The organism is Streptomyces sp. NPDC051563, assembly GCF_044454225.1.
Classification (GTDB): Bacteria; Actinomycetota; Actinomycetes; order Streptomycetales; family Streptomycetaceae; genus Streptomyces.
On the sequence record NZ_JBITDL010000004.1, the window covers coordinates 55518 to 168678 of the forward strand.

The window sequence follows — 113161 nt, forward strand, 5'->3', positions numbered from 1 at the left end:
GCGGTGATCAACAGCACCCAGGACTTCTGGAAGCAGGAGTTCGCCCGGCGCGGCGCCCAGTACACCCCGGCGCAGACGGTGTTCTTCACCGGCAAGGTGGGCACCGCCTGCGGGGCGGCCACCTCGGCGGTCGGCCCCTTCTACTGCCCCGGCGACCGGCAGGTCTACCTGGACCTGGGCTTCTTCAACGAGCTCCGCACCAAGTTCGGCGCGAGCGGCGGCCCCTTCGCCCAGGCGTACGTGGTGGCCCACGAGTACGGCCACCACATCCAGAACCTGACCGGCACCCTGCAGAAGGCCCAGGACGGCCGGCAGGGCGCGAACAGCAACGCGGTACGGGTCGAGCTCCAGGCCGACTGCTACGCCGGCGTCTGGGCCCACAACGCGACGAAGACCCCGGACGAGTCCACGGGCAAGCCCCTGATCACGAGCCTCACCGACCAGGACATCAAGGACGGCCTGGACGCGGCGGCCGCGGTCGGCGACGACCGGATCCAGGAGAAGTTCCAGGGCCGGGTGACCCCGGAGTCCTGGACGCACGGCTCGGCCGAGCAGCGCCAGCAGTGGTTCTACCAGGGCTACCGCACGGGCGACATGGCCCAGTGCAACACCTTCCGCTGAGTGTCGGCGGCGCCTGTCATGCTGTGACGCGGCTCACTGTTCACCCGCGGGCCGTCCACCCACGGTACGAGAGGGAGTGATCGTCATGGCAGGCGTTCCGTCCATCTGTCCGACCCTGCTGTACACCGATGCCAAGGCCGCCATCCAACTGCTCACCGAGGCCTTCGGCTTCACCCAGGTCGCCGCGTACGAGGGCGAGGACGGCACGGTGGCGCACGCCGAGCTGTCCTACGGGAACGGCATGGTGATGCTCGGCAGCAAGGGCACCGGCGGCCTCTTCGCCAAGGCGATGGAGAAGGCCGGCCCGGCCGGGGTCTACGTGCTCGTCGACGACGTGGACGCGCACCACCGCAGGGCCGTCGAGCACGGCGTGGAGATCGTGATGGAGCCGACCGACCAGGACTACGGCTCGCGGGACTACATGGCCCGGGACGCCGAGGGCAACGTGTGGAGCTTCGGGACGTACGCGCCGCAGGTCTGAGGGGCCGGCGGCGCGCACGCGATTCCCGTACGGGCGCGCTACGCGCCGCCGGTGTGCACCTGGAAGGCGGCCCGGCGCACCGCCTTGGCCAGGGCGGGATCGGGATGGGCGGCGGCGAGCGCGACCAGCACCTGCACGGTGCGGGGGTGCCCGACCGCGCGGACCTCGTCGAGGAGGCGCGGGACCGTGGTCCGCACCGCCGAGTCCAGGTGGCGGGCGAGCAGCTCGGCCTCGCCGTGGTCGGCGATGGCGGCCGCGGTGTCCACCCAGAGCCAGGTCTGCTCCTCGGCGGTGAGCACGTCCTGCGCCTCGTCGGGGTCGACCCCGTCGTGCTCGGCGAGCCAGAGCAGGGCGTAGGGGCGCAGTGCGGCCTCGCGGGAGGCCCCCCGCACCTCGGGCTCCGCGGGGGCTCCGACCACCCGCAGGGCTTCGAAGGCGAGCCCGCGCAGCAGGGCGTCCTGGCCGCGGGCCGCGTGCAGCAGCTCGGAGACCGCGTGGCCGACGGGCCGGGCGGCCAGCCAGGCCTGGTATTCGGCGCGGGCCGGGCCGGGGGTGAGCCGTGCGCAGCCGTGGAGCATGGCGGCGGCGGACTGCTCGATGTTCCCGGCCGGGCTCTGCGCGGCGACGCAGATCTGCTCCAGCTTGACCCAGACGGCCCAGCTCCCGAGCGGGGTGAGGGCGGCCCGGGCGGGACCGAGGGTGACGGCGTCGACGGCGGCGAGACCGCCGAGCGCCCAGCGCAGCAGCCGGGCGAGCGGGAAGGGCGGTGCGGCGGCACCGGCCGTCGCGGGGGCGGCCGGACCGGTACCCGTCGGCACGGAGGCCGTCGGCACCGAGCCCGTCGGGCCCGCGGCGGTGGCGTCCGCCTGCGCGGTGGACTCGTAGGGGACCTCGCACCGCTCGTCGCGCAGTTCGTCGACGCGCTGCCGGAGCAGGTCCAGCAGATCGGGGACGGTCACGGGGCCGGCGGAGAGCTGGAGCAGGGAGAGCAGCTGGGGCATGGCCTCGACCACCTCGGCGACGGCCGCGGGGGCGATGTCGGCGGGGGCCGGGTGCACGAGCGACCAGGCGTCGAAGAGGGCGACCCAGCCGCGCAGGACGGCCGTGTCGTCCCGGTCCCAGGCGCGCAGGCGCCAGCCCGGGCGGGCGTGTCCGCCGTGCATCTCGATGAGGCCGGCGAGGCGGGCGCGGTCCCAGCCGACCCGGATCTGGCCCGGTGTCAGGCGCAGCCGGTCGGCGGCGCGTTCGGCGTCGGCGGCGGGCAGGGCGCCCGCGAGGGCGGGCCCGGTGCCGTCCGCCGTGCCGAGGTGGAGCTCGGCCCAGCGGGCGAGCCGTACCGCGTCGGAGAGGGAGGCGCGTGCCCTGTTCGCGAGGTCGGCCGTGGCGGGCGTGCCCGCCGGAGGCCGCGGGGCGGTCCGGGTGCGCCGGTCGGTCACCGCCTTGCGGGCCGTGGCCACGGACCGCGGGGCGACGAGTCGGAGTCTGGAGTCGCGAGCCAACTGCTCATCAGGCTTTCGGGACGTCACGTGAGCAGTCTCGCCCGTCACTGGCCGAAAGCCCAAACGGAACCAGCCATTGCCACAAGGCGCCTCGGGGACAGAACGGGACGATCCACCCCTTCGGTCCCGCCAACCCCACACTCTTCGGACAACCCGTCCGACGGTCCGTCACCCGGCGCTTCACATGAAAGGGGTCAGGAACCGGCGCAGCGCCTCCTCGTAGGCGGCCGGGTCGGCGTTCCACATCGCCCCGTGGGAGGCGCCGGAAACGGAGTGCAGGGTGACGAGGTCGGGGCGCGCCGCGGCGAGCCGGCGCGCGGGTTCCCAGGGGGCGAGCGCGTCGTCGGGGCCGTGGAAGACCAGTGCGGGCACCTTCAGCAGCGCCGGATCCGACCCCGGAGCCCGCCGGTCGGCGCGCAGGCCCGCACGGCCTTCGGCCGCCTTGACGGCGAACGGGAGGAGGGCGGCCGGGGTGCGGCGGGCGGCGGCGAGGGCGCGCAGGGTGGCGTGCCAGTCCAGTACGGGCGAGTCGAGGACCAGCCCGCAGATCCGGTCGGCCAGCGCCGAGCGCTCGGCGGCGTGCAGGGCCATGGTGGCGCCGGTCGACCAGCCGTGCAGGACCACGCGGCGGGCTCCGTAGCGCAGGGCGTAGCGGATGGCGGCGTCGAGATCGCGCCATTCGGACTCGCCGAGGTGGCCGAGGCCGTCCGGTGACCCGGGGGCGCCGAGGTCGCCCCGGTAGCCGAGGTCCAGGACGGGCAGCTTGTTGCGGTGGAGGAAGGGCATGACCACCATCGGGTGCTCGCGGGTGGCTCCGAGCCCGTGGACGGTGATCACCCAGGTGTCGCGGGCGCCGGGCACGAACCAGGCGGGCAGCGCCCCGAGCTCTCCGGGGACGTCCACGTCGGCGTGGTCCAGCCCGAGGGCGGTGCCCGGGTTGCCCAGGTGGACCTGGGGGGTGAGGGTGACGCGGGTTCCGGGGTCGAGGCTGCCGTGGGTGACGGCGACGAGCCTGCGCACCACCGTGTCGGGGCCGTGCGGGGCGCCGGGCAGGACGGGCCCGACCACGGCGTGCACGCCCGGGGCGGTCAGCCCGTAGGTGCCGGGGCGCAGCGAGGCGAGCGAGCGGGTCAGCTCGACGCGGCCGGCCGCGGTGGAGTGGACGGTGAGCCGGGGGCTGCCGGGGAGCGGACGGCCGGGCTCGGTCCGCAGTGCCGCGTCGGCGGCGTACCGGCCGGCGAGCGCGGCGGCGGTGACGGCGGCCGCGCCGGCGCCGAGCAGGGTCGTGGTGACGGCGGCTGCCGTCGCGGTAGCGGTACGCACGGCTCCAGTGTCGAGGCGGACCGGGCGGCGGGCCACCGGAGCGGATCGTTCCGGACGGCGGCCCACAGGGGGCGCACGGAGGGTGATCTAGGTCTCTTCGGGGCCCCCGGGCACCCGTGGGCCCCTACCGGAAGTCCCGCCCCGAAACATGTGGACACCCCGCCGTGACATGCATTAATCGACATATCAACCTACCTGCCGGGACGAAGGTCCCGATCAAGTGCCGCACCGGTACACCACTTGATCCCTGTCAGTTCACCTTCCGTTCATCCAGGTTGCCTACGGTCCACGAACCACTGACGTCAAACAGAAGCCTGGGTAAATGGAGCACATAACGCTTCTCCTCGGGATCGTGATCATCACCGCTCTCGTGTTCGATTTCACGAACGGTTTTCACGACACGGCCAACGCGATGGCCACCACCATCTCGACCGGCGCCCTCAAGCCCAAGACCGCGGTGGCCATGTCCGCCGTGCTCAACCTCGTCGGCGCTTTCATGTCCGTGGAGGTCGCCAAGACGATCTCCAAGGGACTGGTCAACGAGGAAGGCATCCAGCCGGAGGTCATCTTCGCCGCCTTGGTCGGCGCGATCCTCTGGAACCTCGTCACCTGGCTGGTCGGCCTGCCCTCCAGTTCCTCGCACGCCCTGATGGGCGGCCTGATCGGTGCGGCCGTGGCCTCCGCCGGCATGGGCGCCGTCAACGGCAGCGTCGTCGTCACCAAGGTGCTGATCCCCGCGATCGCCGCGCCGCTGGTCGCCGGCTTCGCCGCGTACCTGGCCACGAAGGTCACGTACAAGGTCGGCAAGGGCATGGGCGAGAAGACCTCGGCCAAGGGCTACCGCGCCGGCCAGATCGCTTCCGCGGGTCTCGTCTCGCTGGCGCACGGCACCAACGACGCGCAGAAGACGATGGGCATCATCACCCTGGCGCTCGTCGCCGGCGGCGCCCTCGCTCCCGGCTCCAACCCGCCGGTCTGGGTCATCGTCTCCGCCGGCATGGCCATCGCGATGGGCACCTACCTGGGCGGCTGGCGCATCATCCGCACCATGGGCAGCGGCCTGACCGACCTGCAGCCGCAGCAGGGCTTCGCCGCCCAGACCTCGGCCGCCAGCGTCATCCTGGCCTCCTCGCACCTGGGCTTCTCCCTCTCGACCACCCACGCGTGCTCCGGCGCCGTCATGGGCTCGGGTCTGGGACGCAAGGGCGGCGTGGTCCGCTGGTCCACCGCCTCCCGCATGTTCATGGCCTGGGGTCTGACCCTGCCGGCCGCCGCCCTGGTCTCCGCCGGCGCCGAGCTGGTCATGCGCACCGGTGACATCGGCGTCGCCGGCGTCACGGTCTTCCTGATCGGCTCCTGCGTCGCCATCTGGCTGATCTCGCGCCGCCAGGTCGTCGACCACACCAACGTCAACGAGGTCGCCCCGGCCGGCGCCGAGGAGCCGGCCGGCGCCGTCACCACGGCCATGGCCGCCGTCGCCGTTCCGCCGACCGCAGCCGCCGGCAGCACCGCCGCGGTGACGGACGAGGAGCTCAAGGCCACCATCCCGGCCTCCGCGACGGCGACCCCCGCGGCCCCGGCCGCAGCGGTCTGACCCCGAGAACGACAGAGGATTCAGCGGTATGAAGATCGACTGGGAAGCACTCGGCTCCGTCTTCGGGGTCAGCCTCTCCGCCACCGTCGTCCTGGTGACCCTGTTCACCCTGGGCCTGATGGGGCTCTCCAAGCACGAGGCCGCCACCGAGCAGGGCGGCGCCGCCACCCTGGCCCGCAGCGGTGCGTACGCCTGCTTCGCGCTCTGCGCGGCGGCCGTGGCCTACGGGATCTACCTGATCGTCGCCTGAGGCGCCGGACGGCACGTACGAAGGCTCCCTCGGGGTTCGTCCCGGAGGGAGCTTTCGCATGCCCGGAGCGTGCCCGGGGCCTGCCCGGGGCCTGCCCGGAGCCGCAGGCGACGCCACCCCGCCGCAGGTCAACCGCGAGTTGACGGGCCTTAGCGCTGCGTGGTGGACTGCCCGAGCCATTACGGCGGCATGGAGAGGAAGTCCGGTGCGAATCCGGCGCGGTCCCGCCACTGTCACCGGCACGCACGGGCCCCAGGCCGGGTGCGGCCGGGAGCCAGGAACTCTCGCCGCCGGACACGTCGAACCAGGGCGCGGACCCTGAGTGAGGACCTACCTGCCACCATGCGTGCCGATCGCGTCTTCGCGTACGGCGTCACGGCGGGCCTGATCGGCGACCGGATCCTCGGGGATCCGCGCCGAGGGCACCCCGTGGCCGCCTTCGGACGAGCCGCCGCCGCCGTCGAACGCGCCCTGTGGCGCGACGACCGCGCGCGGGGCGTCCTGCACACCGTGCTGTGCGCCGGGGGCGCCGCCGCCGTCGGCGCGCTGGGCGCCCGCGCCGTGCGCTCCCGGCCCGCTGCCGCCCGCATCGCCCTCACCGCCGCCGCCACCTGGGCCGTCGTGGGCGGCACCTCGCTGGGCCGTGAGGCCCGCGCCATCGGCGGCGCGCTCGCCGCCGGGGACGCCGAAGTCGCCCGCGAACGGCTCCCCCACCTGTGCGGCCGCGACCCGCAGGCACTGGACGAGCAGCAGATGGCCCGCGCGGTCGTCGAATCGGTCGCCGAGAACACCTCCGACGCCGTGGTCGGGGCCCTGGTGTGGGGCGCCGTCGCCGGCGTCCCCGGGCTGCTGGCCTTCCGCGCCGTGAACACCCTGGACGCGATGATCGGCCACAAGTCCCCCCGCCACCTGCGCTACGGCTGGGCCTCGGCCCGGCTCGACGACGTGGCCGGCTGGCCGGGCGCCCGGCTGACGGCCCTGGCCGCCGTACTGGCCGGGCCCGACCGGCGGGGAGCCGTACGGGCCTGGCGCGCGGACGCCGCCAAGCACCCGAGCCCCAACGCCGGACCGGTCGAGTCCTCCTTCGCCGGGGCCCTCGGCGTACGGCTGGGCGGGACCCTCGCGTACGCGGGCCGGGTCGAACACCGGGCCGTGCTCAACGGAGCGGCCGGGCGGCCCGTGGAGGTCGCCGACATCGAACGGGCGGTGCGGCTGTCGCGCCGGGTGACGTGGCTGGCGTTCGGGGCCTGCGTGGCCGTCCGGACGCTGGCCGCCCGGCTCGCCTCTCGTACGGCGAAGACGAAGGGACGGCGCGCATGAGCGGCGCGAAGCGCGGCGGGGGCCTCCTCGTCGCCGGTACGACCTCGGACGCGGGCAAGAGCGTGGTCACGGCGGGCATCTGCCGGTGGCTGGCCCGGCAGGGCGTGAAGGTGGCCCCGTTCAAGGCGCAGAACATGTCGCTGAACTCCTTCGTGACCCGGGAGGGCGCCGAGATCGGCCGCGCGCAGGCCATGCAGGCCCAGGCGGCCCGGGTCGAGCCGACCGCGCTGATGAACCCGGTGCTGCTCAAGCCCGGCAGCGACCGCAGCAGCCAGGTGGTGCTGCTGGGAAAGCCGGTGGGCGAGATGAGCGCGCGCGGCTACCACGGAGGGCGTCAGGAGCAGTTGCTCGGCATCGTCACGGACTGCCTGGAGCAGTTGCGGGGCACGTATGACGCCGTGATCTGCGAGGGGGCGGGCAGCCCGGCCGAGATCAACCTGCGCCGGACCGACATCGTGAACATGGGCATCGCGCGGGCCGCGCGGTTCCCGGTGGTCGTCGTCGGCGACATCGACCGGGGCGGGGTCTTCGCCTCCTTCTTCGGCACGACCGCGCTGCTCTCGCCCGAGGACCAGTCGCTGATCGCGGGCTACCTCGTCAACAAGTTCCGCGGCGACGTCACCCTGCTGGAACCGGGCATGGAGATGCTGCGCGGCCTGACCGGCCGGGCCACGTACGGGGTGCTCCCCTTCCAGCACGGGCTGGGCATCGACGAGGAGGACGGCCTGCGGGTCTCCCTGCGGGGCGCGGTACGGGAATCCGTGGTCGCCCCGCCCGTGGGCGAGGACGTGCTGCGGGTCGCGGTCTGCGCGGTGCCGCTGATGTCCAACTTCACGGACGTCGACGCGCTCGCGGCGGAGCCGGGCGTGGTCGTGCGGTTCGTGGACCGCGCCGAGGAACTGGCCGACGCGGACCTGGTCGTCGTCCCCGGCACCCGCGGCACGGTCAAGGCCCTGGCCTGGCTGCGCGAGCGCGGACTCGCGGACGCGCTGGCCCGGCGGGCCGCGGAGGGCCGGCCGGTGCTGGGCATCTGCGGCGGGTTCCAGGTCCTGGGCGAACACATCGAGGACGAGGTCGAGTCCAAGGCCGGCTCCGTGCCGGGGCTCGGGCTGCTTCCCGTCCGGGTGCGCTTCGAGCGGGAGAAGACCCTGGCCCGGCCGGTGGGTTCGGCGCTGGGCGAGGAGGTCTCCGGCTACGAGATCCACCACGGGGTGGCCGAAGTCCTCGGCGGGACCCCCTTCCTGGACGGCTGCCGGGTCGGAGCGGTGTGGGGCACCCACTGGCACGGCTCGCTGGAGTCGGACGGCTTCCGCCGGGCCTTCCTCCGCGAGGTCGCCTCGGCGGCGGGCCGCCGCTTCGTCCCTTCCCCGGACACCTCCTTCGCCTCCCTGCGGGAGGAGCAGCTCGACCTGCTCGGCGACCTGATCGAGGAACACGCGGACACCGCTGCGCTGCTGAGCCTGATCGAGACCGGCGCCCCGGCGGGCCTCCCCTTCCTCCCCCCGGGCGCACCATGACGTCCCCGTCCCTGCGGGGGCCGTCCCCTACCCGCCCTTCCACCGTTCCCCGGGCTACGCCCGGACCCCTCGAACGTGCGACGCCGTTCCCGGGGGCCCGCCCCCGGACCCCCGCTCCTCAAATGCCGGAGGGGCTGGATCGTGGCTGGAGCCCGGCCGGCTCTGGTCCAGCCTCACATGCGGGCCGTGCCCGGCCACATCCAGCCGTCCGGCGTTTGAGGACCAGGGTCTGGGGTGGAGCCCCAGGGGGGTCCGGGCGAAGCCCGGGGAACGGGCGAAGGGAGGGTAGGGGATCTGCCCCGCGCAGCGGCAACCCGCAGCCCGGCACCACATTCCGCAGCCGCCGCGCAGACACCGGCACCACCGCCACCCGCACGCCAATCCGTACCCGCATACAAGAAGGGGCCACCGCATGAGCACGCCCTACCCGTTCACCGCCCTGGTCGGCCAGACCGACCTGCGCCTCGCGCTGCTGCTCAACGCGGTGAGCCCCGCGGTCGGCGGTGTTCTCGTGCGCGGTGAGAAGGGGACCGCCAAGTCCACCGCCGTCCGGGCCCTGTCCACCCTGCTGCCCCAGGTGGAGGTGGTCCCGGGCTGCCGGTTCAGCTGCGCGCCCACCGCCCCGGACCCCGCCTGCCCCGACGGCCCCCACGAGCCGGGACCGGCCGCCGCGCGGCCCGCCCGGATGGTGGAGCTGCCCGTCGGCGCCTCCGAGGACCGGCTCGTCGGCGCCCTGGACATCGAACGCGCCCTCTCCGAAGGCGTGAAGGCCTTCGAGCCCGGCCTGCTGGCCGACGCGCACCGCGGGATCCTGTACGTCGACGAGGTCAACCTGCTCCACGACCACCTCATCGACCTGCTCCTCGACGCCGCCGCGATGGGCGCCTCCTACGTCGAGCGCGAGGGCGTCTCCGTACGGCACGCCGCCCGCTTCCTCCTCGTCGGCACGATGAACCCCGAGGAGGGCGAGCTCCGCCCACAGCTGCTCGACCGGTTCGGGCTGACCGTCGAGGTCGCCGCCTCCCGCGAGCCCCTCCAGCGGGTGGAGGTGGTGCGTCGCCGCCTCGCCTACGAGGACGACCCCGCGGGGTTCGCGGGCCGCTGGTCCGGGGACGAGGAGGAGGTGCGCGCCCGGGTGGTGGCCGCGCGGGCCCTGCTCCCGCAGGTGCACCTAGGCGACACCTCGCTGCTGCAGATCGCCGCGACCTGCGCCGGTTTCGAGGTCGACGGGATGCGCGCCGACATCGTGATGGCCCGTACCGCGACCGCGCTCGCTGCCTGGGCCGGGCGGACCGAGGTGCGCAAGGAGGACGTGCGGCAGGCCGCCCTGCTGGCCCTCCCCCACCGGCGCCGCCGCAACCCCTTCGACGCCCCCGGGCTCGACGAGGAGAAGCTGGACCGGATCCTGGACGGGTTCCCGGACGACGAGCCGGAGCCCGAGCCGGAGCCGGAGCCGGAGGGTCCCGGCGAGGGCCCGGAGGACGGCGGCCCGGACGACGGGGGCTCCGACGGCCCCGACGGCGGGGGCGGCGTACCCCCGCAGGGCTCGGGGCCGGAGGCACCCGAGGCGGAGCCGCAGGCTCCGGAGGCTCCCGAGACGCAGCCGTCCGCCCAGGAGAACGCTCGGGAGGACTCACGGGAGGACGAGGCGGCGGCCGGCCCGGCCGAGCAGGCGGCCGTACGGGCCGCCGAGCCGTTCCGCACCAAGATGCTCAGCGTCCCGGGCCTCGGCGAGGGCGCGTCCGGGCGGCGTTCGCGCGCCCGTACCGCCCACGGCCGCACCACGGGCGCCCAGCGCCCCCGGGGCCAGCTGACCAAGCTGCACCTGGCGGCGACCGTCCACGCCGCCGCCCCGCACCAGAAGGCGCGCGGGCGCACCGGGCGCGGGCTGGTCGTCCGCAAGGACGACCTGCGCCAGGCGACCCGCGAGGGACGCGAGGGCAACCTCGTCCTGTTCCTGGTCGACGCCTCCGGTTCCATGGCGGCCCGGCAGCGCATGAGCGCCGTCAAGGGTGCGGTGCTGTCCCTGCTGCTCGACGCCTACCAGCGCCGGGACAAGGTCGGCCTGATCACCTTCCGGGGTTCCTCGGCCGAGCTCGCCCTGCCGCCCACCTCCTCCGTCGACGCCGCCGCGACCCGGCTGGAGAACCTGCCGACCGGCGGCCGCACCCCGCTCGCCGCCGGACTGCTGAAGGCCCACGAGGTGCTGCGGATCGAGCGGCTGCGGGATCCGAGCCGGCGCCCGCTGCTCGTGGTCGTCACCGACGGGCGGGCCACCTCGGCCGGCGCCGTGGGCGGCGACCCGCGCGAGCTTTCGGCGCGCAGCGCCCGGCTGCTGGCGGCCGGCGGGGTCGCCTCCGTGGTCGTGGACTGCGAATCGGGTCCGGTCCGGCTCGGGCTGGCCGGAGCACTGGCCGCCGATCTGGGCGGCCCGGCCGTCACCCTCGACGGGCTGCGGGCCGATTCGCTGGCCGGGCTCGTGAAGAACGTCCGTACCCCATCCCCGACCCTCAGGAGGGCCGCGTAATGCCGCAGGGACAGCCGTCCGTCGTTCCGGACGACGGACTCACGACGCGTCAGCGCCGCAACCGCCCGCTCGTCTTCGTCCACACGGGGCCGGGCAAGGGCAAGTCGACGGCCGCCTTCGGTCTGGCGCTGCGCGCCTGGAACCAGGGCTGGCCGATCGGGGTGTTCCAGTTCGTCAAGTCGGCGAAGTGGAAGGTCGGCGAGGAGAACGCGCTGAAGGTGCTCGGCGCCTCCGGCGAGGGCGGCTCCGTCGTCTGGCACAAGATGGGCGAGGGCTGGTCCTGGGTCCAGCGCGACGCGCAGCTCGACAACGAGCAGGCGGCCAAGGAGGGCTGGGAGCAGGTCAAGCGCGATCTGGCCGCCGAGACGCACAAGCTGTACGTGCTGGACGAGTTCGCGTACCCGATGCACTGGGGCTGGATCGACGTCGACGAGGTCGTCGAGGTGCTGCGGAACCGTCCCGGAACCCAGCACGTGGTGATCACCGGGCGCAACGCACCGGAGAAGCTGGTGGAGTTCGCGGACCTCGTCACCGAGATGACCAAGGTCAAGCACCCGATGGACGCCGGCCAGAAGGGCCAGAAGGGCATCGAGTGGTGACCTCGTTCAACGTACCGAGACTGGTCATCGCCGCGCCCTCCTCCGGCAGCGGCAAGACCACCGTGGCGACGGGCCTGATGGCGGCCTTCTCGGAGCGCGGCCTGGCCGTGTCCCCGCACAAGGCCGGGCCCGACTACATAGACCCGGGCTACCACGCGCTGGCCACGGGCCGGCCCGGGCGCAACCTGGACGCCTTCATGTGCGGACCGGAGCTGGTCGCTCCGCTCTTCGCGCACGGGGCCGCCGGATGCGATCTGGCCGTCGTCGAAGGCGTGATGGGGCTCTACGACGGGGCCGCGGGGCGGGGTGAACTGGCGTCGACGGCACAGGTCGCGAAGCTGCTCCGGGCGCCGGTGGTGCTGGTCGTCGACGCGTCCTCGCAGTCGCGGTCGGTGGCGGCACTGGTGCACGGCTTCGCCTCCTTCGACCCGCAGGTGCGGCTCGGCGGGGTGATCCTGAACAAGGTCGGCTCCGACCGGCACGAGGTGATGCTGCGGGAGGCCCTGGAGGAGGCGGGCATGCCGGTGCTCGGCGTCCTGCGGCGGGCTCCGCAGGTGGCCGCGCCCTCCCGGCACCTCGGGCTGGTGCCGGTCGCCGAGCGGCGGCGCGATGCCCTCGACTCCGTGACGGCCCTGGCCGAACAGGTCCGCCAGGGCTGCGACCTGGACGCGCTGATGGCCCTGGCCCGGACGGCCCCGCCGCTGCTCTGCGAAGCCTGGACTCCGGTGAATCCAGCCTCGCCGGCGTTTGAGGCGCGGGGTCCGGGGCGGAGCCCCGGCGGTGGCGCCGCACCCGTCATCGCCGTCGCCGGAGGCGCAGCCTTCACGTTCTCCTACGCCGAGCACTCGGAGCTGCTGCGCGCGGCGGGCGCGGAGGTCGTCACCTTCGATCCGCTGCGGGACGAAGCGCTCCCGCCCGGCACCACCGGCCTGGTGATCGGCGGCGGGTTCCCCGAGGTGTACGCCCCGGAGCTGTCCGCCAACGAGCCGCTCCGCAAGGCCGTCGCCGCGTTCGCCGCGGCCGGCGGTCCGCTGGCCGCGGAGTGCGCGGGGCTGCTGTACCTGGCCCGCTCCCTGGACGGGAAGCCGATGTGCGGGGTGCTCGACGCCGACGCCCGGATGTCGGAGCGGCTCACGCTCGGCTACCGCGAGGCGGTGGCCGTCTCCGACAGCGTCCTGGCTCCGGCCGGGACCCGGCTGCGCGGGCACGAGTTCCACCGGACGGTGATCGAGCCGGGCGCGGGCGGCGCACCGGCGTGGGGCTTCACGCATCCGGAACGCCGGGTCGAGGGCTTCGTGAGCGGCGGTGTGCACGCCAGCTACCTGCACACGCACTGGGCGGCGGAGCCTTCCGTGGCCCTGCGGTTCGCCGAGGCCGCGGCAGCCCGTCGGTGAACGGCAGACCCCCGGCGTCGGCCGCCCGCTCACTCCGCCAGGCCCACGACCAGCCAGATCCCGGCCACTCCGCCGACGGTGCACATCAGGGTGGACAGCGCGGGGTGCTTGTGATGGGCCTCGGGCAGGATCTCGGCGGCGGCCAGGTACAGCAGGACGCCTCCGAAGAAGCCGAGGTAGGCCCCGAGCGGTTCCTCCGGAAGGGTGAACAGCAGAGTGGACGCGGCGCCCACGACGGGGGCGGCCGCATCCGCGAAGAGCATGAGCAGGGCCTTGCGGCGGGCGTTCCCGTACAGCCGGGTGAGGGTGTACGTGTTGAACCCGTCGGCGAAGTCGTGGGTGATGACGGCCAGTGCCACGGCCACGCCCATCCCCCCGCCGACCTGGAACGCGGCGCCGAGGGCCACCCCGTCGGCGAGGCTGTGGCCGACCATGGCGGCGGCCGCCGTCAGGCCGACCTCGGGGACCCGCTGCACGTGGTCGGGGTGCCCGTCGCCGTTCGTGCCCCCGTGGGAGGCCTGGCGGACGGCCAGGAGCCGTTCCACGCAGTGCGCGGCGAGGAATCCGCCGACGAAGAGCAGCAGGGCCAGCGGGACGCCGAAGACCTCGTCGCCCGCGGCGTGCATGGCCTCCGGGAGCAGGTCGAGGCCCACGACGCCGAGCATCAGCCCGCTGGCCAGGCCCAGCACGAGGTGGCGGCGGTCGGTGACGCGCTGCGCCGTCCATCCGCCTGCCAGGGTCATCAGGAACGCACCCAACGCCACGATCACGGCCATGTGCCCCTGCATACCGACTCCGCGCCGCCCGCGCACTTCCGCGCCCGGGTGGCGGGCCACGGCGGGTTGACGCTCCGGCGGTGCCCGCGGTCCGCGCGGCCCCCGCGCACGAGGCCGGGGACCCTGACCGCGGCCGGGACCCTGACCGGGACCCTGACCGCGGCCGGAACCCTGACCGGGACCCTGGCCGCAGCCGGAACCCCGGCCGCCACCACGAGCCGCACCACGAACACGACGACGGAGAACGGGTGAACCTGTTGGGCGAGTACGCGACGCAACTGGTCGTCGGGGTCGGTGGCCGCGCCGGCGTGTCCGTGGCGGAGGTCTGCGCGCTGGTGGAGGAGACCCTGCGCGGCGCCGGACTGGAGTCGGGGTCGGTGACGGCCCTGGCCACGGTGGAGGGGAAGGTCCTGGAAGCGGGCATCGCAGGTGCGGCGGAACGTTTCGGCGTGCCGCTGCTCAGCTACCCCGCCGAGCGCCTGGCCGCGATCCCGGTCCCGCACCCCTCGGACGCCGCCCGCGAGGCCGCCGGCACCGCGTCGGTGGCGGAGGCCGCCGCGCTCGCCGGGGGCGGGGAACTCCTCGTACCCAAGCGGCGGTCGGTCGCGGCGACCTGCGCCGTGGCCACGGCCCACACGCACGATCTGCGCCACCACGGGGACGCGGAGGTCGCCGACGGGGGCGCCAAGCTGGTCGACCTCGCGGTGAACGTGCGGTCCCACACGCCGCCGCAGTGGCTGAAGGACCGGATCGCGGCTTCGCTCGACCTCCTGTCCGCGTACCCCGACGGCCGCGCCGCCCGCGCGGCCGTGGCCCTGCGGCACGGGCTGCCGGTCGAGCGGGTGCTGCTGACCGCCGGGGCCGCGGAGGCGTTCGTCCTGATCGCGCGGGCGCTGGGCGCCGTACGGCCCGTGGTGGTGCATCCGCAGTTCACCGAGCCGGAGGCGGCCCTGCGCGATGCGGGCCACCGGGTGGAACGGGTGGTGCTGCGGGCCGCGGACGGCTTCCGGCTGGACCCGGCGGCGGTGCCCGAGGAGGCCGACCTCGTGGTGGTCGGGAACCCGACCAACCCGACCTCGGTGCTGCACCCGGCGGCGACCCTGGCCGCGCTGGCCCGGCCCGGGCGCATCCTGGTGGTCGACGAGGCCTTCATGGACGCGGTCCCCGGCGAACGCGAGGCGCTGGCCGGGCGCACGGACGTACCGGGCCTGGTGGTGCTGCGCAGCCTGACCAAGACCTGGGGCCTGGCAGGGCTGCGCATCGGCTACGTGCTGGCCGAGCCCGGGGTGATCGCGAAGCTGGCGGCGGCGCAGCCGCTGTGGCCGGTGTCCACGCCCGCCCTGGTGGCGGCGGAGGCGTGCGTGGCCCCCGCGGCGCTGGCCGAGGCGGAGGCCGCGGCCCGGCAGATCGAGGTGGACCGGGAGCACCTCCTCGCGGGGCTCGCGGAGTTCGAGGAGATCTCGGTGGCGGGTACGGCGGCGGGGCCGTTCGTGCTGATCCGGGTCGAGGGCGCGGCCGAGATCCGCACCCGGCTGCGCGCGCTCGGCTTCGCCGTGCGCCGCGGGGACACCTTCCCGGGGCTGGACCGCTCATGGCTCCGGCTGGCGGTCCGCGACCGCGCGACGACGGGCCGCCTCCTCCAGGCGCTCGACCTGGCCCTCGCGGCGCGCTGACCGCGGCTGGGTGCGCTGACCACGGCTGGGGTGCACTGACCGAGGCCCGGGCCCGGCCACGGCCCGGGTACGCCGGCCACGGCCCGGGCGGGCCGACCACCGCCCGGGTACACCGGCCACGCGCCAGGGGTGCTTCGCCGGCCGCGGCCGCCCTGTGCGAGCCTCACTCCATTGGCGCGTTTGCGCGGGTCGCGCATGGCGGCGTCCGTACGGGTGCGCGACTATTTCCGCAGGTAGTGACCATGCGACACCGGGGGTACGGGGATGAAGACAGTCGGCAGGATAGGTGCGGCCGTGGCCGGACTGGCCGTGGTGGGAGGCGCCGTCTACGGCGTGACGCAGCTGGCGGGCGAGGACGGCGGGGCGGCGGCGAAGCAGCGGCTGGGGGCGAAGCCGGGGGCGGCGGCGAGTCCGGGCCGCGAATCCGCGGCCGGAGCCACGGCCTCCGCCCCGCCCGGCGCGAAGCCGTTCACCCTCGTCGGCACCGGCGACATCATCCCGTACCCGTCGATCATCCAGCGGGCCGCCGACGACTCCGCCGAGAAGGGCGGTCACGACTTCCGGAAGATACTCGCCGGGGTCAAGCCCCTCGTCTCCGCCGCCGACCTGGCCATATGCCACCACGAGATACCGTACGGCCGGCCCGGCGGCCCCTACACCGGATACCCCCTCTTCAGGGCACCGCACCAACTGGCCGACGCCCTCAAGGACACCGGCTACGACAGCTGCTCGACCGCCTCGAACCACACCCTGGACGACGGGTACGACGGCCTCGTCCGCGTCCTCGACAACCTCGACCGCGTCGGCATCCGCCACGTCGGATCGGCCCGCGGCGCCGAGGAGGCCAAGGCCCCGGCCGTGCTGGAGGCCGGCGGGGCCAAGGTCGCGCAACTGGACTACACGTACGGGACGAACGGCGTCCCGCTCCCCGAGGGCAAGCCCTGGGCCGTGAACCTGATCGACCCGGCGCGGATCATCGCCGACGCCCGCGCCGCGCGCGCGGCCGGCGCGCACGTGGTCGTCCTCAGCGTCCACTGGGGCACCGAGTGGCAGACGGCCCCGGACAAGCAGCAGCTGGAGCTGGCCCAGACGCTGACCGCCTCGCGCGGGGCCGACGGCCTCCCCGACATCGACCTGATCCTCGGTACCCACAACCACGTGCCGCAGCCGTACGAGAAGGTCAACGGCACCTGGGTGGTCTACGGCATGGGCGACCAGGTGGCCAGCTTCTACGAGGCCGAGAAGGCCCGCGGCAACATGTCCTCGGTCCCCCGCTTCACCTTCGCCCCGGCGGCCGCCCACCCGGGCCGCTGGGAGGTGGTGAAGGCCGAGTACCTCACCCAGTTCTCCGACATGCGGCCGCCGTTCCGCGTCGTCTGCACCTCCTGCGAGGCCGCCGCCTCCTCCGGCGACGGCACCTACGCCGCCGCCGACCGCGAGGTGACGAAGGCCGTCATGTCACGCGGCGCCGGGGAGCAGGGACTGACCCGCGCGACGAAGTAGGGCGGAGCGGTCCCCCGGCACCACGAGGCCCTTACGAGGCCTTGCCGCGCCGGGTCACGACCAGCGCGGCGGCGCCGAAGCCGAGCAGGATCAGGGCGCCGCCCGTCACGTACGGGGTGAGCGAGCCGCCTCCGGTCTCGGCGAGCCCGGCCTGGGATCCGGAGCCGCCCGCGGTGGCCGTCTGGGGCTTGATGCCGGGCAGCGTGGAAGCCTCGGCGGTGGGGGCGGCCGGGGACTCGCAGCGGGCCTCGGCGAGCACGATCTCCCCCTCGACCTCGGCCACGTTCAGGTCGAGGGGGTCCACCGACACCTTGAGCCGCAGCGCGCTCGCGGCGGCCGTCGTGGAGGTGGTCTGCGTGCCGGAGAGCTCCAGGCTCACCAGGCCGACCTTGGGGACCTCCACCTTGGTGGGGCCGCCCGCCGAGAGGGTGACCTTCTTGCCCAGGACGGTCACGGTGCCCAGGACGTTGGCGCTGGCGACCGGCTTCTCTCCCGCCTCGCAGACGGCCTTGGAGCTGACCTTCTCCACCTCGATCAGGGACAGCAGCGGCAGGCCGGGTACGTGGATCCGGGCCTTGGCCAGGTTCGCCTCGGCCTCAGCGCGGCCGGAGTCGACGGTGGCCTTGGACGTGGCGACGTCGGCGCGCAGGACGCTCACCGGCGCTCCGCCCTCGACCCCGTCGAGGGTGACGGTCAGGGCCGTCTTCGCCGCGTCGGCCGGGGCGGTGACCTCGTTGAGGGTCGCGTTCAGCGGGATGTGCACGGTCTTGTTGAGCAGGCCCACGTCCAGGGTGGTGCGCAGGACGACGGCACTGGCCTTGCCCGTGCCCGGGTGGGATCCGGTGGCGAAGGCGGGCGGTGCGGCGAGCAGGGCAACCGCTCCCGTGGCGACGAGCGCGGCCGCGGGCATGCGGAAGGTGTTGCTGTTCAAGGTGGTGGAACCCCCAGGGAGATGGGAGCCGTCGCGCCGCCAATGGGGGACATTGCGCGCGCCGACGGCCTCGACCCGGGAATCTTTACGCACTGAGAGTGAACGGGGGTGAACCCGACGTGAGTTCACCCCAATGGGTGGTTTCCAGGCATAGGTTCGAATACATACGCCTCACCCGGAACGGGAGTTCCCTCCCATCCCGGGAATCTCGGCCGTCCGAGCCCGCAGCGGGCGTACACAACGACGGTGCGGGCGCCGACGTCACGCCCCGTCAACTCCCGTACGCCTGCGGCCCTCAGGCCACCACCCTCCCGTTCACCACCACCCGCTGCGGCGCCGCCAGTGCCCGTACGTCGGCCCGCGGGTCGGTCGCGTAGACCACGAGGTCGGCCGGTGCGCCCTCGGTCAGGCCGGGCCTGCCGAGCCACTCGCGCGCACCCCAGGTCGTCGCCGCGAGGGCTCGCAGCGGCGGGATCCCGGCCTTGACGAGCTCGCCGACCTCCGCCGCGACCAGGCCGTGCGGGAGGGAACCCCCCGCATCCGTGCCGACGTAGACCCCGATGCCCGCGTCGTAGGCGGCGCGGACGGTGTCGTAGCGCCGCTCGTGGAGCCGGCGCATGTGCGCCGACCAGTGCGGGAACTTGGCCTCGCCGCCCGCGGCCATCTTCGGGAAGGTCGCGATGTTCACGAGGGTCGGGACGATGGCCACCCCGCGCTCCGCGAACAGCGGGATGGTGTCCTCGGTGAGCCCCGTGGCGTGCTCGATGCAGTCGATGCCCGCTTCGACCAGGTCCCGCAGGGAGTCCTCGGCGAAGCAGTGCGCGGTGACCCGCGCGCCGAGGCGGTGGGCTTCGGCGATGGCCGCCTCGACCTCGGCGCGCGGCCAGCAGGCCGTCAGGTCCCCGACCTCGCGGTCGATCCAGTCGCCGACCAGCTTGACCCAGCCGTCGCCGCGCCGCGCCTCGCGGCCCACGTACGCGACGAGGTCGTCGGGCTCGATCTCGTGGGCGAAGTTGCGGATGTAGCGGCGGGTCCGGGCGATGTGCCGGCCCGCCCGGATGATCTTCGGCAGGTCCTCGCGGGCGTCGGCCCAGCGGGTGTCGGACGGGGACCCGGCATCGCGGATGAGGAGGGTGCCGGCGTCCCTGTCGGTCAGGGCCTGCCGTTCCGCGGTGTCGGCGTCCACCGGCCCGTGGGCGTCGAGCCCCACGTGGCAGTGCGCGTCGACCAGCCCGGGCAGGACCCACCCGGCGACCTCGGTGAACTCCCCCGCGCCGCGCGGGCGCTCGTAGGAGATCCGGCCGCCGATCACCCAGAGTTCGTCGCGCACCTCGTCGGGCCCGACCAGCACCCGCCCCTTCACGTGCAGCAGACCCGGCTGTGCGCTGTCTCCGTTGACCTCGTCGCTCATGGCGGCACTCTATGTGCGGGCTCGGTAGGCTCTCCAGGTCGGTCCGGACGTATCCGGACGAACGACCCCGACCCGAGCGAACGAAGAGAGCGGCGCCGTGAACCACCCCCTCCTGGACCTTCCGCCCCTGACCGCCGCGCGGTTCGCGTCGATCGAGCGGGGGGTCGCGGAGCTGCTCGGGACCCGGGCCGACGTGGTGATCACCCAGGGCGAGGCACTGCTGCCGCTGGAGGGATGCATCCGGTCGGGCGCACGACCCGGTTCGACCGCGCTGAACGTGGTGACCGGCCCCTACGGCACCACCTTCGGCAACTGGCTGCGCGACTGCGGGGCGCACGTCGTGGACCTGGAGGTCCCCTTCGACACCGCCGTGTCCGCCGCCCAGGTGGACCGGGCCCTGTCCGAGCACCCGGAGATCGACTTCGTCTCCCTGGTCCACGCGGAGGCGGCCACCGGGAACACCAACCCGGTGGCGGAGATCGGCGAGGCCGTACGGGCCCACGGGGCGCTGTTCATGCTGGACGCGGTGGCCTCGGTGGGCGCGGAGCCGCTGCTCCCGGACGCCTGGGGCGTGGACCTGTGCGTGATCGGCGCGCAGAAGGCGATGGGCGGCCCGGCGGGGGTCTCGGCGGTGTCGGTCTCGGACCGCGCGTGGGCCCGCTTCGCGGAGAACCCCGCGGCGCCGCGCCGCTCGTACCTCTCCCTGCTGGACTGGAAGGAGCGCTGGATCGACGCCGGGCGCACCGCGCTGCCGCACGCACCGGCGCAGCTGGAGATGCTGGCGCTGGAGGCCTGCCTGGACCGCATCGCGGCCAAGGGCCTGCCGGCGGTGACGGCCCGCCACGCGGCCGCCGCGGCGGCGACCCGCGCGGGCGCGGCGGCGCTGGGCATCGACCCGTTCGTCGGCCCGGCCGCGGCGGCGGCCCCGGTGGCCACCACCCTGCGGGTCCCGGACGCCTCCGCGGTGGTGGCGAAGGCCCTCGCGGCGGATCCGGCGGCCCCCCTCGCGGCGGGCGGCGGCGCGCTGGCGCGGGAGATGGTCCGGGTCAACCACTACGGCACGGCGGCCTCCCCGGACACCGTGGCCTCCTGCCTGACGGCCCTGGCCGGGGCCCTGTCGGCGGACCCGGCCGGGGCCCTCGCGGCGGCGGCCTCGGCCTGGCAGACGGCCCTGCCCTCCGCCTGAACCGGCAGGCCGGGCGGCCGGGCGGGCGGAGTCGATCCGGCCGCCCGGGGCCGGCCGCCCGGGTCAGCCCGCGCCGGCCCGGCCGGGTCAGCCCTCCAGGAAGTTCAGCAGCCGGTCCACGTCCGCCTCGGTGGTGTAGAGGTGGAAGGAGGCCCGCAGGCTTCCCGCGCGGGCGGCCGTGGGGATGCCCGCGGCGAGCAGGGCGCCCTGGTGGTGGGCCAGACCCGGCACGGAGACGATCGGGGATGCGCCCGGGACGGGCTCGTGGCCCAGGCGGGCGAGGCCGGCGCGGTAGCGGGCGGCCAGGGCGGTGTCGTGGGCGTGGACGGCGTCGATGCCGATCCGCTCCAGCAGGGCCAGCGAGGGCTCGGCCGCGTGGTAGGCCAGGAAGGCCGGGGACTCGTCGAAGCGCCGGGCCCCGTGGGCCAGTTCCCGCAGCGGGCCGTAGATGGCGTCCCACATGGAGGCGAGGGCCACCCAGCCGGCGTGCAGCGGGGTCACGGTGTCCTGGGCCTCCTCCGAGACCGTGAGGTAGGAGACCCCGCGTGAGGCGAGCAGCCACTTGTACCCGGCGGTGACCGTGTAGTCGTAGGGGCTCGCGTCGAAGGGCAGCCAGCCCGCCGCCTGGGAGGCGTCGACCAGCATCCGCGCCCCGTGCGCGGTGGTGGCGGCGCGCACGGCCGCCAGGTCCGCCGCACGGCCGTCGGCGGACTGTACGGCGCTCAGCGCGACCAGGGCGGTGTCCGGGCCGACGGCTTCGGCGAGGGACTCCAGCGGGGCGAAGCGGACCTTGAGGTCGCCGCGCACCACGAAGGGGTTGATGTCCGAGGCGAACTCGCCCTCCGGGCAGAGGACTTCGGAGCCGCCGGGGAGGGAGGCGGAGATCAGGCCGACATGAGTGGAGACGGCCGAACCGACCGCCACGCGGTCCGCGGGAACCCCGACCAGGCGGGCGAAGGACTCCCGCACCCGCTCGACGCGGCCGAAGTCGCCGAAGCCTTCCGGGAGTCCGGCTCCGGCGGCCTCCGCGAGCCGCCGCACCTCGGCGACGGCGGCTCGCGGGAGGATCCCGCAGGTGGCGGTGTTGAGATAGGTGGTGGAGTGGGCGAACTCGTCGCGGACGGCCTCGGGCACGGATGGGTCCATGCCGTTCACTCTGGGCCAGAACCACCCCAAAGTCCATTGCCTGGTTTCATGCACCACACCAAAGGACTACTTATGAGAGCGCCTTAGGGGTGCGGCACCGCGCACGCTCCGTCGGGCTCGCACGCCTCGCCCTCGGGGGCGGTGGGCGCGAGGACCTCGCGGCCGGCCCAGGCCTGCTCCAGCGCCTGCGTGAAGACCTCGGCAGGCTGCCCGCCGGAGATCCCGAAGCGGCGGTCCAGCACGAAGAACGGTACGGCGTTCGCACCCAGTTCGGACGCTTCGCGCTCGTCGGCGCGCACCGCGGAGGCGTACGCGCTCTCGTCGCGCAGCACCGACCGGGCCTCCCACTCGTCCAGTCCGGCCTCGACCGCGAGCGCGACCAGCACCTCGGGGTCGAAGACGGAGCGCTCCTCGCCGAAGTTGGCGCGGTAGACGAGGTCGAGCAGCTCCTCCTGGCGGCCGCGGTCGGCGGCCATGTGCAGCAGGCGGTGGATGTCGAAGGTGTTGCCGTGGTCCCGGCCCTCGGTGCGGTACGTCAGCCCCTCGGCGCGGGCGCTCGCGGCGACGTACTCCTCCATGCCGCGGGCCTCTTCGAGGGTGCGGCCGTACTTCTTGGCCAGCATGTCCAGGACGGGCGCCACCTGGCCCTTGGGGCCGTTCGGGTCGAGCTCGAAGGAGCGGTAGACCACCTCGACCTCCTCGCGGTGTGCGAAGCCGGCCAGCCCCTTGGCGAACCGGGCCTTGCCGATGTAGCACCACGGGCAGGCGATGTCGCTCCAGATCTCGACGCGCATGTTCCTTCTTCCCTCCACGGAATCAACTGTTCCGTGTTCAACCATCCGGCCCGGCATCTCATTCCCCGGACGGGCCGCTCCCGGACGGGCCGCTCCCGGACGGGTCCCCCACCGTGAGCCACAGGATGCGGTGGGAACCCGCGACCCGGGCTCCGGCCGGGTCCGGGAGCCAGCCGTGGGTGGCGTAGAAGGCCTGGGCGCGGAGGTTGTGCTCGTAGACCTCCAGGCGGACCCTGCGGACGCCCGCGCGGCGCCAGGCGTCGAGGCAGGCGGCGTGCAGGGCCGCCCCGGTGCCGCGGCGCCAGTGGACGGGGTCCACGTGCAGCTGGGTGAGGGTGGTCTCCCCGTCGGCGGTGCGGAAGGCCGCCACCCCGGTGACCTCCCCGTCCCGCTCGGCGCAGAGCACCCCGCCCGCGTCGCCGGGCCGCGCGACCGCCCGGGACCAGCCCTCCCGGGTCCGCGCGAGCTCCGCCTCGCCGCCGTAGGCCTCCGCGGGGATTCGGCCCTGGTAGTAGGTGGCGCGGGCCCGGGTGTGCAGGGCTGCGATGGCGTCGAGGTCGGCGGGGAGCGCGGCTCTGATCATGGACATGGGAACGCGCCGGGAACCCCGGCGGTTCCCGGCGCGCTTCCCGCGCGTCCGGCACGGACGTGAATCGGCCATGCGTACGAGACAAGGCGGCGGGGCGGCGGCGCCGCCCGGCGCGGCTACTTCTTCAGCCACGCCTCCATCATCTTCTGCGCCACGGGGGCGGCGAGCTTGCCGCCCGCGATCTCGGAGCGGTCGGTGTCCGACCCGACGATCACCACGGCGACGGCGATCTGCTTGCCACCGGCCTTGCCGTACGTGGTGTACCAGGCGAGCGGCGGGAGGCTGTTGCCCACGCCGCGCTGGGCGGTACCGGTCTTGGCACCCGACTCCACGCCCGGGATCTGGACGTTCTTGCCGCCGCCCTCGGTGGCGACCGTCTTCATGGCCTCCCGGAGCATCGAGGCGGTCTTCCCGCTCATCACCTGCGTGGACTTCGGGTCCTTGAAGCTCTGCAGCACGTTGCCGTTGGAGTCGGTGACCTCGGAGACCTCGTGCGGGGCGACGAGCTTGCCGCCGTTCTCGATCGCGGCACTCACCATCGCCATCTGGAGCGGCGTGGCCTGGACGTCGAACTGGCCGATACCGGTCTGCGCGACCTGGTCGACCGACATCTTCTTCTTCGGGTACTTGCTCGCGGGGTCGGTGTAGACGGGGAGCTCGTGGATCACGTTGAAGCCGAGCTTCTCGGCCATCGCCCGCATCTTGTCCTGGCCCAGCTTGTGCGCGAAGTCGGCGAAGACGTTGTTGCAGGACAGCTTGAGCGCGGTGCGGGGGCTGACGTTGTTGCACTGGTCGTCGCTGACCTCGCTCTTGAGCTTGCGCACCGTGCCGGGGATCGCGTAGTCCCCGGGAACCGAGGTCGGCGTGTCGATGTTCGTGACCAGGCCGTTCTCGATGGCTGCCGCCAGGGTGACCAGCTTGAAGGTGGAGCCGGGTGCCTGCGGGTTGCGCAGCGCGGTGTTCACCATGGCCTTGCCGTTGTCGGCGTTGAGCTCGTTCCACGCCTTCTGGTCCGCTTCGCCCGCGCCGGAGATGGTGCCCGGGTCGTAGGACGGGTTGTTCACGACGGCCAGGATCTCGCCCGTCGCCGGGTCGATCGCCACGGCCGAACCCTGCTTGCCCTGGAGCGCGTCCCAGCCCGCCTTCTGGACGTTCTTGTCGATCGTGGTGAGGACGTTGCCGGGGGTGGCCCGCTTGTTGGTGAGCGTGTCCATGACGCTCTTGAGCCGGTTGTCGGTGCCGTTGAGCACGTCCCTGTAGACGCCCTCCAGCATGCTCCAACCGAAGGCCTGGGAGCTGTAACCGGTGACCGGCGCGTACAGCGGTCCGTCGACGTACGTCCGCTTGTACCGGAAGTCCTTGCCGCCCGTGTCCGTGGAACCGGTGATCGCCTCCCCGCCCACGATGATGTTCCCCAGCGGGTTCTCGTACTTCCCGATGAGGTTGCGCCGGTTGTTCTTGTCGTCTGCGAGGGCCTGGCCTTGGTATGCCTGCACCCAGGTGACCCGCACCAAAAGGGCCAGCACCAGAAGCAGACAGAAGACCGACGCACGCCTGATCGTCTTGTTCATCCCCCAGAAGGACGCCCCAGCCGCCCCGGGCGTTCCGCTCTGCCCCGATTGTGGCGGAGTTCTCAGCCTTTCTTCATGAGGAAGCCTCCCTCGTACGCCGCGATGACCGCCTGGGTCCGGTCCCGGGAGCCGGTCTTCGCCAGCACCGCGGCCACGTGCGTCTTGACCGTCTGCGGGCCGACTCCGAGCCGCTCGCTCACCTCGTGGTTGGAGAGCCCGGCGGCCATCAGCCGCAGCACGCCGGCCTCCCGGTCCGTGAGCCGGGCGACCCAGGGGGCGGCGGCCGGGCCGGCCCCGGGCGGGGTGTGGGCCGCGGCCAGGGCACGGACGGCCGCCGGGAAGAGCAGCGAGTCCCCGCGGGCCACGAGCCGGACCGCGGCGGTCAGCTCGTCGGGATCGGCCCGCTTGAGGAGGAACCCGGCGGCTCCCGCGCGCAGCGCGTCGTAGACGTAGGCGTCGTTCTCGAAGGTGGTGACCACCACGATCCGGGGCGGCTCGGCCATGGTGGCGAGGATCCGCTCGGTGGCCCGGATGCCGTCGATCTCCGGCATCCGCACGTCCATGAGCACCACGTCCGGTGCGAGCGCCCGCACCACGGCCACGGCCTCGGCGCCGGTGGCCGCCTCCCCCACGACCTCCAGATCGGGCTCGGCGTCGAGGATGACCCGCAGGGCGGTACGGACCATCCGCTCGTCGTCGGCCACGACCAGCCGCAGCGGCCGACGGCCCGGCCCGGCCGTCGCCGAGGGCGCGGCCGCGGGCGCGGGGGGAGACGCATCCGGGTTCGCCGGCCCGGCCGGTTCCGTCGCCGGGCTCATCGGGCCCCCTCGCCGGATCCGGCGTGCCCGCCGAGCGGCAGGACGGCCCGCAGCCGCCACCGGCCCTCGTGCGGCCCGGCTTCGACCTGCCCGCCGAGCAGTGCGGCCCGCTCGGCGGCGCCCCGCAGCCCCCGGCCCCCGGTGGTGCGGGCCCCCACAGCGGCCGGAGCCGGGGCCGGGGCCGCCGGATCGTTGGTCATGATGATCTCCAGTTCTCCGTGTCCCCGGGGCTCCTCGTGTCCACCGGGCTCCCCCGTCCCACCGGGTTCCCCCTGCCCACCGGGCTCCCCGGACCCACCGGCGTCCCCCCGCCCTCCCCCGCGCACCCGTACGGAGATCTCCAGCTCGACCGGCCCCCTCCCGTGCCGCAGTGCGTTGCTCAGTCCCTCCTGCACGATCCGGTACGCCTCGCGGGAGGCGATCTCCGGGAGCCGTCCCCAGTCGCCGGCCGGTCCCGGGTCCTGGCGGGCGGTGATGGGCGTCCCGGAGGCCCGGCTGCGGGCCAGCAGCCCGTCGAGGTCGGCGGCAAGGGTCGGAGCCGCGGGCAGTCCGCCGCCCCCGGCGCCCGCTCCGTCGCCCTCGCGCAGCAGCCCCAGGACGGCGTCCAGCTCCCCCACCGTGCGCCGGGTGGTGTCCTCGATCGCGGCGAGCGCCTCCCGGACGAAGCCGGGGTCGGTCTCGAGCACCCGCCGGGCGGCGCTCGCCTGGAGGGTGACCGCGCTCAGGGCGTGCCCGACGGCGTCGTGCAGCTCCCGCGCCAGCCGGTTGCGGACCGCCAGGTCGGCGGCGCGCTCCTCGGCGGCCGCCAGCCGGTCCGCCGCCGTCGGCCCGAGCAGCACGGGCGCCAGCCGGGCCAGCAGGGCTCCCGCCCCGGCGGCGGCCAGGACGACCCCGGCCAGCAGCGCGATCCCGGCCAGGGCGGCAACGTAGGGGTGGGCCCGGGCGTCGAACCAGCCGAGCATGGCTGGCATGTCCCGCAGCGGGCTCACGAACGGCAGGGCGATCAGCACCACCGCCAGGGGCGGCACGGCCAGGCTCATCCCGCTGACCAGGGCTCCGATCCCCAGGTGCAGGGTCCACCAGGCCGAGGCCCGTCCCCGGGCCGCCCAGCTCCGGGCCGGCCCCTCGGCGAACCGCTCCCCCGGCACCCCGCACAGGGCCCGCGCGGCGGCCACGGACATCGGCCGGACCAGTCCGGACAGCCCGGTCACGGCGATGAGCGGCAGGGCGACGGCGTAGGCCAGCAGGCTGAGGGGCAGGGAGGTGAGTGCGTTGACCCCGCCCGCGCCGCCACCGACCGCCACCTGCGTGAGCAGGAAGTACGGCATCAGCAGGGCTCCGCCGAGTATCTGGTGCACCCAGCGCAGCCGGGCCCCTGCCCCCAACAGCCTCTCCACGCCGTCTCCTTCAGCCGGTTCGGCGCTCGGCCAGGAACCGTGCCATGACACTGACCGCAAGGAGCCCGACGATCATCTGGCCAGCGTAGATCAGATACGTCGCGGTGGTCGTCGGTTCACCCTGGCCCGAGTCCCCGCCCAGCACGGCGGTCATCATCCACAGGCCCCAGCACAGGGTCGCCGCCGCCCCGGTCCACGCCATGACCAGCGGCCACCACGCCCGCCGGTCCCCGCCCCCGGCGAGCAGCACGGCCCCCACCCCGGCGGTCAGCGCACACAGCGCGTGGACGAAGGACACCGCTCCCGCATCGGAGGAGTACTGCGCGATCTGGTCCGCATCGTGTCCGGCCGTACCGCCGAAGGCCCAGTACAGGTGCGTCGCCGCCACCACCGCCGCCATCGCCGCCGCGGCTCCCGCCACCACCCCCGTGGGTGACGGGAGCCGCTCCTCGAGGACGCCCTGCCAGGACCGGCCCCAGCGCTCTCGCGCATAGGGCACGAACAGTCCGGTCAGGGCTATGGCTTGGATGATGAAGCCCGGATAGACCACATGGAAGACCCACGGATCGAGGAACGGCGGCTGAGCCGCCCGCGCGGCCTCGTCCGGCCCCAGTCCCGCGCCGCGCAGGAGGAGTTGACCGGGGAAGCCGAGGACGATCGGTGTCAGCAGTCCGGTGGCGATGAAGACGGGGAGGAGCAGCAGCCAGGACGGCACGCGCTGTCCCCAGGGCCTGGTGAGCACCAGGACCAGCAGGACCACGCTGGAGTCCATGACCAGCGACAGGCCGTTGAGCACGGTGAAGAACGGCCTGCCCGGCTCCAGGAGCACGCTGCCGTCCGGTATCCCGAGATGGCTCCCGGCCAGCCAGGCGGTCTTCAGCGTCAGATAGGGGACGGTGGCGGCGATGGCCGCCGCCCGGAGGAACCTGCGCCCAGCCCCCGGCCGGGAGGCCGGCGGCTGCGCTGCCCCTCCCGGTCGCGGCGTGTGAACGGCTCGTGTGGTCATGGCTCAACGGTCCCGCGTCCGCGCCCCCGCCACCTCCCCCTTGAAGGGGAACCGTCTCCCCCGGGTGGGGGAGGAATCAGGCCCTCCGCCGCCCGGCCCGTGCCCGGGGCCCCGCCTCACATCCGCCGCGTCACCACCGACAGCCGGTCGCGCGCCGCGAACAGCGCCGCCTTGATGCCCCGTTCGTGCCCCGGCGTCAGCCGCGCCACCGGCACCGAACAGCTCACCGCGTCCCGCGCCGGCGTCCGGTACGGCACCGCCACGCCGAAGCAGCGCAGTCCGAGGGTGTTCTCCTCCCGGTCCACCGCGTACCCCTGCTCCCGCACCAGTGCCAGGTCCTCGATGAGCCGGTCCCGGTCGGTGATGGTGTGCTCGGTGACGGCTTCGAGCCGCCGCGGCAGCAGTGCCCGTACCTCGTCGTCCGTGTGCGTGGCGAGCAGCGCCTTGCCGAGCGCCGTCGAGTGCACCGGCAGCCGCCGCCCGACGCGGGTGAAGGGCCGCAGGTAGTGCTGGGACTGCCGGGTCGCCAGGTAGACCACGCTCGTCCCGTCCAGGCGGGCCAGGTGGATCGTCTCCGTCGTGTCGTCGGAGAGCCGGTCCAGGGTGGGCCGCGCGGCCGCCACCACCTCGTCCCCGTCGATGTACGAGCTGCCGACGAGCAGCGCCCGTACGCCGATTCCGTAGCGGGTGCCCGTCGCGTCCGTCTCCACCCAGCCCAGGTTCACCAGGGTGCGCAGCAGCATGTAGAGGCTGGATTTGGGCAGGGAGAGGGCGCCCTGGATGTCGGCCAGGCTGTGCAGCCCCGGCCGGGAGGCGAAGTGTTCCAGCAACTGGACCGTTCGTACCGCCGACTTGACGGCCGCCGGTGCTCCCGAGCCCCCCGGCTCGGCTGTGGTGGTCATCCGCCTTCGTGCCCCTCTGTCTCTTGCTGTCTCTTGTCAACCCGGAAGACACGGAAATAGAGTCCACGGTGGATGTGATCATTCATCCAACGGAACAGCGTTCACAATACTGAACGCATCCGCGCGGGTCAGCGTAGATCCAGGAGGCAGTTCGCCATGGCAGCAACACCAGTCTGGAGTGTGGACCCCCGCACCGGGAAGCACCGCGAGCAGGTTGCGGTGGAGGCCACATCCCGGGAGGTGGACGAAGCCGTGCGCGCGGCCCACGCCGCCCGCGGCGCGCTGGCCGACGCCGGCAGGCGCGCCGCCTTCCTGCGCGCCGCCGCCGATCTGCTCGACGAGTCCGCCGCCCACGTCATCGAGGCGGCCGACGCCGAGACCGCGCTCGGGCCCGGCCGGCTCACCGGGGAACTCGCCCGCACCACGGGCCAGTTCCGCGCCTTCGCCGATGCCGTGGACGAGGGCTCGTACCTCGACATCCGCATCGACCGCGCCGACCCCACCACCGCCCCGCCCCGCCCCGAGCTGCGCCGCTACAAGGTGCCGCTGGGCGTGGTCGCGGTCTACGCCGCCTCCAACTTCCCCCTCGCCTTCTCCGTGCCCGGCGGCGACACCGCCAGCGCGCTGGCCGCGGGCTGCCCGGTCGTGGTCAAGGCACACCCCGACCACCCGGCCACCTCCGAGCTGTGCGCCTCGCTGCTGCGCCGGGCCGCCGTGGCGGCCGGACTGCCGGCCGGGGTCGTCGCCGTGGTCCACGGGTTCGACGCGGGACTGGAGCTGATCCGGCACCCGCTGGTCGGCGCCGCCGGGTTCACCGGTTCCATCCGGGGCGGGCGGGCCCTGTTCGACGCCGCCGCCGCGCGGCCCGTACCGATCCCCTTCCACGGTGAACTGGGCTCCCTCAACCCGGTCGTGGTCACCCCGGCGGCCGCCGCGGAGCGCGCCGAGGAGATCGGCGGCGGGCTGGCCGGCTCGGTCACGCTCGGCGTCGGCCAGTTCTGCGTCAAGCCGGGCCTGGTCCTCGTACCCGAGGGTGCGGACGGGGACCGGCTCGCCGGTGCGCTGACCAAGGCGCTCGGAGAGACCGAGCCCGGGGTGCTCCTCGACCACCGGATGCGGGACAACTTCGTCGCCGGGGTCCGCGAACGCGCCGCGCTGCCCGGGGTCGACGCACCCGTCACCCCCGGATCCGGCGGCGAGCACACCGTCGGCGCGGGCTACCTGAGCGTGCCGGTGCGGACCCTGCTGGAGGGCGGGCCCTACGAGGTGCTCCTGGAGGAGTGCTTCGGCCCGGTCACGGTGCTGGCCCGGTACGCCGGCCAGGACGAGGCCGCCGCCCTGCTCGGGCGGCTCCCCGGCAACCTCACCGCGACCCTCCAGCTGTCGGCCGCCGAGGCGGACGGCGGCCCGGGTCCGGCGGCGGAGCTGATCGCCCAGGTCACGACGCTGGCGGGCCGGGTCGTGGTGAACGGCTGGCCGACCGGTGTGGCGGTGGCCCCGGCCCAGCACCACGGGGGCCCCTACCCGGCGGCGACCTCCCACTCCACCTCGGTCGGCGGCACGGCCGTCGAACGCTGGCTGCGCCCGGTGGTCTACCAGTCGGTGCCGGACGCCCTGCTCCCGGCGGAGCTCCGCGAGGCCAACCCGCTGGGTCTCCCGCGACGGGTCACGGGAGACGCCCGATAGCCATATTGCGTTGCGGGGCACCGCCCTCGGGCGGCACCCTCGGCGCATGCCGAAACCCCACGGATTCTCGTACGAACAGCGGGGCGACCAGAGCGTCGTCATCACCCACCAGGGCCGGGCGGCGGCCACCCTCCGGGGCGGGCGGGCCGCGGCCTTCCTCGCCGAGGTCGAAGCCGGCGACGCCCAGCTCGTGATGGCGCGCTGGACCGGCTCCTACAAGTTCGGCAACGAGCGGACGGCCAGGAACCACCCCCGCAACCGGGGTCGGGTCTGAGGCGCGGGTGAAGAACCGGGAAACCGGGTGAAAGTAAGGGAACGGCAAAGCCACCTCGGTCGTTCTCCCGGCATGACCGCTATGACCCCTGGTTCCAACCTGCCGCTCAATGCCGTCCGCGTGACGGTGGACGTGGCTGCCCCGGTGCGGCTCGACGTGTCCGCGCTGCTCCTCGCCGCCGACGGCAAGGTGCGTTCCGACGCCGATTTCATCTTCTTCAACCAGCCGTCCGGCCCCGGCGTCACCTACCGCTCGGGCGGCGGCACGGCACCGGACTCGATCACCGTGGACACCGGATCGGTCCCGCCCGGCATCGAGCGGATCGTCATCACGGCCAGCCCGGACGCCGCCGGCCAGTCCTTCCAGGGCATCGAGCCCACCGCCACCGTGCGGGACGCGGGCGGCGGAGCGGTGATCTCCACCTTCACCCCGCCGCGGCTCGGCACCGAGACCGCCCTGGTGGTCGTCGAGGTCTACCAGCGCGGCGGCATCTGGAAGGTGCGAGCCGTCGGCCAGGGGTACGCGAACGGCCTCGCCGGCATCGCGACCGACTTCGGGGTCTCGGTGGACGACGAGCCGGCTCCGGCGGCCGCCGCCCCGGCCCCGGTCGCCCCGCCCGCCCCGCCCGCGCCCCCGGCTCCCCCGGCGGCGCCGCCCACGTACGCGGCCTCCCCCTGGCTCACCAGCGGCGCACCCGGGACGGCCCCGGCGCCCCAGCCGGTCGCCCCCGCGCCCGTGGCGGCACCCGCCGCCGCTGCCGCCCCCGGTGCCGGGAAGATCAACCTCGACAAGGGCCGGGTCAGCCTCCAGAAGAACCAGACCGTCTCCCTGGTCAAGGGCGGCCGCCCGCTGCTCTCCCAGGTCAAGATGGGCCTCGGCTGGGAGCCCGCGTTCCGCGGCCGCGACATCGACCTGGACGCCTCGGTCATCGCGTACGGCCCGCAGCGCAACCACATCGACAGCTGCTACTTCGGCAAGCTGTCCATCCTCGGCGGCTCCGTCAAGCACTCGGGCGACAACCTCACCGGCGAGGGCGCGGGCGACGACGAGGTGATCGTCGTGGACCTCGGCCGGCTGCCCGCGGACGCGACGGGCCTCGTCTTCACGGTCAACTCCTTCTCCGGCCAGAAGTTCACCGAGGTGGCCAAGGCCTACTGCCGCCTCATCGACGCCGCGACCGACGAGGAGCTGGTCCGCTTCGACCTCACCAGCGCCGAGCCGCAGACCGGCGTGATGATGGCGAAGCTCATCAAGCAGTTCTCGGGCGAATGGGAGATGACGGCCATGGGCGAGTTTGTGAAGTCGCGCACAGTGCGGGGCATGGTGAAGCCGGCCGCACAGGCACTCTGAGCAGGTGGGCGGGCACATGGAGCGACAAGCGCCCTCTGCGGGTGACCTGTTCCACCCTTAATACGGGGGTGGCTGTCAGTGCTCGCCCGTAGCCTTGGAACCATGCACCAGACACTCCAGCCCGCGGGCCCCGCCCGCCCGTCCGCCGCCGAGGCGAACGAGGCGATCCGGCAGCTCGTCGAGAGCCGGGTGGACGGCGAGTGGCCCTCCGAGGCGTACGAGTTCCTCCTCGAAGAGTGGGCCGCGGCCAGCCGCGCCGAATCTCAGTAACGAACGAACAGAGCGAGACGAAGCGAAGAGCCGCCGGGCCCGAAGGCCCGGCGGCTCTTCTCATGTCCGCCGCTCCCGGATCAGCGGCGGCGGCGCCACGGTCCCGTGACGGCCAGCATGATGCCCGGGTCCTGGATGTTGGCGAAGAGCGTCCGCCCGTCCGGGGAGAAGCAGACCCCCGTGAACTCCGAGTACTCCGGCTCCTCGGCCGTCCCCATGTTCATCTCGTTGCGGGCCAGCGGGTACGTGCGCCCCGACTCGGTCGCACCGAAGAGGTGCTGCAGCCCCGAGCCGTCCTCGGCGATGATCAGACCGCCGTACGGGGAGACCGTGATGTTGTCCGGCCCGTCGTAACCGCCGTCCACGGACGGGTCGGCGTTCACCCCGAGCAGGACCTGGAGCCGCACCGTGCGCCGCTTGGGGTCGTAGAACCACACCTGGCCGTCGTGGGCCGCGCCCGGGCTCTCCTCGCGGGCGTAGGAGGAGACGAAGTACGCCCCGCCGTCGGCCCACCACATGCCCTCCAGCTTGCGCGCGCGGGTCACGGCCGACTCCCCGAACTGCTTGCGCACCGCCACGGTCCGCGCGTCGCGGTCCGGGACCGGCACCCAGTCCACCCCGTAGGTGGTGCCGATCTTCGTGGCGCGCGAGAGGTCGTCGACGAACCGCCCCGCGCTGTCGAAGCACTTGGCGGCCGCCAGCACACCGGCGTCGGCGGCGAGCGTACGGAGCTTGCCGCGCCCGTGGCGGAAGCCGCTCGGCGGGGTCCAGCGGTAGAGCAGCCCGTTGGGGCCGGAGGCGTCCTCGGTGAGGTAGGCGTGGCCCTGGCGCGGGTCGATGACGACGGCCTCGTGGGCGTACCGGCCGAAGGCCTTGACCGGCTTGGGGTCGCGGTTGGCCCGGCGGTCGTGCGGGTCCACCTCGAAGACGTAGCCGTGGTCCTTGGTCATCCCGTTCTTGCCGGCGAGGTCCTCGTTCTCCTCGCAGGTCAGCCAGGTGTCCCAGGGAGTGGAGCCGCCCGCGCAGTTGGTCGACGTACCGGCGATGCCCACCCATTCGGCGACCTCGCCGCCGCGCCGGACCTCCACGACCGTGCAGCCGCCGGCCGCGCCCGGGTCGTAGACGAGGCCCTCGGTGAGCGGGACGGGGTGCGTCCAGTTCGCGCGGGGGCCCTTCAGCTCGTGGTTGTTGACGAGGAGGGTGACGCCGCGGTGGCCCTCGAAGGCGGCGGTGCCGTCGTGGTTGGACGGGGTGCTCTCGCCCGAGTCGAGCGTGGTGACACCGCTGTGGGTGATCACGCGGTACGTGAATCCGGCGGGGAGGGCCAGGATGCCGGCCGGGTCGGGGACGAGGGGACCGTAGCCCGGTCCGTGGCCGTGGCCGTGGCCCCGGTCCTGGCCCTGGTCGGCGCCGGCGTCCTGCAGTGCGCCGTCGTCCGCGGCGAGTGCGCCGGGAGCGGTGGCGAGTGCGCCGACCGTTCCGGTGAGCGCGACTCCCGCACCCGCGAGTGCGGTGCGGGTGGTGAAATCTCTACGGCTGAGCGGCATCGGGTCTCCAGGGGTGGGGAGGTGCTGCGCCTGTCGTGCGGTCGTCGGCGCACACGCTCCCGCCCGCACGTGAACGCCGACTGAACTACCCGGGAAAACGAATCGACCCCTTGACCGGTGTCCCCCTTGGCCGACTCCCATTCGGGAACGGCCGGTTACCGGCGCCTCACACGCCCCGGGAACGCGCCTTGAACGCGGCCTTCCGGGCCTCCTTGGCCGCCTTCCTGTCGGGGTGCAGCCGCCCCATCGCCTCCAGGACCTGAGCCGTCGCCGGGTGCTCCACCCGCCAGGCCTGTTCGAAGAACCCGGCGTGATGGGCGGTCAGCGATTCGATCAGGAGCGGCAGCTCCGCCTCGGCGCCCTCCCCGCCGTCGGCTCCCCCGCCGCCCGCTCCGCCCGTCGCGAGCTGCGCCGCGATCGTGTCGACCGTCAGCCAGAACACCATGTCCTGGTCCGGCGCCGGTACGTCGGCCGCCCCGCGCTCGGCCAGCCAGACCCGGGCGAGCCCGCCGAGCTCGTGGTCGTCCAGGACCGCGCGCACGGCCTGCTCGGCCTCCGCTCCGGCCGGAGCGAGGGCCTGCTGGCAGCGCAGCCGGCGCAGCGGGCCGCCGGCGTCGGCTCCGCGCGCGGCGGCGAGCAGCTCCGTGGCGGCTTCGGGTACGGGGCGGCCGGCCAGCCACTGGTCGATCTCGGCCTGGGCGGCGGCCTCGGAGTAGTGGGAGACCACGTCGAGCAGGACGTCGGCGCCCTTGCCGGCCAGCTCTCCGACGGCCGGGGCCTCGACGCCCGCCTCCAGCATGCGCGCCCGGATCCCGTACAGGCCGAGCGGGGTCAGGCGCACCAGCCCGTACCGGGAGACGTCCTCCTCGTCGGGGGCGGCGGCGCCGGCGGCGAGGAACTCCTCGTCCTCGGCCTCCGCCATCAGCTCCTCGTCGACGGGGCGGAACTCGACCAGCCCGATCGGCTCCAGCTGCCGGAACTGGTCGTCGAGGCGCATCATCGCGTCCGAGACCTGTTCCAGTACGGCGTCGGTGGGGTCGCCCATGTCGTCCGGCACCACCATCGAGGCGGCGAGCACCGGGAGGGGTACCGGGCCGTCGGCCGTGCCGCCTTCGGCGACGGCGAGCAGGTAGAGGTTGGCGAGGACCCCGTCGAGGAAGTCGGCCTCGCGGCGCGGGTTCCAGTCGAGCTGGTCGAAGTCGATCTCGCCGCCCGCGTCGAGGGCGTCGACGAGGTCGTCCAGGGCCGGTACCGCCGCGTCCGCGAGGACGGTGTCCAGGGCCGCCAGCCACAGGTCGAGCACGTCGCCGGGGGTTCCGCCGGTCACCAGGGCCAGGTCCTCGCCGGGCTCGGCGGTGCCGAACTCCCGCTCGTCCCCGTCCGCTTCCCCGGCGGCGGAGCCGTCCTCCTCCGGTTCGGTGACGTCGACGAGGCCGGTGTCGACGGCCACCCGCCAGGCCTGGCTCGCGTGGGCGGCGGAGTCCTCGTCGGCCGGGTCGAGGCCCAGGTGGGCCACCGCCTGCGGCAGTTGCGCGGCGACGAGCTCGCCACCGGTGTCCACGCGGGTGTCCGGTCCGGCCCAGCGGGCCAGGCGCACGGCGCGGGCGAACAGCGGGGCGGCCAGGGCTTCGCGGGCGAGTTCCGCGTCGGGGAGCAGCCGTACCGGCGGCAGCGTGGGGTGCGAGTCTGCGGACATGGGGCGGTTCTCCTCGCGGGCACGGGTGGTTCGGGTACGGGTGGTTCGGGCGGTTCGTCTACAGGTCGTACGGCGCCCCAGAGTAGACGCATTTCGGGCGCTCCCGGCGGCCCCTCCCCTTTGGTTCATCCCACAGTCAACCGCCGTATTCCCTGGAGGGCTTGACAACTTTGCCGGCCACGAAGGAAATTGACGCGCGTAGATGTCCGCCTCCCCCTCCACACACCGGAGTTCCCGCCCATGCGCTCCTCGCATCCCCGTTCCGCCGCCGTCGCGGCCCTCGTCGCCACCGCGCTGGCCACCGGCCTGCTCGCGGGCACCGCCGACGCGGCCGAAGGCGCCGTGTCCGCCGATCCGATACGCATCCACGACATCCAGGGCGCCACCCGCACCTCCCCGCTGGTCGGCAAGCAGGTCACCGATGTGGCGGGCATCGTCACGGGCGTGCGTACGTACGGCTCGCGCGGCTTCTGGATCCAGGATCCCGACGCGGACGACGACGACGCCACCAGCGAGGGCGTGTTCGTCTTCACCAATGCGGTCCCGACCGTCGCCGTCGGCGACGCCGTCACGGTCTCCGGCCTGGTCGGCGAGTACATCCCCGGCGGCGCGGCCTCGGGCAACCAGTCGGTCACCCAGATCTCCAAGCCCGTCGTGACCGTGGTCTCCTCCGGCAACGCCGTTCCCGCGGCCACCGCCGTCAACGAGTACTCCGTCCCCTGCGCGTACGCCCCGGAGGGCGACCCGGCCGCCGCCGGCAGCATCAACGGCCTGACCCTGGAGCCCTCGCGCTACGCCCTGGACTACTACGAGTCCCTTGAAGGCATGAACGTCGCGATCGGCAACTCGCGCGTGGTCGGCGCCACCGACCCGTACGCCGAGCTGTGGGTGACGGTCAAGGGCTGGGAGAACAACACCAAGCGCGGCGGCACGCTCTACGGTTCGTACGACTCCCAGAACACCGGGCGCCTCCAGATCCAGCAGCTCGCACCCCTCGCGCAGCAGCCGTTCCCGGTGGCCAACGTCGGCGACAAGCTGACCGGCCGCACCGAAGGCCCCCTGGACTTCAACCAGTTCGGCGGCTACACGCTGGTGGCCCGCACCCTCGGCACGGTCAAGCCGGGCACCCTGGCGCCGGAGAAGACCAAGCCGCAGGCCGAGAAGGAACTCGCGGTGGCCACGTACAACGTGGAGAACCTCGACCCGACCGACCCGCAGGAGAAGTTCGACAACCTGGCGAAGGCCGTCGTCGAGAACCTCGCCTCCCCCGACATCCTCGCCCTGGAGGAGATCCAGGACGACAACGGCGCCAAGAACGACGGCACCGTCTCGGCCGGGGCCACCGTGGCCAAGTTCACCGCGGCCATCGTGGCCGCGGGCGGCCCGGCGTACCAGTGGCGCTCGGTGGACCCGGAGGACAAGAAGGACGGCGGCGAGCCCGGCGGCAACATCCGCCAGGTGTTCCTCTTCAACCCGGAGCGGGTCTCCTTCACCGACCGGGCCCCGGGCGACGCGGTGACGGCGACCGGTGTGGTGAAGGAGAAGGGCAAGGCCGCCCTGACGCACTCCCCGGGCCGGATCGACCCGGCGAACCCGGCGTGGGCGGACAGCCGCAAGCCGCTGGCCGGCGAGTTCGTCTTCCACGGCAAGACGGTCTTCGTGATCGCCAACCACTTCGGTTCGAAGGGCGGCGACGAGGGCCTGACCTCCTCGCACCAGCCCCCGGTGCGCTCCTCCGAGGCCAAGCGGCTGCTGCAGGCGCAGGCCGTGAACGGCTTCGTGAAGGACGTCCTGGCCGTGGAGAAGAAGGCCGCGGTCCTCGTGGTCGGCGACATCAACGACTTCGAGTTCTCGGACACGGCGAAGGCGCTGGAGGACGGCGGGGCGCTGTACTCGGCGATCAAGTCGCTGCCGAAGCCCGAGCGCTACTCGTACGTCTACCAGGGCAACGCGCAGGTCCTGGACCAGATCCTGACGAGCCCGGGCATCAAGCAGTTCAGCTACGACAGCGTGCACATCAACGCGGAGTTCGCGAACCAGAACAGCGACCACGACCCGCAGGTCGTGCGCTTCCGCCCGTAGCGGCGACACCGAAGGGGCCGGGCCGCACCGCCGCCCGGCCCCTTTGGCATGATCCCGGCATGATCTTCCGCACCGCGAAACGCCAGGACCTGCCCGCCGTACTCGCCCTGCTCACCCAGGACGAGAACCCGGCCGCGGCCGGCACCGGGGCTCCCGCGCCGGATCCGGAGCCGGTCTCCGAGGCCCACGAGCGGGCCTTCGCCGCGATCGAGGCGGACCCGCGCAACGAGATGCTGGTCCTGGAGCAGGACGGGGAGCTCGTCGGCTGCCTGCAGCTGACCTACGTGCCGGGCCTGGGCCAGGGCGGCCGGGAGCGTGCCCTCGTGGAGGCGGTACGGATCCGCGCCGACCGGCGGGGCGGCGGGCTCGGAGCCCGCCTGATGGAGCTGGCGGCGGACCGGGCCCGAGAGCGCGGCTGCGGCCTGATGCAGCTCACCAGCAACAAGCGGCGCACGGCCGCGCACCGGTTCTACGAGCGGCTGGGCTACGCACGGAGCCACGAGGGCTTCAAGCTGCCGCTGACGTGACCGGGAACCGGGTCCGGGACCCGATCCGGGCTCCGATCCGGGGCGCGGTGTCCGGGGTGCGGAGTCCGGAGTCCGGTCGGTCGGGAGCCGAGGAGGGGACCTTTGGCCCTGGCGTGACGCTCGGCACATCCCTACCCATTCGGGCGGTTCTGGTGTTGAGTGTCCCCACGCCCGATCTTGTACCGCACTCCAGCACTCCTTTGGAGGACCGCGTGTTCCCCTCCATTTCCCTCGCTCAGGAAATCGGCATCGCCGTCCTGCTCGTGGCCGCCGCCGTCTGGCTGATCGGCCTCGGCCACATGCTGTGGGACAGCCGTTTCCACCACCCGGAGCCAGGCGCCTTCGATGGCCTCTCGGTCATCCCGGCCCAGCGCGGCATCTCCGTCCACCCGATGGAGTCGGTGGAACTGACCGAGGCGGAGCAGCAGGCCTTCGCCGGCCTGGTCCGCACGATCCCCCTGCACTGACCGCCGCCGGCCGGACCCCGGCCGCCCGCGGCCCCCGCGTGCGCGATGCCCCTCCCCCGCTCGGGGCGGGAGGGCGCCCAGCACGCACGACGCCCTCCCACCCCGTCGGGGTGGGAGGGCGTCTGCAGGACCGGACCGGGGGCGCTCCCCTTGCGGCCGTAGGTCAGTTGTGGCTGTGCAGGACCTCGTTCAGGCCGCCCCAGGCCGCCTTGTACGGGCGGGCCTCGACGGCGCCGGTGACCGAGTTGCGGCGGAAGAGGATGTTGTCGGCGCCGGAGAGCTCCAGGGCCTTGACGATCTGGCCGTCCGGCAGGGTCACCCGGGTGCCGGCGGTGACGTAGAGACCCGCCTCCACGACACACTCGTTGCCCAGGGCGATGCCGATGCCCGCCTCGGCGCCGATCAGGGTGCGCTCGCCGATCGAGATGATCTGCTTGCCGCCGCCCGACAGGGTGCCCATGGTGGACGCGCCGCCGCCGATGTCGGAGCCGTCGCCGACGACGACGCCCGCGGAGATCCGGCCCTCGACCATGGAGGTGCCCAGGGTGCCGGCGTTGAAGTTGACGAAGCCCTCGTGCATGACGGTGGTGCCTTCGGCGAGGTGCGCGCCCAGGCGGACCCGGTCTGCGTCGGCGATGCGCACGCCCTTGGGGGCGACGTAGTCCGTCATCCGCGGGAACTTGTCGATCGAGGTCACCTGGAGGTGCAGGCCCTCGGCGCGGGCGTTCAGGCGGACCGTCTCGACCTGGTCGATCGCGACCGGGCCCAGCGAGGTCCAGGCGACGTTGGCCAGCAGGCCGAAGACGCCGTCCAGGTTCTGGCCGTGCGGCTTGACCAGGCGGTGGCTGAGCAGGTGCAGGCGCAGGTACGCGTCGTGCGCGTCCAGCGGCTTGTCCTCCAGGGAGGCGATCACGGTGCGGACGGCTACGACCTCGACGCCGCGGACCGCGTCCCGGCGGATCGCCTTGGGCGCGGTGGCCCCCAGCAGCTCCACGGCCTGCTCGGCGGTGAGGCGCTCGGTGCCGGCCGGGCCGGGCTCGGCGACGAGCTGGGGGGCGGGGAACCAGGTGTCGAGGACGGTGCCGTCGGCGGTGATGGTGGCAAGTCCGGCGGCGACGGCGCCGGTGGTACGCGTAGCAGTCATGCCCGAAACCTAACCGGCGACGGCCCGCGGTCGCGAACCGGTCTCATGTGCCGGGCGCGGGTCGTGTCGTCCCGGGTCCTCCGCGGCCCCGGGCAGGGGCTCCCGTATCGCCATCCACAGCACCGCACCGCCCGCCCCCGCCGCCAGCGCCGCGCACAGCGGCCACAGCAGGCCGGGTGCCGCGGAGTACAGGGCGCCGCCGAGCGGGCCGCCGAGTACGACGCCGCTGACCGAGACTCCGGCGTACAGGCTCTGGAACAGCCCGATGGCGTGCGCGGGCGCCCGGTCGGCGACGTAGGCGGTGGCCGTGGTCTTGTAGAGGATCTCCCCGAGGCTCAGCAGCAGCATCATCGTCACGGCGGGCCCGATCCCGGTCCCGAGCAGCAGCGCCCCGTACCCGGCGCCGACGAGCAGCAGTCCGGCGCCGATGACGCGCAGCGGCGGGCGGGCGCGCAGGGCGACGGCGGCCGGGAGTTCCAGGAGGAGGATCACGGCGCCGTTGAGGGCGATGATCAGCCCGTAGGCGCCGGTGTCCAGGCCGTGGTCGGCCAGGTAGACCGGGAAGGTCGAGTACTGCTGGCGGTAGATCACGTCGACGACGAGGACCGCGGCCAGCAGGACGAGCACGGCGGGCCTGGCCCGCAGTTCCCCCCACACGCCGCGGCCCAGACCCCCGTCCGGGGCCGCGGCGGGGGTGTTCGCGGCGCCCTTCGCCGGGACGACCCGGGCGGTCCACAGGGCGAAGACGAGCGTGCCGATGCCGTCGGCGACGAAGAGCCAGTCGTAGGAGAGGCCCGTCGCGATCAGGGCGCCGAGCGGTGCGCCGAGGGTGAAGCCGCCGTTGGAGACGCAGCGGACGACGGCGAAGGACGGCCGTCGCGCCCCTTCGGGGACGATCACCGCGACGAGCGCGGCGTTGGCGGAGCGGATCGCCCCGATGGCGTACTGGGCCGGCGGGAGGGCGACGTAGAGCGCGGCGGTGGGCAGCGTCGGCAGGAGGATCAGGGCGGCGCCGGCGAGGGCGGAGGCGATGAGCAGGACGCGGCGGTGGCCGTGGCGGTCGCCGAATCCGCCGCCGGTGAAATTGCCGGCGATCAGGCCGATGCCGCCGATCCCGGTGATGAGGCCGGCCTCGGTGACGGAGAGTCCGCGCTCGCCGGTCAGGTACACGAAGACGAAGACGAAGGTGAAGCTGGACACGGCGTTGACGAAGACGCCCGGCGAGAGCAGCCACACCGCCCTGGGTACGTCCTTGAATCCTTGCAGCACCAGTCGACCCCCGAGTCAGTTCCGTTTGGGAACGGACTATGTCAGCATGACAACCTCGGGTCAACGGACAAAGGAGTGCCCATGGCCCAGCGCACGCACCTCGACGACGCGGACTGCTCCATCGCCCAGGCCCTCGACGTCGTGGGCGACTGGTGGACGCTGCTGATCGTGCGCGACGCGGCACGCGGCGTGCACCGCTTCGAGGAGTTCCAGCGCGAACTGGGCATGTCCCGAAAGGTCCTGACGGAGCGGCTGAAGCTGCTCGTCGAGGCCGGCGTGCTGGCCCGCGAGCCGTACCAGGACCGCCCGGTGCGGCACGCGTACCGGCTGACCCCGCGCGGGCGGGGGCTGCTGCCGGTGCTGGTCGCCCTCCAGGACTGGGGGGACACCTGGATCCTGGGAGAGGGAGAGATGACGGCGACGGCGGACGAGGCATCGCGCGAGGCGGTACGGGTCCACGCGCTGCGCGGCACCCGGCTGCCCGAGCTGCTGCTCCCGGACCGCTTCGGCGAGCTCCGCGACCCGGTGGCGGACACGCCGTTCACCGTCCTGTACTGCTTTCCGGGTGCCTTCGCCCGGTCCGAGTCCTACCCGCCGGGGTGGGCCGGGATCCCCGGGGCGCGGGGGTGCACCCTCGAATCGTGCACCTACCGGGACCAGCTCGGGGAGTTCGCGGCGGCGGGTGCGACGGTGCACGGGGTGTCGACCCAGCGGCCGGACGAGCAGCGGGAGTTCGCCGAGGCCGAGGGACTCCGCTTCCCCCTGCTCTCCGACGCGGAGCTCGCGCTGGTGACGGCCCTGCGGCTGCCGACCTTCCGGGCGGGGGGCATCAGCCGGCTGAAGCGCCTGACGCTGGTGCTCGACCGCGACCGGACCGTCCGCGAGGTCTTCTACCCGATCCGGGACATCGGGGCGAGCGTGGCCGCCGCCCTCGCGGCGGTCCGCGGCGCATGACCCCGGGGGGCGCGGCGCACGCACCGCGTCCGCCCGCCCCCATCCGGCCTCCGGTACGGCCGCCGCATCGGGCCGCCGTCAGGCCCGCAGCACCCGCCGCAGGATCCCGCAGGCGTAGGCCTCGTCGTACTCCGCCCCGGTCAGCAGGACCTGCAGGCTGATCCCGTCCATCACCGCGACCAGCGCCCGGGCCGTCCCCGGATCCACCCGGTCCGTCAGGGCCGCGGCGACGGCCTCGCACCACTCGGCCGCCACGGGACGCAGCGCGGGGCGGCGCAGGGCGGCGAGGTAGAGCTCGTACTCCAGCTCCGCCCGCGCCCGGTCCGCCCCGAGGAACTCGCCCAGCAGGACGGCCAGGGCCCCCGCCAGGTCCGCGCGCGGATCGGCCAGCGCCGCGCAGTCCGCGACGGCCCGGGCGAAGCCCTCGTTGGCCTGGCGCAGCGCCGCGACCAGCAGGTCGTCCAGGGTCTTGAAGTGGTACGTCGTCGAGCCGAGCGGTACGTCGGCCTCAGCCGCCACGCTGCGGTGGCTGAGCCCGGCGATGCCGCGGGCACCCACCACCCGGACCGCCGCGGCGATGATCCGCTCCCGCCGGCCGGGGTCGTAGCGGCGCACCGGGCCGGCCATCAGCGGCCGGCTCCCGGCACGGCGGCGGCGGGTGACTGACGAGGCATGCGTACGACGGTAGACACGGCCGCACACCTCGACGCACGGCCGGTGCGCAGTGCGGTCCCCGGCCCCGTACGGCCCTTCGCCCGCCGCATCAGTGCGTGGTCCCCCCGAGGTTCAGCAGCACGACCCCGGCGATCACGAGCACGATGCCGCCGATCTTCGCGGCCGTGGCGGCCTCGCCCATGAAGACCATGCCGATCGCGGCGATCGCGGCGGTGCCGACGCCGGCCCAGATCGCGTACGCGGTCCCGACCGACATCGACTTCAGCGTCTGCGCGAGCAGGGTGAAGGCGATGACGTACCCCACCAGCGTGATCAGCGAGGGCCACAGCTTGGTGAAACCGTCGCTGAACTTCATGGCGGTGGTACCGGCGACCTCGGCGGCTATGGCCGCGGCCAGGAGGAGATAGGGCATGCGTACGACCGTACACACCGATGCGTACACCCGTACATACGCGGACCGCGGACGGGGCGGGGTCAATTCGGTGCGTCTGCGGGACTTCCCGGGCGCCCCCGGCTACGGTGTGCGCCCGCGACCGGGGCCGGGAGGAGATCCGCATGGACGGGCAGTGGACCCACTGGGGCGGCGGCCGGCCGGCGCCGCGGCCGCCCCGGCCCGGGGTGATATCCCTGCGGCCGCTCACCTCCGGCGAGATACTCGGCGGCACCTGCGCCGCCCTCGCCCGGTACTGGGTCCCGTTGACCGGTGCCATGCTCTTCGGCCAGCTCGCCGCCCTGCTGCTGCTCGCCACGACGGCCCTGGCAGCCCTCGCGCTGCACGTGCGGCCCGTCGCCGTCCTGGTTCCCGCGGCGGCCCTGGCGACCCTGCTGACCTGCGCCCTGGCCTCCGCCCTGACGGGCGCCGTGCTCCGCCCGGCGGTACTCGGCCGCCGCGCCACCGCCCGTACGCTGCTGCGCGCCGCCCGCCCCCGCTTCGGAGCCGTCCTCGGCACCCAGCTGCTGGTCCTCGGCGCCGTGGCCGGACCGGGCTCCGCCGTCCTGGCCGCCGGGCTGCCCCCGCTGCTCGCGGCGGCCACCCTGCCGGCCGGACTCTGGCTCGGGGTGCTGTGCGCGCTCGCGCCCACGGTCGCCGCCTGCGAGGACCCGGGGCCGGTCGGCGCCCTGCGCCGGTCGGCCCGGCTGGTGCGCGGGGCCTGGTGGCGCACGCTCGGGCTCACCGCCCTCACCGCCGCGCTCGCGCTCGCGGCGGCGTACGCCGTCCAGCTGCCCTTCGCCTTCGCCGGGGCGCTCAGCCTGATCCCGGCGGTGGACGGCGGCTTCGTGCACGCGGTCCTCACCGCGCTCGGCGCGATGGTCGCCCAGACGCTGCTGCTCTGCTTCCCGCAGCTCACCGCCGGCCTGCTCTACACGGACCGGCGGCTCCGCCGCGAGGATCTGGCGGCGGAGCTCACCGGGCGGTCCGCGCGGTCCGGGGGGTTCAGTTCAGCGTGAACCAGGCAGCGCGGGACTTCTTCCACTCGGGGTGGGTGAGGTCCTTGGCCTCGGTGCCGTCGCCGTACAGGTCGGCGGAGCCGCTGTCGGTGATCAGCTGCACCCGTGCGCCCGCGACCGACAGGTCGGGGACCGCCACGATGGCCTCCCAGCCGCCCGGGTCGGTGGTCGGCAGGTCGGCCCGCTTGACCGGGGCGTGGCCCGCGATCCCGTCCCACTGGTAGAGGGCGTACGGGTCGGAGTTGTCGTCCGCGGCCCAGGAGCCGGCCAGGATCAGGTACTGGTCGGCGGCGTTCTTGCGGATGTCACGGATCGCGAGGCCGCCGAGGTCGAGCTCTATGCCCGCGCCGAAGGCGGCCTTGGTCCCGCTGGAGATCACCTTGTCGAAGTTGGTCACCGGTACGATCAGCGCCTTGCCGCCGGGCACCGCCGGGGCCAGCGGGGCGCGGAAGCCCAGGTAGGCGGTGGTGGTGGAACCGGGGGCGAACTCCAGCCCCTCCACGTTGAACCCGTCGATCTGCTTCGGCGCCTCGCCGTCGGCCGTACCGGCGGCGAAACCGTAGCGGTTCCCGTTCGCCTTGTCCCAGGCCACCAGGTCGTCGCGGAGCTTCTTGTACGAACGCCCGTACGCGAGCTGCGTGGTGGAGCCGGACCCGCTCAGGGTGGTGGTGAAGACGGTGTTGCGGGGGGCCTTGTACTCGCCGTCCTTGTTGTTGCCGAGCGAGCCCGTCCAGTAGATGGTGTTGCCGATCAGGGTCGCGCCCTCGATGTCCACCTCCTTGGTGACGCCGAGCTGCGAGCTGAAGTCCCAGGTCCGGACCGGGGCCGCCGAGTTCGCGCGGTCGTACAGGCGCAGCACGTTGCTCTCGTCGTCGGCCACCACGGTGTAGCCGCCGCCCACGTCCACGGCGGCCGAGGAGTCGGAGGCGCCGGTGAAGTAGCGGGCGTCGGCCGGGTTCTGCACGGCGGCGGAGGCGGCGTAGTACAGCGTCTTGGTGGCGGTCTTGCCGCCCAGCCCGGTCACCTTGACGGTGAGGTTGGTGTAGCCGCGGCCGCGGGCGGCGACCGCCAGCTTGCGGACCGCGCCGGCCCCGGTGACGCTCACGTCGCCGGTTCCGGCGACCGTGGCCTTGCTGGAGGCCGAGGCGCTGACCGTGAGCGCGGAGACGTCCGCGCCGCTCTGCGCCACGGTGACGTCCACCGTCGGGTCACCCGTCGCACCGACGGCCCCGGACAGGTAGGCGGCGGACAGCGCGATGGTGGGCGTGCCGTAGGTCACCGCCTGCGCGGGCATCGCCGTGGCGGCGAGGAGCAGGGCCGCGATGCCCGCGACACCGGCGGTCGCGAGGTGGGCGTGCTTCTGGGTCTTGCGCATCGTCTGCGTCCTCTGCTGCTCGGGGTGCTGCACGTTCTGGTGCTCGTTCTGGTGCTTGCTCTGCTGCGTGCTCTGCCGGCTGTTCTGCTGCGTGCTCTGCCGGCTGTTCCGCTGCGTGCTCTGCCGCTTCATCGGGATCCCCCGCGCAGCGGGGCCAGCGCGAACCAGGCCGCGCGGGACTTCTTCCACTCGGGGTGGGTGAGGTCCTTGGCCTCGGTGCCGTCGCCGTACAGGTCGGCAGAGCCGCTGTCGGTGATCAGCTGGACGCGGGCGCCGGGCACGCGCAGGTCGGGTACGGAGACCACGGCCTCCCAGCCGCCCGGGTCGGTGGTCGGCAGGTCGGCCCGCTTGACCGGGGCGTGGGCCGGGTTGCCGTCCCACTGGTAGAGGGCGTACGGGTCGGAGTTGTCGTCCGCGGCCCAGGAGCCGGCCAGGATCAGGTACTGGTCGGCGGCGTTCTTGCGGATGTCGCGGATCGCGAGCCCGCCGAGGTCCATCTCCACCGGCTCGCCGAAGACCGGCTTGGCCGCGCCGGCCACGACCTGGTCGATGTTGGTGACGGGCACGACCAGCGCCCTGCCGCCGGGCACCGCGGGGGCCAGCGGGGCGCGGAAGCCCAGGTAGGCGGTGGTGGTGGAACCGGGGGCGAACTCCAGCCCCTCCACGTTGAACCCGTCGATGCTCTTCGGGATCTTGCCGGCCGCCGTGCCCGCCGCGAAGCCGAAGCGGTTCCCGTGGGCCGTGTCCCAGGCGATGAGGTCCTCGCGCAGGCCCTTGTAGGCGGAGCCTAGGACGACCTCGGTGCCGGCGCCGGTCCCGGTGAGCCGGGTGGTGAAGACGGTGTTGCGTTCGGCCTTGTACTTGCCGTCCTTGTTGTTGCCGAGCGAGCCCGTCCAGTAGACGGTGTCGCCGACGCGGGCGGCGGCCTCGATGTCGGCTTCCTTCTTGATGCCGAGCGCGGGGCCGAGGTCCCAGGTCTTCACGGGGGCGCCCGAGCGGGAACGGTCGTACAGCCGCAGCACGTTGGTCTCGTCGTCGGCGACCAGCGCGTAGCCGCCGCCGACGTCCACGGCGGCCGAGGAGTCGGCGGAGCCGGTGAGGTAGCGGGTGGAGAAGGCGGCGCCCACCCGGGCCGAAGCGGCGTAGGAGAGGGTGGCCGTGGCCGTCCTGCCGCCGCGGCCGGTCACCCGGAGCGTCAGGTCGGTGTGGCCCTGGGCCCGTGGGCGGACGGTCAGCTCGCGCGCGCCGTGGCCGGTCCGGCCGATGTGCACGTCGCCGGGAGCGGCGACGGCCGGGTTGCTGGAGGAGAGGACCTCGACCTTGAGGAAGGCGGCGGGCATGCCCTCCTGCGCGATGTCCACGGTGACGGCCGGGTCGCCGATCGCACCGACGGCCCCGGACAGGTATCCGGCGGAGAGCGCGATGGTCGGTTCGGCGGCGGCTTCCTGTGCGGCGTGGGCGGGCGCGGCCAGTCCTGCGGTGAGCAGGGCGGCGGCCCCGGCGGCTCCCACGGCACCGAGGCGGCGTGCCGGTGAAGGGCGAACGGTCAACGGAGGTCCTCTCGTCTGCGCCGTCACGTTGTGACGGCCGTCGAGAAGATTCGGCCACCCTGGCCAACTCCCGGTGCACGCGGGCGGTCCGCAGGGAAAACAGAGGACCCCCGGCACACCCGTGCCGGGGGTCCTGTGTTCACTCGGCCGTAGAACGGCCGTCGTGCGGGGGTGAGCGCCGGTCAGACGTTGAACCCGAGCGCGCGCAGCTGCTCGCGGCCGTCGTCCGTGATCTTGTCCGGGCCCCACGGCGGCATCCACACCCAGTTGATGCGCAGTTCGCTGACGATCCCGTCGGTGGCCGACTTCGCCTGGTCCTCGATGACGTCCGTCAGCGGGCAGGCCGCCGAGGTGAGGGTCATGTCGAGGGTGGCGATGTTCGCGTCGTCGACGTGGATGCCGTAGATCAGGCCCAGGTTGACGACGTCGATGCCCAGCTCGGGGTCGACCACGTCGTAGAGGGCCTCGCGGACCTCTTCCTCGGTGGCCGGCTTGATGGACGCCTCGGGCGTCGCGTTCTCGGTCATGCCGTCTTCCTCTCGGCGTCGCCCAGTGCCTGGGCGGTCGCGTCCTTCCACGCCATCCAGCTCAGCAGGGCGCACTTCACCCGGGCCGGGTACTTGGAGACGCCGGCGAACGCGACCGCGTCCTCCAGCACCTCCTCCATGGCCTCGTCGGGCTCCATCTTGCCCTTGGACTGCATCAGCTCCAGGAAGACTTCCTGGATCTTCCGCGCCTCGCCCAGCTCCTTGCCGACGAGCAGCTCGTTCAGTATCGACGCGCCGGCCTGGCTGATGGAGCAGCCCTGGCCCTCGTACGAGATGTCGGTGAGCGTCTCGCCGTCGTACTTCACGCGCAGGGTGATCTCGTCACCGCACGTCGGGTTGACGTGGTGCACCTCGGCGTCGCCGTCGCGCAGGCCTCGCCCGCGCGGGTGCTTGTAGTGGTCCAGGATCAGTTCCTGGTACATCGATTCCAGCTTCACTGCGCCCTCGTCGCCTTCGTCGCTTCGTCTTATCCGAAGAAGTTCCGTACGTGCTCCAGCCCGGCGACCAGCGCGTCGACCTCGGCGGGAGAGGAGTACAGGTAGAAAGACGCTCGCGTGGTCGCCGGAATTCCGTACCGGAGGCAGACCGGGCGGGCGCAGTGGTGACCCACGCGGACCGCGATGCCCTGCTCGTCCAGTACCTGGCCCACGTCGTGCGGGTGGATGTCGCCCAGGACGAAGGAGATCGCGGCGCCGCGGTCCTCGGCCGTGGTGGGGCCGATGATGCGCAGGTCGGGGACCTCCGCGAGCCGCTTGATCGCGTATTCGGTGATCGCGTGCTCGTGCGCGGCGATCTTGTCCATGCCGATCGCGGTCAGGTAGTCCACGGCCGCGCCGAGGCCGACGGCCTGGGCGATCGGGGGCGTACCGGCCTCGAACTTGTGGGGCGCCGGGGCGTAGGTCGAGGAATGCATCGAGACGGTTTCGATCATCTCGCCGCCGCCCAGGAAGGGCGGCAGGTCCTCGAGCAGCTCCTGGCGGCCCCAGAGGACGCCGATGCCGGTCGGGCCGCACATCTTGTGGCCGGTGAAGGCCACGAAGTCGGCGCCGAGCGCCTGCACGTCGAGCGGCATGTGCGGAGCGGCCTGCGAGGCGTCGATCAGCACCAGCGCGCCGACCTCCTGCGCGCGCCGGACGATCGCCTCGGTCGGGTTGACCGTGCCCATGATGTTGGAGACCAGCGTGAAGGAGACGATCTTCGTCTTCTCCGTGATGACCTCTTCGATGTTGGACAGGTCGAGCCGGCCGTCGTCGGTCAGGCCGAACCACTTCAGCTTCGCGCCGGTGCGCTGCGAGAGCAGCTGCCACGGGACGATGTTGGAGTGGTGCTCCATCTCCGTGATGGCGATCTCGGTCTCGCGGTCGACCCGGTAGGGCTCGTCCGCCCAGCCGAGCATGTTCGCGACCAGGTTGAGCGACTCCGAGGCGTTCTTGGTGAAGATCACCTCGTTGCGGCTCGGAGCGTTGATGAAGGCGGCGACCTTGTCGCGGGCGCCCTCGTACAGCGCCGTGGCCTCCTCGGCGAGCACGTGCACGCCACGGTGGACGTTGGCGTTGTGCTGCTCGTAGTACTCGTTCAGCGCGTCGAGCACCTGGCGCGGCTTCTGCGAAGTCGCCGCGTTGTCCAGGTAAACGATCTTCTTCCCGTCGTGGACCACACGATCCAGAAGGGGGAAGTCCTTGCGGATCGCCTCGATGTCGAGGAGGCCAGGCAGCTGTGTCACGCGGTCGCGCCACCCTTCGTGCTGTAGGACTCGTAGCCTTCGGCCTCCAGCTTGTCGGCGAGCTCGGCGCCGCCGGACTCGACGATGCGGCCCTCGGAGAAGACGTGGACGAAGTCGGGCTTGATGTAGCGGAGGATCCGCGTGTAGTGCGTGATCAGCAGGGTGCCGACCTCGCCCGTGTCGCGGACGCGGTTGACGCCCTCGGACACCTGGCGCAGGGCGTCGACGTCGAGGCCGGAGTCGGTCTCGTCGAGGATCGCGATCTTCGGCTTCAGGAGCTCCAGCTGCAGGATCTCGTGGCGCTTCTTCTCACCGCCGGAGAAGCCCTCGTTGACGTTGCGCTCGGCGAAGGCCGGGTCCATCTGGAGCTGCTCCATCGCGGACTTGACCTCCTTCACCCAGGTGCGCAGCTTCGGGGCCTCGCCGCGGATGGCGGTGGCCGAGGTGCGCAGGAAGTTGGAGACCGAGACGCCGGGGATCTCGACCGGGTACTGCATGGCGAGGAAGACGCCGGCGCGGGCGCGCTCGTCGACGGACATCTCCAGGACGTCTTCGCCGTCGAGGGTCACGGTGCCGCTGGTGATCGTGTACTTCGGGTGGCCCGCCAGCGCGTACGCGAGGGTGGACTTGCCGGAGCCGTTCGGACCCATGATGGCGTGCGTCTCACCCTGCTTGATGGTGAGGTTGACGCCCTTGAGGATCTCGCGGGTGCCACTCGCCGAGTCGCCCGTCTCGACGGAGACGTGCAGGTCGTGGATTTCAAGCGTTGCCATGGATACCTCAGGACTCCTGGGTGAGGGAAACGAGCACGTCGTCCCCTTCGATCTTTACGGGGTATACGGGTACGGGGCGCGTCGCGGGCAGTCCGGACGGCTTGCCGGTGCGCAGGTCGAAGGACGAGCCGTGCAGCCAGCACTCGATCATGCAGTCTTCGACCTCGCCCTCCGAGAGGGACACGTTCGCGTGCGAGCAGATGTCGTTGATCGCGAACACCTCTCCCTCGGCGCGGACGATGGACATCGGCGTGCCGTCGAGTTCGACCCGCTTGGGGGCGTTCTCCTCGAGCTCGCTCAGCGCACAGACCTTGACGTAGGTCATCAGACGGACGCCTGCAGCTCGGTTTCGATCTTCGCGAGCAGTCGCTCCTCGATGTCCGGGACACCGATCTGCTGGACCAGTTCGCCGAAGAAGCCGCGCACGACCAGGCGGCGGGCCGTGTCGGCCGGGATGCCGCGGGACTGCAGGTAGAAGAGCTGCTCGTCGTCGAAGCGGCCGGTCGCGGAGGCGTGGCCGGCGCCGACGATCTCGCCGGTCTCGATCTCCAGGTTCGGCACCGAGTCGACCCGCGCGCCGTCCGTGAGGACGAGGTTGCGGTTCATCTCGTAGGTATCGGTGCCCTCGGCGGTCTTCTCGATGAGCACGTCACCGATCCAGACCGCGTGGGCGTCCTGGCCCTGGAGCGCGCCCTTGTAGACCACGTTCGACTTGCAGTGCGGGGCCTTGTGGTCGACCAGGAGGCGGTGCTCCTGGTGCTGGCCGGCGTCCGTGAAGTACAGGCCGAAGAGCTCGGCCTCGCCGCCGGGGCCCGCGTAGTTCACGCGCGGGTGGAGGCGTACGAGGTCGCCGCCGAAGGTGACCACGATCGACTTGAAGGTCGCGTCGCGGCCGATCAGCGCGTTGTGCTGGGAGACGTGGACGGCGGTGTCGTCCCAGTCCTGCACGGAGACCACGGTGAGCTTGGCGCCGTCGCCGACGAGGAAGTCCACGTTGGCGGCGCGCACGCCGTCACCGGTGTGGTCGATGACGATGACGGCCTCGGCGAAGGCCTGCACGTCGAAGACGGTGTGCCCGAAGGTCGTGCCGCCCTCGCCGTGCAGCGAGACGCGCACGGGCTCGGTGAGCACCGCTTCCTTGGGCACGGTCACGACCGTGGCCTTGGCGAAGGACGTGAACGCCTGGGCGGCGATCCGGTCCACCGGGGTGCCGGCCTTGCCGATGCGCGCGTCGCCGCGCTCCACGGACTCGATCGTGACCACGTCGGGCGCGTCGATCTGGGCCTTCATGGTGCCGTTGGCGACCGCGGTGCCGTCGTGCAGGCCCTTGAGGCGGGCGAGCGGCGTGAAGCGCCACTCCTCCTCGCGGCCGGTGGGCACGGGGAAGTCCGCCACGTCGAAGGACGGGGGGGCACTCATCCGGGTGGCGACGGTGGACTCGGCGGCCACCGCGATCGCGCCGGCGGTGGTGGAACCCGCCGCGGGGGTACCGCCCTGGACCGTCAGGTCCTTGGGGGCGTTCTGAACCTCAGCCATGGCTGTCGTGTTGCTCTCTTCCTTAAATAATCTGCTGCGGGACGTCGGGCGGGCCGGGACTAACCGACCGAGCCTTCCATCTGCAGCTCGATCAGCCGGTTCAGCTCCAGCGCGTACTCCATCGGCAGCTCACGGGCGATCGGCTCGACGAAGCCGCGCACGATCATCGCCATGGCCTCGAACTCCGTCAGACCGCGGCTCATCAGGTAGAAGAGCTGGTCGTCGGAGACCTTGGAGACGGTCGCCTCGTGGCCCATGGACACGTCGTCCTCGCGGACGTCCACGTAGGGGTACGTGTCCGAGCGGGAGATGGTGTCGACCAGGAGCGCGTCGCACAGCACGTTGGACTTGGAGCCGTGGGCGCCTTCGCCGATCTCGACCAGACCGCGGTACGAGGTGCGGCCGCCGCCACGGGCCACCGACTTCGAGACGATGTTGGAGGAGGTGTTCGGCGCCATGTGGACCATCTTGGAGCCGGCGTCCTGGTGCTGGCCCTCGCCCGCGAAGGCGATGGAGAGGGTCTCGCCCTTGGCGTGCTCGCCCATCAGGTAGACGGCCGGGTACTTCATGGTGACCTTGGAACCGATGTTGCCGTCGATCCACTCCATGGTCGCGCCCTCGTACGCCACGGCGCGCTTGGTGACCAGGTTGTAGACGTTGTTCGACCAGTTCTGGATCGTCGTGTAGCGGCAGCGGCCGCCCTTCTTCACGATGATCTCGACCACGGCGCTGTGCAGCGAGTCCGAGGAGTAGATCGGGGCGGTGCAGCCCTCGACGTAGTGGACGTAGGCGTCCTCGTCGACGATGATCAGCGTCCGCTCGAACTGGCCCATGTTCTCCGTGTTGATGCGGAAGTAGGCCTGGAGCGGGATGTCGACCTTGACGCCCTTGGGGACGTAGATGAACGAGCCGCCCGACCACACGGCGGTGTTCAGCGAGGCGAACTTGTTGTCGCCGACCGGGATGACCGTGCCGAAGTACTCCTGGAAGAGCTCCGGGTGCTCCTTGAGCGCGGTGTCCGTGTCGAGGAAGATGACGCCCTGCTCCTCCAGGTCCTCACGGATCTGGTGGTAGACGACCTCGGACTCGTACTGGGCGGCGACACCGGCGACGAGGCGCTGCTTCTCCGCCTCCGGGATGCCGAGCTTGTCGTACGTGTTCTTGATGTCCTCCGGCAGGTCCTCCCACGAAGCGGCCTGCTTCTCGGTGGAACGCACGAAGTACTTGATGTTGTCGAAGTCGATGCCCGAGAGGTCGGAACCCCAGTTGGGCATGGGCTTCTTGCCGAACAGCTTGAGGCCCTTGAGGCGGAGGTTCAACATCCACTCCGGCTCGGACTTCTTCGCCGAGATGTCGCGGACGACCTCTTCGGACAGGCCCCGCTTGGCGACCGCACCGGCCGCGTCGGAGTCGGCCCATCCGTATTCGTAGGTGCCCAGGCCATCGAGCTCAGGGTGAGCAGTCTCCGTGGTCATGCGGGGTTCCTCCCGGCCGTACTTGCAGATACTGAAATGTCGGTCTGTGTGGCGCCTGCGGCACCGGCGCCGTTCCCACTGCGTGGAATGAACGTGGTGCACACCCCGTCGCCGTGGGCGATCGTGGCGAGGCGCTGCACGTGCGTCCCGAGCAGGCGGGAGAAGACCTCGGTCTCCGCCTCGCAGAGCTGCGGGAACTGCTCGGCGACGTGTGCGACCGGGCAGTGGTGCTGGCAGAGCTGTTCACCGCTGTGCGGACCGGGAGCGCTCTTCGCCGTAGCAGCGTACCCGTCCCCGGTCAACGCCCTGGCAAGGGCCTCGGTGCGCCCCGCCGGGTCGGCCGCTTCCACGGCCTCGCGGTAGGTCTCGGCCTGCGCCGTGAGCCTGGCCTTGGCGAAGGCGGCGACGGCCGCCTCGCCCTGCTCCCCGCCCCCGGCGGCCTGCGCGATCCAGCGCATGGCGTCCGCGGCGAGGGAGTCGTAGGACTGGTCGAAGGCGTCACGACCGCAGTCAGTCAGCGCGAAGACCTTGGCGGGCCGGCCCCGGGTCCGCGCTCCGTACACGCGCTGCTCACGGGCTTCGACGACGTCGTCGGAGACGAGCGTGTCGAGGTGGCGGCGGACGGCGGCCTGGGTGAGGCCGAGACGCTGGGCGAGGTCGGCGACGGTGGAGGGACCGTGGTCCAGGATCGACCGCGCGACCCGGTTGCGGGTTGACCGCTCCCCGGTCGCGAGTTCGCCCTGGGGGGCCTCGCTCATCCGTTCGCCGTATTTCACAACGCCATTGTTGCGTAATTAGTCCGGCCCCGACAAGCCGTGATGGAGGCCACCTCTGGTGGCCTCCATCACTAAGGGTTACCTTATTTATCCACGGAGCGTTACTCGGAAGTCGACGCTCCGCCCTCACGGAGGGCCCCGCCGGTGAACCAGTACACGGCTCCCACCAGCAAACCTCCGCCCACGACGTTCCCCGGCACGGTGAACATCAGATTCCGGAAAAGATCACCGAATCCGGCTGAGCCATCCAGGATCGCGAGGCTGAAAACAGCCATGTTCGCTACACAGTGTTCGAATCCGACGGCGACGAAAACGGCCACCGGCAGCCACAGGACGAAAATCTTGGCGGCATCGCCGCGGGCCCGGGTGAACATCCAGATGGCCAGGCAGACGAGCATGTTGCAGAGCACCGCGCGCCAGAAGAGCTGTCCGCCGCTCAGCGCCATCTTCCCGTGCACCATCTCGGTGAGCATCGACCGCGCCGAGGGCGAGGAGGCCACGCCCGAGGCGTGCACCATGGCCCCGAAGGCGAAGGCCCCGACCAGGTTCCCGGCCAGCGAGAGCGTCCAGGACAGGATCAGGTCCCGCGGACCGGTCCGCCCGGACAGGGCGCCGACCAGCATGACCATCACGTTGCTGGTGAAGAGCTGGGCGCCGGCGAACATCACGATGGTCAGGGCGATCGGGAAGACCGCGCCCTCCAGCAGTTTCACGGCCGGCGAGCCCTTGGCCACGAACGGCGAGATCGCGACCAGGAGCAGCACCTCGCCGACGGCGATGTAGGCGCCCGCGAGCATCGCCGACACGAAGTAGCGCGGCGGATGCCCGAGGTCATGGGCCTTGTGCTCGGCCTGCCCCGAGGTGGCTTCGACGTTCTGAGCGATGCTGTTCACCATTCGACGTTAGGTCCCGGCCCGGATCCCGTGCGGACGATAAAGTCACGAATGCGCAGGTCCGTGACCCTTCGGGGGCGGGACCTACGGCCCCACCCCGGTCACCCCCCACGGCTCCGTAGACTCACTCCCCATGAGCAACGACCCCGCCGTGGAAATCCGCGGACTGGTGAAGCGGTACGGCCCCAAAACCGCGGTGGACGGCCTGGACCTCACCGTCCGGAGGGCCTCGGTCACCGCAGTCCTTGGTCCCAACGGCGCGGGCAAGACGACCACTGTGGAAACCTGCGAGGGCTACCGCCGCCCCGACGCCGGATCCGTCCGCGTCCTCGGCCTCGACCCCGTGGCCCAGGCCGAGGCCCTGCGCCCGCGCATCGGCGTGATGCTCCAGTCCGGCGGCGTCTACTCCGGCGCCCGGGCCGTCGAGATGCTGCGCCACATGGCCAAGCTCTACGCCGACCCCCTGGACGTCCCCACCCTGGTGGAACGCCTCGGCCTCGGCGGCTGCGGCCGCACCCCCTACCGCCGGCTCTCCGGCGGCCAGCAGCAGCGCCTGGCCCTCGCCATGGCCGTCGTCGGCCGCCCCGAGCTGGTCTTCCTGGACGAGCCGACCGCCGGCCTCGACCCGCAGGCCCGCCGCGCGACCTGGGAACTCGTACGGGAACTGCGCGCCGACGGGGTCTCCGTCGTGCTCACCACCCACCACATGGACGAGGCGGAGCAGCTCGCGGACGAGGTCGCCATCGTCGACGCCGGCAAGGTCATCGCCCACGGCTCGCCCGAGACCCTGTGCCGCGGCGGCGCCGAGAACACCCTGCGCTTCACGGGCCGCCCCTCCCTCGACCTGGCCTCGCTGCTCAAGGCCCTGCCCGACGGCACCCAGGCCGCCGAGCTCCTCCCCGGCGTCTACCGGGTCACCGGCGACGTCGACCCCCAGCTGCTGGCCACCGTCACCTCCTGGTGCGCGCAGCACGGGGTGATGCCCGACAGCCTCTCGGTGGAGCGGCACACCCTCGAAGACGTCTTCCTGGAACTGACCGGTAAGGAGCTGCGCGCATGAGCGCCGGTACGTTCACCCCCCGCCCGGGGGCCGCGCCCGTGTCCCGCATGATCCTGGCGCAGACCGCGCTGGAGACCCGGATGCTGCTGCGCAACGGGGAGCAGCTCCTGCTGACCGTGATCATCCCGGCGCTGCTGCTCGTGCTGTTCTCGGCGGTCGACATCATCGACGTGGGGACGGGCAAGTCGGTGGACTTCCTGGCCCCCGGCATCCTGGCGCTGGCCGTAATGTCCACCGCCTTCACCGGCCAGGCCATCGCCACCGGCTTCGACCGCCGCTACGGGGTCCTCAAGCGGCTCGGGGCCTCCCCGCTGCCGCGCTGGGCCCTGATGGCCGCCAAGACGCTGTCGGTGCTGGTCACCGAGGTGCTTCAGATCGCGCTGCTGACGGTGATCGCCTTCGCCCTGGGCTGGTCCCCGCACGGGAACCCGCTGTCGGCGGTCCTGCTGGTCCTGCTCGGCACCGCCGCCTTCTCCGGGCTCGGCCTGCTGATGGCCGGCACCCTGCGGGCGGAGGCCACCCTGGCCGCGGCCAACCTGGTCTTCCTGCTGCTCCTGGTCGGCGGCGGGGTGATCGTGCCGCTGGACAAGTTCCCCGGCGCGGTCCAGTCCGTCCTCGGCCTGCTGCCCGTCTCCGCGCTCTCCGACGGGCTGCGCGAGGTGCTCCAGCACGGGGCCGCGCTGCCCTGGGGCGACGCGGCGATCCTGGCGGTCTGGGCCGTACTCGGCCTGGGGGCCGCGGCGCGCTGGTTCCGCTGGGAGTGAATCCCTTCCCCCGAGCGTTGCCCCGGCAGGAGGATGGTCGCCTCCACACGGGATCGCACCACAGACGCCGGGGGGCGGCATGGCGCAGCGGGAGGCCGTTCTGCGGCTGGACGAACAGTGGGCACGGATCCGGTCGGGCGCGGCGCACGCGCAGCCCGCGGAGGCCGAGGCCCTGCTGGCCGAACTGATCGGGGCCCTGCGCGAGCCGGCCCGCACCGACGCCGAGTGCGCGGCCCGGCTGGGTCTGCGCCTGGGCGACCTGGCGGCCCGCCGGTTCGCCGACGGGGACCGGGCCGGGGCCCTGGCCGCCATCGAGGAGGGGCTGCGGTCCTCGCAGCAGGCGGCCGGGCACGCAGCCGAGTACGCCCGCTGGTACGCCCGGGGGCTGATCAACCAGGGGGTCTGGCTGTCCTGGCCCCTCAGCGACGGGGAGCGGCTGCCGAAGCATCCGCTGGGCCCCGGTGCGGAGAGCGGCCCGAGCGCCATGGAGCGGGCCGCCGGAGAGCGGGCCCGGGACCTGACGCGCGGCGCCGTGGAGGTCTGGGCCTCTCTGGACCAGGAGGATCCGGTCAATCAGCGGGGCCTCGCGCAGGCGAAGGTGTTCCTCGGTGACCGGCTCGCCGAGCTGGGCCTGGCCGAGGAGTCCGTGGCCTGGGCGGTGGACGCGGAGGGCTCCTTCCGGCGGCTGCTGCTCGCCGATCCCGGCTCCGAGGAGTCACAGGAGGCCGAAGAGGCCCTGGACCACATCGGCCGCCAGCTCGAACTGCGGCTGCGCTTCCTGTCCTTCGCCTCCTTGTCCGGTCTGCGCACGCGCGGGCTGCTGCCCGAACGGCTGCTGCCCCAGGCCGTGGTGGCCGCCCGCATCCAGGGCGTGCCCGAGGCGGAGATCGCCGCCCGGCTGGGCCTGGAGGCCGACCAGGTCCACACGATGCTGGAGGTGACCCCCTGGGTCGCGGTGTGGCGCATCGAGGTCCGCGGCCCCGACGGGCTGTGGAACGTACGGTCACATCCCTGGCACAGCGGTGCAGAAGTGAGGAACAGGACGGCCGAGGAGGTAGGGGACGAATTGGCACGCGGCTTCGCGGCCTCGGCCGACTACCCGGGCGAGGGCGCGCATTGGCGGGTCCTCCTCTGGTGGCACGCGGAAGGCGACCCGGCCGGGGCCCGGTTCCGCGTGGGCTTCGGTCCCGACGGGGTGACCGCCACCCCCTCGTGAAAGTTTGCACAAGTGTCCGCGTACGATAAGCGCCGTGTTGACCCCACTCGCATATCTCGCCCGCCGCTGGACGCCGTCACCCCGGACCGTCCAGCGGGCCGCGTCCGCAGCGGTGCTCATGAGCGTCGTCATCGTCGTCACCGGCGGCGCGGTGCGGCTGACCGGATCCGGACTCGGCTGCGACACCTGGCCCAAGTGCACCGGCGACAGCCTGATCGTGACCCAGGAACAGGGCTTCCACGGCGCGATCGAATTCGGCAACCGCATGCTGACGTACGTGCTCTGCGCGGCCGTTGGCTGGGCGATCACCGCCGCCCGCTGCGCCACACCGTGGCGCCGCTCGCTGACCCGGCTCGGCTGGCTCCAGTTCGCCATCGTGATGGGCAACGCGGTCCTCGGCGGGATCACCGTGCTGACGGGTCTCAACCCCTACAGCGTGGCCGGGCACTTCATGCTCGCCACCTCGCTGATCACCGTGACCACGATCACCTGGCAGCGCACCCGCGAGGGTGACGGCCCGGCCCGGCCGCGCGTGCCCGCTCCGGTGCGCAAGCTCTCCTGGGCGCTGCTCGCGGCCACGGTCGTGCTGATCGCGGCGGGCACGGTGGTCACCGGTTCCGGCCCGCACGCCGGTGACAGCAGCGAGATCCGGCGGATGCCCTTCGACTGGTCCGGCACGGCCCACGTCCACGCGATCTCCGCCTGGGTGGTGTGCGCGCTCGCCGTCGCGATGTGGCTGGTGCTGCGCGTGGTCGACGCCCCCGCGGACACCCGGGCGCGCGCCCGCGACCTGCTGATCGTGCTGCTCGCCCAGGGCGGCATCGGCTACGTCCAGTACTTCACCGACGTCCCCGAGGCCCTCGTGGCGGCCCACATGCTCGGCTCCTGCCTGGTGTGGATCTCGGTGGTCCGGGTGGTGCTGAGCCTGCGCGAGCGTCCGTCCGAGCAGGCCGGGATCCCGGCGCAGGACGACGCCCGGCTCGCCGCGGTCTGACCCTCGCGACGCCCTGCGGGACGTCAGCCCCGTTCGTCCAGCCGGTAGACGCGGCGGGCATTGCCCGCCGCGACCATGGCCGCCACCCGTTCCGCGTCCCGCCAGGACCAGGAGCCGTCGGCGACCCAGCCGCCGAGCACCCGGCCCAGCGCCTCCCGGAACACCAGCGCGCCCACCGCGTGCAGTTCGGGCAGCTGCCGGCCGCCGCCGGAGAACATCAGCTTTCCGAAGGGCGCGGTCTCCAGGCACTCCGCCAGCACCGCGGCCGCCCGGGTTCCCGTGGACCCCAGGGCCGCGCCGAGGTCGGCGTGGACGTGCGGGAAGGCCGCCGCCAGTCCGGCGGCCTGCCGGTGGTGGGGGTACCCGCCGAGCAGCACCAGCCGCGCCCCCGGGCCCCCGGTCGCCCGCAGGAACCCGGTCAGCCGCTCCGGCGCCGCGGACCGCCCGCCCGTGTGCAGCTGGAGCGGCAGCCCCGAGGACACCGCGCTCCACGCCAGGTGCCGCAGCAGTACGGGGTCCCGCAGGGCCCCGCCCCGGGCACGCCCGGCCAGCCAGCGCCCGGCCGCGCCCCGCACCTCGCCCGGACCGGGCGGCTCGGGATCCGCTTCGAGGGCCGCCGCCCAGGAGCGGCCCCCCTCCCCGGCCCCGCAGGTGAAGGCCACGGCCCCGGCGGCGGCCCGGTGGACCGCCCCCGCGAGGTCGGCGAGGAAGGCGGCCACGGTCCCGGAGGTGTCCGCCGCCTGCTCGGCCAGCAGCTCCGGCCGTACCAGCTCGAAGGTCTCAGCCCCGCCCGTCAGGGCCAGTTCCTTGGGCCCGGTGAGGTCCCCGGGCACCCCGGTGTCGACGAGCCGGGCGCCGGCCCCGCAGCCGCGCAGCAGCCGGCGGGCCGACTCGGCGGCGCCGAGCTCGCGCCGCCGGGCGAGGTAGTGGACGGGGGTGCAGTGCGGTTCGAGCCCGAGCAGCGGCGGACACCAGCGGCGCACGGCGAAGCCGGTCTGGGTGTCGAAGAAGGTGGTGCCGGCGGCGGGCGGGCCGGCCGAGCGGATCAGCTGGGCCTCGAAGGTGGCGAGGCCGAGCTCCGTGCGGAGCACTCCCTGGCAGTACTGGTCCACCAGGGGCGGCGTTTCGATCATCCGGGCATCCCGTTGCGGACGTGAGGAAGGGGCTTCCACACGTCCTAACGGGTGAGCGGGGTGTGAGGTGTTGCTCGCGCTGTTGACCGAGCAGGTGACGCAGAAACGATCAAGCCAATGATCAAGCCAGGATCGACCGGGTCAGGCTGCCGGATTGGCGGTTCCTCCGAGCTGCATTCCGGCCATCCGGGACCACTCGTACGGCCCCGTCCGGACCCGTGCGGCGAATTCGCCGTCGAACTCCTCGTGGAGGGTCAGCCCGGCCTTCCCGGCCGCGAGCCGCGCGGTGTCGTACGCCGGGGCGACCAGGTCGCCCCACTCGCCGTCGGTGCCGACGAGGACGATCCGGGTGCCCGCCTGGCCGATGTGCGCGAGGTGGCCCTCGGCGCCGCCGTGCTGCTTGGCGAACGCGCCGATCTGCTTGGCCAGCTTCGCGGCACGGCGGTCCTGCTTCTTGTCCGCCGTGGTGGCGGTCTCCTCGGTGTCTGCCATGAACGGCATGCTACCGGCGAGTAGCGAACGGAGGAAGCATGCACCGGGAAAGCGTGCACGGACGAAGCAGGACCCGAGGAGGCATCAGCGGAGGAAGGGATCCACGGCGACGGCGACGAAGAGCAGCGACACGTAGGTGATCGACCAGTGGAACAGCCGCATCTCCTTGAGCTTCGCGCCCGTCACTCCCGACTTGGCGCGCGCGTTGAGACCGTGCGCCTCCCAGAGCCACCAGCCGCCGGCCACCAGGGCGACCGAGGTGTAGAACCAGCCGGTGTACCCCAGCGGGGTCAGCAGCAGCGAGACCGCCACCATCACCCAGCTGTAGAGCACGATCTGCTTGGCCACGGCCTTGTTGCCCGCCACGACCGGCAGCATCGGCACGCCGACCCGCGCGTAGTCGTCCTTCACCTTCATGGACAGCGGCCAGTAGTGCGGCGGCGTCCAGAAGAAGATGACGAGGAAGAGGATGACGGCGGCCCAGGAGACCTCGTTCTTCACGGCCGACCAGCCGATGAGCACCGGCATGCAGCCGGCGATGCCGCCCCAGACGATGTTCTGCGAGGTGCGCCGCTTCAACAGCATCGTGTAGACGACGACATAGAAGAGGAGGGCGCCGAGCGCGAGCGCGGCCGACAGCCAGTTGATCAGCAGCCCGAAGAACAGCGTGGACGCGATCCCGAGCGTGATGCCGAAGACCAGGCACTCGCGCGGGCTGACCATGCCGGTCACCAGCGGGCGTCCCGAGGTCCGGTCCATCAGCGCGTCGATGTCGCGGTCGATGTACATGTTCAGCGCGTTGGCGCCGCCCGCGGACAGGTAACCGCCGAAGCAAGTGGCGAGGACCAGCCACAGCGAAGGCACGCCCTGCTCGGCGAGGAACATCACCGGCACGGTCGTGATGAGCAGAAGCTCGATGATCCGTGGCTTGGTCAGTGCCACGAAAGCCATGGCCCGGGCCCCGAACGGCCGGTGACCGGGGCTCGTCCCGAGCACCCCCGCTGGACGGGATTCGACGGCCGTCACGCACACCCCTGACAGAGAATCCAGCAAGCTCCGACGTGAACCCGTTTAAACATGTAGGTCCCGTAAAGGCTTGCGCGTACCACGCCACTCTAGACGTAGCCATTGGCTCGTCCCGCGCGGGGGTCGCCCCGTGTTGGTCCGATCGGCGCTGAGACGTCACGCGCGGACCGCGGGTACTCGAATAGCTGCACGCTGTGGCGGGGGTAGGCTCGGAATCGCGCCGGTGCACCGTTCGTCACCGGGACTAGACATGTGGAGAGGAGCCCTGACCCACGGTGAGCACCAAGCCGACGACCACAGAGCTCGACTGGACCGAACTGGACCAGCGTGCTGTCGACACCGCCCGGATCCTGGCCGCCGATGCGGTCCAGAAGGTCGGTAACGGCCACCCCGGCACGGCGATGAGCCTGGCCCCCGCCGCGTACACCCTCTTCCAGAAGGTGATGCGGCACGACCCGGCGGACCCGGAGTGGGTCGGCCGCGACCGTTTCGTGCTCTCCGCGGGTCACTCCTCGCTGACCCTCTACACCCAGCTGTACCTCGGCGGGTTCGGCCTCGAACTGGACGACCTGAAGGCCTTCCGCACCTGGGGCTCGAAGACCCCGGGCCACCCGGAGTACGGCCACACCGCGGGCGTCGAGACCACCACCGGCCCGCTGGGCCAGGGCATCGCCAACGCGGTGGGCATGGCCATGGCCGCCCGCTACGAGCGCGGCCTGTTCGACCCCGAGGCCCCCGCGGGCGCCTCCCCGTTCGACCACATGATCTACGCGATCGCGGGCGACGGCTGCCTCCAGGAGGGCATCTCCCACGAGGCGTCGGCGCTGGCCGGCCACCAGAAGCTCGGCAACCTGGTGCTGCTGTGGGACGACAACCACATCTCCATCGAGGGCGACACCGAGACGGCCGTCTCCGAGGACACCCTCAAGCGCTACGAGGCGTACGGCTGGCACGTCCAGCGCGTCGCGCCCCAGGAGAGCGGCGACCTCGACCCGAAGGCGCTGTTCGCCGCGCTGCAGGCCGCCAAGGCCGAGACGGAGCGCCCCTCCTTCATCGCCGCCCGCTCGATCATCGCCTGGCCGGCCCCGCACGCCCAGGGCACCGAGGCCGCGCACGGCTCGGCCCTCGGCAACGACGAGGTCGCCGCCACCAAGCGCGTGCTCGGCTTCGACCCGGAGCAGACCTTCGAGGTCTCCGACGAGGTCATCGCACACACCCGCTCCCTCGGCGAGCGCGGCCGCGAGGCCCGCGCCGCGTGGGAGAAGGAGTTCTCCGCCTGGCGCACCGCCAACCCGGAGCGCGCCGCCGAGTTCGACCGCATCAACGCCAACGAGCTGCCCGCGGGCTGGGAGGACGAGCTCCCCGTCTTCGAGACCGGCAAGGGCGTCGCCACCCGCGCCGCCTCGGGCAAGGTCCTCGAAGCGCTCGGCGCGATCATCCCGGAGCTGTGGGGCGGCTCGGCCGACCTGGCCGGCTCCAACAACACCACCATCGACAAGAACTCCTCGTTCCTGCCGGTGGGCAACCCGCTGCCGGAGGCCGACCCGTACGGCCGCACCATCCACTTCGGCATCCGCGAGCACGCCATGGCCGCGGCCATGAACGGCATCGCCCTGCACGGCCACACCCGCATCTACGGCGGCACCTTCCTGGTGTTCTCCGACTACATGCGCAACGCCGTGCGCCTCTCCGCGCTGATGCACGTGCCCGTCACCTACGTGTGGACGCACGACTCCATCGGCCTCGGCGAGGACGGCCCGACCCACCAGCCGGTCGAGCACGTCGCCGCGCTGCGCGCCATCCCGGGCCTGAACGTGATCCGGCCGGCCGACGCGAACGAGACCGCCATCGCCTGGCGCGAGATCCTGCGCCGCCACACCAAGGTGTACGGCAAGGGCGCTCCGCACGGTCTGGCGCTGACCCGCCAGGGCGTGCCGACGTACGACCGCAACGAGGACGCCGCCAAGGGCGGGTACGTGCTCTTCGAGGCCGAAGGGGGCGAGGCCCAGGTCGTCCTCATCGGCACCGGCTCCGAGGTCCAGCTCGCCGTAGCGGCCCGCGAGGCGCTGCAGGCCGAGGGCGTCCCGGCGCGGGTCGTCTCGATGCCGTCCGTCGAGTGGTTCGAGGAGCAGTCCCAGGAGTACAAGGACAGCGTCCTGCCGCCCTCGGTCAAGGCGCGCGTCGCGGTCGAGGCCGGCATCGGCCTGACCTGGCACCGCTACGTCGGCGACGCCGGCCGCATCGTCTCGCTGGAGCACTTCGGTGCCTCGGCCGACGGCGCCGTCCTGTTCCGCGAGTTCGGCCTGACCGCCGAAGCCGTGACCGCCGCCGCGCACGAGTCGCTCGCCGCCGCCGCGCGCTGACGCCCGTACCCAGACCAGTAGGAGATGCAATTCCCATGACAGACGCACTGAAGCGCCTTTCCGACGAGGGCGTCGCGATCTGGCTGGACGACCTGTCCCGCAAGCGCATCACGTCCGGCAACCTGGCCGAGCTCATCGACCAGCAGCACGTGGTCGGTGTCACCACCAACCCGGCGATCTTCCAGAAGGCGATCAGCGGCGGCGAGGGGTACGAGCAGCAGCTCGCCGACCTGGCCGCCCGCAAGGTCACCGTCGAAGAGGCCATCCGCATGATCACGACGGCGGACGTGCGCGACGCCGCCGACATCCTGCGCCCGGTCTACGACTCGACCGAGGGCCAGGACGGCCGCGTCTCGATCGAGGTCGACCCCCGGCTGGCCCACAACACCCCGGCGACCATCGCCGAGGCCAAGCAGCTCGCGTGGCTGGTGGACCGTCCGAACACGCTGATCAAGATCCCGGCGACCAAGGCCGGCCTGCCGGCGATCACCGAGGTCATCGGCAAGGGGATCAGCGTCAACGTCACGCTGATCTTCTCGCTGGAGCGCTACCGCGAGGTCATGGACGCGTACCTGGCGGGCCTGGAGAAGGCGAAGGCCGCGGGCCTGGACCTCTCCAAGATCCACTCGGTCGCCTCCTTCTTCGTGTCCCGCGTGGACTCCGAGATCGACAAGCGCCTCGACTCCGTCGGCACGGACGAGGCCAAGGCCCTCAAGGGCAAGGCGGCGCTCGCGAACGCCCGTCTGGCCTACGAGGCCTACGAGGAGGTCTTCTCCGGCGAGCGCTGGGCGGCCCTGGACAAGGCGCACGCCAACAAGCAGCGTCCGCTCTGGGCCTCGACCGGCGTCAAGGACCCGGCGTACAAGGACACCCTGTACGTGGTGGACCTGGTCGCCCCCGGCACCGTGAACACCATGCCCGAGGGCACCCTGGAGGCCACCGCCGACCACGGCGAGGTCTCCGGCGACACCATCCGCGGCACTTACGACCAGTCGCGCGCCGAGCTCGCAGCAGTCGCGAAGCTGGGCATTTCGTACGACGATGTGGTGCAGCTGCTCGAAGAAGAGGGCGTCGAGAAGTTCGCGGTGTCCTGGAACGACCTGCTGAAGTCGACCGAGGCGGAGCTTGAGCGCCTCGCCCCCACGGAGGCCTGAACACTTTGTCTGTAAACGGAGCGAACCCGCTTCGTGACGCACAGGACCGGCGGCTCCCGCGCATCGCGGGGCCGTCCGGCCTGGTCATTTTCGGCGTTACGGGTGACCTGTCGCGCAAGAAGCTGATGCCTGCCGTCTACGACCTCGCCAACCGCGGACTGCTTCCGCCGGGCTTCTCCCTGATCGGCTTCGCCCGACGGGAGTGGCAGGACGAGGACTTCGCGCAGGAGGTTCACGACGCGGTCAAGCAGCACGCGCGCACTCCCTTCCGCGAAGAGGTCTGGCAGCAGCTGGTCCAGGGCTGCCGCTTCGTCCAGGGCGACTTCGACGACGACCAGGCGTTCGAGACGCTGAAGTCGACGATCGAGGAGCTGGACAAGGCGCAGGGCACCGGCGGCAACTTCGCCTTCTACCTGTCCGTCCCGCCGAAGTTCTTCCCCAAGGTCGTCGCCCAGCTCAAGAAGCACGGGCTGGCGGACCAGAAGGAGGGCTCCTGGCGGCGCGCCGTCATCGAGAAGCCGTTCGGGCACGACCTGACCAGTGCACAGGAGCTCAACCAGCTCGTGCACGACGTCTTCCCGCCCAACGAGGTCTTCCGGATCGACCACTACCTCGGCAAGGAGACCGTCCAGAACATCCTGGCGCTCCGCTTCGCCAACACGATGTTCGAGCCGATCTGGAACCGGTCGTACGTCGACCACGTGCAGATCACCATGGCCGAGGACATCGGCATCGGCGGCCGGGCCGGCTACTACGACGGCATCGGCGCGGCCCGCGACGTCATCCAGAACCACCTGCTCCAGCTGCTGGCGCTGACCGCGATGGAGGAGCCCGGCTCCTTCCACCCCAAGGCGCTGGTGGCCGAGAAGCTCAAGGTGCTGACCGCCGTGGAGCTGCCCGAGGACCTGGGCAAGCACACCGTGCGCGGCCAGTACTCGGCGGCCTGGCAGGGTGGCGAGAAGGTCGTCGGGTACCTCGAAGAGGACGGCATCGACCCCAAGTCGAAGACCGACACCTACGCGGCCATCCGCCTGGAGATCAACAACCGCCGCTGGGCGGGCGTCCCGTTCTACCTGCGGACGGGCAAGCGCCTGGGCCGCCGGGTGACCGAGATCGCGGTCGTCTTCAAGCGGGCCCCGTACCTCCCGTTCGAGTCGGGTGCGACCGAGGAGCTGGGGCAGAACGCCCTGGTCATCCGGGTCCAGCCGGACGAGGGCGTGACGGTGCGCTTCGGCTCCAAGGTTCCGGGAACCTCCATGGAGGTCCGGGACGTGACGATGGACTTCGCCTACGGCGAGTCCTTCACGGAGTCGAGCCCCGAGGCCTACGAGCGGCTGATCCTCGACGTGCTGCTGGGTGACGCGAACCTGTTCCCGCGCCACCAGGAGGTCGAGCTGTCCTGGAACATCCTCGACCCGATCGAGAAGTACTGGGACACGCACGGCAAGCCCGCGCAGTACCCGTCGGGCACCTGGGGGCCGGTCGAGGCGGACGAGATGCTCGCACGAGACGGACGGAGCTGGCGCCGGCCATGAAGATCGATCTCACGGAGACCAACTCCAGCAAGATCAATGCCGCGATGGTGCAGGCACGCCGGGACCTCGGCACGCCGGCCATCGGCATGGTCCTCACGCTGGTGATCGTGACCGACGAGGAGAACGCGTACGACGCGCTCAAGTCGGCCGGCGACGCGTCCCACGAGCACCCCTCGCGGATCATCGTCGTCATCAAGCGGGCCAGCCGCTCGCCGCGCAGCCGCCGCGACGCCCGTCTCGACGCGGAGATCCGCGTCGGGGCGGACTCCGGCAGCGGTGAAACGGTCGTGCTCCGCCTGCACGGCGAACTGGTCGACCACGCGCAGTCGGTGGTCCTCCCCCTGCTCCTCCCGGACGCGCCCGTCGTCGTCTGGTGGCCCGAGGGCGCTCCGCAGGACCTCGCGGGCGACCCCCTGGGGGCGCTCGGCCAGCGCAGGATCACGGACACGTACTCCGCCGAGACCCCCATCGAGGCCCTCGGCACCCGTGCCGAGGCGTACGCACCCGGGGACACGGACCTTTCCTGGACCCGGATCACCCCGTGGCGCTCCATGCTGGCGGCCGCACTGGACCAGCAGACCCACTCGGTGACCTCGGCCACCGTGGAGGGCGAGGACGACAACCCGAGCTGCGAGCTGCTGGCGATGTGGCTCGCGGACCGGCTCCAGGTCCCCGTCAAGCGCACCTCCTCGGCGGGCCCCGGGCTCACCGCGGTGCGCCTGGAGACCAAGGGCGGCGAGATCGTCCTGGACCGGGCCGACGGGGCGCTGGCCACGCTGTGCATGCCGGGGCAGCCCGACCGTGCGGTGGCGCTCAAGCGCCGCGACACGGCCGAGCTCCTGGCGGAGGAACTCCGCCGCCTGGACCCGGACAACACCTACGAGGCCTCGCTGAAGTTCGGCGTGGCCCGCCTGTCCTCCGCGGCCGCCCCGGCCCCCGCGAAGCCGGCCGCCGCCAAGGCGGAGACCCCGGCCAAGGCGGAGGCCCCGGTCAAGGCGGAGGCCCCGGCCTCCAAGCCGGCTCCGGCCAAGGCCCCGGCGAAGAAGGCCTCGGCGAAGTAGCACGCCCGGAGCCGCTGCGCGGGGCAGTCCCCTACCCGCCCTTCCGCCGTTCCCCGGGGCTCCGCCCCGGACCCCGCGCCTCACACGCCGGCGAGGCTGATCTTTCAGCCGTCCGGCGTTCGAGGACCGGGGTCCGGGGCGGAGCCCCGGTTCCGGGAAGGGGCGGGGTGGGGGAAGCTCCGCGCAGCGGCGACCGGACCCGCACCCGAACGACCCCGAACTACCGACAAGGCGGCAGCACATGGGTATGACGACTCCCCAGGTCGTCGTCCACCGGGACAAGGAGCTGATGGCCCAGGCCGCGGCCGCCCGGCTGATCACGAAGATCGTGGACGCACAGGCGGCCCGCGGCACCGCGTCGGTGGTCCTCACCGGCGGCCGCAACGGCAACGGCCTGCTCGCCGCACTGGCCGCGGCCCCGGCCCGGGACGCCGTCGACTGGTCGCGGATCGACCTGTGGTGGGGCGACGAGCGCTACGTGCCCGCCGACGACCCCGAGCGCAACCACGTACAGGCCCGTGAGGCCCTGCTGGACGCCGTCGCGGTGGACCCCGCGCGGGTCCACGCCATGCCCGCCTCCGACGGCCCGTACGGGGCCGACGTGGACGCGGCGGCCGCCTCGTACGCGGCGGAGCTGCGCGCGGCCTCCGGCCCCGAGGACCACGGCCCGGTGCCCCGCTTCGACGTCCTGATGCTGGGCGTCGGCCCGGACACCCACGTGGCCTCGCTGTTCCCGGAGCACCCGGCGTCCCGCGAGAACGAGCGCACGGTGGTCGGCGTGCACGGTGCGCCGAAGCCGCCTCCGACCCGCATCTCGCTCACCCTCCCGGCGATCCGCGCGGCCCGCGAGGTCTGGCTGCTGGCGGCCGGCGAGGACAAGGCCGGCGCGGTGGCCATCGCGCTGGGCGGCGCGGGCGGGGTCCAGGCCCCGGCGGCCGAGGCCCGCGGCAGCTCCCGCACCCTGTGGCTCCTCGACCGCGCGGCGGCCGCGAAGCTGCCCACCGACATGTACCCCCCGGCCACCGCCTGATCCCGTACCCGGCCGCACGCGAAGGGGCCCGCTCTCCGGTCGGAGAGCGGGCCCCTTCGCGCATCCCGGACCGGACGGTCAGCGACCCCGCAGCGAGCGGTACGCCGCCACCAGCGCCCGCGTGGAGGCGTCCAGGCCGGGCACCTCCTCGCCCTCGGTGAGCGCGGGCTCGATCCGCTTGGCCAGGACCTTGCCGAGCTCCACGCCCCACTGGTCGAAGGAGTCGATGTTCCACACCGCGCCCTGGACGAACACCTTGTGCTCGTAGAGCGCGATCAGCTGGCCGAGGACCGCCGGGGTGAGCTCGGTCGCCAGGATCGTGGTCGTCGGGTGGTTGCCCGCGAAGGTCTTGTGCGGGACCAGCGGTTCGGCGACGCCCTCCGCCCGGACCTCCTCGGCGGTCTTGCCGAAGGCCAGCGCCTGCGTCTGGGCGAAGAAGTTCGCCATCAGCAGGTCGTGCTGGGCCGCCAGCGCGGGCGGCAGTTCGCCGACCGGCCGGGCGAAGCCGATGAAGTCCGCCGGGATCACCTTGGTGCCCTGGTGGATCAACTGGTAGTAGGCGTGCTGGCCGTTGGTGCCGGGCGTGCCCCACACCACCGGCCCGGTCTGCCAGTCCACCGGGTTGCCCTCGCGGTCCACGGACTTGCCGTTGGACTCCATGTCCAGCTGCTGCAAGTAGGCGGTGAAGCGGGAGAGGTAGTGGCTGTACGGGAGCACCGCGTGCGACTGCGCGTCGAAGAAGGCCCCGTACCAGATCCCCAACAGGCCCAGCAGCAGCGGGGCGTTCTCCTCGGGGGGCGCCGTGCGGAAGTGCTCGTCCATGGCGTGGAACCCGCCGAGCATCTCCCGGAACGCGTCCGGACCGATCGCGATCATCAGGGAGAGCCCGATCGCGGAGTCGAAGGAGTAGCGTCCGCCGACCCAGTCCCAGAACTCGAACATGTTGGCCGTGTCGATGCCGAAGGCGGAGACCTTCTCCTCGTTGGTGGAGAGCGCCACGAAGTGCCGTGCCACGGCCGCCTCGTCGCCGCCGACGCCCGCGAGCAGCCACTCCCGCGCCGAGGTGGCGTTGGTGATGGTCTCGATCGTCGTGAAGGTCTTCGACGCGATGATGAACAGCGTCTCGGCCGGATCCAGGTCCCGTACGGCCTCGTGCAGGTCGGCGCCGTCCACGTTGGACACGAAACGGACCGTCAGGCCGCGGTCCGAGAAGGCGCGCAGCGCCTCGTACGCCATCGCCGGACCGAGGTCGGAGCCGCCGATGCCCACGTTGACGACGTTCTTGATGCGCTTGCCGGTGGAGCCGGTCCACTCCCCCGTCCGGACCCGGTCGGCGAACGCCGCCATCTTGTCGAGGACGGCATGGACGCCGGGTACGACGTTCTCCCCGTCCACGTCGACGACCGCGTCGGCCGGTGCGCGCAGCGCGGTGTGCAGGACCGCCCGGTCCTCGGTCGTGTTGATCTTCTCGCCGCGGAACATGGCCTCGCGGAGTCCGGCCACGCCGGTCGCCGCGGCCAGTTCGCGCAGCAGTGTCAGCGTCTCGTCGTTGACGAGGTGCTTCGAGTAGTCGATGTGCAGGTCTGCGACCCGCAGGGTGTAACCGGTGCCCCGGTCCGGATCCGCCTCGAACAGCTCCCGCAGATGCGTCTGCCCCAGCGCTTCCCGGTGCTTGCCGAGTGCGGCCCACTCGGGCGTCCGGTTGAGCCTCGTACGGCTGTCTGCGTTCATCTCGGACATCAACCCACTTCCTGTCCTGTCGTGCCCCGCCGGTTCCAACCTAAGGGATGGGAAGGGGCACAACCGACACAAAAGCGGCCCGGCCCGCAGGAGAGAAGTCTCCTGCGGGCCGGGCCCTGTGCCATGTCGGCCGTTCGGTGGGAACGCGTCAGATCTCGCCGCGCAGTTTGGCGAGCGCCTCGGCGAGGATCGCTTCGCCGTCGGCGTCGGTCCGCCGCTCCCGCACGTAGGCCAGGTGCGTCTTGTACGGCTCGGTGCGCGGCGGCGCGGGCGGGTTGTCCCGGTCCTGGCCGGCCGGGAACCCGCAGCGCGGGCAGTCCCAGGTGTCCGGCACCTGCGCGTCGCTGGCGAAGCTCGGCTGCGTCTCGTGCCCGTTCGAGCACCAGAAGGAGATGCGCAGGCGGGGCGCGGACTCGCCGCGCTCGGCCTCACCCATCGGCCCCGCTCCGACCCGACTACCACGGATCGCGTTGCCACTTGCCACGGTCGTAACTCCCTGCGTGATGGTGCCGCGAAGCGTGAGTGGATTCCGTCGCGGGCGCCCAAGTCTACGTAAGGCGGGGCGTCCGTCCAGGAATGGAGTTACCCATTCCAGACAAGAACGCCGGACCTCATGATAGGCCGGGGGGAGCCGACCGGACCGGCGGAATGGCCAGAACGGTTAGCTGTTGGCCTTCATGAGCAGACCGAGTGCGACGATGCACGCGAACCAGAGCAGACCGATCACCACGGTGATGCGGTCCAGGTTGCGCTCCGCGACCGAGGAGCCGCCGACCGACGACTGCATACCGCCGCCGAACATGTCGGAAAGACCGCCGCCCTTGCCCTTGTGCATCAGCACGAGCAGCATCAGCAGGGCGCTGAAGACGACCAAGGCGATCTCGAACCCCAAAATCACGGCTGATTCCTACTTTCCTGGCTTACTGGCTTTCCGGCGTTCCCGCAGTGCCGATTACGAGCACGGGGGCCAGCAGCTCGTCCAGCCTGCTGGCCCCCGCAAGGGTACGACGGATCCGCCCTACCGCATACTCACGATGACCGTCACTGGTCGCGGAAACGGACGATCTTGACGAACTCGTCCGCGTCCAGCGCCGCGCCGCCGATCAGGGCGCCGTCGACATCGGGCTGGGCCATGATCGCGGCGATGTTGCCGGACTTGACCGAGCCGCCGTACTGGATGCGGACCTTGTCGGCCAGCTCCTGCGAGTAGAGCTCCGCGAGACGGCCGCGGATGGCACCGCAGACCTCCTGCGCGTCGTCGGGGGTGGCGACCTCGCCGGTGCCGATCGCCCAGACGGGCTCGTACGCGATCACGATGGACTCGACCTGCTCGGCCGGGACGTCCTTGAGGCCGCCGTCGAGCTGCTTCAGCGTGTACTCGACCTGCTGGCCGGCCTTACGGATGTCCAGGCCCTCACCGACGCACAGGATCGGGGTGATCCCGTGCTTGTAGGCGGCCTTGACCTTGGCGTTGCAGATCTCGTCGCTCTCGCCGTGGTACTGGCGGCGCTCGCTGTGGCCGACGGCCACGAAGGTGCACTTCAGCTTCGAGAGCATCGGGCCGGAGATCTCGCCGGTGTAGGCGCCGGAGTCGTGGGCCGAGATGTCCTGGGCACCGTACTTGATCTTCAGCTTGTCGCCGTCGACCAGGGTCTGGACCGAACGCAGGTCGACGAAGGGCGGCAGGACCGCGACCTCGACGAAGTCGTAGTCCTTGTCGGCCAGCGCGAAGGCGAGCTTCTGGACGTGGGCGATGGCCTCGAGGTGGTTGAGGTTCATCTTCCAGTTGCCCGCCATCAGCGGGGTACGGCCGGCGGTGTTCTCAGTCATCAGGGTTCAGACCTCCAGAGCGGCGAGGCCGGGGAGCGTCTTGCCCTCGAGGTACTCGAGGGAGGCGCCGCCACCGGTCGAAATGTGGCCGAAAGCGTTCTCGTCGAAGCCGAGCGTGCGGACGGCCGCGGCCGAGTCGCCACCGCCGACGACGGTGAAGGCGCTGCTGTCGACGAGGGCCTGCGCGATGGCGCTGGTGCCGCCGGCGTAGTCGGGGTGCTCGAAGACGCCCACGGGACCGTTCCAGAACACGGTCTCGGCGTCGGCGATCTTCGAGGCGTACAGCTCGCGGGTCTTGGGACCGATGTCCAGACCCTCCTGGTCGGCGGGGATCTTGTCCGCGTCGACCACGATGAAGTCGGCCGGGGCCTTGGTCTTCAGGTCCGGGAAGTCCGTGGAGGCGAGGATGTCGACCGGGAGGACCAGCTCGACGCCGTTCTTCGCGGCGCGCTCCATGTACTCCTTGACGACGTCCACCTGGTCCTTCTGGAGCAGGGAGATGCCGACCTCGTAGCCCTTGGCGTAGAGGAACGTGTACGCCATGCCGCCGCCGATGAGGATGCGGTCGGCCTTGCCGAGCAGCTGGTCGATGACGGCCAGCTTGTCGGAGACCTTGGCGCCGCCGAGGATGACCACGTACGGGCGCTTGACCTCGTCGGTCAGCTTCTTCAGGACGCCGACCTCGGTGGCGATGAGGTAGCCGGCCGCGTGCGGGAGGCGCGCGGGGAGGTCGAAGACCGAGGCGTGCTTGCGGTGGACAGCGCCGAAGCCGTCGCCGACGTAGATGTCGGCCAGCTCGGCGAGCTGGTCCGCGAAGGCGCCGCGCTCGGCGTCGTCCTTGGCGGTCTCACCGGCGTTGAAGCGCAGGTTCTCGATGACGGCGACCTTGCCGTCGGTGAGGGCCGCGACGGTCTCCTTGGCGGAGGCGCCGACGGTGTCGGTGGCGAACGCGACGTCCGTACCGAGCAGCTCGCCGAGGCGGGCGGCGGCGGGCGCCAGCGAGAAGGCCGGGTCCGGGGCGCCCTTGGGGCGGCCCAGGTGCGAAGCCACGACCACGCGGGCGCCGGCCTCGGCGAGCTTCGCGATGGTGGGCTGAACGGCGCGGATGCGGCCGTCGTCGGTGATCTCACCGTTCGAGAGCGGCACGTTGAGGTCGGCGCGTACGAAGACACGCTTGCCGGCAACGCCCTCGGCGAGAAGTTCGTCGATCGTCTTCATGCTGTTTTCTACTCCTTTTCCCAGCCCAGGACTTTACCCGTGCGGGGTGAGAGGGGTACGAGGCAAGCAACAGGGCCCGTACAGCGCTTCATCGCGCTGCCCGAGCCCCGGTGCTCACATCGTGGTGCCTGCCTTGGTGCTTAGAGCTGACCGCCGACGAACACGGTCAGGTCGACGAGGCGGTTGGAGTAGCCCCACTCGTTGTCGTACCAGCCGATGACCTTGACGCTCTTGCCCTGGACCATGGTCAGGGAGGAGTCGAAGGTGCAGGAGAACGGCCAGTTCACGATGTCGGAAGAGACGATCGCGTCCTCGGTGTAGTCCAGGATGCCCTTGAGCTGGCCCTGCGAGGCCTTCTGGAAGGCCGAGTTGACCTCGTCCTTGGTGACTTCGCGCTCGAGCTCGATGACGAGGTCGGTCACGGAACCGGTGGGGACCGGGACGCGCATCGCGATGCCGTCGAGCTTGCCCGCCAGCTCCGGGATGACCAGCGCGGTGGCCTTGGCGGCACCGGTGGTGGTCGGGATGATGTTCTCGGCGGCCGCGCGCGCCCGGCGCAGGTCCGAGTGCGGGAAGTCCAGGATCCGCTGGTCGTTCGTGTACGCGTGGACCGTCGTCATCATGCCCTTGACGATGCCGAAGTTCTCGAGGAGGACCTTGGCCATCGGCGCCACGCAGTTGGTGGTGCAGGAGGCGTTGGAGATGACGTGGTGGTTGGCCGCGTCGTACTTCTCCTGGTTGACGCCCATCACGATCGTGATGTCCTCGTCCTTGGCCGGAGCCGAGATGAGGACCTTCTTCGCACCGGCCGCGATGTGCTTGGCGGCGTCGGCCTTCTTGGTGAAGATGCCGGTCGACTCGATGACGATGTCGGCGCCCAGCTCGCCCCAGGGGAGGTTCGCGGGGTCGCGCTCGGCGAAGGTCTTGAAGGTGTTGCCGCCGACGGTGATGGTGTCGTCGGTGTGGCTGACCTCGGCCTTGAGACGGCCCAGGATCGTGTCGTACTTGAGGAGGTGAACCAGGGTTGCGTTGTCAGTCAGGTCGTTGACACCGACGATCTCGATGTCCGCTCCCTGCTCCAGGAGCGCCCGGAAGTAGTTGCGGCCAATTCGGCCAAAACCATTGATGCCTACGCGGATCGTCACGAACCGATCTCCTCGTTGGTGCGCCGGCCTGTCCGCCAGCGAGCTGTATGGGATGTCCCCGACCGCTTACGACACTACCTCTCCGTGAGCTTCGGAGTGACATCGACCATCGTCTGACACGCCCCGAAGCCCCGCACTCCAGGACGAGTACGGGACCTCGGGGACTTTGTGCCCGGTCACTCACGGTGAGCGCGACCGGGGCCTCTGATCAGTGGTTCAGGGAGCGGAGGGCCTTACCGACGAGTACGGCGCGGTCGGCCGCGGCCGGCACGTGCTCCAGGCCGAAACCGAGGAGCACGGTGTCACGCGTAGTGACGGCGGCGTAGGACTTGAACAGCTCGCCCGACCGGGACCAATCGCCCGGAACATCGGGGCTTCCGGCAGGTGCGCCCTGGGCGCTCCAGACACCGAGCGAGGTCTCGAATCCCTCGGCCGCCTGGTCGGTGCCGCCGGTCGAGACGCGGGCCTCGTCGGCGAAGACTCCGCGGCCGCCCGAGCCCGGGTCGGTGATGTAGGAGAGCGAGACCTCCACGGTCCTGCCCGCGTAGGCGCTCAGGTCGAAGGAGACCTGCTGCCAGCCGTTGGAGGATCCGGTGAAGGAGTTCCACTGGCCGCTGGTGCCCGCGGGGGTGCAGCCGCCGGCGTCAAGGGTGAGGTAGCGGCGCAGGAACGGGTGGTCGTTGACGAAGAAACCGGCCCCGCACTCCTCCGGAACGGTGGTGGTGGTCAGGCCGCCCAGCTCGGGCAGCGTGGTCCAGTCGTCGCCGCCCGCGGTACGGGACTCCAGGACCGCGTGGTCGTAGCCCTCCTCGGTGTTCCAGTTCAGCGCCATCTTGAGCTTCGGCTGGTCGGCCGCGGTGACCTGGGTGAGGTCGATGGTGCGGGTGAGGCGCTTCCAGTCGTCGTCGTCGTGCGTGGCCGAGGCCATCGAGGCGCCGGCGTAAGGGGCGTACGGATTCACCACTCCGGCGTACTGGCCCGCCTGCGCGCTCTTGAACTGCGGGAACTGCGCCGCGGGCAGGGTGTCGGAGGTGACCGTGTAGGAGCCGGGGCGGTCGAGCGGGTTGCCCGTGGCGTCGCCGAGGGCGCCCTTGGCCCCGGTCAGGGAGCCCGCACCGGTGAAGCCGGTGGGACCGGTGACCGCGGCGCGGCCGTAGGCGCCGAGGAAGTACTGGCTGAAGTCGTTGGTGACGGCGCGGCCGACCTGGGCGTTGCCGCCCGCCAGCTCGCCGGCCTCGATCAGCTTGCCGCCCTCATTGAGGAAGTCGCGTACCGCCAGCTGGGTGTCGCCGCCCGGAGACTTGGCCCCGGTGTAGTGCACGGCCGTACGGAAGTGGGAGAGGACTCCGAGGTGGTGCGGGGCGCCCTGGACGGCCACGTCCCAGACGGCCGCGCTCTTGCCGTTGGCCTTCAGGGCGTCCACGTACTCCTGCGCGTGCTGCGCGGGGGCGCCCTCCTCGGCGATCACCAGCACGTCGGCGCGCGGCCGTGCGGCCACCGTGTACGTGAAGTGCTCGCTGGAGACCTGCTTGCCGCGGTCGCGGCCGGTGAACCAGACCTCGACCTTGTCGCCGGGCTTGGCGCCCTCGACCTCGGCCCGGTACTCGTCGAACCAGTTGTTGTCGTCGCCGCCGTAGACCTCGCCGCCCTTCCAGGCCTTGAGGTCCTCGTCGTGGGTGCGTCCCCCGTTGATCCGGTAGTTCAGCTCCTTGTCCTTCAGCGCCTTGCGGGCCGTGACGGAGACCTTCTGGTCCTCGCCGCGGGCCGCGTAGGAGGTGGTGAAGGGGTCCAGGGTGAAGTCCGCGGCCTTCAGGCCCAGGGAGGACTTCGGCTGGTCCGGGTGCTCGGCGCTCTCGGCCACGGAGAGCGCGAAGGGGACGTTCTTGGCGAACTCGGCCTGGATGAGCTTCTCGTCGTCCGGGAAGTTGAAGCCGGAGGCGCAGTCCTCGGGCTTCCACTGGTCGGCCGGGTCGCTCGCGGAGGCCGTCTGGCAGGTGGTCATCTCCGGCGTGAACATCATGATGCCGTTGGCGTTGGCCGCCTGGCTGTCCGCTTCGCCGTTGGTGGTGTAGAGCTCCGAGGAGACCTGCGGGTAGTAGCCGGGCACGGCCGGGTTCTCCGGGGTGCCGGCGAGGGCCTTGTAGGCGATGTCGTCGGGGGTGGGGGTGGCCACCTGCCAGCCCACGCCGTAGAGCAGCAGCTCGGCGGCCGAGTGGTAGTTGACCGCGTACTGGAAGCCGATGCGCTTCTGGAACTTGTCCAGGGCCACGGTCTCGGGCTCGGAGGCGGCCTTCGCCCCGCGGTAGGTCTCGCTCGACTGATTGGGTGAGGAGCCCTCGTTGTCGTAGCCCCACTTGTAGGCGAAGTTGCGGTTGAGGTCGACGCCGTCGACCGCGGTGATCTTGCCGTCGCCGTTGTTGTCGTGCAGGTTCTTGCGCCACAGCCGCTGGCCGTCGGGGGCGAAGGTGTAGTCGTAGCCGTCGGGGTTGGCGGAGAGCAGGAACCACAGCTCGGTGGAGTCCACCAGCTTGGTGATCCGCGGGTCCTTGCCGTAGTTGTCGAGGGTGTGGTGCATCAGCCGCCGGGTCATCTCGGGGGTGATCCACTCACGGGCGTGCTGGTTCGACATGAACAGGGTGGAGGGCTTGTCGCCGTCCCTGGTCTTCTTGGCGTTCTTGCTGACCTTCAGGGCGAGGATGTCCTTGCCCTGGACGGTCTTGCCGATGGAGACGACCTTGGTGAGGCCGGGGTTCTCCTGGGCGGTGCGCAGGATCTCCTCCTGGAGCCCGCCCTTGCCGCTGTACGGGCGGAAGACCCCGTCGCCGGCCGCGAGCGTGCGCGCCGCGGCCTTGGCCGCGACCTTGCGTTCGGCGAGCTTGATCCCCTGGGCCGCCAGGTCCTTGGCCTGACCGCCGGTGAGGAAGAGCTCCACCTTGGCGGTCCCGGTCTCCGGGGCGCGTTCGGAGAGCTCGTGCGCGTCCTGGCCGGCCGCCAGGACCAGCGGGACCTGCTCCTTGGTGATGTCGGCGTCGTAGACCCGTACCTCGTCGGCGGCGGACCGGTCCGCCGCACCGGGCTGGGCCTGGGCCGCCGCGGGTAGTGCGGCCAGTGTGGTGCCGAAGACGAGTGCGCTTGCGGCGAGGATCGATCTCGCGCGGTGCCTCATGTGCCCCCCTGGGCGTCGTCTGCCACGAAAGCTTCGGACGACAGGCTCACGACCAGCCCATGCTCATGTCAATGGGGCATACCGGAAAGGGCCCGCACGAGTGATCGTGCAGGCCCCTTCCGGCGGTGCTTCTTCTGCTCAGCCGGCCATGTTGTCGGCCAGCTCCTCGCTGTCGCTGAGGTCGAGGTTCGACTCGGTGCCCGGGATCCCGAGGTCCTGGGCCCGCTTGTCGGCCATCGCCAGCAGGCGGCGGATCCGGCCCGCGACCGCGTCCTTGGTCAGCGGCGGGTCGGCGAGCGCGCCCAGCTCCTCCAGGGAGGCCTGCTTGTGCTCCATGCGCAGCCGGCCGGCGGCGGCGAGGTGCTCGGGGACCTCCTCGGCGAGGATCTCCAGGGCCCGCTGGACCCGTGCTCCGGCGGCCACCGCGGCCCGCGCCGAGCGGCGCAGGTTGGCGTCGTCGAAGTTGGCCAGGCGGTTCGCGGTGGCGCGCACCTCGCGCCGCATCCGGCGCTCCTCCCAGGCCAGCACCGAGTCGTGGGCGCCGAGCCGGGTCAGCAGGGCGCCGATGGCGTCCCCGTCCCGTACGACGACCCGGTCCACGCCGCGGACCTCGCGGGCCTTCGCGGCGATGGAGAGCCGGCGTGCGGCGCCCACCAGGGCCAGGGCGGCCTCCGGACCGGGGCAGGTGACCTCCAGGGAGGAGGAGCGCCCCGGCTCGGTCAGCGAGCCGTGGGCCAGGAAGGCCCCGCGCCAGGCCGCCTCGGCGTCACAGGTGGCCCCGGAGACCACCTGCGGGGGGAGACCCCGGATCGGACGGCCGCGGCCGTCCACGAGGCCGGTCTGGCGGGCGAGCTGGTCGCCGCCGGCCACCACGCGGACCACGTACCGGTTGCCCCGGCGCAGGCCGCCCGGAGCCATGATCACCAGATCCGAGGAGTGCCCGAAGATCTCCAGGATGTCCTTGCGCAGGCGGCGGGCCGCGATCCCCGCGTCCAGTTCCGCCTCGATGACGATCCGGCCGCTCACCAGGTGCAACCCGCCCGCGAACCGAAGGATCGCCGAGACCTCCGCCTTCCTGCAGCAGGTGCGGGTGACAGGCAGGCGGGCGATCTCATCCTTCACCGCGGGCGTCATCGCCATGGGCCGATCCTTCCATGCATCCGAAAAATACGGTCGTACGCGGCGGCCAGCAGCTCCGGATCGTGCTTCGGAGAGCCGTCCAGCCTGGCGACCGGCGCCAGCTCGACCGCGGCACCGAACCGTTTTGCGGCATCGGAGAGGGACTCGCGATCGGGCACGGCAGCCTGATCGGCAAGCACCACGTCCAGGGCGAGTTTAGGGGCGTGTCGGGCCAAAACCTCCAAATGACGCTGCGGAGAGAAGCCCTCTGTTTCGCCGGGTTGTGGCGCGAGGTTCAGCGAGAGCACCCTCCGGGCCTTCGTCTCGATGAGCGCGTCGAGCAGTTCGGGCACCAGCAGGTGCGGAATCACCGAGGAGAACCACGACCCCGGACCGAGCACGACCCAGTCCGCGTCCAGCACCGCCGCGACCGCTTCGGGCACCGCCGGCGGATCGCTCGGCACCACCTGCACCGAGAGCACCTCGCCGGGGGTCAGGGCCACGGTGGCCTGCCCCCGTACGGTGTCCACGTCCTCGGGGCGCGCCGGATCGTGCCCCTTGACCAGGGCCTGGAGCTCCAGGGGGACGGCCGACATCGGCAGCACCCGGCCCTGGGCGCCGAGCAGTTTGCCGACGAGGTCCAGGGCCTGGACCGGGTCGCCGAGCTGTTCCCACAGCGCGACGATCAGGAGATTGCCGACGGCGTGCTCGTGCAGGTCGCCCTGGGACTGGAAGCGGTGCTGGATGACCCGCGACCAGGTCTGGCCCCAGTCGTCGTCCCCGCACAGCGCGGCCAGCGCCTTGCGCAGGTCCCCGGGCGGCAGGACGCCGAGCTCCTCGCGGAGCCTGCCGCTGGAGCCGCCGTCGTCGGCGACGGTGACGACGGCCGTCAGCTCGCCCGTGATCCGGCGCAGGGCGGTCAGCGAGGCCGAGAGGCCCATGCCGCCGCCGAGCGCCACGACCTTGGGTGCGGCGTGGGCCTCGCCCCGGCGCAGGCCCGTACGGCCCGTGCCGCCCTCGACCTTGCCGGTGGTGAGCCGGCGCAGACGGCGGAGCCGCATGGTACGTCCGGTCACTCGCGCCCCATGTCCCTGTGGACGACGACGGTCTCGACTCCTTCGGAGGCGAGGCGGGCGGCGAGCTTCTCCGACATGGCGACACTGCGGTGCTTGCCGCCGGTGCAGCCGACGGCGATGGTCACGTACCGCTTGCCCTCGCGGCGGTAGCCGGTGGCGATGAGCTGGAGCAGCTCGGTGTAGCGGTCCAGGAACTCCTTGGCACCGGGCTGGCTGAAGACGTAGCCCGACACCTCCTCGTTCAGGCCGGTGAAGGGGCGCAGCTCCGGGACCCAGTGCGGGTTGGGGATGAAGCGGCAGTCGACGACGAGGTCGGCGTCGACGGGGAGCCCGTACTTGTAGCCGAAGGACATGACGGTGGCCCGCAGCTCGGGCTCCTCGTCGCCGGCGAACTGGGCGTCCATCTTGGCGCGCAGCTCGTGCACGTTCAGGCTGGAGGTGTCGATGACCAGGTCGGCGTCGCCGCGCAGCTCGCGCAGCAGGTCGCGCTCGGCGGCGATGCCGTCGACGATGCGGCCGTCGCCCTGGAGCGGGTGCGGGCGGCGGACCGACTCGAAGCGGCGCACGAGGGCGTCGTCCGAGGACTCCAGGAAGACGATCCGCCGGGTGACCCCGCGGGCCTCCAGGTCGGCGAGGGATTCGCGCAGCGCGTCGAAGAACTGGCGGCCGCGGACGTCGACGACGACGGCGATGCGCGCCACGTTGCCCTGCGAGCGGGCGCCGAGTTCCACCATGGTGGTGATCAGCGCGGGCGGGAGGTTGTCGACGACGAACCAGCCGAGGTCCTCCAGACACTTGGCCGCGGTACTGCGGCCGGCCCCGGACATTCCGGAGATGATCACCAGCTCGGGGATGACCGCCTCGGCGGTTTCCCCGGGCTCCACTGTCGTGCCCGTACTCACCTGTGCTCCGTCTCGGTCGTACTCGGATGCGATGTCACGGCCGGAATCCCGGTCGGATCCTCGGTCGTGCAGGGTTTCGCGCTCGGTCATTGCTCGGTCCCCCGATCGGATGCTGCTCCCGCGGACGCGGGGGTCTCATCCTCAATGATCTCCCCGGTCGCCGTATTGACGGCGGGACCGGCGGGAACCGCCCGGGCGAGGGCCACGGCCACGGTCTCGGCCGTCTTGCGGCCTATGCCCGGGACCTCGCAGATCTGGTCGATTGTCGCCTGTCTCAGCTTTTTCACCGAACCGAAGTGCTTGATCAGGGCCAGTCTGCGGCTCTCGCCGAGCCCGGGGACCTCGTCGAGGGGGCCCGCCTTCAGGCGCTTGCCTCGCTTGTTGCGCTGGTACTGGATGGCGAACCGGTGGGCTTCGTCACGGACCCGCTGGAGCAGGTACAGGCCCTCGCTGCTGCGGGGCAGCACCACCGGGTCGTCCTCCCCGGGCAGCCAGACCTCCTCCAGGCGCTTGGCGAGGCCGCACACGGCCACGTCGTCGATCCCCAGCTCCTCCAGGGCCCGCTTGGCGGCGGCCACCTGGGGCTGCCCGCCGTCGACCACGACGAGCTGGGGCGGGTACGCGAAGCGCCTGGGGCGCCCGTCGTCCTCGGGCGTGTCCTGATCGACCTCGCCGCCCGGAGCGGCGCCGGGGGACTCGGGCGACCACTCCCCCGTCTTCAGCTTCTCCTGGAGGTAGCGGCGGAAGCGCCGGGAGATCACCTCGTGCATGGAGCGGACGTCGTCCTGGCCCTCGAAGGTCTTGATCTGGAAGCGCCGGTACTCGCCCTTGCGTGCCAGCCCGTCCTCGAAGACGACCATCGAGGCCACGACGTCGTCGCCCTGGAGGTGGGAGATGTCGAAGCACTCGATGCGCAGCGGTGCGCCGTCCAGCTCCAGCGCCTCGGCGATCTCCTCCAGGGCCCGCGAGCGGGTGGTGAGGTCGGCGGCGCGCTTGGTCTTGTGCAGGGCGAGGGACTGCTGGGCGTTGCGGTGGACGGTCTCCATCAGCGCCTTCTTGTCCCCGCGCTGCGGAATGCGCAGGCTGACCTGGGAGCCGCGCCGCTCGGCGAGCCACTGGCTCAGGGCCGGGGTGTCCTCGGGGAGCGCCGGGACCAGCACCTCCTTGGGGACGGCCTCGCCCTTCTCCTCCCCGTACAGCTGCTGGAGGGCGTGCTCGACGAGCCCGGCGGTGTCGACGGCCTCGACCTTGTCGGTGACCCAGCCGCGCTGGCCCCGGACCCGGCCGCCGCGGACGTGGAAGATCTGCACGGCCGCCTCGAGCTCGTCCTCGGCGACCGCGAACAGGTCGGCGTCGGTGGCGTCGGCGAGCACGACCGCGTTCTTCTCCATGGCCCGGCGCAGGGCTCCTATGTCGTCGCGCAGCCGGGCGGCCTTCTCGTACTCCATCTCCTCCGCGGCCTCGTGCATCTGCTGTTCGAGGCGGGTGAGGTAGGTGCCGGTGCGGCCGGCCATGAAGTCGCAGAAGTCCTCGGCGAGTTCGCGGTGCTCCTCGGGGGTGACCCGGCCGACGCAGGGCGCGGAGCACTTGCCGATGTAGCCGAGCAGGCAGGGGCGGCCGATCTGGGCGGACCGCTTGAACACCCCGGCGGAGCAGGTGCGGACGGGGAAGACCCGGAGCATCAGGTCGACGGTCTCGCGGATGGCCCAGGCGTGCCCGTACGGGCCGAAGTAGCGCACGCCCTTCTTCTTGGGCCCGCGCATGACCTGGACCCGGGGGTAGTCCTCGTTCATGGTGACGGCGAGGGAGGGGTAGCTCTTGTCGTCCCGGTACTTGACGTTGAACCGGGGGTCGAACTCCTTGATCCAGGAGTATTCGAGCTGGAGCGCCTCTACCTCGGTGGAGACCACGGTCCACTCGACGGAGGCGGCCGTGGTCACCATGGTGGCGGTACGGGGGTGCAGCCCGGCGAGGTCCTGGAAGTAGCTGGCCAGCCGCTGGCGCAGGCTCTTGGCCTTCCCGACGTAGATCACCCGGCGGTGCTCGTCGCGGAACTTGTAGACCCCCGGGGAGTCGGGGATCTGTCCCGGCTCGGGGCGGTAGCTGGAAGGGTCGGCCATGCCAACCACCCTACTGTCGCCCGCCGACAACCGGGGCTCGGCCCCGCAGGGTCCGGCCGCCCGGCGCGAGGCCGGGCGGGCGAACCCCTCGGGTGGCTACGCCCGCACCACCCGCTGCCGCCGGGCGCGCCGGGCGGCCACCGCGCCGGCCGCGCCCAGCGCCAGGGCCACGGCTCCGGCGGTCATCGGGAGTCCGGCGGAGGCGGACCCGGTCGGGGCCTTGCCGACGGCCGTGTCGGCGGCCGTGACCGTGGCTTCCGTGGGGGCGAAGCCACCGGCCTTGCCGGACTTGCCGTAGTCGGATCCCGGCAGCTTGTCCCCGTAGGCCTTCACGACCCGTGCCCGGTAGGCGGTCAGGCTGGTGCCCCGGGCGCCGACGGCGGTCGTGGCGTCCTCGTCCAGGGGCAGCACCTGCTCACCCCCGGCCACGTACCAGGCGTCGATCTGCGGTTCGCGGAACACGGTCCCGCCGGGCAGTTTCGCCGCGCCGAGCTGTGCGTAGCGGAACTCGTCGTCGCCGGTGGCGATGTTCACCACCTGCCAGCCCGCCGCGGTCTTCGCCGTCCACAGGGCGGCCTGCTGGCCGTCCGAGGAGACGGCCTTGCTGGCGAGGAACTCCAGCCGGGCCACGCTCGCGCCGGCCTTCCCCGCGACGAACTCCGGCGAGAGGTAGTGCACGGGCACCGTCTCGCCCTCGATGCGGGGCTGCGCGGCGGCGAGCGAGACCTTGCCCTCGCGGGCGAAGAACCGGGACAGGGTCGCGAGGGTGTCGGGGGCCGCCGCCGTCCGCGCCGCGGCGGCCAGGTTCTCGGCGGTGGCGTTCTGGGGCTGCGGAACGGGCGCCGCGGAGGCCTGGGTGGGGGCCAGGACCAGGACGGCGGTCGCGGCGACGGCCGCGGCGGCGAGGCGGCGGTTCATGAGGCGGGGAGCCACGAGGCGACGGGGATTCATGAGGTCACGCCCCGATCCGGTAGAGCGAGTGGGTCCAGGAGAAGGTGCTGTTGTCCACGTACCAGGCGTGCGAGGCCCAGTTGTAGCGGTCGCTGGAGGGCCACGGGTCTCCCCAGTACACCCAGCTGTTGGCGGTGTCGTAGCCGTAGATCACGTGCATGTGGCCGCCGCCGTTGGACCACTGGATGCGGGTCTCGACCGGGCGGTTGGCGTTGATCTCGGTCTGCACGGTGGAGTACTGGAGCCAGCCGGTCACGTAGGAGCCGGAGTTGATGCCGGCCCAGCGCAGGGCGGTCTGCACGTTGGCCAGGTTGGCCTGGTTGTTGGGGCAGTCGTAGCCCTGCTGGCGGTTGAAGGCCGCGTTGCAGAACTGGTTCTGGCTGTAGGTGCGGCCGAACCAGGTGGCGATGGTGTTGCCCGAGGCGGCCCAGCACCAGTTGGTCTTCTGCTGGGCCTGCATGGTGATGTTCAGCCGCTTGGACGCCAGCGCCGAGGTTTCGGCGGGGGCGGCGGCGGTGGAGACGGCGGCGGTCGTGGTGCCCGTACCGGTGCCGGCGGCGGTGGCGGCAGCGGTGGGCAGGACCATCAGGACGGTGAGCAGGGCGGTGAGGAAGGCGGCCAGGGTGAGCCGCCGGTTTCTGTTGCGCATCGCGTTCCTCCCGAGGTGGGGAGTGGGGGTGGAGGAGCGCGTCCGGACGCTGTGGAGGAGCATCGGGGTGTTGTCGGGAACAGGTCAACACGCTTCAATACGGCGTGACATCGCGGTGTGAACGGTGGGGCCAGTGTGTGAACGTCCGCCGTCGTCCCACCCGGACCGACCTGGAACCACCGGGACCACCGGCGTCACCCGCCGGACCGCCCGCACCCCGTCGCGTGAACGTTCACAGGAGGAGCCGCCATGCGGTCGAGCGCGAACGGCACCTTCCCGGCCGGCGCCCCCGCGGACGGCCCCCCTTCGGACGGCGCCCGCGCGGACGGCGCCCGGGAACTGCCGCACCTGCTGCGCGACGGCCCCTTCCACCTCGCGCTCCGCGCCGCCCTCACCGCCCGCGGCCTGCCCCTGCACCGGGTGCAGCACCGGCTCGCCGCCCGTGGCATCAAGCTCGGGGTCACCAGCCTCAGTTACTGGCAGCAGGGCGCCCGGCGGCCGCGCCGTCCCGAGTCCCTGAAGGCCGTACGGGCCCTGGAGCAGATCCTGGAACTGCCCGAGGGCGCCCTGCTGCGGCTGCTGGCCGCGCCGGATCCCGCCGCGGCCGCGACGGTCCGGCCGCCCGCGCGCTCGTACCGGGCGCTGTTCAGCGTGGGCGGAGCCGTGGAGGCCCTGCTGGCCGGCATGGAGCTGCCCGCCGACGGCGGCCTGCACACCGTCGGCCACCACGAGCGGGTGCGGATCGGGCCCGCCGGGGAGCTGCTCGGCCGCGAATCGCAGCACGTCGTACGGGCCCACCGGGACGGGGTGGACCGCTACATCGCGGTGCACCACGGCGACCCGGGCTGCGATCCGGAGCGGATCGGGGTGCGGGCCGTCGAGAACTGCCGGACCGGGCGGATCCGCCGCCACCCCGAAGCGGAGCTGGTCGTCGCCGAGCTGCTCTTCGACGCCCGGCTGCGCGCCGGGGACACCTACGTCTTCGGCTACGGCTTCGAGGACGGCACCGCCGGCCGCAGCAGCGAGTACGTGCGCGGCTTCAGCTACACGGGCGGGCAGTACGTGCTCCAGGTCCGCTTCGACGAGGCCGCGCTGCCGGTGCGCTGCCGCCGCTTCACGCGCAGCGGGCCGGACGCGCCGCGCGGGCGGCTCGCGGACCTGAACCCGAGCGGGCCGCACCGGGCCGTGCACCTGGTGGAGCAGGGGGTGCGGCGGGGGATCCTGGGGATCGGGTGGGACTGGGAGTGAGCTCCGGCGGGCTTCTCCGGCGGGCTCCGGTGCGGCCGTCGCGCCCGTCAGCCCGCGATGAGCTTGCCGCCCTCGACCTTCACCGGCACCTCCGGCAGCGGGTCGGTGGCCGGGCCGCGCACGGCCTGGCCCGTGGTCACGTCGAAGCGGCTGCCGTGGCAGGGGCAGTTGCCCTGACCCTCGACGATCTTGTCCAGCACACAGCCCGCGTGGGTGCACTGGGCGCTGAAGGCCTTGTACTGGCCGGCCTCGGCGCAGCTGACGACGAGCTTCTTCTCCCGGAACAGCTTCGCGCCGCCGACCGGAACCTCGGCCGCCGTACCCAGCTCGACGGGCTCGGCAGGGACCGCCGGACCGCCGGAGCCGCTGTTGGTCTCGGTGGAGCAGGCGGTCAGCGCCGCACCGCCGCCGACGGCTCCGGCGATCGCGGCGGCGCCCTTGAGGACGGTACGGCGGGCGGCGGACTGCGAGGCGGACATGAGGTGCTCCTGGAGTGAGGGCGGCGTACGGATGCGCCGTGGCCGGACCCGGCCGACCCGGGCGGGCCCACCCGACGATACCCGCGCCCGATGGGGTAACTTCCCCGCGTGATCGTCGTCGGTGGAGAAGCCCTGATCGACCTGGTGCCCGCCCCGGAGCCGCCGGGCGCCCTGCTGCCGCGGCCGGGCGGCGGACCGTACAACACCGCGCTCGCGCTGGGCCGGCTCGGTGCACCGGTCGCCTTCTGCTCCCGGATCTCGACGGACGGCTTCGGCGCCTCGCTGCTCGACGGGCTGCGCACGGCCGGGGTGGACCTCTCGCTGGTCCAGCGCGGGCCGGAGCCCACCACGCTGGCGGTGCCCTCGCTGGCCCCGGACGGCTCGGCGGCGTACGGGTTCTACGTCGAGGGCACGGCCGACCGGCTGTTCCGGCTGCCGCCCGCGCTCCCCGAGGGGGTACGGGCCCTCGCGCTCGGCACCTGTTCGCTGGTGCTGGAGCCGGGGGCGAGCGCCTACGAGGCCCTGCTGCGCCGGGAGGCCGGGCGCGGGCTGCTGACCCTGCTCGACCCCAACATCCGCCCGGCACTGATCGCCGACCCGGCGGCCTACCGGGCCCGCTTCCTGTCCTGGCTGCCGTACATCGGCGTGCTGAAGCTGTCGGAGGAGGACGCGGCGTGGCTGGGCGGCCGCCCCGGCGACTGGCTGGCGGCGGGCCCCTCGGCGGTGGTGCTCACCCGCGGGGCCGGCGGCCTGACCGTGTGGACCCGGGAGGGGGCCGAGCACTCGGTGCCCGCCCGCCCGGTCGCGGTGGTCGACACCATCGGCGCGGGCGACACCGTGAACGCGGCCCTGCTGCACCGGCTCACCGCCTCCGCGCCGGGGGCGGAGCGCGGACCCTGGCGCGGACCCGGCCCGGGGCCGGTCGACTGGCCCGAGGTGCTGTCCTACGCCGCCGCCGCGGCCGCGCTGACCTGCACCCGGGCGGGCGCGGAGCCTCCGTACGCCCGCGAGCTCAGCGCAGGGCGGCCCACACCGTAGCGGCCACCGCGGGGGCGAACTCCTCGACCGGTCCGACCGTGTCGGGGCCGGAGAAGTGCAGGAAGAAGGCCCGCTGGAAGCAGGCGCCGAGCAGCAGTGCGGCGGCGGCCGCCGGGTCGGCGCCGGGGCGCAGCCGGCCGCGTTCGAGCTCGCGGACCAGGTGGCCGGTGAGGGCCTCCAGCACCACGTGCGGACCCGCGCCGATGCTCCGCACGCCCTCGCGGTGGCGGGTGAGCAGGACGGGGTCGGCGAAGAGCGAGCCGGACATGGGCATGGCTTCGGCGTAGAAGAGCGAGGCGTACCGGGCGATCTCGGTCAGCCGCTCCTCGACCGGCTGGTCCCCCGGGTCGGTGGTGAGGGCCGCCATCATCGCGCCGGCGTTGGGGCGGCGCTCCAGCAGCACGCGGACGAACAGCTCTTCCTTGTTCGCGAAGTACTTGTACAGCGCGGCCTCCGAGCAGCCGGCCTCCCGGGCGATGGCCTTCGTGGTGGCGTTGGCCAGGCCCGTCGTGCGCATCAGCGTTTCGGCGGCGTCGAGCAGGCGCTCCGGGGTGGACCGGCTTGACTTGGGGGTGAGCATTCACTCACCATAACGGAAGCGGGGGGTGAGTGAATACTCACCCACTCATCCGCTGTCATGCGCCACACGTCATGCGTCACGCGAATGTGGGAGCCAGGATGAAACTCACGGTGTTCGGAGCCACGGGCGGGACCGGCCACGAGGTGGTCCGCCAGGCCCTCGAAGCGGGTCACGAGGTGACGGCGGTCGTCCGCGACCCGGCGCGACTGGACGTACCGGCGCACGAACGGCTGCGGGTGACGGTGGTGCCGGACCTGTCCGACGAGGACGCCCTCGTGCGGGTGCTGGAAGGGCAGGAGGCGGTGGTCTCCGCGCTCGGCCCGGCGAGCAACAAGCAGGCCAGGCTCACGCCGGTGGCGGGGCCGGCCCTGCGGTCGATCGTCTCCGCGATGGACCGGGCCGGGGTGGGCCGCCTGTCGGCGGTCAGCGCGGCGCCGGTGGGTCCGCTGCCGCCGCAGGAAGGGGTGTTCAGCCGGATGCTGGTCTACCCGCTGCTGCGCAGGGCGCTGCGCGACGTGTACGCGGACCTCGCGGTCATGGAGGCGGAGATCGCCGCCGGCCGTACGCAGTGGACGGTGATCCGCCCGCCGCGGCTGCTGAACCGCCCGCGGACGGGCACGTACCGGCGGGCGGTCGACGCCAACGTCCCGGGCGGCAAGGTGATCGCCCGGGCGGACGTCGCGGACGCCCTCCTGGCCTCCCTGTCCGACCCGTCGGCCGCGGGGCACGCCATCGGCGTCGCCGCCTGACGACCTCGCGCACGGCCCTCCGCCGGGCGGGCGCCCGCGCCCGTCCGGCCGGAACCCGCCCCCGAACGGCGGTTCCCGTCGTGCGGGGCGGGCTCCCGCCCGGGAGGGTGACGGCATGGGCCACTGGTGGTACCGCAATGTCCTGGAGCCGGGGAAGCTGCCGATGCTCCTCGCGCTGTCGGCGTTCGTCACCGCCTTCGCCGTGACCCGGGTCATCACCCGGATGATCCGCGCGGGCAAGGGTCCGTTCCGCAACGTCACTCCGGGCGGGCTGCACGTCCACCACGCCGTTCCGGGAGTGATCCTGATGACCGTCGGCGGGTTCACGGGCATCGCCCAGGCCGGCCGGTCGGGGTGGGGGGCCGCGGTGGCCGCGGTGCTGTTCGGGATGGGGACGGGGCTGGTCCTGGACGAGTTCGCCTTGATCCTGCACCTGAGCGACGTCTACTGGACCAAGCAGGGCACGATCAGCATCGAGGTCGTGATCATGACCGCGGCGCTCGCGGCGCTCCTCCTCTGCGGGTTCCTCCCGCTGGGGGTGGACGGGCTGACGCCCGACGAGGAGCGCAACCGGCTGACGGCCGTCGCCACGGTGGTGCTGAACCTGCTGTGCGCGGTCGTGGCCCTGTTCAAGGGGAAACCCCGGATGGCCGTGCTCGGCGCGGTCGTTCCGCTCATCGCGATGGTGGCCGCGGTGCGGCTGGCCCGGCCGGCGTCCCCGTGGGCCCGCCGCCTCTACGGCGGCCGGGCCAGGACCCGCGCCCGGGCCCTCAAGCGGGCCTACCGCCACGACCGGCGCTGGAGCGGCCTGCGGCGCCGGGTGGACTACCTCATCGGCGGCGCACCCAGCCAGTAGAAACGGGGAGGCGGCGCCGCTCCCGACACCGGGACCGGCGCCGCCTCCCCGTACTCCTGGGGCTACGAGAGCTACGAGCTACGGCAGCTACGAGGGCTACGCCTTGCGCGCCCGCGTGGCCTTCTTCGCGGGCGCCGCGGCCGCCGGCTTCTGCGCCACGGCCTTCTTCGCCACGGCCTTCTTCGCGGCAGCGGCGGGGGCCGCCGCCTTCTTCCGGGCGGCCGTCTTCTTCGCCGGCCGGGCCGGCTCGGAGGCCGCGTCGGAGATGCGGTCCGGGCCGAGGATGTCCCGCAGGAACTTGCCCGTGTGGCTCGCGCCCACCGAGGCGACCTGCTCCGGCGTGCCCTCGGCGACGACGAGGCCGCCTCCGTACCCGCCCTCGGGGCCCATGTCCACGACCCAGTCCGCGGTCTTGACGACATCGAGGTTGTGCTCGATGACGATCACCGTGTTGCCCTTGTCGACCAGCCCGGACAGCACCTTGATCAGCTTCGAGATGTCCTCGAAGTGCAGGCCCGTCGTCGGCTCGTCCAGGACGTACACCGTCCGCCCGGTCGACCGCTTCTGGAGCTCCGAGGCCAGCTTCACGCGCTGCGCCTCGCCACCCGACAGGGTCGGCGCCGACTGGCCGAGGCGGACGTACCCGAGCCCCACCTCGTTCAGCGTCTTCAGGTGCCGCGAGATCGTCGGAACGGCCTCGAAGAAGCCGGCGGCCTCCTCGATCGGCATGTTCAGGACCTCGGCGATGGACTTGCCCTTGTAGTGGACCTCCAGTGTCTCCCGGTTGTACCGGTCGCCGTGGCAGACCTCGCAGGGGACGTACACGTCCGGCAGGAAGTTCATCTCGATCTTGATCGTGCCGTCGCCGGAGCAGTTCTCGCACCGGCCGCCCTTCACGTTGAAGGAGAAGCGGCCCGGCAGGTAGCCGCGCACCTTCGCCTCCATGGTCTCCGCGAAGAGCTTGCGCACGTGGTCGAAGACGCCGGTGTACGTGGCCGGGTTGGACCGGGGGGTCCGGCCGATCGGCGACTGGTCCACGTGCACGACCTTGTCGACGAGGTCGTCGCCGTCCACCCGCGTGTGCCGTCCCGGCACCGACCGCGCGCCGTTGAGCTCGCGGGCGAGGTGGGTGTACAGGATGTCGTTGACCAGCGTCGACTTACCGGAGCCCGATACGCCCGTCACCGCCGTGAGCACGCCCAGCGGGAAGGACACGTCGATGTCCCGCAGGTTGTTCTCCTTGGCGCCGTGGACCGTGAGCTTGCGCGACGGGTCCACGGGGCGGCGGAGGTCCGGGAGCGGGATGGACCGCTTGCCGGACAGGTACTGGCCGGTGATCGACTCCGGGTTCTTCAGCAGGTCCTTCAGCGAGCCGCTGTGCACGACCTTGCCGCCGTGCTCGCCGGCGCCCGGGCCGATGTCCACGACCCAGTCGGCCACCTTGATGGTGTCCTCGTCGTGCTCGACGACGATGAGCGTGTTGCCCATGTCCCGCAGCCGCACGAGGGTCTCGATCAGCCGGTGGTTGTCCCGCTGGTGCAGGCCGATGGAGGGCTCGTCCAGCACGTACAGCACGCCCACCAGGCCGGAGCCGATCTGGGTGGCGAGGCGGATGCGCTGGGCCTCGCCGCCCGAGAGGGTGCCGGCGGCGCGGTTGAGGGAGAGGTAGTCCAGGCCGACGTCGACGAGGAAGCGCAGCCGCTCGTTGACCTCCTTGAGGACCCGCTCGGCGATCTTCTTGTCGCGGGCGTCGAGCTTGAGGCGCCCGAGGAAGTCCGCGCACTCGCTGATCGACATCGCGGCGACGTCGGCGATCGAGCGGTCCATGACCGTCACCGCGAGCACGATCGGCTTGAGCCGGGTGCCCTGGCAGGTGGGGCAGGGCACTTCGCGCATGTAGCCCTCGAAGCGCTCCCGGCTGGCATCGCTCTCGGACTCCGAGTGGCGCCGCTTCACGAACGGCACCGCGCCCTCGAAAGCCGTGGTGTAGGCCCGCTCGCGCCCGTACCGGTTGCGGTAGCGGACCTCGATCTGGGTCTTGTGGCCGTACAGCAGGGCCTTCTTCGCCCGCAGCGGCAGTCCGGCCCACGCGATGTCCGTGCGGAAGCCGAGCTCCCCGGCGAGCGCGCCGATCAGCCGCTGGAAGTAGTCCTTGGTGTGGCCGAGCGACCACGGGGAGACCGCGCCCTCGTCCAGGGACTTGTCCTCGTCCGGGACGATCAGCTCCGGGTCCACCTCCATGCGCGTACCGATGCCGGTGCACTCGGGGCAGGCGCCGAAGGGCGAGTTGAAGGAGAAGGAGCGCGGCTCCAGCTCCTCGAAGGAGAGGTCGTCGTACGGGCAGTAGAGGTGCTCGGAGTACATCCGCTCACGCTCGGGGTCGTCCTCGGCGAGGTCGACGAAGTCCAGGATGACCATGCCGCCGGAGAGCCCGAGGGCGGTCTCCACGGAGTCCGTCAGCCGGCGCTTGGCGCTGTCCTTGACGGTGAGGCGGTCGATGACCACCTCGATGGTGTGCTTCTCCTGCTTCTTCAGCGTGGGCGGCTCGGAGAGCTGGATCGTCTCCCCGTCCACCCGGGCACGGCTGTAGCCCTTGGTCTGGAGGTCGGCGAAGAGGTCGACGAACTCGCCCTTGCGCTCGCGCACCAGCGGCGAGAGCACCTGGAAGCGGCTGCCCTCGGGCAGGGCGAGCACCTTGTCGACGATCGCCTGCGGCGACTGCCGCGAGATCGGCCGGCGGCACTCGGGGCAGTGGGGCTTGCCGATGCGCGCGAAGAGCAGGCGGAGGTAGTCGTAGACCTCGGTGATGGTGCCGACGGTGGAGCGGGGGTTGCGCGAGGTGGACTTCTGGTCGATGGAGACGGCCGGGGAGAGGCCTTCGATGAAGTCGACGTCGGGCTTGTCCATCTGGCCCAGGAACTGGCGGGCGTACGAGGAGAGCGACTCGACGTAACGGCGCTGGCCCTCGGCGAAGATCGTGTCGAAGGCCAGGGAGGACTTGCCCGACCCGGAGAGTCCGGTGAAGACGATGAGCGAGTCGCGCGGCAGGTCAAGAGAGACGTTCTTGAGGTTGTGCTCGCGAGCGCCACGAACGATGAGACGGTCGGTCACGCCGGTCCGCACCTTTCTTGAGAGAGCGGGGGCACTGGCCCCCGTCCCAGGGTATTGGGGGGCGCCTCTGCGGTGGAGTGGGAGACTGGACTCCGAGCGTATAGCACGTGCATTCGATTTCTGGCACTCCGCAGCCCTCTTCACCCGATCGTGTGGCGAGGGCCCCTCGGCCACTAGGCTCGCCCGCATGATTGATCATGCGCACGACCTGCGTTCCGTACGTGAGGCCACCGATCGGCTGCTGACCGCGGCCGCGAAGCTGGACAACGCTTCCCTGGCCGAAGAGTCACGTCTCCCCGGCTGGAGCCGCGGACACGTCCTGGCCCACCTCGCCCGGAACGCGGACGCCCTGGTCGAGGTCTTCGAAGGCCGCCCGATGTACGAGAGCGCCACCTCCCGGGAATCCGACATCGAGCGCGATGCGGGGCGTCCTCTGCTGGAACAGCTCAAGGACGTCCGGAATTCCGCGGACCGCTGGCAGGACGTCGCCGCACGTCCGCAGGACTGGACCCGCACCGTGGAACTGCGCAACGGGGTCACCGACAGCGCGGCCCGGGTGCCCTTCCGGCGCCTCATCGAGGTCGAGCTGCACCACGTCGACCTGAACATCGGCTACGAGCTCTCCGACCTCCCCGAAGAGTTCACCGGCCGGGAGATCGAGTTCCTCGCCGAGCGCTGGTCGGGACGCCCGGAGGTGCCGCCCACGGCCCTCTCCGCCACCGACGGGCGCCACTGGCGCACCGGCTCCGCAGGCGACCCGGCCGTCACCGTCACCGGCACCGCCGCCGCGCTCCTGGGCTGGCTGGCCGGCCGCGCGGACAAGGGAGCCTCCCTGACCACCGAGGGCGGACCGCTGCCGGTCCTCCCCCCGCTCTAGGATCGGTCCATGACGTACAGCGGAGCGGTCAAGGTCGGCGGTCCGGCCGACGTGCACGAACTCTCGGACCTGATGATTTCCAAGGTGGCGGTGGGGGGCATGAACAACAACGCCTACCTGCTGCGCTGCCGGTCCACCGACGAGCAGCTACTGATCGACGCGGCGGCGGAGCCGGAGACCCTGCTGAGCCTGATCGGCGAAGGCGGCATCACCGTCGTGGTCACCACCCACCAGCACGGCGACCACTGGGGCGCACTGGCGGACGTGGTCGCGGCGACCGGCGCGCGGACCTACGCGGGCCGCTACGACGCGGAGGGCATCCCGGTCCCCACCGACGTGCCCGTCGAGGACGGGGACACGATCACGGTGGGCCGGGTCACGCTGACCGCCCGCCACCTGGTCGGCCACACTCCCGGGTCGATCGCGCTGGTCTACGACGACCCGCACGGCCACCCGCACGTGTTCACCGGCGACTGCCTCTTCCCCGGCGGCGTCGGCAACACCTGGGGCGACCCGAAGGCCTTCGTCCGGCTCGTCGACGACGTGGAGCGCCAGCTCTTCGACCGGCTGCCGGACGAGACCTGGGTCTACCCCGGCCACGGCAACGACACCACGCTCGGCGCCGAGCGTCCCCACCTGGCCGAATGGCGCGAGCGCGGCTGGTAGCGGACGGCGCGGGGAGGCCCGGACCGTCAACCTCGCGCCGGGCCGCACTCCCTTCCGGTCATTGATGGCCGAACGCACGTCCTGGGGCCGCGGGGCAGGGTAATTGCTGCACCATGCAACAAGACCCCTCCCCCGCGGCCCCCGCCGTTCCCCCTGCCGTACCCGCCTCCCCGGCCCCCTCGATGCTCCGGCTCGCCGCGGCCTCCCTCGTCGGCACCGCCATCGAGTTCTACGACTTCTTCGTCTACGGCACCGCCGCCGCCCTGGTGCTGGGCCCGCTCTTCTTCCCCTCCTTCTCCCCGCTCGCCGGCACCCTCGCCGCCTTCGGCACCTTCGGCGTCGGCTTCCTCGCCCGGCCCCTCGGCTCCGCCGTCTTCGGCCACATCGGCGACCGCTACGGCCGCCGCCCGGTGCTGCTCGGCTCCCTGCTGCTCACCGGCCTGGCCACGGTGGCGGTGGGCTGCGTGCCCTCGTACGCCTCCATCGGGACGGCCGCACCGGTCCTGCTGGTCCTGCTGCGCTTCCTCCAGGGCCTCGGCCTCGGCGGGGAGTGGGGCGGCGCGGTGCTGCTGACCTCGGAGCACGCCCCCGAAGGGCGGCGCGGACTGTGGTCGAGCTTCCCGCAGATGGGCCCGGCGGTGGGGTTCCTGCTGGCCAACGGCCTGATGCTGACCCTGTCGGGCACGCTGTCCGACGGGCAGTTCGCCGCCTGGGGCTGGCGGGTGCCGTTCTGGGTGGCGGGGCTGCTCGCCCTGACCGGGCTGTGGCTGCGCCGCTCGGTGGAGGAGACCCCGCAGTTCCGGGCGCTGACGGAGACCGGCCGCAAGGCCGAGGCCCCGCTGGCCGAGGTCCTGCGGGGCCACTGGCGCCTGCTCCTGCTGACCGGCGGGGCACTGGCCGTGGGCTACGCCGTCTTCTACGCGGTCACCACCTGGTCCCTCGCGTACGCCACCGAACACCTGGGCGTCCACCGCTCCGTCATGCTGGCCTGCATCATGGTGGCCGTCGCCCTCAAGGGGGCGGCCACCCCCGTGATCGCGGTGCTCGGCGACCGCTACGGCCGGCGCCCCCTGTGCCTGGCGGGCTGTACGGCCTCGGCGCTGTGGATGTTCCCCTTCGTGGGGCTGCTGCGCACCGCGGACCCGCTGCTGATGACCGTGGGCCTGTTCGGCGCCCTGCTCGGCATGGTGACGATGTTCGCGGTGGTGGGCGCGTACCTGCCCGAGCTGTACGCCCCGCGGATCCGCTGCACGGGCGCGGCCGTCGGCTACAACCTCGGCGGGGTGCTGGGCGGTGCGCTGACCCCGATCGTGGCGACGGCGCTGGCCGACGGCTCCGGCCCGCCGTGGGCCGTCGCCGTGTACCTGACGGCGATCGCCCTGGTCTCGCTGGCCTGCTTCGCACTGCTGCCGGAGACCAACCCCTCGGTCGTACGGCAGCGGACGGGCGGGGCCGCGGACGCGGAGAAGGAGGCGGCCGGGGCGGCCGCCCCCGTGTAGCCCCGCCCGCCGGCCGCTACTTGGTCTCCACCGGCTTGTGGCCCGGGTACAGGTGACCGGGGGTGACGATGCCGGTGACCGCCTCGCCGAAGAGGGTGCTGGGCTCCTGACCCTTGTACAGGTCGTCGGTGGTGAGCAGGACGACCATGGTCGCCTGCTCCTCCGGCAGGTAGACCGTGAGCGTCTCGTAGCCGGGGAGCGAGCCGTTGTGGCCGAGCCAGCCCTGGACGTTGAAGATGCCGAGCCCGTAGCCGTCGCCGGGGATGATGCCGATCGGCTGGGTCTTCAAGCGCTCGGCCTGCGTCGCGGGGGTGAGCAGCGTGCCGGTGGCCAGGGTCTTGGCCCAGCTGCGCAGGTCCTGGAGGTCGGAGGCCATCGCTCCGGCCGCCCAGGCCCAGGACGGGTCGAGGTGGGTCGCATCCACGATCTTCCCGCCGGGCAGGTCGTTGGTGTAGCCGTTCGCGTGCGGCTCGGGGAAGTCCGTACCGCGCGCGAGGACCGTGCGCTCGCTCAGCCCCGCGGGTCCGACCACGTCCTGGGCGATCACCTCGTGGAGCGGCCGGCCGGTGATCTTCTCCACGAGCAGGCCGAGCAGGATCAGATTGGTGTTGGAGTACTCGAACTTCGCGCCCGGCTCGAAGTTCACCGGGTGCTTGAAGGAGATGTCGAGCAGCTGCTGCGGGGTGAACACGGAGGTGATCTTCGCGTCGAAGCCCGGGTCCTCGCTGTAGTTGTAGAGCCCGCTGCGCATGCCCGCGAGTTCGCGCAGGGTGATGCGGTCCCCGTTAGGGACGCCGGTGATGTAGTTGCCGATCGGGTCGTCGAGCGCGAGCTTGCCCTGGTCGACGAGTTGCAGGAGGGCGGTGACCGTGAAGGTCTTGGTCTCGCTGCCGATGCGCACCCCGAGATCGGGGGTCATCGGTGCGCCGGTCGCCTTGTCGGCCACGCCGAAGGACTTCACATAGCTGCCCTTGCCGGGTGCCCACAGGCCCACGGTCACGCCCGGAACCTTCGTCAGGTCCATCACCTGACGGATCGCCGCGTCCAGTCGGGCCGCAACGGCCGGGGTGAGCTGCGGGAACTCCGTATCGCCGGACGGGGAGGGGGCGGCGGACGCGGACGGGACCCGGACGGTCGCGCCGTACGCGGAGCCCGCGAGGGCCGGGGTGACGAGCAGGCCTGCGGCGGCAGCCGCCACACAGGCCCTGCGCATCCTGATGCGGGTCGGCCTCATGGGTCGGCCTCCTGTCGTACGACGACGAGAGAAACGTTCCACCAGCCTAGGCCCGCACCACCCCGGTCGCGCGGCGACCGGGGTGGCACCGGATCAGGCGTCGATGCGCTCCGGGCCGGCCGCGGCGGCCTCGGCCTCGGCCTGCTTCTTCGAGGCGATCAGGCTGGTGATCGTGGTGATCACCAGGACACCGCAGATGACGCCCAGGGAGACCGGGATTGAGATCTGCGGGACGTGCAGGCCCGACTCGTGGAGTGCGTGCAGCACGAGCTTGATGCCGATGAAGCCGAGGATGACGGAGAGGCCGTAGCTGAGGTGGACCAGCTTCTTGAGCAGGCCGCCGATCAGGAAGTACAGCTGACGCAGGCCCATGAGGGCGAAGGCGTTGGCGGTGAAGACGATGTACGGGTCCTGGGTGAGGCCGAAGATCGCGGGGATCGAGTCCAGGGCGAACAGCACGTCGGTGGTACCGATGGCGAGCATGACGACCATGAGCGGGGTCAGCACGCGCTTGCCGTTGTTCTGGATGAAGAGCTTGGTGCCGTGGTAGCGGTCGGCGACGCCGAACTTCTTCTCGATGGACTTGAGGAGACGGTTCTCCTCGAACTCCTCTTCCTCCTCGTCCTTGCGGGCCTCCTGGATCAGCTTCCACGCGGTGTAGATGAGGAACGCGCCGAAGATGTAGAAGACCCACGAGAAGTTGGTGATGATCGCGGCGCCGGCGGCGATGAAGATGGCGCGCAGGACGAGGGCGATCAGCACGCCAATCAGCAGCACGCGCTGCTGGAGCTGTGAGGGGACCGCGAACTTCGCCATGATCAGGACGAAGACGAAGAGGTTGTCCACGCTCAGGGACTTCTCGGTGATGAAGCCGGCGAAGAACTCCTGCGAGGCCTGGCCCTGCCCGAACACCAGCAGTCCGAGGCCGAAGAGCACCGCGAGGACGATCCAGACGACCGTCCAGATGCCCGCTTCCTTCATGGAAACGTCGTGCGGTTTGCGGCCGATGAAGAAATCGGCGCCGATGAGGATGCCCAGACCGAGAACGGTCAGCACCCAGATGGTCAACGAAACGTCCACTATGAACACGCCTCCGGCAGATGGCTCAGCACTTTGTCAGCGTCATCGCTGCCGGAGGTCTCTTCCACCCGGACGGCCAGGAGGCCACGGGCCGACGCCCCGGGACCGATTGCAGTCCGTATTGACGGGCACGCCGTAGCAGGAAAGCAGGAATACTCCCCTCCGCACTCATCAGCGTACCCGCGAAGGGCGCCAAAGGTAAAGGGGATACCAAGAACTGGTCAGGGACCGGTCATCCGGGGCGGGCGGCGGACCGCCCGGCCGCCGCTACCGCGCGCCTCCCCGGGCCGCCGCGACCCGCTCCAGCGCCTGGTCAAGGACCCGGCTGCCCCGCGGGGGGAGATCCGGCTCGAAGATCCACGCGTGGTGCACCCAGGGGTCGGCGAGGTGGTTGTCCGGTACGGGCGACAGCCGCATCAGCGAACGCCACAGCGGGTCCAGCAGCGGCCCGTAGGCCGAGGCCTCGTCACGGTCCGCGACCATCAGGAGGTGCACGCCGACCGCCGGGCCCTCGTCGGCGAGGTAGCGCAGACGGGTGACGGCACGGTCGTCGAAGCCGTGCGGGAAGTCGTGCACGATCAGCAGCTGGTCGGAGGTGTCCACATCGGGCGGCAGGTCCTCGGGAGCTCCGGCCCGCACCGCCATCTGTACGAGGTCCACCCGGCGGGTCAGCCGCTCCAGGGTCTCGGTGACCCCCGCGGCCCCGGCCGCGGGCGCCCCGGCGAGCACGCCGGCGCGCACCAGCGGGGCCAGCGAGGCGGCTCCGGCGCCGGCCGCGTCGATGACGTGGACGGCGAACCGGTCGGCGGGGTGCGCGGCCAGCATCCGCGCGGCGTGCGCGACGGCCATGTCCATGGCGGCCCGGCGCAGCCGGTCGGTGTCCATCGCCATGGCCGCCTCGGAGCCGGTGCGGCCGTTGTCGATCCACAGGCCGCGCTCCAGCGGGACCCGGACCAGCATGGGGATGCGCAGATCGGGCCGCTCGGGCAGGTGCAGGTCGCCCAGGCGCAGGGCGAGGGGGGCCTCGGCGGGCACGGAGTGCGCGTGCCAGACCGGGTTGTCCCAGCGCGCGTACGCGGCGGGCAGGGCGGGCTCGACCACCTCGGACTCGGAGCCGAGCTGGACCAGGTCCCGGTCGAGGACCTCCTGCGCCCGCGCGACCAGTTCCTCGCGGCGGGCCCGGGCCGTGTCCTGCGCGGCGTTCCCGGAGCCGCCGAGCCGGTGGCGGGGGTCGGACAGCGCCTCGTCGAGCTCCCGGTCGAGCCGGGAGTCGGCGAACTCGACGGCGCCGCGGTAGGCGGCGACGGAGCGGGCCAGGTCCTCGAACATGCCCCAGACCTGGTTGTAGAGCCGCTCCTCCATCGACCAGCCGCTCGCGTCCCCGGCGACGGGGCGGGGCGCCTCCCCGGGCCGCGGCGGCGCGGCGGGGCGCGGCGCGGGCTCGGGCGGCTCGGTGCTGGTGCGGCGGCGCGGGTGGGCGTAGCTGATGGTGGGCGGACCGCCGGCGGTGTCCGGAGCCGGCTCCGGGGGCATCGGCGGGGGCGTGGGGGCGGACGCCGGAGCGGGGGTCTGGGTTGCCGCGGACGGGGGCTGGGTTGCCGGGGGCTGGGCCGCGGACGGGGCCCGGAGTCCGTGCGGCACGGTCGGGGCCGGGCCGCCGGGCATGACGGCCAGGGTGATGTCCCCGGCCGGCGCCGTGCCCAGGGCGACGGCGGCGAGTTCGGCTGCGGCCGGGGCGGGCAGCCCCGCGTCGGTGAGGAGCGCGCCGAGGCCGGCGGCGTACCCCTGGCCTACGGCGCGCACCTTCCAGGCGCCCTGGCGCCGGTACAGCTCCAGGGCCACGACGGCGGTCTCCGACTCCAGTCCGGTCAGCGTGTACCCGGCGAGCTCCGCGCCCTCCGGGTCGGCCACGGACACGTAGGAGGCGGGGACCGCACCGAAGTGCCCCGGTCCGCCGGGCGGCAGGACCAGGACGAGGCCGACCCGGTGGACGGCCGGGGCGACCGCGTCGAGGTCGACCGCTATGCGGTGCTGCCCGGAGGGCGCCCCGGGCACTTCCACCCCGGGGAGGGTGCGGGCGCCCGGGTGGGCGACCGCACCGGGGCCGGCGAGCCGGCCCGCGTCGTCGCCGAGGTGGGCCAGGGCGATCACCGGCGTGCCCGCCGAGACCCTGATCTCCACCCGGCTCCGGGACAGGGGGTGGTTCTGCCCCCGGACCAGTTCGGCCGTCATCGTGCAGCCCCTCCCCCGTACCCGTTCTTCCGCCGGGCCCTCGATCGCACCCGGTCCTGCCGTGCCGTGCCGTCGTGCCGTACTGCTGTCGTGCTGTCGTGCTGTCGTGCGGTGCTGCTGGTGCGCCGTGCTGCCGGTCCTGCCTACAGGTGCGGCAGGATCGCCGGCATCAGGTCCTGGAAGGTACGGCCGTTGGCCGGGTTCCCGAGGGCCGTCATCTGCCAGCCGCCGCCGACACGGGACACCTTCGCCATGATCTGGGCGGTGTACTGGCCGCCGCCGTCCAGCGTGTAGCGGGCCAGCTCCTGGCCGTTGGTCTCGTCGACGATGCGGCAGAAGGCGTTCTCCACCTCCTGGAACGTCTGGCCGGTGAAGGAGTTCACCGTGAAGACGATCTGGTCGATGTGCACTGGCACGCGCTGCAGGTCGACGAGGATCGACTCGTCGTCCCCGCCCTGGCCGACACCGCCGACGAGGTTGTCACCCGTGTGCTTGACCGAGCCGTCGTCGCTCTGCAGGTGCCGGAAGAAGACGACGTCCACGGGCTGCTTGTCGGCGAAGAGCACCGCCGACGCGTCGAGGTCGATCTCCCGGGTCCGCGAGCCGAACAGCCCCCGGCGCTTGGCAGCCTGCCAGCCGAGGCCCATCCGGACCGCGGTCAGCGTGCCTCCGTCCGCCTTCTGCAGACTGATGGCCTGACCCTTGGTCATGTTGACCGTCACGCGCTGTCCCCTCTCCATAGCCCTCCCCCGATGGGGGTGCGCAGCGTGTACCTGCGGCTGTGCCAACCCTACTGACCGCCTCCGGGTCAGGCGAGGCCCGCTTCCTTCATCTGTCGCAGCTCCTTCTTCAGCTCGCCGACCTCGTCCCGGATCCGGGCCGCGACCTCGAACTGGAGCTCGGCGGCGGCACCCCGCATCCGCTCGGTCATCTGCTCGATCAGCGCGGCCAGTTCGGCGGCGGGACGGTCGGTAGCCACCGCGGGACCCTTACCGCCCTTGGCCCCGGCCTTGCCGCCCGACGCGGCCTGTGCCGCCTTGCCGCCCAGCGCCGGGACGGGCGCCTTGAGGGCCTTGCCGTCCTTGGCCTGCCGGTAGCCGGTGCCGAGGAGCTCCTCGGTGTCGAGCTCCTCGCGGGCGATGGTGGCCACGATGTCGTTGATCTTCTTGCGGAGCGGCTGCGGGTCGATCCCGTGGGCCGTGTTGTAGGCGACCTGCTTCTCGCGGCGCCGGTTCGTCTCGTCGATGGCCTGCGCCATCGCCGGGGTGACGCTGTCCGCGTACATGTGGACCTGGCCGGAGACGTTGCGCGCCGCGCGGCCGATGGTCTGGATCAGCGAGGTGCCCGACCGCAGGAAGCCCTGCTTGTCGGCGTCGAGGATGGCCACCAGCGAGACCTCGGGCAGGTCGAGGCCCTCGCGGAGCAGGTTGATGCCGACCAGGACGTCGTACTCGCCGGCCCGCAGCTCGCGCAGCAGCTCGATGCGGCGCAGGGTGTCCACGTCGCTGTGCAGGTAGCGGACCTGGATGCCGAGCTCCAGGAAGTAGTCGGTGAGGTCCTCGGCCATCTTCTTGGTCAGGGTGGTGACCAGGACCCGCTCGTCCTTCTCCACCCGCTGGCGGATCTCGTGCACCAGGTCGTCGATCTGGCCCTCGGTGGGCTTGACCACGACCTCCGGGTCGATGAGTCCGGTCGGGCGGATGATCTGCTCGACGAAGCCGTCGCCGCGCGAGAGCTCGTACTTCCCCGGAGTTGCCGACAGGTAGACCGTCTGGCCGATGCGCTCCTGGAACTCCTCCCACTTCAGCGGCCGGTTGTCGAGGGCCGACGGCAGCCGGAAGCCGTGGTCGACCAGGGTCCGCTTGCGCGAGGCGTCGCCCTCGTACATCGCGCCGATCTGCGGCACGGTGACGTGCGACTCGTCGATGACGAGGAGGAAGTCCTCGGGGAAGTAGTCGATGAGGGTGTTCGGGGCGGAGCCGCGCTCGCGGTCGTCCATGTGCAGCGAGTAGTTCTCGATGCCGGAGCAGGAGCCGATCTGGCGCATCATCTCCAGGTCGTAGGTGGTGCGCATGCGCAGGCGCTGCGCCTCCAGCATCTTGCCCTGCTTCTCCAGCTCGGCCAGGCGCTCGGCGAGCTCGGCCTCGATGCCGCGGACCGCCTTCTCCATGCGCTCGGGGCCGGCGACGTAGTGGCTGGCGGGGAAGACGTAGAGCTCGCGGTCCTCGCTGATCACCTCGCCGGTCAGCGGGTGCAGGGTGGACAGGGCCTCGATCTCGTCGCCGAACATCTCGATGCGGACGGCCAGTTCCTCGTAGACCGGGAAGATCTCGATGGTGTCGCCGCGCACCCGAAAGGTGCCCCGGGTGAAGGCCACGTCGTTGCGGGTGTACTGGATGTCGACGAAGCGGCGCAGCAGCTGGTCCCGGTCCATCTCCGCGCCGACCTTGAGGGGGACCATCCGGTCGACGTACTCCTGCGGGGTGCCGAGGCCGTAGATGCAGGACACGGAGGCGACGACGATGACGTCGCGCCGGGTGAGGAGGGAATTGGTCGCGGAGTGGCGCAGCCGCTCCACCTCCTCGTTGATCGAGGAGTCCTTCTCGATGTAGGTGTCCGACTGCGGTACGTAGGCCTCGGGCTGGTAGTAGTCGTAGTACGAGACGAAGTACTCGACCGCGTTGTTCGGCAGGAGCTCGCGGAACTCGTTCGCCAGCTGGGCGGCGAGCGTCTTGTTCGGCGCCATCACCAGGGTGGGCCGCTGGAGCTTCTCGATCATCCAGGCGGTCGTCGCCGACTTGCCGGTTCCGGTCGCGCCGAGCAGCACGACATCCTTCTCACCTGCACGGATGCGCTTCTCCAGCTCGGCGATGGCCGCCGGCTGGTCGCCGCTGGGCGTGTAGGAACTGACGACCTCGAAAGGCGCCACCGTGCGTTCGATCTTCGATACGGGCCGCATGGGTCAACCGTACGACCCCCCACTGACACTCGGGGCCCGCCCGCCGCGTGCGGAGCCGTCCGGGCCTGGTCCGTTTGTCGTAGTTCGGTGGCGGCCCGGTGATCGTCAACCCCATGATCGCCGTACGCGGCTCTCCCTGAAAGTGCGTCGGAAACGCACCGCCGCCAGTGCCTCGCCGCAACGAATGCCGCTCCGCACCTGTTTGACCACAGGAGCAGGGCCCATGACCCGAGGAGAACGCGCATGTACGTCCGATCCGCCGCCGCGGCCACCGCCGCCTTCCTGGGGCTCGCCCTGACCGTGTGCGGTGCGGGCTCCGCCGCGGCCGCACCCGGTCCGGACTGGCTGTCCAACCCGATCGTGTACGCCCACCGGGGGGCTTCGGCGTACGCCCCGGAGAACACCCTGGAGGCGATCGACCTCGCCATGGAGCTGGGCTTCGACTGGGTGGAGAACGACGTCCAGCGCACCAAGGACGGGGAGCTCGTGGTCGTCCACGACGACACCCTGGCCCGGACGACCGACGTCGAGCAGGTGTTCCCCGACCGCAAGCCCTGGCGGGTGAAGGACTTCACCGCCGCGGAGATCGCCCGGCTGGACGCGGGCAGCTGGTTCGGCCGGGAGTTCGCGGGCGCCCGCGTACCGACCCTGCGGCAGTACATGAACCGGGTCCAGCGCAACCAGCAGCGCCTGCTCCTGGAGATCAAGAAGCCCGAGCTCTACCCGGGGATCGAACAGCAGACCCTGGACGTGCTGGGCGAGACGGGCTGGCTCGAAGAGAACCACGTGGCCCGCCGGCTGGTGGTCCAGAGCTTCAGCGCCGCCTCGGTCCGCACGGTGCACGAGCTGCGCCCCGACCTGTTCACAGCGTTCCTCGGCACCCCGACCCTCGCCGAGCTCCCGCGGTACGCCGAGTTCACCGACCGGATCAACCCCTGGTACGCCACCATCGACGGCGACTGGGTGGCCGCCGTGCACCGGCTGACCGGCGCGCACGGCAAGGCGCTGGAAGTGGACACCTGGATCGTGGACGACGCCGCGACCGCCCTGAAGGTCCAGGACCTGGGCGTCGACGGGATCATCACCGACAAGCCGGACGTCGTACGCGAAGCGGTCGGCGGGTACTGACGGGCGGGACCGTCCGCACCGTCGTCGCCGCCGGTTCCGTCGGCTCTGTCAGTGGGGCCCCGTACCGTGAAGGGGTGGACACTCCTGAGCCCCGCGGGCCGCACCTCGAATGGACCGTGATCGACAGCAGCATCGGGCCGCTGCTGCTCGCCGCCACCCCCGAGGGCCTGGTCAAGGTCGAGTTCCATGCCGGACCGGACCGGGCCGCGAAGATGATCGGCGCACTGGTCTCCCGGCTCGGCGCCGACGCCCGGCGCCCGCCGCCGGGCGAGGAGGTCCTGCTGGCCGAGCCGATACGCCAGCTGAACGCCTACTTCGCCGGCACCCTGCGCCGCTTCGACCTGCCCCTGGACTGGCGGCTCAGCTCCGGCTTCAACCGGCAGGTCCTGCTGGAGCTGGACCGCACCGTGCCCTACGGGGCGGTCGTGGGGTACGGGGAACTGGCCGCCCGGGCCGGAGCCCCGGGCGCGGCCCAGGCCGTCGGCAACGCCATGGGCTCGAACCCGCTGCCGCTGGTGGTGGCCTGCCACCGGGTCGTGGAGAACGACGGGGGCATCGGCGGCTTCGGCGGCGGCGTGGAGGCCAAGCGCCGCCTCCTGGCCCTGGAGGGCGTCCTCCCCGAGCCGCTGTTCTGAGGGGACCGGCCGTGCCCCCGGTGCTTCCCGTGCCCCCGCAAACCCTGTTCCGCCCGCCCGGCGGGGGGTGCGAAACTGCGGCGGTGACCACACCTTGCGCCGCGCCCCCAGCCCCTCCGCAGCCCTGTCGGAGGTGGACCGCGTGAGCACCGCGCCCGGCACCGCCCGGCCCGCCGGCCCGGTCACCGCCGCCGACCTGCCCAGGCTGCGGCGCCGGACCTCAGGGGTACTGATCGCCGGTCAGGTGCTGGGCGGGATCGGCGTGCCCATCAGCATCGCCCTGGCCCCGGTCCTGGCCACCGAGGTCAGCGGCACCGAGTCGCTCTCCGGCTTCGCCTCGACCGCCTCCGTGATCGGCACCGCCGCCGTCTCGCTGCCGCTCGCCGCGCTGATGACCGCGCGCGGCCGCCGGCCCGGACTGGTCCTCGCCTACGTGATCGGCGCGGCCGGAGCCGCCCTGGTGGTCCTCGCCGCCTCGATCAAGAACTTCCCGCTGCTGATGCTCGGCATGGCCGCCTTCGGAGCCGCCTCCTCGGCCAACCTCCAGGCCCGCTTCGCCGCCGCCGACCTCGCCGAGCCCGACCACCGGGCCCGGGCCATCTCCGTGGTCGTCTGGGCCTCCACCATCGGCGCCGTGCTCGGCCCCAACCTCTCCGCCCCGGCCAGCCACAGCTTCGAGGGCACCTCCATACCCCCGACGGCGGGGCCCTTCGTCTGGGCCGGCGCCGTCTTCCTGCTCACCGCCGCGCTGATCGGCGTACTCCTGCGCCCGGACCCGCTGCTGACGGCCCGCGCGCTCGCCCCGGCCGAGGACCAGACCCGCGCCGGACGTTCGCTGCGCGCCGGATTCGCGGCCGTCAAGGCCTCCCCGCGGGCCCGGCTCGCGCTGCTCACCATCGCGGTGTCCCACACCGCCATGGTCTCGATCATGGTGATGACCCCGGTCGACCTCGGCCACCACGGCGCCGGACTCCAGCTCATCGGGCTGGTCATCAGCGGACACATCGCCGGCATGTTCGGCTTCTCACCGGTGATGGGCTGGCTCGCGGACCGGATCGGCCGGCTGTCCGTGATCGGGCTCGCCGCCGGGCTGCTGTCCGTCGCCGCGCTGCTCGCCGGCACCGCCGACGGAAACCACGCGCAGAGCGCCGCCGGCCTCTTCCTTCTCGGGCTGGGCTGGTCCGCCGGCATGGTCTCCGGCTCCGCGCTGCTGACCGACTCGGTGCCGGCGCCCGCGCGGGCCGCCGTACAGGGACTGGGCGACCTCACCATGAACACGGCCGCCGGGGTCGGCGGCGCCGCCGCCGGGCTGGTCATGTCCCAGGCGGGCTACGGCTGGCTCAACGCGGCCGCCGCCGCCCTGCTGCTGCCGATGGCGGCGCTCGCGCTGTTCACCTCGCGGCGCCGCCCGGTGAAGGCGCCGGTCAGTAGCTGATGTGGTAGGCCTTGCGGAGCGTCTCGTGGACGGTCCAGGTGGTCTTGTCACCCTCCCGCAGGACACAGGCGGAGCCCGGACCGACCTCCAGCGTCCCGCCGCCCTCCACCTCGATGGTGGCCCGGCCGCTGACCACCACGAACAGCTCGTTCGCCTCGGTGTCGGTGACCACGCCCGGGGTGATCTGCCAGATCCCGCGCACCTGCGAGCCGTCCGGCGCCTCCCACAGCACCTTGCCCGTCACGACGGGGTTGCCGGAGACGATCTGCGCGGGATCGAGCTCGTCCGCTTCGAGCTCGGAGTCGGAGAGCTCCGGTACGGAGACGGCGAAGGAACCGGGGGCGGGGACATCAAGGTGATCGTTTGCGCTCATGCTCCGGGAGCCTAATCGGCACGCCCGCCGCGCCGCGCCGACCAGACCGTCCAGCGCACGCCCGCCCGGCCCGTCACCCTGTCGCCCCTCCGGAGCGCCGCTCCCCTCCTGGATGCCCCCCGCGCACCGCTGCGCAGCCCCCACGCTGCCACACCGTCCGGCGCTGCCGCCGTCCCGACGCGGGGCCCGCCGGCTCGAGGCCCCCCGCTCCCGACCCGGCGGCCGGTCTGGGCCCTGCGGGGCGAAGTTCCCCTACCCGCCCTTCCACCGTTCCCCGGGCTCCGCCCGGACCCCGCTCCTCAAACGCCGGACAGGCTGGGAGGAGGTCCCGGGCTGCGCCCGGACCCCTGGGGCTCCGCCCCAGACCCCGCGCCTCAAACGCCGGCGGGGGGGGGGGTTGGGGGGGGGGGGGCCCGCGGCCCCGGGGGGGGGGGGGGGGTGGGGGGGGGGGGGCCCCCCGCGGACGCCGGGCGGGGGGGGGTTGGCCGCGGACCGGCAAACCAGCCCCGCCCCGCGCACATCCAGCCGAACGCCGGCCACAATCAGCCCCTCCGGCGTTTGAGGAGCGGGGGTCCGGGGGCTGGCCCCCGGAAACGGCGCCGCACCCGAAAACGGGTCCGGGGCGGAGCCCCGGGGAACGGGCGAAGGGCGGGTAGGGGAACTCCGCGCCGCGCAGCGGCACCCCTGCGGCCACCCCGGGCCCCGCCACTTCACGGTCACCGCAGGTGACGGCGCCGGGGCCCGGTCCGGTGCATACGACCCCGCGGCCGAGGGCGGCCCGCCCGGGAGGCGGGTCCCGGATCCCGGAAGGCGGAAGCCGGGAGGCGGGTGCGTCGCACGGCGGGTTCGGGGCGGTGTGGGGGTCGCGCGTTTGGGGGACCGGATCGTGTGCCAGGGATGGGGACATGTCACAGCACACAGCATCCGGATCCCTCGCATCGCCCTCGGCCGGAGCCCCGGTCCCGGTCCTGTCGGAGGAGGTGCGCGAGGCGCTCGACCGCCGACGGCCCGTCGTGGCGCTGGAGTCCACGATCCTCGCCCACGGCCTGCCCCGGCCCCGCAATCTGGCGGTGGGTCTGGAGCTGGAGGAGCTGGTCCGTGCGGAGGGGGCCGTTCCGGCGACCGTCGCGGTCGTCGACGGGGTGGCGTACGCGGGGCTGGACAAGGCCCGGCTGGAGCGGATCGCGGGCGGCGAGGGCGTGCGCAAGCTCGGCCACCGGGATCTGGCTCCCGCCCTGGCCACCGGGGCGACGGGGGCGACGACCGTTTCGGCCACGGCCTTCCTGGCCGCGCGGGCGGGGCTGCGGGTGTTCGCCACCGGCGGGCTGGGCGGCGTACACCGGGAGTGGACCCGGTCGCAGGACGAGTCGGCGGACCTCGCGCTGCTGGCGCGGACCCGGATCACCGTGGTCTGCGCCGGGGTGAAGTCCATCCTGGACGTGCCGGCGACGCTCCAGCGCCTGGAGACGCTGGGGGTGACGGTCCTCGGGTACGGGACGGATCGTTTCCCCGGGTTCTACCTGGCCGATTCCGGCGAGCCGGTGGACTGGACGGTCCACCGCCCCGAGGAGGTGGCGGCCGTGATGGCCGCTCAGGACCTGCTCGCTGGTGCGGAGTCGGCGCTGCTCGTGGCCAACCCCGTGGCGCGGGAGCACCAGCTCGACCCGGAGCTGCACGACCGGGTGCTGGCGGAGGCGCTGTCGGGGTGCCGGGAGCGGGGCATCACGGGGCAGGCGGTGACGCCGTTCCTGCTGGGGTTCCTGGTGCGTGCGACGGGCGGCGCCTCCCTGGAGGCCAATCTCGCGGCGGTACGGGGCAACGTGCGCCTCGGTGCCCGGATCGCGCGGGCCTGGGCGGCGCGGCCGTGACCGCGGCGCCGGCCGCTCCCGCCGGGCCGGGGGCGCTGCTGGTTGTCGGTGACGTGGTGACGGACGTCGTGGCGCTGCACGCGGAGCCGCTGGCTCCGGGTACCGACACCCCGGCCCGGATCCGCACCCTGCCGGGCGGCGCCGGGGCCAACGCGGCCTGCTGGGCGGCCCGCGCGGGCTCCCCGGAGGTACGTCTCCTCGCGCGGGTCGGCGCCGACTCGGCCGGGTGGCACGAGCGGGCGCTGCTCGACGCGGGGGTCCGGCCGAGGCTGGTGGTCGATCCCGCCGAGCCGACCGGCACGGTGGTCGCGCTGGTCGGAGCCGACGCGGAGCGGACCTTCCTGACCGACAGCGGGGCCTCGCTGCGGCTCTCCCCCGCCGACTGGGAGCCCGGGCTCCTGGACGGGGTCGCCCATCTGCACCTGTCGGGCTACCTGTTCTTCACCGATCCGAGCCGCGAGCTGGCCCTGGTCGCGCTACGGGCCGCCCGTGCCCGGAGCGTGCCGGTGAGCGTGGATCCGGCGTCGGCGGGGTTCCTGGCCGTGCTGGGGCCGCGGCGGTTCCTGGCCGCCGCGGCGGGGGCCGCCGTACTGCTGCCCAACGAGGACGAGGCGCTGCTGCTCGCGGGGTCGCAGGGGGCGGACGGAGCGGACGGGACGGATGGGGCAGACGGGGCGGACGGACCGGTGGGACCGGCCCGGGCGGCCTCGGTCGCACGGGCGGCGGCGGAGCTGAGCCGGCGGTTTCCGCTGGTGGTGGTCACCCGGGGCGGGGCCGGGGCGCTCATCGCCGAGGACGGCCGGGTGACGGCCGAGGTCGCGGCGCAGAGCGCCGAGGCGGTGGATTCCACGGGCGCCGGCGACGCCTTCACCGGCGCCTTCCTCGCGGCCCGGCTGGCGGGAGCGGGCTCGGCGCGGGCCGCGGGGGCCGGCTGCCGGGCGGCCGCGGTGGCGGTGACCCGGCTGGGCGGACGGCCGTAGGCGGCGGGCTCAGGAGGTGTACTGCTGGTCGAGGGAGTCGATGACGCCTGCGGCGTCCAGGTGGTAGCGGAAGACGCGGCCCTGGTTCGGGTGGGCGATCAGCCAGTCGATGAGCTGCTGGAGCGTGATCGACTGGCTCACGGTGCTCGCCACGACGGGGGTGACGGCCGTGATCTTGGCGTCGTCGGCGATGTTGAGGAAGGTTTCCTTGCCGGTGGTCTCGAAGGGGGCCGCGTCCGCGCCCGGGGCGGCACAGCCCCAGTTGCCGTGCTTGATGATCAGGCTGTGGACCCCGCCCTCGGGGGTGTAGCGGTAGACGGCGACCTCGTCGGGCGAGATCGGCATCTTGTGGTCGCAGGTGGAGCCGGGGGCCGGGGGCTTCTTGGTGCCCGCCGGGGTGGCGCTCGGGGTGGGGGTGGGGGCGGGCTTCTTCGACGGGGCCGCGGAGGGCGGGGCCGACGGGGAGGCGCTGCCGGTGGCCGTCACACCGGCGGAGGGGGACGCGGGGGTGCCGGCCGCGCCCGTCCCCTCGTCGCCGTTGCACGCCGTGAGGACCAGGGTCCCGCACAGGGCCAGCGCGGCGAGCGCCGCCTGGGTGCGCAACCGTCTCGCGTCCCGAACCACCGTGCCGTGTCCGCGCATTGCCTTCTCCCTCTGCCAAGGCGCCACCGGGGTGGCCGCCGTCGAAGCGTGCCGTCAACGTAGCGCCGGGTTCCGGCCGGAGCGATGGCCGGAACCGATCGTCACCGTGCCGGAATCACCCTGTTGCGTTTCCCGTACCTCCGTGACGCGGAGGGGGTGCGCAGAGGTGTACGCAGAGGTGTGCGCGACGGCCCCGGCGTCAGCCGGCCGGGCCCGCGCGCAGGCCCGTCCAGGCCGGGTGGCGCGGGTCGTCGGCCCGGACCAGGGCGTCGGCCCGGTCCGCCGGGCCGGTCTCGGCCTCGTAGCGCGCGAAGGCGGGGAGGGTCCAGCGGGCGGAGTCCTCGGTGCGGCGGGCGAGGGCGCCCGCGGAGAGCCCGATGTGGACGCTGAGGTCGAAGGGGAACCAGTGGCCCAGCAGCAGCGGGCCGTGCACGATCAGCACGCCGCCGGGCGGGAGTTCGGCGTAGGGGCTGCGGGTCGCCCGGTCGGTGACCGGGTCCCAGAGGTCGGGCAGCACCCGGCCGGTGCCGCCGGGGTCGGTCGGTCCGAAGACCTCCCGCCAGAGCGCCGCCGTGTCGTACCAGCCGTCGAGGTAGGAGTCCACGTCCTCGCGGCCGAACTCGAAGCGGAGGGAGGCCGGGCGCAGGAAGCCCTCGGCCGCCACCACCAGGACCGAACGCCCGCGCAGGCGCAGCGCGTCGGCGAGCTCCCCGGCGAGCACGCCGGTGCGGGCGGCGGGCGCCCCGTCGATGCCCACCCGCCGCCATCGGCCCTCCGGGCCGCTCCCGGCGTCGCCGCCGGCCTTCTCTTCGTCGTCGAGGTGACCGGCGAGCCGCTCGGCCATCCGCTGCCATGTGATCGCTTCCAGCTGCACCAGCCCATTGTCAGTGGTGGCCCCTAACGTTTTTCGGGAGGGATCACCGGCGCACAGGGAGCCGGCGGCCCGGCCTTGGGGAGGGGTCTGTCATGGCTCGGGAGACGACGTATCTGGAGCTGTCCCAGGAGGACGGCGGTGCCCACAAGTTCTACGAGGTCACCGTCGACGGGACCTCCGTCTCGGTGCGGTACGGCCGCATCGGCGCGGACGGCCAGCTGCAGAGCTCCTCCTTCCCGACCATCGAGAAGGCCCGGGCGGCCGCCGCCAAGAAGGTCGGGGAGAAGGTCCGCAAGGGGTACGCCCCGGCGGTGCGGGGAGGCCGCGCGGCCCGGTCGGTGACGCGCCGCCAGGTGACCTCGGCCCCGTCCACGGCGCGCGCCGTGGCCCCGGTGCTGTGGCGGTTCCGTACGGGGTCCTCCGCCTTCGGGATCCACGTGGACGAGGACCGCTGCTGGGTCGGCAACCAGGCCGGAGACGTCTACACGGTCAGCCACGGCGGTGAGGTGCTGGCCCGGTACTCGCTGCCGGACGGGGTGAAGTGCCTGGTGGCGGACGAGTTCTGGATCTATGCGGGCTGTGACGACGGCACGGTGTACGACCTGTCCTCGAAGGTGCCGTTCGGGGCGTACGACATCGCGGCCGATGTGGACATCTTCTGGCTGGACATCCGCGAGGGCGTGCTGAACGTGTCCGACCGCAACGGCGGGCTGACGGTGATCGACCACGAGGACGAGTTCCAGTGGTCGCGGCGCTCGGCCGGTCCGAACGCGTGGATGGTGCGCGCGGACGAGCGGGCGGTGTACCACGGCCACGGCAAGGGGGTCACGGCCTACGCCCCGGACGGCGGCAGGGAGTTGTGGCACACCCAGACCGACGGCTCGGTGCTGTTCGGCTGGCAGGAGGACCACGCGGTGTATGCGGGGACCGGCCGCAACACGGTGCAGCGGCTGTCGAAGGCGACGGGCGCCCTGGAGGCCACGTACCGGTGCGACGCGGCGGTCTACTCGTGCGCGACCTCGCCGGACGGCCGGCACGTCTTCGCCGGCGACCTCGCGTCCTCCGTGTACTGCTTCGACGCCGACGGGCGGCGGCTGTGGAAGCTGGGGACCGGCAGCGGGGCCGCCCTGTCCATGCAGTATCTGGACGAGCGGCTCTATCTGGTGACCACGGACGGTTCGCTGGTGTGCGTGGACGCGAGCGAGGCCGCGATCGCGGCGGCCCGGGAGGGATCGGTTCCGACGGCGGTGGACGTGAAGTCGGCGGCCGCCCTGCCCGTCTTCACCCCGGCCGCCACCCCCGCCGCGGTGGCGACGGTGTCCGTGGCCTCGGTGCCCGCGGGCGGCGTGGTCGTGGAGTGCGTGCAGCAGGGCCAGCGGATGCGCGTCCAGGTGGTGTCGGGCGGGTTCGAGCCGTCCTGGAACGTGCAGTTCCCGCGCGGGATACGGGAGCCCGGCGCCCGGTACGTGGTGGACGGCCTGCACGCGGCGGCCGGTGGCTTCTACCGCGTGCGCGGGGAGATCCGCCGACTCGTCTGAGCGGTGCCCCGGTTCACGGGAGCGGGGTGCCTGCGCCGGCCCTCACTGCGTCCGCATGGGGCAGGCGCACGGCGCGGCCCCCCGCGGGGCCTCGGCGGGCAGCGCGAAGGGGTCGCCCTCGGCGAGGGTCGCGGTCACGCAGAGCACGACCCGCTCGGAGCCGAGGTTGCGGCCGAGGTGGACGTGGCGCCGCCCGGCGGGCTCGACGAAGCTCGTACCGGTGTGGTGCACCTCGACCGTGCCGTCGCCCAGGATCCGGGTCAGCGTGCCGGACTTGACCACCGCCATCAGCGGGACCCGGTGGTAGTGCCAGCCGGTGCAGCCACCGGGCTCTATGGCGACCTCCCGCACCACGAGATCGGAGGCCACCTCCGCTTTCGGACGGCGGCCCGCGATCCTCGGGCGCCTGGCCGTCGCCTGCCGTCCAGCCATGTTTCCCCTCCTCGATGGACCTGCTGCGGCCCGCTCG

102 protein-coding genes and 1 riboswitch (1 of these 103 running past the window's edge) are annotated in these 113161 nt (G+C 72.5%); of the genes, 44 read left to right on the forward strand and 58 right to left on the reverse strand.

From position 1 onward, the window contains the following. Together ACIA8F_RS06225 and ACIA8F_RS06230 are read left to right on the forward strand one after the other, a co-directional pair. A protein-coding gene (locus ACIA8F_RS06225) for a neutral zinc metallopeptidase (RefSeq protein ID WP_399377059.1) crosses the window boundary here: on the forward strand, positions 1-621 show its 3' portion. The gene continues 270 nt to the left of window position 1, outside the view; only the last 621 of its 891 coding nucleotides appear in the window; the start codon falls outside the window, past its left edge; the stop codon is at positions 619-621. A gap of 85 nt (positions 622-706) precedes the next feature. After that, entirely contained in the window at positions 707-1102 is a 396-nt protein-coding gene (locus tag ACIA8F_RS06230; RefSeq protein ID WP_399377060.1) for a VOC family protein, read from the forward strand. A gap of 38 nt (positions 1103-1140) precedes the next feature. Here the strand turns inward: ACIA8F_RS06230 and ACIA8F_RS06235 are convergent, their stop codons facing one another. Together ACIA8F_RS06235 and ACIA8F_RS06240 are read right to left on the reverse strand one after the other, a co-directional pair. Continuing rightward, positions 1141-2628 carry a hypothetical protein gene (locus ACIA8F_RS06235; RefSeq protein WP_399377061.1) on the reverse strand — a complete coding sequence of 496 codons (1488 nt, stop codon included), beginning with the start codon at positions 2626-2628 and terminating at the stop codon, positions 1141-1143. 153 nt (positions 2629-2781) lie between these two features. Then, a complete protein-coding gene (locus tag ACIA8F_RS06240; protein ID WP_399377063.1) occupies positions 2782-3924 on the reverse strand; it encodes an alpha/beta hydrolase family protein in 1143 nt (380 codons plus the stop codon). A gap of 322 nt (positions 3925-4246) precedes the next feature. Between ACIA8F_RS06240 and ACIA8F_RS06245 the strand changes: the two genes are divergently transcribed. The 7 genes from ACIA8F_RS06245 to ACIA8F_RS06275 all read left to right on the forward strand — a co-directional run bounded on the left by ACIA8F_RS06245 (position 4247) and on the right by ACIA8F_RS06275 (position 13125). Continuing rightward, positions 4247-5518 (forward strand): anion permease, encoded by a 1272-nt coding sequence (locus ACIA8F_RS06245; RefSeq protein WP_399377065.1) that lies wholly within the window; start codon positions 4247-4249, stop codon positions 5516-5518. Positions 5519-5546: 28 nt separating this feature from the next. Beyond that, the gene (locus ACIA8F_RS06250; RefSeq protein ID WP_243338472.1) at positions 5547-5768 is read left to right on the forward strand and encodes a hypothetical protein; all 222 of its coding nucleotides are present in this window, start codon (positions 5547-5549) and stop codon (positions 5766-5768) included. A gap of 193 nt (positions 5769-5961) precedes the next feature. After that, positions 5962-6052, forward strand: a riboswitch (cobalamin riboswitch). 58 nt (positions 6053-6110) lie between these two features. Continuing rightward, on the forward strand, positions 6111-7088 hold the full coding sequence (locus tag ACIA8F_RS06255; protein ID WP_399377066.1) for a cobalamin biosynthesis protein: 978 nt from the start codon (positions 6111-6113) through the stop codon (positions 7086-7088). Next, positions 7085-8605 carry a cobyric acid synthase gene (locus ACIA8F_RS06260; protein WP_399377067.1) on the forward strand — a complete coding sequence of 507 codons (1521 nt, stop codon included), beginning with the start codon at positions 7085-7087 and terminating at the stop codon, positions 8603-8605. The genes ACIA8F_RS06255 and ACIA8F_RS06260 overlap by 4 nt, the downstream gene beginning before the upstream one ends. Before the next feature lie 412 nt (positions 8606-9017). Then, positions 9018-11132, forward strand: a complete 2115-nt coding sequence (locus ACIA8F_RS06265; protein WP_399377068.1) for a putative cobaltochelatase — start codon at positions 9018-9020, stop codon at positions 11130-11132. Beyond that, complete coding sequence (gene cobO / locus ACIA8F_RS06270; protein ID WP_243338462.1) at positions 11132-11731, forward strand: cob(I)yrinic acid a,c-diamide adenosyltransferase; 600 nt, start codon at positions 11132-11134, stop codon at positions 11729-11731. The genes ACIA8F_RS06265 and cobO overlap by 1 nt, the downstream gene beginning before the upstream one ends. Beyond that, positions 11725-13125, forward strand: a complete 1401-nt coding sequence (locus ACIA8F_RS06275) for a cobyrinate a,c-diamide synthase (RefSeq protein ID WP_399377069.1) — start codon at positions 11725-11727, stop codon at positions 13123-13125. The genes cobO and ACIA8F_RS06275 overlap by 7 nt, the downstream gene beginning before the upstream one ends. Positions 13126-13154: 29 nt before the next feature. On the opposite strand, the gene ACIA8F_RS06280 is transcribed toward ACIA8F_RS06275, so the two are convergent. Further along, complete coding sequence (locus ACIA8F_RS06280; protein ID WP_399377070.1) at positions 13155-13901, reverse strand: ZIP family metal transporter; 747 nt, start codon at positions 13899-13901, stop codon at positions 13155-13157. On the opposite strand from ACIA8F_RS06280, the gene ACIA8F_RS06285 reads away from it, so the two are divergent. The 3 genes from ACIA8F_RS06285 to ACIA8F_RS06295 all read left to right on the forward strand — a co-directional run bounded on the left by ACIA8F_RS06285 (position 13902) and on the right by ACIA8F_RS06295 (position 17077). After that, a complete protein-coding gene (locus ACIA8F_RS06285) occupies positions 13902-14153 on the forward strand; it encodes a hypothetical protein (RefSeq protein WP_399377071.1) in 252 nt (83 codons plus the stop codon). Continuing rightward, a complete protein-coding gene (cobC, locus tag ACIA8F_RS06290) occupies positions 14150-15574 on the forward strand; it encodes an Rv2231c family pyridoxal phosphate-dependent protein CobC (RefSeq protein WP_399377072.1) in 1425 nt (474 codons plus the stop codon). The genes ACIA8F_RS06285 and cobC overlap by 4 nt, the downstream gene beginning before the upstream one ends. Before the next feature lie 264 nt (positions 15575-15838). Further along, a complete protein-coding gene (locus ACIA8F_RS06295) occupies positions 15839-17077 on the forward strand; it encodes a CapA family protein (protein ID WP_399377073.1) in 1239 nt (412 codons plus the stop codon). Positions 17078-17108: 31 nt separating this feature from the next. On the opposite strand, the gene ACIA8F_RS06300 is transcribed toward ACIA8F_RS06295, so the two are convergent. Then, positions 17109-18008 (reverse strand): SCO1860 family LAETG-anchored protein, encoded by a 900-nt coding sequence (locus tag ACIA8F_RS06300; RefSeq protein WP_399377074.1) that lies wholly within the window; start codon positions 18006-18008, stop codon positions 17109-17111. Positions 18009-18303: 295 nt separating this feature from the next. Then, positions 18304-19419 carry an amidohydrolase family protein gene (locus ACIA8F_RS06305; RefSeq protein WP_399377075.1) on the reverse strand — a complete coding sequence of 372 codons (1116 nt, stop codon included), beginning with the start codon at positions 19417-19419 and terminating at the stop codon, positions 18304-18306. A gap of 97 nt (positions 19420-19516) precedes the next feature. On the opposite strand from ACIA8F_RS06305, the gene ACIA8F_RS06310 reads away from it, so the two are divergent. Beyond that, positions 19517-20605, forward strand: a complete 1089-nt coding sequence (locus ACIA8F_RS06310; protein ID WP_399377076.1) for a pyridoxal-phosphate-dependent aminotransferase family protein — start codon at positions 19517-19519, stop codon at positions 20603-20605. 87 nt (positions 20606-20692) lie between these two features. Here ACIA8F_RS06310 and ACIA8F_RS06315 read toward each other — a convergent pair whose 3' ends face one another. From ACIA8F_RS06315 to ACIA8F_RS06350, 8 genes are all read right to left on the reverse strand, one after another. Further along, on the reverse strand, positions 20693-21751 hold the full coding sequence (locus tag ACIA8F_RS06315; RefSeq protein WP_399377077.1) for an aminotransferase class V-fold PLP-dependent enzyme: 1059 nt from the start codon (positions 21749-21751) through the stop codon (positions 20693-20695). 83 nt (positions 21752-21834) lie between these two features. Then, positions 21835-22545 (reverse strand): DsbA family oxidoreductase, encoded by a 711-nt coding sequence (locus ACIA8F_RS06320; protein WP_399377078.1) that lies wholly within the window; start codon positions 22543-22545, stop codon positions 21835-21837. Between the two features lie 58 nt (positions 22546-22603). Further along, on the reverse strand, positions 22604-23134 hold the full coding sequence (locus ACIA8F_RS06325; RefSeq protein ID WP_399377080.1) for a GNAT family N-acetyltransferase: 531 nt from the start codon (positions 23132-23134) through the stop codon (positions 22604-22606). Positions 23135-23250: 116 nt separating this feature from the next. Beyond that, positions 23251-24705 (reverse strand): penicillin-binding transpeptidase domain-containing protein, encoded by a 1455-nt coding sequence (locus ACIA8F_RS06330; protein WP_399377081.1) that lies wholly within the window; start codon positions 24703-24705, stop codon positions 23251-23253. A gap of 62 nt (positions 24706-24767) precedes the next feature. Continuing rightward, entirely contained in the window at positions 24768-25421 is a 654-nt protein-coding gene (locus tag ACIA8F_RS06335) for a response regulator (protein ID WP_399377338.1), read from the reverse strand. 98 nt (positions 25422-25519) lie between these two features. Then, positions 25520-26851: a sensor histidine kinase gene (locus ACIA8F_RS06340; protein WP_399377339.1), complete on the reverse strand. Its 1332-nt coding sequence runs from the start codon at positions 26849-26851 to the stop codon at positions 25520-25522. Positions 26852-26930: 79 nt separating this feature from the next. Then, positions 26931-27926 carry a hypothetical protein gene (locus tag ACIA8F_RS06345; protein ID WP_399377082.1) on the reverse strand — a complete coding sequence of 332 codons (996 nt, stop codon included), beginning with the start codon at positions 27924-27926 and terminating at the stop codon, positions 26931-26933. Positions 27927-28042: 116 nt separating this feature from the next. Next, entirely contained in the window at positions 28043-28828 is a 786-nt protein-coding gene (locus ACIA8F_RS06350) for an IclR family transcriptional regulator (RefSeq protein WP_399377083.1), read from the reverse strand. A 156-nt stretch (positions 28829-28984) separates the two neighbouring features. Between ACIA8F_RS06350 and ACIA8F_RS06355 the strand changes: the two genes are divergently transcribed. The 4 genes from ACIA8F_RS06355 to ACIA8F_RS06370 all read left to right on the forward strand — a co-directional run bounded on the left by ACIA8F_RS06355 (position 28985) and on the right by ACIA8F_RS06370 (position 32408). Beyond that, the gene (locus tag ACIA8F_RS06355; protein ID WP_399377084.1) at positions 28985-30514 is read left to right on the forward strand and encodes an aldehyde dehydrogenase (NADP(+)); all 1530 of its coding nucleotides are present in this window, start codon (positions 28985-28987) and stop codon (positions 30512-30514) included. 46 nt (positions 30515-30560) lie between these two features. Next, positions 30561-30788, forward strand: coding sequence for a hypothetical protein (locus ACIA8F_RS06360; protein ID WP_399377085.1), 228 nt, complete (start codon positions 30561-30563; stop codon positions 30786-30788). A gap of 81 nt (positions 30789-30869) precedes the next feature. Continuing rightward, positions 30870-32138, forward strand: coding sequence for a TerD family protein (locus tag ACIA8F_RS06365; protein ID WP_399377086.1), 1269 nt, complete (start codon positions 30870-30872; stop codon positions 32136-32138). A 102-nt stretch (positions 32139-32240) separates the two neighbouring features. Beyond that, on the forward strand, positions 32241-32408 hold the full coding sequence (locus ACIA8F_RS06370) for a hypothetical protein (RefSeq protein ID WP_383942648.1): 168 nt from the start codon (positions 32241-32243) through the stop codon (positions 32406-32408). 80 nt (positions 32409-32488) lie between these two features. On the opposite strand, the gene ACIA8F_RS06375 is transcribed toward ACIA8F_RS06370, so the two are convergent. Together ACIA8F_RS06375 and ACIA8F_RS06380 are read right to left on the reverse strand one after the other, a co-directional pair. Then, complete coding sequence (locus ACIA8F_RS06375; protein ID WP_399377088.1) at positions 32489-33955, reverse strand: alkaline phosphatase PhoX; 1467 nt, start codon at positions 33953-33955, stop codon at positions 32489-32491. Positions 33956-34121: 166 nt separating this feature from the next. Continuing rightward, positions 34122-35651 (reverse strand): hypothetical protein, encoded by a 1530-nt coding sequence (locus ACIA8F_RS06380; RefSeq protein ID WP_399377089.1) that lies wholly within the window; start codon positions 35649-35651, stop codon positions 34122-34124. A gap of 240 nt (positions 35652-35891) precedes the next feature. On the opposite strand from ACIA8F_RS06380, the gene ACIA8F_RS06385 reads away from it, so the two are divergent. The 3 genes from ACIA8F_RS06385 to ACIA8F_RS06395 all read left to right on the forward strand — a co-directional run bounded on the left by ACIA8F_RS06385 (position 35892) and on the right by ACIA8F_RS06395 (position 38727). Further along, entirely contained in the window at positions 35892-37733 is a 1842-nt protein-coding gene (locus ACIA8F_RS06385; protein ID WP_399377090.1) for an endonuclease/exonuclease/phosphatase family protein, read from the forward strand. A gap of 59 nt (positions 37734-37792) precedes the next feature. Further along, positions 37793-38260 (forward strand): GNAT family N-acetyltransferase, encoded by a 468-nt coding sequence (locus ACIA8F_RS06390; RefSeq protein ID WP_399377091.1) that lies wholly within the window; start codon positions 37793-37795, stop codon positions 38258-38260. 212 nt (positions 38261-38472) lie between these two features. Beyond that, a complete protein-coding gene (locus tag ACIA8F_RS06395; RefSeq protein WP_399377093.1) occupies positions 38473-38727 on the forward strand; it encodes a hypothetical protein in 255 nt (84 codons plus the stop codon). 163 nt (positions 38728-38890) lie between these two features. Here ACIA8F_RS06395 and dapD read toward each other — a convergent pair whose 3' ends face one another. Next, positions 38891-39871: a 2,3,4,5-tetrahydropyridine-2,6-dicarboxylate N-succinyltransferase gene (gene dapD / locus ACIA8F_RS06400; protein WP_399377094.1), complete on the reverse strand. Its 981-nt coding sequence runs from the start codon at positions 39869-39871 to the stop codon at positions 38891-38893. 9 nt (positions 39872-39880) lie between these two features. Then, positions 39881-41137, reverse strand: coding sequence for an MFS transporter (locus tag ACIA8F_RS06405; RefSeq protein WP_399377341.1), 1257 nt, complete (start codon positions 41135-41137; stop codon positions 39881-39883). Between the two features lie 84 nt (positions 41138-41221). Here ACIA8F_RS06405 and ACIA8F_RS06410 point away from each other — a divergent pair, with 84 nt between their 5' ends. Beyond that, entirely contained in the window at positions 41222-42094 is an 873-nt protein-coding gene (locus ACIA8F_RS06410) for a winged helix-turn-helix transcriptional regulator (RefSeq protein WP_399377095.1), read from the forward strand. Between the two features lie 78 nt (positions 42095-42172). Here ACIA8F_RS06410 and ACIA8F_RS06415 read toward each other — a convergent pair whose 3' ends face one another. Both ACIA8F_RS06415 and ACIA8F_RS06420 read right to left on the reverse strand, forming a co-directional pair. Continuing rightward, positions 42173-42721, reverse strand: a complete 549-nt coding sequence (locus tag ACIA8F_RS06415; protein ID WP_399377096.1) for a TetR/AcrR family transcriptional regulator — start codon at positions 42719-42721, stop codon at positions 42173-42175. Positions 42722-42857: 136 nt separating this feature from the next. Continuing rightward, complete coding sequence (locus ACIA8F_RS06420) at positions 42858-43181, reverse strand: DMT family transporter (RefSeq protein WP_399377097.1); 324 nt, start codon at positions 43179-43181, stop codon at positions 42858-42860. A gap of 143 nt (positions 43182-43324) precedes the next feature. Here ACIA8F_RS06420 and ACIA8F_RS06425 point away from each other — a divergent pair, with 143 nt between their 5' ends. Next, positions 43325-44218: a hypothetical protein gene (locus ACIA8F_RS06425; RefSeq protein ID WP_399377098.1), complete on the forward strand. Its 894-nt coding sequence runs from the start codon at positions 43325-43327 to the stop codon at positions 44216-44218. Here the strand turns inward: ACIA8F_RS06425 and ACIA8F_RS06430 are convergent. From ACIA8F_RS06430 to ACIA8F_RS06480, 11 genes are all read right to left on the reverse strand, one after another. Continuing rightward, positions 44205-45512 carry a DUF3616 domain-containing protein gene (locus tag ACIA8F_RS06430; RefSeq protein WP_399377342.1) on the reverse strand — a complete coding sequence of 436 codons (1308 nt, stop codon included), beginning with the start codon at positions 45510-45512 and terminating at the stop codon, positions 44205-44207. The genes ACIA8F_RS06425 and ACIA8F_RS06430 overlap by 14 nt on opposite strands. Positions 45513-45721: 209 nt before the next feature. Next, positions 45722-47143, reverse strand: a complete 1422-nt coding sequence (locus ACIA8F_RS06435; protein WP_399377099.1) for a hypothetical protein — start codon at positions 47141-47143, stop codon at positions 45722-45724. A gap of 182 nt (positions 47144-47325) precedes the next feature. Then, positions 47326-47670, reverse strand: coding sequence for a metal-sulfur cluster assembly factor (locus ACIA8F_RS06440; RefSeq protein ID WP_073913993.1), 345 nt, complete (start codon positions 47668-47670; stop codon positions 47326-47328). Continuing rightward, a complete protein-coding gene (gene sufU, locus ACIA8F_RS06445; protein ID WP_112449508.1) occupies positions 47667-48128 on the reverse strand; it encodes a Fe-S cluster assembly sulfur transfer protein SufU in 462 nt (153 codons plus the stop codon). Before sufU ends, ACIA8F_RS06440 begins: the two co-directional genes overlap by 4 nt. Before the next feature lie 29 nt (positions 48129-48157). Beyond that, the gene (locus ACIA8F_RS06450) at positions 48158-49414 is read right to left on the reverse strand and encodes a cysteine desulfurase (RefSeq protein ID WP_266909694.1); all 1257 of its coding nucleotides are present in this window, start codon (positions 49412-49414) and stop codon (positions 48158-48160) included. Next, positions 49411-50187 carry a Fe-S cluster assembly ATPase SufC gene (sufC, locus tag ACIA8F_RS06455; RefSeq protein ID WP_254383819.1) on the reverse strand — a complete coding sequence of 259 codons (777 nt, stop codon included), beginning with the start codon at positions 50185-50187 and terminating at the stop codon, positions 49411-49413. Before sufC ends, ACIA8F_RS06450 begins: the two co-directional genes overlap by 4 nt. Before the next feature lie 7 nt (positions 50188-50194). Next, positions 50195-50512 carry a bifunctional 3-phenylpropionate/cinnamic acid dioxygenase ferredoxin subunit gene (locus ACIA8F_RS06460; RefSeq protein ID WP_399377100.1) on the reverse strand — a complete coding sequence of 106 codons (318 nt, stop codon included), beginning with the start codon at positions 50510-50512 and terminating at the stop codon, positions 50195-50197. Continuing rightward, positions 50512-51723, reverse strand: coding sequence for a Fe-S cluster assembly protein SufD (sufD, locus tag ACIA8F_RS06465; protein WP_399377101.1), 1212 nt, complete (start codon positions 51721-51723; stop codon positions 50512-50514). Before sufD ends, ACIA8F_RS06460 begins: the two co-directional genes overlap by 1 nt. Before the next feature lie 59 nt (positions 51724-51782). After that, a complete protein-coding gene (sufB, locus tag ACIA8F_RS06470; RefSeq protein WP_382979579.1) occupies positions 51783-53198 on the reverse strand; it encodes a Fe-S cluster assembly protein SufB in 1416 nt (471 codons plus the stop codon). Continuing rightward, entirely contained in the window at positions 53195-53956 is a 762-nt protein-coding gene (locus ACIA8F_RS06475; protein ID WP_399377102.1) for a helix-turn-helix transcriptional regulator, read from the reverse strand. The genes sufB and ACIA8F_RS06475 overlap by 4 nt, the downstream gene beginning before the upstream one ends. A 119-nt stretch (positions 53957-54075) precedes the next feature. Then, a complete protein-coding gene (locus ACIA8F_RS06480; RefSeq protein ID WP_399377103.1) occupies positions 54076-54867 on the reverse strand; it encodes a formate/nitrite transporter family protein in 792 nt (263 codons plus the stop codon). 133 nt (positions 54868-55000) lie between these two features. Between ACIA8F_RS06480 and ACIA8F_RS06485 the strand changes: the two genes are divergently transcribed. The 4 genes from ACIA8F_RS06485 (at position 55001) to ACIA8F_RS06500 (ending at position 58901) form a co-directional block, all read left to right on the forward strand. Further along, positions 55001-55927 (forward strand): ABC transporter ATP-binding protein, encoded by a 927-nt coding sequence (locus ACIA8F_RS06485; RefSeq protein ID WP_399377104.1) that lies wholly within the window; start codon positions 55001-55003, stop codon positions 55925-55927. Then, positions 55924-56691, forward strand: a complete 768-nt coding sequence (locus ACIA8F_RS06490; RefSeq protein ID WP_399377105.1) for an ABC transporter permease — start codon at positions 55924-55926, stop codon at positions 56689-56691. Before ACIA8F_RS06485 ends, ACIA8F_RS06490 begins: the two co-directional genes overlap by 4 nt. A gap of 79 nt (positions 56692-56770) precedes the next feature. Continuing rightward, positions 56771-57907, forward strand: coding sequence for a hypothetical protein (locus ACIA8F_RS06495; RefSeq protein WP_399377106.1), 1137 nt, complete (start codon positions 56771-56773; stop codon positions 57905-57907). 4 nt (positions 57908-57911) lie between these two features. Next, positions 57912-58901: a heme A synthase gene (locus ACIA8F_RS06500; protein ID WP_399377107.1), complete on the forward strand. Its 990-nt coding sequence runs from the start codon at positions 57912-57914 to the stop codon at positions 58899-58901. Between the two features lie 23 nt (positions 58902-58924). Here ACIA8F_RS06500 and ACIA8F_RS06505 read toward each other — a convergent pair whose 3' ends face one another. The 3 genes from ACIA8F_RS06505 to ACIA8F_RS06515 all read right to left on the reverse strand — a co-directional run bounded on the left by ACIA8F_RS06505 (position 58925) and on the right by ACIA8F_RS06515 (position 61558). Next, positions 58925-60034: an amidohydrolase gene (locus ACIA8F_RS06505; protein WP_399377108.1), complete on the reverse strand. Its 1110-nt coding sequence runs from the start codon at positions 60032-60034 to the stop codon at positions 58925-58927. A 141-nt stretch (positions 60035-60175) separates the two neighbouring features. Then, a complete protein-coding gene (locus tag ACIA8F_RS06510; RefSeq protein WP_399377109.1) occupies positions 60176-60526 on the reverse strand; it encodes a hypothetical protein in 351 nt (116 codons plus the stop codon). A gap of 84 nt (positions 60527-60610) precedes the next feature. Continuing rightward, on the reverse strand, positions 60611-61558 hold the full coding sequence (locus ACIA8F_RS06515; RefSeq protein WP_399377343.1) for a heme o synthase: 948 nt from the start codon (positions 61556-61558) through the stop codon (positions 60611-60613). A gap of 269 nt (positions 61559-61827) precedes the next feature. On the opposite strand from ACIA8F_RS06515, the gene tkt reads away from it, so the two are divergent. The 5 genes from tkt (at position 61828) to pgl (ending at position 68695) form a co-directional block, all read left to right on the forward strand. Further along, a complete protein-coding gene (tkt, locus tag ACIA8F_RS06520; RefSeq protein ID WP_399377110.1) occupies positions 61828-63915 on the forward strand; it encodes a transketolase in 2088 nt (695 codons plus the stop codon). A 35-nt stretch (positions 63916-63950) separates the two neighbouring features. Beyond that, positions 63951-65069: a transaldolase gene (gene tal / locus ACIA8F_RS06525; protein ID WP_399377111.1), complete on the forward strand. Its 1119-nt coding sequence runs from the start codon at positions 63951-63953 to the stop codon at positions 65067-65069. A 5-nt stretch (positions 65070-65074) separates the two neighbouring features. Further along, positions 65075-66604 carry a glucose-6-phosphate dehydrogenase gene (gene zwf / locus ACIA8F_RS06530; protein ID WP_328298002.1) on the forward strand — a complete coding sequence of 510 codons (1530 nt, stop codon included), beginning with the start codon at positions 65075-65077 and terminating at the stop codon, positions 66602-66604. Beyond that, complete coding sequence (gene opcA, locus ACIA8F_RS06535) at positions 66601-67665, forward strand: glucose-6-phosphate dehydrogenase assembly protein OpcA (RefSeq protein WP_399377112.1); 1065 nt, start codon at positions 66601-66603, stop codon at positions 67663-67665. The genes zwf and opcA overlap by 4 nt, the downstream gene beginning before the upstream one ends. Before the next feature lie 247 nt (positions 67666-67912). Then, complete coding sequence (pgl, locus tag ACIA8F_RS06540; protein ID WP_399377113.1) at positions 67913-68695, forward strand: 6-phosphogluconolactonase; 783 nt, start codon at positions 67913-67915, stop codon at positions 68693-68695. A gap of 78 nt (positions 68696-68773) precedes the next feature. On the opposite strand, the gene pgi is transcribed toward pgl, so the two are convergent. From pgi to ACIA8F_RS06605, 13 genes are all read right to left on the reverse strand, one after another. Further along, the gene (gene pgi, locus ACIA8F_RS06545) at positions 68774-70426 is read right to left on the reverse strand and encodes a glucose-6-phosphate isomerase (RefSeq protein WP_399377344.1); all 1653 of its coding nucleotides are present in this window, start codon (positions 70424-70426) and stop codon (positions 68774-68776) included. 157 nt (positions 70427-70583) lie between these two features. Further along, a complete protein-coding gene (locus ACIA8F_RS06550; protein ID WP_007263454.1) occupies positions 70584-70919 on the reverse strand; it encodes an RNA polymerase-binding protein RbpA in 336 nt (111 codons plus the stop codon). A 177-nt stretch (positions 70920-71096) separates the two neighbouring features. Beyond that, positions 71097-71333: a preprotein translocase subunit SecG gene (secG, locus tag ACIA8F_RS06555; protein WP_383955075.1), complete on the reverse strand. Its 237-nt coding sequence runs from the start codon at positions 71331-71333 to the stop codon at positions 71097-71099. A gap of 143 nt (positions 71334-71476) precedes the next feature. Then, the gene (gene tpiA, locus ACIA8F_RS06560; RefSeq protein WP_399377114.1) at positions 71477-72265 is read right to left on the reverse strand and encodes a triose-phosphate isomerase; all 789 of its coding nucleotides are present in this window, start codon (positions 72263-72265) and stop codon (positions 71477-71479) included. Between the two features lie 6 nt (positions 72266-72271). Next, positions 72272-73483 (reverse strand): phosphoglycerate kinase, encoded by a 1212-nt coding sequence (locus ACIA8F_RS06565; RefSeq protein ID WP_399377115.1) that lies wholly within the window; start codon positions 73481-73483, stop codon positions 72272-72274. A 140-nt stretch (positions 73484-73623) separates the two neighbouring features. Then, complete coding sequence (gap, locus tag ACIA8F_RS06570; protein WP_399377116.1) at positions 73624-74628, reverse strand: type I glyceraldehyde-3-phosphate dehydrogenase; 1005 nt, start codon at positions 74626-74628, stop codon at positions 73624-73626. A gap of 208 nt (positions 74629-74836) precedes the next feature. Then, the gene (locus ACIA8F_RS06575; RefSeq protein WP_399377117.1) at positions 74837-77794 is read right to left on the reverse strand and encodes a M14 family zinc carboxypeptidase; all 2958 of its coding nucleotides are present in this window, start codon (positions 77792-77794) and stop codon (positions 74837-74839) included. Positions 77795-77932: 138 nt separating this feature from the next. After that, positions 77933-78934: a DNA-binding protein WhiA gene (whiA, locus tag ACIA8F_RS06580; protein WP_112449750.1), complete on the reverse strand. Its 1002-nt coding sequence runs from the start codon at positions 78932-78934 to the stop codon at positions 77933-77935. After that, positions 78925-79989 (reverse strand): uridine diphosphate-N-acetylglucosamine-binding protein YvcK, encoded by a 1065-nt coding sequence (yvcK, locus tag ACIA8F_RS06585; protein ID WP_399377118.1) that lies wholly within the window; start codon positions 79987-79989, stop codon positions 78925-78927. The genes whiA and yvcK overlap by 10 nt, the downstream gene beginning before the upstream one ends. Further along, complete coding sequence (gene rapZ / locus ACIA8F_RS06590; RefSeq protein WP_399377119.1) at positions 79986-80981, reverse strand: RNase adapter RapZ; 996 nt, start codon at positions 80979-80981, stop codon at positions 79986-79988. The genes yvcK and rapZ overlap by 4 nt, the downstream gene beginning before the upstream one ends. Beyond that, a complete protein-coding gene (gene uvrC, locus ACIA8F_RS06595) occupies positions 80978-83011 on the reverse strand; it encodes an excinuclease ABC subunit UvrC (protein ID WP_399377121.1) in 2034 nt (677 codons plus the stop codon). Before uvrC ends, rapZ begins: the two co-directional genes overlap by 4 nt. A 96-nt stretch (positions 83012-83107) precedes the next feature. After that, the gene (locus ACIA8F_RS06600; RefSeq protein WP_399377122.1) at positions 83108-83962 is read right to left on the reverse strand and encodes a hypothetical protein; all 855 of its coding nucleotides are present in this window, start codon (positions 83960-83962) and stop codon (positions 83108-83110) included. A 4-nt stretch (positions 83963-83966) separates the two neighbouring features. After that, positions 83967-84611: a papain-like cysteine protease family protein gene (locus ACIA8F_RS06605; RefSeq protein ID WP_399377124.1), complete on the reverse strand. Its 645-nt coding sequence runs from the start codon at positions 84609-84611 to the stop codon at positions 83967-83969. 249 nt (positions 84612-84860) lie between these two features. On the opposite strand from ACIA8F_RS06605, the gene ACIA8F_RS06610 reads away from it, so the two are divergent. After that, positions 84861-85859 (forward strand): hypothetical protein, encoded by a 999-nt coding sequence (locus ACIA8F_RS06610; RefSeq protein ID WP_399377125.1) that lies wholly within the window; start codon positions 84861-84863, stop codon positions 85857-85859. A 47-nt stretch (positions 85860-85906) separates the two neighbouring features. On the opposite strand, the gene ACIA8F_RS06615 is transcribed toward ACIA8F_RS06610, so the two are convergent. Next, positions 85907-86338 (reverse strand): Rieske (2Fe-2S) protein, encoded by a 432-nt coding sequence (locus ACIA8F_RS06615; protein ID WP_399377127.1) that lies wholly within the window; start codon positions 86336-86338, stop codon positions 85907-85909. 108 nt (positions 86339-86446) lie between these two features. Between ACIA8F_RS06615 and ACIA8F_RS06620 the strand changes: the two genes are divergently transcribed. Continuing rightward, positions 86447-87376 (forward strand): carbohydrate kinase, encoded by a 930-nt coding sequence (locus ACIA8F_RS06620; protein ID WP_399377128.1) that lies wholly within the window; start codon positions 86447-86449, stop codon positions 87374-87376. Here the strand turns inward: ACIA8F_RS06620 and ACIA8F_RS06625 are convergent. Beyond that, a complete protein-coding gene (locus ACIA8F_RS06625) occupies positions 87351-87956 on the reverse strand; it encodes a TetR/AcrR family transcriptional regulator (protein ID WP_399377130.1) in 606 nt (201 codons plus the stop codon). The two genes, ACIA8F_RS06620 and ACIA8F_RS06625, sit on opposite strands and share 26 nt — an antisense overlap. A gap of 98 nt (positions 87957-88054) precedes the next feature. Between ACIA8F_RS06625 and ACIA8F_RS06630 the strand changes: the two genes are divergently transcribed. Together ACIA8F_RS06630 and ACIA8F_RS06635 are read left to right on the forward strand one after the other, a co-directional pair. Then, the gene (locus tag ACIA8F_RS06630) at positions 88055-88705 is read left to right on the forward strand and encodes an NAD(P)-dependent oxidoreductase (protein WP_399377131.1); all 651 of its coding nucleotides are present in this window, start codon (positions 88055-88057) and stop codon (positions 88703-88705) included. Positions 88706-88820: 115 nt separating this feature from the next. Beyond that, positions 88821-89561, forward strand: a complete 741-nt coding sequence (locus tag ACIA8F_RS06635; RefSeq protein WP_399377132.1) for a hypothetical protein — start codon at positions 88821-88823, stop codon at positions 89559-89561. A gap of 96 nt (positions 89562-89657) precedes the next feature. Here ACIA8F_RS06635 and uvrA read toward each other — a convergent pair whose 3' ends face one another. Next, positions 89658-92672: an excinuclease ABC subunit UvrA gene (gene uvrA, locus ACIA8F_RS06640; RefSeq protein WP_399377133.1), complete on the reverse strand. Its 3015-nt coding sequence runs from the start codon at positions 92670-92672 to the stop codon at positions 89658-89660. Between the two features lie 187 nt (positions 92673-92859). On the opposite strand from uvrA, the gene ACIA8F_RS06645 reads away from it, so the two are divergent. The 3 genes from ACIA8F_RS06645 (at position 92860) to ACIA8F_RS06655 (ending at position 95714) form a co-directional block, all read left to right on the forward strand. Continuing rightward, positions 92860-93549 (forward strand): maleylpyruvate isomerase family mycothiol-dependent enzyme, encoded by a 690-nt coding sequence (locus tag ACIA8F_RS06645; protein ID WP_399377134.1) that lies wholly within the window; start codon positions 92860-92862, stop codon positions 93547-93549. A gap of 9 nt (positions 93550-93558) precedes the next feature. Continuing rightward, a complete protein-coding gene (locus ACIA8F_RS06650; protein ID WP_399377135.1) occupies positions 93559-94215 on the forward strand; it encodes an MBL fold metallo-hydrolase in 657 nt (218 codons plus the stop codon). A 182-nt stretch (positions 94216-94397) separates the two neighbouring features. Next, entirely contained in the window at positions 94398-95714 is a 1317-nt protein-coding gene (locus ACIA8F_RS06655; RefSeq protein WP_399377345.1) for an MFS transporter, read from the forward strand. A 16-nt stretch (positions 95715-95730) separates the two neighbouring features. Here the strand turns inward: ACIA8F_RS06655 and ACIA8F_RS06660 are convergent, their stop codons facing one another. The 5 genes from ACIA8F_RS06660 to uvrB all read right to left on the reverse strand — a co-directional run bounded on the left by ACIA8F_RS06660 (position 95731) and on the right by uvrB (position 103219). Next, positions 95731-96948 carry a serine hydrolase domain-containing protein gene (locus tag ACIA8F_RS06660; protein WP_399377136.1) on the reverse strand — a complete coding sequence of 406 codons (1218 nt, stop codon included), beginning with the start codon at positions 96946-96948 and terminating at the stop codon, positions 95731-95733. 93 nt (positions 96949-97041) lie between these two features. Then, positions 97042-98028: a TerC family protein gene (locus tag ACIA8F_RS06665; RefSeq protein WP_399377137.1), complete on the reverse strand. Its 987-nt coding sequence runs from the start codon at positions 98026-98028 to the stop codon at positions 97042-97044. 267 nt (positions 98029-98295) lie between these two features. Beyond that, on the reverse strand, positions 98296-100260 hold the full coding sequence (locus tag ACIA8F_RS06670; RefSeq protein WP_399377138.1) for a TerD family protein: 1965 nt from the start codon (positions 100258-100260) through the stop codon (positions 98296-98298). A 143-nt stretch (positions 100261-100403) separates the two neighbouring features. After that, positions 100404-100982: a TerD family protein gene (locus ACIA8F_RS06675; RefSeq protein WP_274552476.1), complete on the reverse strand. Its 579-nt coding sequence runs from the start codon at positions 100980-100982 to the stop codon at positions 100404-100406. Positions 100983-101068: 86 nt separating this feature from the next. Continuing rightward, the gene (gene uvrB, locus ACIA8F_RS06680; RefSeq protein WP_399377139.1) at positions 101069-103219 is read right to left on the reverse strand and encodes an excinuclease ABC subunit UvrB; all 2151 of its coding nucleotides are present in this window, start codon (positions 103217-103219) and stop codon (positions 101069-101071) included. A 243-nt stretch (positions 103220-103462) separates the two neighbouring features. On the opposite strand from uvrB, the gene ACIA8F_RS06685 reads away from it, so the two are divergent. The 3 genes from ACIA8F_RS06685 (at position 103463) to ACIA8F_RS06695 (ending at position 106417) form a co-directional block, all read left to right on the forward strand. Further along, entirely contained in the window at positions 103463-104347 is an 885-nt protein-coding gene (locus ACIA8F_RS06685; protein WP_399377140.1) for a glycerophosphodiester phosphodiesterase, read from the forward strand. Positions 104348-104421: 74 nt separating this feature from the next. Then, complete coding sequence (locus ACIA8F_RS06690; RefSeq protein ID WP_399377141.1) at positions 104422-104982, forward strand: methylated-DNA--[protein]-cysteine S-methyltransferase; 561 nt, start codon at positions 104422-104424, stop codon at positions 104980-104982. Between the two features lie 142 nt (positions 104983-105124). Then, the gene (locus ACIA8F_RS06695) at positions 105125-106417 is read left to right on the forward strand and encodes an MFS transporter (protein ID WP_399377142.1); all 1293 of its coding nucleotides are present in this window, start codon (positions 105125-105127) and stop codon (positions 106415-106417) included. Here ACIA8F_RS06695 and ACIA8F_RS06700 read toward each other — a convergent pair. Further along, positions 106407-106790: a cupin domain-containing protein gene (locus ACIA8F_RS06700; protein ID WP_399377143.1), complete on the reverse strand. Its 384-nt coding sequence runs from the start codon at positions 106788-106790 to the stop codon at positions 106407-106409. The two genes, ACIA8F_RS06695 and ACIA8F_RS06700, sit on opposite strands and share 11 nt — an antisense overlap. 905 nt (positions 106791-107695) lie before the next feature. On the opposite strand from ACIA8F_RS06700, the gene ACIA8F_RS06705 reads away from it, so the two are divergent. Next, positions 107696-108658, forward strand: a complete 963-nt coding sequence (locus tag ACIA8F_RS06705) for a pseudouridine-5'-phosphate glycosidase (protein ID WP_399377144.1) — start codon at positions 107696-107698, stop codon at positions 108656-108658. Beyond that, positions 108655-109638: a carbohydrate kinase family protein gene (locus ACIA8F_RS06710; RefSeq protein WP_399377145.1), complete on the forward strand. Its 984-nt coding sequence runs from the start codon at positions 108655-108657 to the stop codon at positions 109636-109638. Before ACIA8F_RS06705 ends, ACIA8F_RS06710 begins: the two co-directional genes overlap by 4 nt. 9 nt (positions 109639-109647) lie before the next feature. Here the strand turns inward: ACIA8F_RS06710 and ACIA8F_RS06715 are convergent, their stop codons facing one another. Then, positions 109648-110280 (reverse strand): hypothetical protein, encoded by a 633-nt coding sequence (locus ACIA8F_RS06715; RefSeq protein ID WP_399377146.1) that lies wholly within the window; start codon positions 110278-110280, stop codon positions 109648-109650. 199 nt (positions 110281-110479) lie between these two features. Beyond that, entirely contained in the window at positions 110480-111154 is a 675-nt protein-coding gene (locus tag ACIA8F_RS06720) for a uridine kinase (RefSeq protein WP_399377147.1), read from the reverse strand. Between the two features lie 92 nt (positions 111155-111246). On the opposite strand from ACIA8F_RS06720, the gene ACIA8F_RS06725 reads away from it, so the two are divergent. After that, positions 111247-112692 (forward strand): WGR domain-containing protein, encoded by a 1446-nt coding sequence (locus ACIA8F_RS06725; protein ID WP_399377148.1) that lies wholly within the window; start codon positions 111247-111249, stop codon positions 112690-112692. A 42-nt stretch (positions 112693-112734) separates the two neighbouring features. On the opposite strand, the gene ACIA8F_RS06730 is transcribed toward ACIA8F_RS06725, so the two are convergent. Further along, entirely contained in the window at positions 112735-113124 is a 390-nt protein-coding gene (locus ACIA8F_RS06730; RefSeq protein ID WP_399377149.1) for a cupin domain-containing protein, read from the reverse strand. Positions 113125-113161: the final 37 nt, after the last annotated feature.

Coding starts and splice junctions, on each gene's coding strand:
- cobO (WP_243338462.1), top strand. CDS start 11,132: ATGCCGCAGGGACAGCCGTCCGTCGTTCCGGACGACGGACTCACGACG.
- ACIA8F_RS06730 (WP_399377149.1), bottom strand. CDS start 113,124: ATGGCTGGACGGCAGGCGACGGCCAGGCGCCCGAGGATCGCGGGCCGC.
- ACIA8F_RS06505 (WP_399377108.1), bottom strand. CDS start 60,034: ATGATCGAAACGCCGCCCCTGGTGGACCAGTACTGCCAGGGAGTGCTC.
- ACIA8F_RS06390 (WP_399377091.1), top strand. CDS start 37,793: ATGATCTTCCGCACCGCGAAACGCCAGGACCTGCCCGCCGTACTCGCC.
- ACIA8F_RS06340 (WP_399377339.1), bottom strand. CDS start 26,851: ATGCCGTACTTCCTGCTCACGCAGGTGGCGGTCGGTGGCGGCGCGGGC.
- ACIA8F_RS06375 (WP_399377088.1), bottom strand. CDS start 33,955: ATGCCGCTCAGCCGTAGAGATTTCACCACCCGCACCGCACTCGCGGGT.
- sufB (WP_382979579.1), bottom strand. CDS start 53,198: ATGACCACGGAGACTGCTCACCCTGAGCTCGATGGCCTGGGCACCTAC.
- sufC (WP_254383819.1), bottom strand. CDS start 50,187: ATGGCAACGCTTGAAATCCACGACCTGCACGTCTCCGTCGAGACGGGC.
- ACIA8F_RS06630 (WP_399377131.1), top strand. CDS start 88,055: ATGAAACTCACGGTGTTCGGAGCCACGGGCGGGACCGGCCACGAGGTG.
- ACIA8F_RS06365 (WP_399377086.1), top strand. CDS start 30,870: ATGACCCCTGGTTCCAACCTGCCGCTCAATGCCGTCCGCGTGACGGTG.
- ACIA8F_RS06260 (WP_399377067.1), top strand. CDS start 7,085: ATGAGCGGCGCGAAGCGCGGCGGGGGCCTCCTCGTCGCCGGTACGACC.
- ACIA8F_RS06725 (WP_399377148.1), top strand. CDS start 111,247: ATGGCTCGGGAGACGACGTATCTGGAGCTGTCCCAGGAGGACGGCGGT.
- ACIA8F_RS06645 (WP_399377134.1), top strand. CDS start 92,860: ATGATTGATCATGCGCACGACCTGCGTTCCGTACGTGAGGCCACCGAT.
- pgi (WP_399377344.1), bottom strand. CDS start 70,426: ATGAACGCAGACAGCCGTACGAGGCTCAACCGGACGCCCGAGTGGGCC.
- ACIA8F_RS06600 (WP_399377122.1), bottom strand. CDS start 83,962: ATGAATCCCCGTCGCCTCGTGGCTCCCCGCCTCATGAACCGCCGCCTC.
- ACIA8F_RS06615 (WP_399377127.1), bottom strand. CDS start 86,338: ATGTCCGCCTCGCAGTCCGCCGCCCGCCGTACCGTCCTCAAGGGCGCC.
- uvrB (WP_399377139.1), bottom strand. CDS start 103,219: ATGCGGCCCGTATCGAAGATCGAACGCACGGTGGCGCCTTTCGAGGTC.
- ACIA8F_RS06475 (WP_399377102.1), bottom strand. CDS start 53,956: ATGAGCGAGGCCCCCCAGGGCGAACTCGCGACCGGGGAGCGGTCAACC.
- tal (WP_399377111.1), top strand. CDS start 63,951: ATGACAGACGCACTGAAGCGCCTTTCCGACGAGGGCGTCGCGATCTGG.
- ACIA8F_RS06415 (WP_399377096.1), bottom strand. CDS start 42,721: ATGGCCGGCCCGGTGCGCCGCTACGACCCCGGCCGGCGGGAGCGGATC.
- ACIA8F_RS06410 (WP_399377095.1), top strand. CDS start 41,222: ATGGCCCAGCGCACGCACCTCGACGACGCGGACTGCTCCATCGCCCAG.
- opcA (WP_399377112.1), top strand. CDS start 66,601: ATGAAGATCGATCTCACGGAGACCAACTCCAGCAAGATCAATGCCGCG.
- ACIA8F_RS06265 (WP_399377068.1), top strand. CDS start 9,018: ATGAGCACGCCCTACCCGTTCACCGCCCTGGTCGGCCAGACCGACCTG.
- ACIA8F_RS06320 (WP_399377078.1), bottom strand. CDS start 22,545: ATGCGCGTCGAGATCTGGAGCGACATCGCCTGCCCGTGGTGCTACATC.
- ACIA8F_RS06355 (WP_399377084.1), top strand. CDS start 28,985: ATGGCAGCAACACCAGTCTGGAGTGTGGACCCCCGCACCGGGAAGCAC.
- ACIA8F_RS06385 (WP_399377090.1), top strand. CDS start 35,892: ATGCGCTCCTCGCATCCCCGTTCCGCCGCCGTCGCGGCCCTCGTCGCC.
- ACIA8F_RS06715 (WP_399377146.1), bottom strand. CDS start 110,280: ATGCGCGGACACGGCACGGTGGTTCGGGACGCGAGACGGTTGCGCACC.
- ACIA8F_RS06360 (WP_399377085.1), top strand. CDS start 30,561: ATGCCGAAACCCCACGGATTCTCGTACGAACAGCGGGGCGACCAGAGC.
- ACIA8F_RS06315 (WP_399377077.1), bottom strand. CDS start 21,751: ATGGACCCATCCGTGCCCGAGGCCGTCCGCGACGAGTTCGCCCACTCC.
- ACIA8F_RS06700 (WP_399377143.1), bottom strand. CDS start 106,790: ATGAGCGCAAACGATCACCTTGATGTCCCCGCCCCCGGTTCCTTCGCC.
- ACIA8F_RS06230 (WP_399377060.1), top strand. CDS start 707: ATGGCAGGCGTTCCGTCCATCTGTCCGACCCTGCTGTACACCGATGCC.
- ACIA8F_RS06330 (WP_399377081.1), bottom strand. CDS start 24,705: ATGAACAAGACGATCAGGCGTGCGTCGGTCTTCTGTCTGCTTCTGGTG.
- ACIA8F_RS06485 (WP_399377104.1), top strand. CDS start 55,001: ATGAGCAACGACCCCGCCGTGGAAATCCGCGGACTGGTGAAGCGGTAC.
- pgl (WP_399377113.1), top strand. CDS start 67,913: ATGACGACTCCCCAGGTCGTCGTCCACCGGGACAAGGAGCTGATGGCC.
- ACIA8F_RS06245 (WP_399377065.1), top strand. CDS start 4,247: ATGGAGCACATAACGCTTCTCCTCGGGATCGTGATCATCACCGCTCTC.
- ACIA8F_RS06280 (WP_399377070.1), bottom strand. CDS start 13,901: ATGGCCGTGATCGTGGCGTTGGGTGCGTTCCTGATGACCCTGGCAGGC.
- ACIA8F_RS06660 (WP_399377136.1), bottom strand. CDS start 96,948: ATGAGGCCGACCCGCATCAGGATGCGCAGGGCCTGTGTGGCGGCTGCC.
- tpiA (WP_399377114.1), bottom strand. CDS start 72,265: ATGACTGAGAACACCGCCGGCCGTACCCCGCTGATGGCGGGCAACTGG.
- ACIA8F_RS06440 (WP_073913993.1), bottom strand. CDS start 47,670: ATGACCGAGAACGCGACGCCCGAGGCGTCCATCAAGCCGGCCACCGAG.
- ACIA8F_RS06670 (WP_399377138.1), bottom strand. CDS start 100,260: ATGACGGCCGAACTGGTCCGGGGGCAGAACCACCCCCTGTCCCGGAGC.
- ACIA8F_RS06565 (WP_399377115.1), bottom strand. CDS start 73,483: ATGAAGACGATCGACGAACTTCTCGCCGAGGGCGTTGCCGGCAAGCGT.
- ACIA8F_RS06650 (WP_399377135.1), top strand. CDS start 93,559: ATGACGTACAGCGGAGCGGTCAAGGTCGGCGGTCCGGCCGACGTGCAC.
- ACIA8F_RS06295 (WP_399377073.1), top strand. CDS start 15,839: ATGAAGACAGTCGGCAGGATAGGTGCGGCCGTGGCCGGACTGGCCGTG.
- sufD (WP_399377101.1), bottom strand. CDS start 51,723: ATGGCTGAGGTTCAGAACGCCCCCAAGGACCTGACGGTCCAGGGCGGT.
- ACIA8F_RS06425 (WP_399377098.1), top strand. CDS start 43,325: ATGGACGGGCAGTGGACCCACTGGGGCGGCGGCCGGCCGGCGCCGCGG.
- ACIA8F_RS06495 (WP_399377106.1), top strand. CDS start 56,771: ATGGCGCAGCGGGAGGCCGTTCTGCGGCTGGACGAACAGTGGGCACGG.
- ACIA8F_RS06625 (WP_399377130.1), bottom strand. CDS start 87,956: ATGCTCACCCCCAAGTCAAGCCGGTCCACCCCGGAGCGCCTGCTCGAC.
- ACIA8F_RS06305 (WP_399377075.1), bottom strand. CDS start 19,419: ATGAGCGACGAGGTCAACGGAGACAGCGCACAGCCGGGTCTGCTGCAC.
- rapZ (WP_399377119.1), bottom strand. CDS start 80,981: ATGACCGAGCGCGAAACCCTGCACGACCGAGGATCCGACCGGGATTCC.
- dapD (WP_399377094.1), bottom strand. CDS start 39,871: ATGACTGCTACGCGTACCACCGGCGCCGTCGCCGCCGGACTTGCCACC.
- ACIA8F_RS06255 (WP_399377066.1), top strand. CDS start 6,111: ATGCGTGCCGATCGCGTCTTCGCGTACGGCGTCACGGCGGGCCTGATC.
- ACIA8F_RS06605 (WP_399377124.1), bottom strand. CDS start 84,611: ATGCGCAACAGAAACCGGCGGCTCACCCTGGCCGCCTTCCTCACCGCC.
- uvrC (WP_399377121.1), bottom strand. CDS start 83,011: ATGGCCGACCCTTCCAGCTACCGCCCCGAGCCGGGACAGATCCCCGAC.
- ACIA8F_RS06460 (WP_399377100.1), bottom strand. CDS start 50,512: ATGACCTACGTCAAGGTCTGTGCGCTGAGCGAGCTCGAGGAGAACGCC.
- ACIA8F_RS06350 (WP_399377083.1), bottom strand. CDS start 28,828: ATGACCACCACAGCCGAGCCGGGGGGCTCGGGAGCACCGGCGGCCGTC.
- ACIA8F_RS06490 (WP_399377105.1), top strand. CDS start 55,924: ATGAGCGCCGGTACGTTCACCCCCCGCCCGGGGGCCGCGCCCGTGTCC.
- ACIA8F_RS06430 (WP_399377342.1), bottom strand. CDS start 45,512: ATGCCCGCGCAGGCGGTGACCTACGGCACGCCCACCATCGCGCTGTCC.
- ACIA8F_RS06345 (WP_399377082.1), bottom strand. CDS start 27,926: ATGACCACACGAGCCGTTCACACGCCGCGACCGGGAGGGGCAGCGCAG.
- ACIA8F_RS06635 (WP_399377132.1), top strand. CDS start 88,821: ATGGGCCACTGGTGGTACCGCAATGTCCTGGAGCCGGGGAAGCTGCCG.
- ACIA8F_RS06655 (WP_399377345.1), top strand. CDS start 94,398: ATGCTCCGGCTCGCCGCGGCCTCCCTCGTCGGCACCGCCATCGAGTTC.
- ACIA8F_RS06610 (WP_399377125.1), top strand. CDS start 84,861: ATGCGGTCGAGCGCGAACGGCACCTTCCCGGCCGGCGCCCCCGCGGAC.
- ACIA8F_RS06510 (WP_399377109.1), bottom strand. CDS start 60,526: ATGGCAGACACCGAGGAGACCGCCACCACGGCGGACAAGAAGCAGGAC.
- ACIA8F_RS06370 (WP_383942648.1), top strand. CDS start 32,241: ATGCACCAGACACTCCAGCCCGCGGGCCCCGCCCGCCCGTCCGCCGCC.
- ACIA8F_RS06380 (WP_399377089.1), bottom strand. CDS start 35,651: ATGTCCGCAGACTCGCACCCCACGCTGCCGCCGGTACGGCTGCTCCCC.
- whiA (WP_112449750.1), bottom strand. CDS start 78,934: ATGGCGATGACGCCCGCGGTGAAGGATGAGATCGCCCGCCTGCCTGTC.
- ACIA8F_RS06420 (WP_399377097.1), bottom strand. CDS start 43,181: ATGCCCTATCTCCTCCTGGCCGCGGCCATAGCCGCCGAGGTCGCCGGT.
- ACIA8F_RS06575 (WP_399377117.1), bottom strand. CDS start 77,794: ATGAGGCACCGCGCGAGATCGATCCTCGCCGCAAGCGCACTCGTCTTC.
- ACIA8F_RS06705 (WP_399377144.1), top strand. CDS start 107,696: ATGTCACAGCACACAGCATCCGGATCCCTCGCATCGCCCTCGGCCGGA.
- ACIA8F_RS06325 (WP_399377080.1), bottom strand. CDS start 23,134: ATGTCCATGATCAGAGCCGCGCTCCCCGCCGACCTCGACGCCATCGCA.
- ACIA8F_RS06250 (WP_243338472.1), top strand. CDS start 5,547: ATGAAGATCGACTGGGAAGCACTCGGCTCCGTCTTCGGGGTCAGCCTC.
- ACIA8F_RS06685 (WP_399377140.1), top strand. CDS start 103,463: ATGTACGTCCGATCCGCCGCCGCGGCCACCGCCGCCTTCCTGGGGCTC.